This window comes from Acinetobacter sp. YH12155 (assembly GCF_013418255.1).
In the GTDB taxonomy this organism is placed as follows: Bacteria; Pseudomonadota; Gammaproteobacteria; order Pseudomonadales; family Moraxellaceae; genus Acinetobacter; species Acinetobacter indicus.
Window position 1 is genome coordinate 1 of the sequence record NZ_VPCK01000008.1, and the last position, 115,343, is coordinate 115,343.

The window sequence follows — 115,343 nt, forward strand, 5'->3', positions numbered from 1 at the left end:
AGTATGGGAATGTGAATGCGGAAGTGTAAATCAACGCGATTTAAACTCCGCCAAGAACATACTTGCGCTTGGGCATAAGCGTCTAGCAGTAGGAATCACCCTCCTTTCAGGTGGGTGAGGATGTCAAGAATAGAATCAATCCTCCGGGTAGACGCTGCATCATTCATGTGACATCGCATCGGATAATTCATGGCTTTTTCGCGTTGTGTTTTGCAATTTAAGCGGTTTTGTCTTAAAATAATGCACTTGCTGTAGTGATGCACGGCAGTCAGACAGATGCTTGACATCGGTTTGATTTTTATCAAGGTATTTTATAAGCATCTCGGAGAAATCGAATGGCTTTAACAAACGCAGATCGCGCAGAGATCATCGCTAAATTTGCTCGTGCTGAAAACGACACTGGTTCACCAGAAGTTCAAGTAGCTCTTTTAACTGCTCAAATCAATGACTTACAAGGTCACTTCAAAGAGCACAAACACGACCACCATAGCCGTCGCGGTCTGATCCGTATGGTTAACCAACGTCGTAAATTATTAGACTACTTAAACGGTAAAGATCACGGTCGTTATGTTGCGTTGATCGGTGCTTTAGGTTTACGTCGTTAATTCGATTTAGACTTTTATTTTCGGGTTATTGCATGCGTTGCGCTGTATGTCTGAAAACTAAAGTGTACCCGGTGTTGACCGGGTAATTAAGAAGGGGCGATTGTTTCGCTCCTTCTTTGTGTTTAAAAAACCTATATTTCTAGTGAGGTCGGCTTCTAAGCTTTGTCATTTACTTGAACCTGAGTCGTGAATGCCAAACCTTAGGGGTCTCCACTAGAATAAAATCAGGAAACAAAAATACATGTCAATGTTTAATATTATTCGTAAAGAATTCCAATATGGTCAGTACAACGTGGTACTGGAAACCGGTCGTGTTGCACGTCAGGCCAACTCGGTTTTAATCACCATGGGTGGTGTATCGGTACTGGTGGCGGTAGTTGCACAGCCAACAGCAAAAGCCGGTCAGGACTTTTTCCCACTAACCGTAAACTATCAAGAAAAGCAATACGCTGCTGGCCGTATTCCGGGTGGTTATGGCAAACGTGAAGGCCGTGCGTCTGAGGCAGAAACTTTAATTTCACGTCTTATTGATCGTCCAATTCGTCCATTGTTCCCGGAAGGTTATTACAACGAAATCCAGGTAACAGCAACAGTTGTCTCTTCTGACAAAACCATGGAAGCGGATATTGCTGCCATGTTAGGTACTTCAGCAGCACTGGCAATTGCGGGTACACCGTTCCGTGGCCCAATTGGTGCAGCACGTGTGGGTTTAATCAACGGTGAATACATCCTGAACCCGAACCACGAACAGCTGGCACAGTCTGACCTTGACCTCGTGGTTGCAGGTACAGAAGCTGCAGTACTGATGGTTGAATCTGAAGCGAAAGAACTGTCTGAAGACCAGATGCTGGGCGCAGTGTTATTCGGTCATGACGAAATGCAAATTGCGATTCAGGCGATTAATGAATTTGCAGCAGCGGCTGGCGCAACTGAGTCAACCTGGACTGCACCAGAGAAAAATGAAGACCTTCGCGCGAAATTAAAAGAAGCGTTTGAAGCGAAAATCTCTGAAGCCTATACCATTGCAATCAAACAAGACCGTTATGCTGCTTTGGATGCATTGCAAGCAGAGGCGGTTGCGCAGTTCGTACCTGAAGAAGATGTAGATGGCATCGCAGATGACCTGAATGAACTGTTTGAAGATCTGAAATACCGCACTGTACGTGACAACATCCTGTCTGGTAAGCCGCGTATTGATGGTCGTGACACCAAAACTGTACGTGCGTTAGATGTACAGGTGGGCGTTCTTGATCGTGCTCACGGTTCTGCGCTGTTCACCCGTGGTGAAACACAGGCGTTGGTAACAACGACTCTTGGTAACACCCGTGATGCATTAATGGTTGATACCCTGGCTGGAACCAAAACTGACAACTTCATGTTGCACTACAACTTCCCGGCTTACTCGGTTGGTGAAACGGGTCGTGAGTCTGGTCCTAAACGTCGTGAAATCGGTCACGGTCGTCTGGCACGTCGTGGTGTACAAGCGGTTCTTCCAGCTGCTGACCGCTTCCCGTACGTAATCCGTATTGTATCGGACATTACTGAATCGAACGGTTCATCTTCTATGGCGTCTGTATGTGGTGCATCTCTGTCACTGATGGATGCCGGTGTTCCACTAAAAGCACCAGTTGCGGGTATTGCGATGGGTCTGGTCAAAGAAGGCGAGCGTTTCGCAGTGCTTTCTGACATCCTGGGTGACGAAGACCACCTGGGCGACATGGACTTTAAAGTTGCCGGTTCTGCCAACGGTATTACTGCGCTGCAAATGGACATCAAAATCGAAGGGATCACTGAAGAGATCATGGAAGTGGCATTGAACCAGGCTTATACCGGTCGTATGCACATCCTGAACGAAATGAACAAAGTGATTTCACGTGCACGTCCAGAAATTTCAATGCATGCGCCTACCTTCCAGGTCATTACCATCAACCCGGACAAAATCCGTGACGTGATTGGTAAAGGCGGTGCAACCATTCGTCAAATCACTGAAGAAACCAAAGCGGCAATTGATATTGAAGACAACGGTACCGTTCGCGTATTTGGTGAAACCAAAGCAGCTGCACAAGCGGCTATTGCCAAAATTCAGGCTTTAACTGCTGAAGTTGAACCAGGCAAAATCTACGCCGGTAAAGTAATTCGTATTGTTGAATTCGGTGCCTTCGTAAACATCATGCCGGGTACAGATGGTCTACTGCACATTTCTCAAATTTCAAATGAGCGTGTAGCCAACGTGACTGACGTACTGAAAGAAGGCCAGGAAGTGAAAGTCCAGGTTGCAGATGTCGACAACCGTGGCCGTATCAAGTTAACCATGAAAGACATTGATCAGGCTTAATTTCAGGCCCTGATGAATTGAAAAAGCCCGCTTTATGAAGCGGGCTTTTTTATGGCATGATCGCAAAATAAAATGACAGGAATGTGGATGCACGCGGATGCAACAGTATCATTTTTCCCTTCATGACACCACACAACAGTTATTTCTGCATCGGGAGCCGGCCGCCGAGGCAGAATTTATCTGGCTGGACTATACCCGGGAAGATGTACGCCAGCATCCGGAACAGTGGCAGCAACAGGTACTGCAGCTCACCCAGCTGTGGCTGAACGAATATCATCTGCGCGATATTTTAAATCTGGAACATCCCTGCAATTTCGATAGTCTGGAAGATTATGACCTGCTGATTTTCCGCAAACTGATTACCCCGGATGACCAGATTTATAACTTTAATGACGAAGCGCATGAGCATGTGTTTGGCTTAAGCATCACACCAGTCAGTTTTATTCTGACCCCGCAGGTGCTTATTACGGTGCGTGAGCAGGGCAATAAAGCCATTGAAAATTATATTGCCCGTTTAGATACCATTTTAAGCCGGCCAGCTGAAGAGCAGAATAAACCGAAAAAACTGGCAACCTCGCCTCTAGATTTGGCCTTACGTTTACTGAACAGTATGGTCGATGACTATTTAAATCTGCGCCATCCTTTAACCCGCCGGGTCGAGTTTTGGCAGCGTGAGCTGTTGCAGGGCCATCGCCGTTTTAACCAGTGGCATCAGTTGCTACAGGAAAATATGGCATTTCAGCATGTGGAAAATCTGTGTGAAGAACAGATTGATACCTTGCAGGAACTGCGCGATGAAATTGTCGAAAACTATCTGCATTTAAAAGGCAAGAAACGCAGTGAAAAACAGGAAATCATGCTGGTGCGGGTAGATGACTTAAGCAGCCATGTGGCCCGCATCCAAAAACATACCTTGCGTTTAAGAAGTGCCATTCAGGCGGCCATTGATCTGCATTTTTCTGCCATTGCCAACCAGACCAATGAAAATATGCGGATTCTGGCGATTATTACCGCGGTGTTTGCACCCTTAACCCTGTTAACCGGAATTTATGGCATGAATTTCGTGATGATTCCGGGGCTGGGTTCACCCTATGCTTTCTGGGTGATGCTTGGCACCATGCTTATTACCACCTTGTTGCTGCTGTATTATTTTTATCGGCGGCATATGGTGGGACGCGGTGAAAAAAGTGTGCTGGACATGCTTTCGCAGCGACCGGATCGGACCCGGATTGACCTGTTCTGGTTTCTGGATTATGTGCCCGGCAAGCCGTTACCACCGGAAGGTCAGAACGCTCTTCGAGATTCTCAGCTTAAACCAAAATAACGCAGTCCTTCATTTGCCTGCCCGAAAGAAAGCATATACTTTCTTTCGGGCAGAATGCAGATTTCATCGCACTGCAATAAAAACCGGTTAAGGTGAAGATGAAGGATTTTGCTGGGCCTGCTGCAAAAGCTGATAAATCTGATCTTTCAGTTTTAATTTTTTGCGTTTCAGCGCCTCGATATCATCATTAATCTGATGAACCGGATCAAGCTCGAGCTGGCTGATTTTCCGGTCCAGATGTTCATGATCTTCAAACAGGCGCGCAAAATGTGGGTTGTCTTCGCGCAGTTGTTGCATTAATTCCCGAAACTCCGGGAACATGAGTTTGACCTTTTTGTTGCATTCTTTTGTTTTCATTGCGACCGTCTATTTTCCCAAAAATAAAGAGAGGGAAATACGCAGATTTCCCTGTAGAGAGTAAATGGCGTGGTGCCTAGCTTTGTCTTAAATGCAGATGTTTGACTTCTTTGCGCAAATTTTGCAGTTCATCAATCAGGTCGAGCATCATGGCGACGGCAGAAAAGCTGGCATTAAAATCGCGTTGCAGGCGATAGGCCTGGCGGGCACGAGAGACATCTTCCCCAAAGAACTGGTGAATCCGTTCTTCCGGACGTGAAGGGAGAATGTCATATTCTAAAAGCTGTAATACCCATTCTGGGCTTTGACCACAAGCTTCAGCAAAATGCTCTAAATCAAAAGATACGCGCTCATCTATAATTTCAGCTTGTGGGCGACCAGACTGGGAGTTTTCGCGATATTGGATCGTGGTCATGGCTTACTCCTTTTAGCTTGAACTTGTTAAAACAAGGAAGAGCAGATGCATGGGTTGCTCTATCGCAATTTTGGGTCTATGCGCTGCGCTCTTGTTGTTTTATCTGAAGGATTAATTTTATTTAAAACCATATTTCAGCATTTGGCTGTTTTGTTTGGTATTCCTTTGTGCTTGAAACGTAGCCTTGCTTGCTTTTTCGCCATTTTGCTGGCAGCAAGAACAGTCAACAGGCCTACCTTCAGCTTAAATAAACTGTTTAAATTTTATTCATTATTCAGGCTTTCGAGAGGGACGGACAGAGGGTAGAGCAACTATATTGTTTCAAATTATGTCCATATCATTAAGATAAAATGAAGGCTTCCGTAGAAGCCTCTTGTAAACTTGTTGAAGAATCAGTATTTAATCCAGGTCACACTACGACCGATCACGGAAACACCGACATAGCCGCGTAAGGTCAGGCGTTTACCGTTGGCACTTAGGCGTGCCTTGCCTTTATAGACTTTGCCACCAATCGGGTCGAGTACACTGCCTTGCACAAACTGTAACGGGTTTTTTGGATCCTGCTTAAAGCCCCAGATAAATGGCAAGCCGATAAACGGTTTGTTTTTAAGCTGGCCCGGACATTGGTGGCAAATATTCATTTTTTCTGCACCCGGAATGTTGCGGGTTTCAACAATAATACCTTCATAGGTGCCATCTGGCTTTTTACGGATTTCGACATCGGCACGGGAATAACTGGTACGGTCATCAATTGTTTTCCATTTCCCCACCAATGGATCATTCTCTGCGAAAGATACACCTGAAACTGTTGCCAAAAGCAATCCAGCAACAATCCCTGTAAACCCCTTTTTCATGATTATTATCCCCAACGCCATGCGCGTTATTAAAATTAGAGTAAAGTGCCTAATTCTATAGAAGAAAATACTGTTAAATCAATGAAATAATAAGTGAAAACGATCACAATAAGGCAGTAAACCGCTAAGTGGTTGCAGCTATTACGCGCGCTTGAATTCATCGGTCAGGTTATACAGAGAATGTGTGCGTACGCTAGATGAATAAATTGGTACGGTTTGTCGCAACCCCATAGCTTAAAAAAGATGAGTAACAGCTTGAGCGAGATTGATGCTGAGTTCAGCAAAAAGCGTGCGCTATTTGAACCTATATCTGCAGGGTCATAAAGATTGAATAAACGCATAAAACTGAACATAAAAAAGAGACCAAACTGTTCTCCAATTTGATCTCTCGGACATTTTAAATTGTACAGCTTAGCTTAGGTGTTCACCAAACAGGCCGAGTGCTTCTTCTGCAGTAAACTGATAACGTGCATTACAGAACTGGCAATCCATCACAATCGGGTTTTGATGTTCCAGGGTTTCGCGTACTGCATTGGCCCCAATCTGGGTCAGTGCCGTAGCACAGCGTTCTTTGGAACAGGTACAGCCAAATTTAAGATGTTCAACTTCTGGCAGACGTACTTCTTCTTCGTTGTACAGACGGTACAATACTTCCTGAACTTCCAGATCGGTCAGTTCGCTGGTTTTCAGGGTTTCGGTCAGCATGGTCAGACGTGGCCATAAATCTTCATCTACACGTTGCTGTTCTTCTTCGCTATTTCGCGGTAACAGCTGAATCAGCAAGCCGCCAGAACGCTGGTCGTTGCTGGCCAGTACAATACGGGTGGGAATTTGTGCAGATAAATCATAGTATTGCATCAGGCAGCCGGCCAGATTTGGCTTGTCTAAAGGCACAATACCCTGATAACGCTCACCAAATTCTGGTTCAATATTAATAAACAGCACCGGATTAACCAAGGTTTTGAGTACCGTGCTGCTGTCTTCAGCCTGCTGGAAATGCGGATCTGCCTCATAATCTGCCAAAGCACGAATTTCACCCAGATGGTTACATTCGGCCATTGCCCATTTAAAGGTACCGCTGGCTTGAATTTGCAGGCTAATCCGACCTTTAATTTTTAAGGTACTGGCCAGCAAAGCGGTGGCACTGAGCATTTCTCCCAAAAGGACCTGAATGGCTGGCGCATAGTCACGTTGGGCCAAAATAGTTTGCAGGGCTTCTTCAAGATGAACAATCTCACCGCGGACAGGGCTATCTTCAATAAAAAAGCGTTGGCGTAAATCAGACATAAAATTCTCCATAACCCTGCATTAATGGTGATGATATTGTAAATCACAAGTCAGTTTGATTCATTACGTGTTACATCAATATGATGGTTTTGTAGTGAACGCTTTAAATCTACACCGGTCGGGCTTTCCCGGACCTGGGCATCATTCTCGAACAGGTGCTCCAGCTCGGCCAGTGCATTGCGATGAGTTTCATAGATTTTTTGCTCATCGGTATAAATGTTCTGCTGCTGGGCCAGTAATTTTTCATCATAACTGCGAAACAATTCGATACTCTTGTAAGCATCTTCTTCAGCAATACCCTGGTCGCGCAGCGCGCAATAGGCCATCCCTAAAGAAGATAAATAGGTTTCGCGCCAGATGTGTTCAACGCCTAAATCCCGCAATAAATGCACATGATGGCGGTCACGGGCACGCACCAGCAGTTTGAGCTGTGGATAATTCAGGCGGATATGCCGAGCCACATTCATCGAGTCTTCAATATCATCAATGGCCAGAATAAAGGTCTTGGCATGTTCAATCCCGGCGGCACGTAAAATATCGGGCTGGGTGGCATCGCCATAATAGACTTTGCCGCCATAATTGCGCACAAAATCGACTTTATCCAGGTTGCTGTCAATGGCGGTATAGGGTAGGTGCTGCAAATAGGCCACCCGTGCAATAATCTGCCCGACCCGGCCAAAACCGGCAATAATCAGCGCTGGATGCGCATCGGGAATCTGGTCATATTCCGGCGTCTTGTCCTGATTCAGACGCGGAATCACCTGGCTGGTCATGAACCAGTACAGCACCGGGGTTAGCACCATCGACAGGGTCACCATCAGGGTAATTGGCTCTAAAATGGCCTGTGCCACCACTTTTTCTGTTAAGGCAACCTGTAACACCACAAAGGCAAATTCACCGCCTTGCGCTAGACAGGTGGCCAGTAGCAAACTGTTTTGCCAGGAATATTTAAAATACCGGGCAATTGCGGTCAGGGAAATAAATTTCACCAACAGCAGTACTAAGGCGCCGCCGAGAATGAACAGCGGACTGTCGATCAGCAGAGACATCTGAGTGGTCATCCCCACGGTCATGAAAAACAGGCCCAGCAATAGTCCTTTAAACGGTGCAATACTGGCTTCCAGTTCATGCCGGAATTCGGAATCGGCCAGTAGCACCCCGGTCAGGAAGGCGCCAAGCGTGGTGCTAATCCCCAAGACATCCATCAGGCAGACCACGGCCAGCACAATAAACAGGCCGACCGCGGTAATCAGCTCATGCGCGCCGGTTTTGGCAACAAAACGGAAAAACGGGCGCATGAGATAACGGCTAAATAAAAACAGTCCGCTAAAGGTGGCCAGAATCGCGGCGAAATAGGCCAGCCCGTGATGGGTCGATTCGGTACCGGCCAGCAAGGGAATAATCGCAATTAATGGAATGGCGGCGATATCCTGAAACAGCAGAATTGAAAAAGACTGCTGGCCATAACTGCTGTTCAGTTGCTGTTTTTCATTTAAAAGTTGCAGCACAAAGGCGGTTGAGGACAGGGCCAGGGCAAAACCAATAATCAGGCTGGCGGCAATCTGCTGCTGCAAACTGAAAAACACCAGAATCGCCAGTAACAGGCCAGTGACGGCCACCTGCGCGCTGCCCATGACAAAAATCGACTGACGCATTTGCCAGAGCCGCTGGGGCCGCAGTTCCAGACCAATAATGAACATCAGTAAAATGACGCCAAATTCAGCCAGTTCCTGAATGGCTTCCGGGTCGCTGGCGATATTGAACACGCTCGGGCCCAATAAAATACCGGTAAACAGATAGCCGAGTACGGTGGCAATCCCAAAACGCTTGAGCAGCGGAACCAGTAATAAAGAGGCACCCAGAAACAGGGTGATTTGCAGCAGTAACGACATCGACAATCCTAGGAGTTATGGTGCCCTCAGGCTGCAGCCAAGTCAGTGGTTAACTGAATTCCTGAGGGTCTATATCTAAGCTAAGTTTCATATTTGATGGCTTGTGATGCAACATATTTTGCCACCATGCACGTAGATAAAAATGTAAACGGGCACGATCTTGCGACAACAATACTAAATGGGCCTGATAGCGGCCGGCCTTGCGTTCCATTGGTGCCGGAATCGGTCCCCAGATATCAATTAACTGTTCAGAATTTTCTCGCAGCCATTGAGCATGTTGCTGTAAAAACTGCTGATTCTGCTCCTGACTTTTAGATTCGCAGCGAATCAGGGCGGTATAGCGAAATGGGGGCAGCAGGGCAGCCTGACGTTCTTTTAAGGTTTGCCGGGCAAAGGCACGATAATCCTGCTCGACCAGCGTGCTCAGCAGCGGATGATCAGGACGCAGGGTCTGTAAATAGACATCGCCTTTATGCTCACCGCGACCGGCACGACCGGCCACCTGCACAATCAGCTGCGCAGTCCGTTCCGGTGCCCGGATATCAACACTTAACAGGCCAGCATCAATATCTAAAATCGCTACTAAGGTGACATAAGGAAAATGATGACCCTTGGCCAGCATTTGGGTGCCGAGTAGAATCAGCGGCTGGCTGGTTTGAATGCGGTCATAAATTTTTTGCCAGCTGCCGACGCGGCTGGTGGAATCGCGGTCTACCCGCACCACCTCATAGTCCGGGAACAGCTGTTGTAGGTTTTCTTCAACCTTGGCTGTGCCCATACCCAGGGTTTTCAGTTCGCTATGCTGGCACTGCGGACATTGCTCCGGCTTGCGGTGAATGGTGCCACAATGATGACAATGCAGATGGGTATATGGACTATGATGCAGGGTAAAGTTGGCATCACAGTGTGGGCATTGTGCCTGCCAGCCACAGCTGTCACAGACCAGCACTGGCGCATAACCGCGGCGGTTTAAGAAAATTAGCACCTGTTCTTTTTTCTGCAGGCGTTTCTTGATTTCCTGAATCAGCAGCAGGCTTAGACCTAGCTGTTTTTGCGCAACTTTTAAGTCAATGATGTGAATTTTGGGCATCAGTGCCGGGCCGGCACGCTGGTTCAGTTCCAGACGGATCATTTTACCCTGTTCCGTTAAGGCATAGCTGTCAATGCTGGGCGTAGCTGAACCGAGAATCACCGGGCAGTTTTCTAAATGGGCACGGTATAAGGCCACATCACGGGCATGGTAACGAAAGCCTTCCTGCTGTTTAAATGACAGGTCGTGTTCTTCATCCAGAATAATCAGCCCCAAATTGGGCAGCGGGGTATAAATTGCCGAGCGCGTACCAAGAATAATGGAGGCTTTGCCGGTCTGGGCGGCCTGCCAGGCCTGCAGACGTTTGCTGTCATTTAAACCGGAATGCAGCAGCGCAATATGACAGTGAAAACGTGACTGGAAGCGGCTAATGGTTTGAGGAGTCAGGCCAATTTCCGGCACCAGCACCAATACCTGTTTACCCTGTTTTAGCACTTTCTGCATGATTTGCAGATAGACTTCGGTTTTACCACTGCCGGTCAGACCATCGAGTAAAAAGGCCTGATAACGATGCTGTGCTTTCAGTACGGTTTCAATGGCCTGTTTCTGGTCGCTGTTCGGGGTTAACGGCATTTGCGCCAGCGTCATTGGCACTGGGCTAAAATCCTGCTGCTCCAGATCGCAGTAGCAAATCTGCTTTTTTTCCAGCGCTTTTAAGGTTGCAGTTTCAATACCGGCCAGATTCAGGATATTTTCTGAGGTCCCGCTCGGATGCAGCTTCAGGACTTTATAAGCCTCCTGCTGCTTCTCGGAGCGCTTCAGTTTGGCTTCGGCCTGATCATCCAGTAGTTTCCACATTCGTGCCAGTAAATTATACGGGCGTCCCTGACGTAACAGGCTGGGCAGGGCGCTATGCATCACTTCGCCAATCGGAAACTGATAATACTGCGCCGACCATGTCAACAAAGTTAAAACTTTCTGATCTAGAATCGGCTGCTGGTCGAGCAGCTCGCTAATGGCTTTCAGTTTAATCTTGGGGTCAAGCGGATGATCGGGCGGGAGTTTTTCAATAATGATGCCCACCAGATTCTGCCGGCCAAAGGACACCAGCACCCGCGCGCCAACGGCAGCCTGCTGATATTCAGCCGCACTGAGCATATAGTCAAACCCGTCATACAGATAGACCGGAACAGCTACACGAACACGGTAGATGGGGGCGGGATGAACGGGCGAATTTGGCATAACAGCGGGTCTGCTTCCTGATGAAAATGTCGTCGTGCTCGATCTGGAGTTATGATAGAGTGAGCAAATAATTTATATCTCAGAATATGAATGATTTTGGTGGTGAGACGCAACTGCGTTGAATAATTTTTTGGAAAATTAGAGCATTACAATGCCTGCATATCAGTTTACAGCCCTTGATGCATCAGGAAAGCAGCAAAAAGGGGTTTTAGAAGGGGATTCTGCACGGCAGATTCGTCAGCAATTGCGTGACAAGGCCCTTATCCCGATTAGCGTTGATCCGGTAGAACAAAAACAGAAGCATCAGGCCCAGCGCTGGTTCCAGAAAAAAATGACCGCTTATGATCTGGCCTTAATGACCCGGCAGCTGTCGGTACTGGTGGCCGCAGCCATTCCGCTGGAAGAAGCCTTGCGCGCCGTGGCCAAGCAAAGTGAAAAAGTCCATGTGCAGAATTTATTGCTGTCGGTACGCTCCAAGGTTTTAGAAGGATATTCACTGGCCAATGCCTTACAGCAGTCGGGGCATTTTCCGGATTTATATATTGCCACCATTGCCGCCGGGGAACGTTCTGGACATCTGGATTTAATTCTGGACCAGCTGTCGGACTACACCGAAAACCGCTTTGCCATGCAGAAAAAAGTGCAAGGCGCGATGATTTATCCAATTATTTTAATGCTGATGTCCTTTGCCATTGTGATGGGGCTGATGACCTATGTGGTGCCGGATATTGTCAAAACCTTTGATCAGGACAAAGGCGCCTTGCCGTGGATTACCGTGGCGTTAATGCAAGCCAGTGATTTTATCCGTCTGGCCTGGCCCTTTTTGCTGGTCGGGACGATTCTGGGCATCTTCCTGTTGGTCCGCTTTTTAAAAACCTCGGCCGGCCATTATGCATTTGATCGTTTAACCCTCAAACTGCCACTATTTGGTAAACTGTCACGTGGTATAAACGCAGCACGTTTTGCCAGCACCCTGTCGATTCTGACCCAGTCCGGTGTACCATTGGTTGATGCCTTAAAAATTGGCGCTGCGGTCAGCAGTAACTGGGTGATCCGCGATTCGGTTAATCTGGCGGCCGAGAAAGTCACCGAAGGGGGGAACTTGGGCACCCAACTGGAGCGCAGTGGTTATTTCCCGCCGATGATGGTACAAATGATTAAAAGTGGTGAAGCATCGGGTGAGCTCGACCGGATGCTGGAGCGCGCATCGACCATGCAGGATCGGGAGGTGACCACGCTCATCTCGACCTTACTGGCGCTGCTGGAGCCCTTAATGCTGGTGCTGATGGCCAGTATTGTGCTGGTGATTGTGATTGCGGTGATGCTGCCTATTGTCAATATGAATAATATGATTTAAATCGAGACCCATTGAAGATAACAAATGATGAAAGATTCAAGAGAGAACCTGATGCAACGGAAATCCTATTCGAATAAACAGGCCGGTTTTACCCTCATTGAAGTAATGGTGGTGATTGTCATTTTAGGCGTGCTGGCGGCGCTGATTGTCCCGAACGTGATGGGCCGTGGTGAAAAAGCCAAAGTCGATACCACCGCAATTACCTTAAAAGGTGTGGCCGGCGCGCTGGATCAATACAAGCTGGACAATGGCCGTTATCCGTCCATGCAGGATGGTGGTTTAGATGCGCTGGTCAATCAGCCTGCGTCAGCTAAAAACTGGTTGCCGGGTGGTTATGTCAAAGGCGGTTATCCAAAAGACAGCTGGGACAATGACATTCAATATGTAATTCCAGGCTCTGAAGGTCGCGCTTTTGACCTGTATTCTTTTGGTGCAGATGGTCAGCAGGGCGGTGAAGGCACCGATGCCGATATTTATTATCAGCCTTAAGCCGGCTTGATTATAAATGCCGTGATAGAATATATCACTTCACCTGATTGGACTATTCAATTAAAGGTGAAGTGATAATAGCTCTTAAGGGCTTTGTTGCATAAATATGTAAGCATCTGATTTAAATAAATTTAATTTTGGATCAAAAAATAATCAAAACTTTTAAAATCATATAGTTATGAAATCTTTGTGCAACAAAGCCGCTCTTAAGTATAAAAAATATACTAATATCTTGATAAATATAGATTTAAGATAATCTTCCAGATTTGAGATTCATAATAAGAATTATTCCCAACAGTACTGATTACAATAATCCCGGGAATGTGGAGCAATATCATCTATTTATTTCATTAAAACCGTTCATAATAAGTCAAAAGGCACATATTTGTCTGGAGGATGGTATGAAAGCATTAATCTTGTCGGATGAAATTAACCAGTTTCACTGGACGATGCTGAAGTCTGTTCTGCTGATTTTAAGCCTGCTTCCCTTGAGTCAGGGGTTTTTGCATCTCTGGCAAAGCACCGAAGGCAGCAGCCAGATTATGGTCGGTTTCTTCGCCCTGAGCCTGATGAGCTCGTGCTTGCTCTTAAGTTTCTGGTCGGCGCTACAAGCCACTATTTTAAAACTAGAACCAGAACAGGCCTCTTGCTTTGAGCAGGCAGTGGTAAAAGTCTATCGTTATTTGCCGATGCTCTCTCTGGCGGCGATGCTGTCCTATCTGGTGACCCAGCTTTAAATATAGACAAAATAAAAAAACCGAGGCATGCACCTCGGTTTTTTTATTACGCCTCCCTTTTACAAAGGGTGAGAAGCACTGCTTCGCAAGGGAGGGATTTATAAAGTTAATCCCCTTAACCCCCCTTTGATAAAGGGGGACTTCATAGGCGAATTATCTTCTCGACTTAAAGCTGACATCGACCTTACGTGGACGATAGATCCAGCCCAAAATCAGCAACAGGAAGGAGAAGATCAGCACCGGCCAATCACTAAGGCGGGTATACAAGGTCTGGCCCTGCATTGCCGGTAACTCACCGCGCAGCACTGCTTCCTGATCAATTGGAGCCTGCTGCACAATATGGCCCTGATGGTCAATAAAGGCGGTCACACCGGTATTGGTGGCCCGAATAAACCAGCGGCCATTTTCTTTGGCACGCATCTGCACCATCTGTAAATGCTGCCACGGGCCGGCTGTACCGGTAAACCAGGCATCATTGGACACAGTCACCAGAAAATCACTCTGGCTGGCATTACGACGGGTCAGATTCGGATAGGCCACTTCATAACAGATGGCTGCACCCAACGGTGAGTTATGAATCATCAGCGGTTTTTGCTCTTTGGCACCGCGCGAAAAACCACTCATGGATGGATCATTCTGCAAGGCCGGCAAGACCCAGCTTAACAGGCCGGATAAAGGAATATATTCACCAAATGGCACCAGGCGCTGTTTCTTGTATAAGCCTTCTGAATCTGTACCGGTGGCCATAATACTGTTGTAGTACATCGGCTGGCCATTTTGCTGCGATTCAGGCAGGTCCCAATACGGAATGCCGGTGACCCAGGCACTTCCCGTTTTTTCCGCCTCGGTTTTCATGGCCGCTAAAAACGGTTCGATATCGGTCTGGAACATTGGAATGGAAGATTCCGGCCAGACAATCAGGTCGCGGCCCCATTCGGTGCGGGTCAGTTCGCTGTAGATCAGCAGGGTTTTCAGTTGATATTCGGTCAGCCATTTCAGGTCTTGCGGAATATTGCCCTGAATCAAGGATACGGACAGCGGCGGTTCATCTTTCTGGTTAACAAAACTGAGCTGGGAAGCACCCCAGGCACCAGCCAGGAGCAGCAATGACGGCACCAGCCAGAAGATGCGTTTATTCAGGATTTCCACCAGCGCACAGGCCAGAATAAGGGCCACAAACGACACCCCGAACACCCCGAATAAAGGCGCATAGCTGTCCAGAAAACGCTCGGTAAAGGCATAGCCGACAAATAGCCACGGGAAACCGGTAAATACCCAGGTTTTGGCCCATTCAAAGAACACCCACAGCGGAGCGAAAGTTAGCGGCGTTTCCGGGAAGAAGCGGCGATACAGCCAGGTCTGAATGGCGGTAAACAGCCCCATGGCCAAGGCCATAATCGCAATCATCAGCACGCTTAAAATGGCCGGAGTATCTCCATAGACATGAATGGAGGTATATAGCCAGAATGCACCGACAAACCACAGGCCAATGCCGTAGGCCCAGCCAATAAAAAAGGCCTGTTTGGCAGAACGCTGACGTAAAACTGCATAAAGCAAGGCTGGAGACAGCAGGGCAATCCACCAGTAATAATACGGTGCCAGGGCAAAACTGAAAATGGCACCTGCGATTAAGGCAATCAGTAGGGGATAAACTAGCGGGAGCTGTTTGTGTTGTTGGGATGAATCTAACAGCTTGGTGAAATAAGTCCTCATTGACGTACAGCTCGAATCAGATGAATAGTGCGTGCATCTGCTTCAAGAATCTTAAACTGCCAATCCCCAATTTCAATAATTTGACCTTGCAGATCACTCACCAATCCAATTTCCTGAAGCAGTAAACCGCCGACAGTTTCTACTTCATCGTCAGAAAAATCAGCATCTAAAACATTGTTAAAGTGTTCAATTGGTGTAAGTGCCTGTACCAGCCAGGTGTTGGCGGTCTGCGGATCATGATCGGGCACAATGTATTGTGCTTCGGCATCGGCCTGATCATGCTCATCTTCAATTTCACCAACAATTTCTTCCAGAATATCTTCTAGGGTTACCAGTCCTGAAGTACTGCCATATTCATCAATTACAATGGCAATATGGGTCTGGGTATTTTTCAGCATACGCAGGACCTGATCGGAACGCGCACTTTCTGGCACAAACAGTGGCTGACGCATCAGTGCCCGGATATCGACCTTCGGCGTTGGTTCGGTCAGAAAGGGTAACAAGTCTTTGGCCAGCAGAATCCCCACTACATTGTCAGGCTGGTCTGAAGAGAAGACCGGAAAGCGTGAATGGGCCGACTCGACCAGTACATGCAGAATATCCAGCAGCTCATCATCTTCCTGCAAGCTGATCATGGAAGTGCGCGGGGTCATAACCTCACGGATTTTGGTGGCCGGCAAATCCAGCACACCTTCCAGCATTGCCACAGTATCGGGTTCTAAAAAACGACGTGAATCTTGTACTAATTTTAGCAATTCATCGCGGGTTTCCGGTGCAGTACCTAACCATTTACGTAAGCCACGCATACCCCACGATGGGCCTGATTCCTCGTGCATGATCCTTCCTAAAGACTCGTTGTATCTAAAAAACTTGATTTAATCATACCGCAGAAAATACAGTTGTCTATTGTTTATCGACTTTCGCTGAAACAATGAATTTGATGATTTATCAGGCGGATAAAGCCAGCTTGCAGCATCAGTGGTTTTGCTGGCTTTGTGTTAGAATAGAAAAATTGTATCTCGCCGAGTTTTATTATGTCTGATTCATCCATTACCCCTGCTATTCAGCTAAATACGCGCGGTCTGCGTTGCCCTGAACCAGTGATGATGTTGCATCAAGCCATTCGTAAATCTAAATCGGGCGATGTGGTGGAGATTTTTGCCACCGACAATTCTACTTCGTGGGATATTCCAAAATTCTGTATGCATTTGGGTCATGAGCTGCTGTTACAGGAAGAAGTGCTGGATGCTGCCGGCAATAAAGAATTTCATTATCTGGTCAAAAAAGGCTAGGTCATCCTCCGACAATGCCGCGGTTTTAAAGGCCATGCTTTTTATCGGATAGTTACATATTGATAAACAAGCGGCCGGGTTGAAGCGATGTTTTATGTGGTTATTTTGTATAAAATAGCCACACTTTTTTTTAGCTATTTATTACAGAACAATGATGCCAAGCAATATATTTGCAGCACTAGAAAAATTAGGCCTCAGCCCACAAAAACGTGCCCTCCATATTCAATTTTCTCAGCCTGCCTTAAATACCGATGTTTTTTTACAGCGCATCGACGGTGAACACCAGCTCAATGACGGTTTACATGCCGAACTGATCTGTCTTTCGACCAATGCCCAGATTCCGTTAAAACAGTTTATCGGCGCGCAAGTTGCCGTCGATCAGGTCACCGACCAGGGCCAGCTGTTTCGCAGCAGCGGTATTATCACCGCCGCAGCGCAAGGCCAAAGTGATGGCTCACTCACCCTCTATAAACTCACCTTGGAAGATCCCACTGCACTCTGGCATAAACGCCGTAATAGCCGCGTGTTTATGAATAAAAGCGTACGCGAAGTCAGCGAGATTCTATTTAAAGAATGGCAAAACAAAAGCCCACTCTTTGCCGCCAGCCTGACCCTGGACTTAACCGGACTGACCCAGGAACTGGATGTGCGTCCTTTTATCATGCAGTCCAATGAAACCGACTATGACTTTTTGACCCGGCTCTGGCGCAGTGAAGGGATTAACTGGCTGATTGATGAAGCCCAGTTACAGGTCGTACATTCCAGCAGCCCGATTCAGGCCCAGAAACTGCGCCTGATTGATGACAACAGCCAGTACAGTGCTTTAAACCGCCGCAGCATCCGCTTTCATCGCTCCAGTGCCACCGAACAATTAGACAGCATCACCCAGTTGATTGCCCAGCGCAGCCTGCAACCGACTGCCGTACATCTGCAACGCTGGCAGTCAGACAGCCTCAGCCAGGAAGAAGGCGCCGGTTCAGTGCAAAGCAAACACCAGCACAGCCATAATCAGGACAATGCCAGCTTGAGCCTGGAACAAGCCTGGCAGATCAGCCCGGCCTGGATGCAGGATTTAAATGGCGAAGACCAGGCCACAGCCTCTTCCAACAACCAGCTGGATAAACTGAACCAGAACCTCAGCCACTACAACGACCTGCAATCCAAATACTTCAGCGCGCATTCCACCGTCCGTGATGCCCAGGTTGGCTACTGGTTTGAACTGAATGAACATCCGGAAATTGACCAGCACAGCGCAGCCGACAAAGAATTTCTAATTACCGGCAAACAGTTCTATAACCAGAACAACTTACCTAAAGACCTCAAACAGCAGATTAACCAGCTACTCAGCCAGAGCCACTGGCATAGCCATTTTAGTTTTCAACACGAACAACACCCGGATGAACGTCAAGGCAATACCTTAACCCTGCAACGTCGCAACATCCGCACCGTCCCGGAATACCATCCACTACAGCACCGACCAGCAGCCCATCCGCAGCGTGCTCGGGTAGTCGGTCCTGCTGGCGAAAGCATCCATGTCGATGAATGGGGACGGATTAAAGTCCGCTTCCTGTTTACCCGCAGTGATGACCATCAGCATGATGGCGGTGCTGGCAGCAATGACAATGACACCGACTCTGCCTGGGTGGATGTACTGACCCCCTGGGCCGGAGAAGGCTACGGGGCACGTTTCCTGCCACGGATTAATGAAATTGTGGTGATCGACTTCTTTGACGGTAACATCGACCGGCCTTTCGTGGTTGGTCGTTTACATGAAGCAGAACGCTCGCCAACCCAATTCGACCAACAAGGCCAACTACCCGACACCAAAAAACTCAGCGGGATCCGCTCACAGGAAATTGAAGGCAGTGGCTTTAACCAGCTGCGTTTTGATGATACTCCGAAGCAGATTTCAGCCCAGCTGCAAAGCAGCCATGGTGCGACCCAACTGAATCTGGGGAACTTAAGTCATCCCAAAGCCAGCGCTGAAAGTGATGGCCGTGGTGAAGGTTTTGAGCTCAGAACCGATCAGTGGGGTGCGGTCCGTGCCGGAGAAGGCTTGCTGATTTCCACCCATCCACAGGCACAGGCAGAAGGCAACCATCTCGATGCCAGTGAAGCCAATAGCCAGATTGAAAGCTCACTGAGCAATGCCCAAGCCTTAAGTGAAGTGGCCAAAAATCAGCAGACCGATCCTTTAGAAGTTTTAGACAACTTAAAGAACTTCCTGGAACAGATCGAACAGCAGGATGAAAGCAAAGCCGCTGCTTTTAAACAGGCACTGATGATTCTCAGTGCACCAAACTCTATTGCTTTAAGTAGCCAGCAAGATGTACATCTCTCTGCTGATGGTCAGATCAGTCACAGTGCCGGAGAGAGTATTAACCTGAGTACGCAGCAGTCTTTGATTGCCCATGCCAGCCAGAAACTAAGCCTGTTTGCAGCACAAGACGGTGCACGACTGTATGCCGGTAAAGGCAAGGTTGAGATTCAGGCACAGGGTGATGGGGCAGATCTTATTGCCAGAAAGGGGGTGCAGATTATTTCGACTGAGGCAAATGTCGACATCACCAGTGCGAAAGAAATCGTACTGACCGCAGGCGGTTCGCAACTAAGAATAAATGCTTCAGGGATATTTCCTACGACTGCAAGTAAATTTGAGGTGAAAGCGGGTCAGCATCAGTTTGTACCTGGCACGAAAGTAAATATGAACTTACCATTCTTCCCACAAAGTGTGTGTTGGGAATGTTTGGCACGAAGAGCAAGTCAACGTGGTGCATTTGTCAATAAAGGGGATGGTTCATAAATGATAAATTTATTACATCCTGATTTACATCATTTTTTTGAAGAATATCCATCTGAGGAAAATAAGACTTATTTTATTTATGCGTTGGCTGATGCAGCACAAGACAGTTGGTTCTTAAAAAAGAATTCACATTTACATTATCGCAATTTATTAAAAGAAGCTGCTGGTGATAAAGCTGCAGAAATATCACCTCATTTGGTTCAACTCGGGCACAATCATAATATCGAGTGGCACTATATCTCTAAACGCGTGGTTGGGACTCCTCGATTAACCTTAATAATAAGTTCTTTAGATTTTGATAGTTTATATTCACATTTGAGACAATTTCTAAATGTCCAATTTGAAGGTGGATTAGAGATGTATTTAGCATTTTGGGATCCAGCTATTCTTGGTACTTTAGTTGGTCAAATTTCAGATCAGACTCTTTATGTTCAGCAACAAGTGTTATCAGACCAGCAGAAGAAAGTGTTATTAGAGCCTATTCATAGTTGGTGGTATTGGGATCGAAAAGAAAAATTACATAAAATCATCGGTGGTAATGGTCATGAATCTCTGAAATTTTATGATTGGAAAAATCCGTTTACATTTACGCTACTACAAGAAGAATTGATGGTGGAAGCAACCTTTCCTGACCATTTGATTTATTATCTAAATCTGAATAATCCCTTCTTGGTTGAGGGCTTTAATGAATGGGAACTTTACCAGTATGTTGTGGAAAAAATAGCATTAGCACGTGAATATGGTTTGGAGGGTACTCGGGATATTTTAAATTTTATTTGTCTAACGTTGATATATAAAAATACTTTCGAGCAAGAAGAGCTGCTTCAAAGTGTGCTGCTAAAAGTGAAAAATAAGATGATGACAATGGATCAGGCGATGGAAGACTTAGAGAGTTTAGTTGACGAAAACGAATAAACTCATAAAACATAACTTTATGCTAACACAATTAATTTGGCATCAAAGAAACGTGAAGTTAGGAATATTCTTTAAGTAAATTAAAAATTATAGGTGATGTGATGAATATATTTAAAAAAATTGTGATGCTGCCAGTAGGCTTGGCTTTAGGTTTGGTTGGTTGCAGTGCAGGCTCAAGTAAAACTTATATACTTACGACAACCTCCTTTAATTATGATCCAAGTTATCGCACATATGATGTTTTGTTAAATGAAGAGTTAATTGGTAGTGGCGGTACGAAAAGATCGGCAGTTATTACAGGACCACAATATGTTACATGGGGGCAAACAAATATTCGTAAACAACACGTTGCAAAAAATATTCCTTATTTAACCAAAGAGGATTTAAAAGGAAAAAGTTATTTAGCAGTGCATCTCTATCCGGATGATAGTGTTGAAATTACACTTACAGATTCTGAAAGCATGCCTAATGCTACACAGAAAGGGCTAGAATGGAGAAATAAACTACGAAAAGAGAAAAATAATAAATAGTGGTGTCCTATGATAAATAATATAAAAAGTTAAGAATACAAATCAAGATGTAGATAATCTTGGTCCACAAAAAAACAAGACTGTGCTGATGGGGATTCAAGTTAGTCATCCTATTTATGTATCTGGTGTCGGAACCTCATTTAATCGTGAGCTAAATATAGTCGAAAAAAGAATAGCCACAGTGCAAGATTATGAGTTTACAGGTGGTGTAAGACGGATAAGATATGGTGAAAATCAAATCAGTATTAACTTTTCAAAGCCGTTCGAAAAGAAGTTGGAGTCGCGACAGGTGATGTGATGAATATATTTAAAAAAATTGTGATGCTGCCAGTAGGCTTGGCTTTAGGTTTGATAGGATGCAGTTCAGGTTCCGGTAAAACCTATGTTCTAACGACCACATCATTTGGCTATGATCCAAGTTATAGACCATATATTGTACGAGTGAATGGCGAGGAGGTTGGAGGAGGCTTTGGGGCAGCCACTAAACGATCTGCGATTATTACTGGACCACAATATATTACATGGGGACAAACAAATATTCGTAAACAACACGTTGCAAAAAATGTTCCTTATCTGACCAAAGAGGACTTAAAAGGAAAAAGCTATTTAGCAGTGCACCTTTATCCAGATGATACGGTTGAAATCACACTGACTGAAGGGCGGAATATGCCTGATGCTACAAAAAAGGGATTAGAAGTAAGATCAGAATTAATTGATGAATTAAATGAGAATGATAAAAAATAAAAAGGTAAGAATATGGTTTCTCAATTACAAAAAATAAAAAATAGCAATCAAGATGTCAGTAATCTGCATCCACAAGCCAAGCAAGATTGTGCGGATGTAGTTAATATTGCCGTTTTTTTTGATGGAACAGGAAATAATTTAGAGAGCGATCAAGATAAACAAAAATTGGCAAATCCAGCTAAATTGTGGAAAAATGCTCAGTCATATGCTCTATTTGAAGAAGAAAAAAATCGATTAGATATTAAGTTAAGTCATCCAATTTATGTATCTGGTGTGGGAACCCCATTTAATGGTGAGCTGAGCAAAGTTGATAAAATAATAGCTAAAGTGCAAGATCATGACCTTTCGGGCGGTTTTACAGGCGTTGGTGGTAGAAGACGCTTAGAATATGGTGAGAGTCAAATCAGTAAAAGTTTAGAAAACACCTTAAAACAAAAAATAGCCCAAGCCGAAGTGACCTTAAAGCCTCAAGTTGAAGCGCGAAAAAATGAAGCGATAGTTAAAATGGAGGCAAAGCTCAACGAACATCGTCTAATCAAAAAAGTTAATTTATCGATCTTTGGTTTCTCACGCGGGGCTGCGCTGGCACGGGTATTTTCTAATGAAATGATTTGGAAAACTGAAACTGAGGACTTGAGTTTAAAGTATCAAATCTCAGGTCAAGCAGAACCTGCACCGATGGAAATTCAGTTTTTAGGTATATTTGATACTGTTGCATCTTTTGGCTTACCGGCGACGAATATGCCAAATAAATTCAGTTTTAAAGGTCGAGACATGGTGATCGATCCGAGAGTAAAAAATTGTGTGCATCAAGTCGCGGGGAATGAGTTACGTTTTGCTTTTCCTGTAGATTCAATTTGTGTAGATGGTAAATTAGCTAACCCAAGAACATGGAAAGAAATAGTCTATCCTGGGATGCATTCCGATGTGGGTGGTGGCTATGAGCCAAGTTCACAAACAATTAGTAATAATTTCACCCGTATTCCTTTAAAAGACATGCTTGAAAGTGCTGAAAATTCAGGTGTTAAAATTTTTAATTATGAAAATCTTAAAAAAGAAGACCCTATTTTGTTTGAAGATGAATTTCAGATTGAAGAAAAAACCCAGCAACTTTTTGAGGCCGTTCAAAAAGCAGTAGGAGCCTCGACAGGTGAGGTAAAAAAAGACATTATAAATTATATGAAGCTTCAATATGGTGCCTATGGAACTTTACATCGTCAACGACAACAATATTTAGCACAGGGTAATTCAAAAGAAAATCCAGCTTATCTTTCAGTGAGTCAAATTGCTCGAGAAGAAGCCGGATTTTCTTTACCAACCGGTCCTGCTGATATGGCCACTGAAGTTGAAAGAGTTAAAACAGCTAAAAATTTCACCACATTTGATCAATCTAATTTAACAGGTATAAAACACGTATTTAGAATCATTTATCCATTTGCTAAAGCTTATGAGTTTTTAGTCGATATAGATGATTGGGAATTACAGAGTTGGGAAAAAAATGTTTCACAAGAAGCAGTAGATTTTTATTCAAGCTATGTACACGATTCTAAATATGGTTTCATCTATAATGCAGAGCCATTTAGTTACTTTAGACAACGAACGGTATATGAATCAAAACGAAGCTGGAAAGGTAAAAGAGTCGATAAAAAATTAGGACCTGTCCACGAGCAAATAGCTTATGAAAACAATGAACTTGAGAAAACTTAGAATAATAAGTTTTGAAAGTTAATAAAAACCCTAAGTGGGTTTTTATTAAATAAATTACCTGTTTGGATATTTAGGGTCACTCGTAAGATCAGGTATAACGTGCATAATATTCTGTAAAGGATCTTTAATATCTCGGTCTTACAGCGTATGCGGTTGGCTGTATTAATGAAGAATAAAAAGTCATGACGAGTTTTTAGATGTATGACATGTTAAAAATTGAAGGCCGAATCTAACGTTTGGAAGTTTATGATGGAACTTTAAATACCTCAGGATCTTCGGGAGATACACAGATTGGTGCTTCTGCTATTTTAAGTGGGATTACGGAAAGTGTTTCTCTGTCAGCCCAAACAGTAATTTTAGCTTTACATAGCCGTTTACATGTTAAATCTGTAGTGCTGGAAATAGATGGTCGAGCGTGTATAGGTCAGTTTCATCGAGCTTTATTTGAAGGAAATGAATATGTGATTTGTGTAGTAAGACGTCTTAAAAATAATCTGTATGAACTATATTCCGTATTAAGTCCTAAAACAGGTTTACTGCATATGCAAGTAGGGATGGGCGCTGCAGTTAAACCACATGATGCTTCAGTAATAAAAGGAGGCAGAATTTGGTATGGGATTACATGTGTATTAGTTACAATTATATTTTTTTTGGATTAGAGGATTCAATTTAGAAGACTTCTGGGTTTGGCTTTTTAGTTCTGTAGGCAGCTATTTTATTTTTATATTTATTGTAAACAATGCATCACGTTCATTAAAACATTATTCAGAAAAGTCAGAGCAAATTTTTGCTTTATATGGATTTAAAGACCCAAAGGAGCTACTTTTATTACCGAGCCGTTATTTTAGTGAAAAAGATTGTTTAATGTTAGAAGTAGTGTTTGAATACCGGAAAATTGTTGATGAAGACCCATACCCAGAAAGCTATATCGAAAATAAAGCATCTTTAAAATAATCTGGTTGTATCGCGCTTGATTCAATGATCAGCCAGTTGAATGATCTAAAACAATAAACCCGCTTACGCGGGTTTATTTTGATCTCAATCGAGATTACATATTTGGATAGTTTGGACCACCACCACCTTCCGGTGTTACCCAGGTGATGTTCTGCGATGGATCTTTAATGTCACAGGTCTTGCAGTGTACGCAGTTGGCTGCGTTAATCTGGAAGCGCTTGGAACCATCATCATTTTCCATAATTTCATACACACCCGCAGGGCAGTAACGCTGTGCCGGCTCATCCCATTTAGGCAAGTTCACATCGACCGGAATCGAGGCATTGGTTAGTTTCAGGTGCGCTGGCTGGTTTTCTTCGTGTACGGTATTGGATACAAACACCGAAGACAAACGGTCAAAGGTCAGCTTGCCATCCGGTTTTGGATAGTTCGGCTTAAAGCTTACCGCATCTACGGTTTTCAGTGCGCTGAAGTCAGGCACTAAATCATGCAGAGTAAATGGTACTTTAAAGATGTTCTGGTCGATGAAGTTAAACGCACCACCAAACCATTGACCAAACTTATGCATTGCCGGGCCAAAGTTACGCGCGTTGTAAAGCTCTTCTTTCAGCCAACTGTTGTTGAACTTCTCGGTATAAGAGGTTAATTCTTTTGCAAAGAAATCTTCACCCTCAGTCACACGGGCAACAGCCAGATCACCACCTTTTTCGACACCAGCAGCAATCGCTTCAAAGACTGCTTCACCACACAGCATGCCGGATTTCATTGCGGTATGAGAACCTTTGATTTTGGCAAAGTTCAGGAAGCCGGCATCATCACCAATTAACGAACCACCCGGGAAGGTAAACTTCGGCAGCGAGTTAAAGCCACCTTTGGTTACGGCTCGCGCACCATAAGAAATACGCTTACCACCTTCCAGATACTGTTTGATGAGTGGATGAGTCTTCCAGCGCTGCATTTCCATAAATGGATACATGTGCGGGTTTTCATAAGACAGATCAACGATCATCCCCAGCGTAACCTGGTTGTTTTCAGCATGGTAGAGCCACCAGCCGCCTGAAGAACCGGTTTCAGACAATGGCCAGCCGGCACCGTGCATCACCAGACCTGGCTTATGTTTGGCCGGATCAATTTCCCACAGCTCTTTAATGCCGATACCGTAGTGTTGTGGATCGGCATCTTTGTCCAGATTGAATTTCTGAATCAGACGTTTGCCTAAGTGACCACGACAGCCTTCAGCAAACAGGGTGTATTTGGCATGCAGTTCATAACCTGGGGCAAAGTTATGGGTCGGTTCACCATCTTTACCAATGCCCATGTCACCGGTTTGAATGCCTTTTACTGTGCCATCTTCATGGTACAGAATTTCAGATGCCGCAAAGCCCGGGAAAATCGACACTTCCAGTTCTTCGGCTTTCTGGCCTAACCAGCGCACCACGTTGCCGAGTGAAATGACATAGTTGCCATTGTTGTGCATGGTTTTTGGTACCATCCAGTGTGGCGCTTCTTTCGAAGTGGTTTCAGACAGCAGGAAGAACGTTTTATCTTCTGTCACCGGTACATTTAAAGGTGCACCTTCTTCTTTCCAGTTCGGGAACAGCTCATTGATGGCACGTGGTTCCAGCACCGCACCTGACAAGATGTGCGCACCGACTTCGGAGCCTTTTTCTACGACACAAACGGACAGATCATTCAGGTTATTTTCAATTGCAAGTTGACGGATTTTAATCGCCGCAGACAGACCCGCAGGGCCAGCACCTACGATAACTACGTCAAACTCCATCGATTCACGTTCGATGTGTTCCATGTAGGACTCCTCATAATACTAGAAGGTGGCAACCGTCATCTCAGAATCCGGTGCTGCCATGAGTGTTCTTAGTTCCTAGACACAAATTTGCTATCGTGTCTTTTATATTGTGGGCTAGTATAGTTTTAAACCTTGGTCTAGCCAATTGGCTGAATCATATTATTTTTCCGTCAGCAGGGTATTCAATGATGAACAATGAGCACAATGAACCAAATCCGACGAAAAAAGTAGCATTTTCTGATGATAAAAATTTAATGGGCATTGCACAATACTTAAAAGATGCACAGCCCGGTCACAAAAGGTCAATTCCCCCTTTGGAGCAATGGCATCCAAAGCATTGTGGCAAAATGGATTTAACGGTAAAAGCCAATGGAGAATGGTGGCACGAAGGTCAATTGGTGAAGCGCCAGTCATTAATTGAGCTATTTTCTACCATACTCTGGAAAGAAGGTCACACGTTCTATTTAAAAACCCCGGTCGAGCAGATTGAAATTGAGGTGGAAGATGAGCCTTTATTTGTCAATCAGGTAGATCAAGTTGATATTGAAGGCAAGACCTATCTGCAACTGACCACTACCACTCAGGACCTGGTGATTGTCGATGAGCAGCATCCGATCTTTATGCGTGAATATGAAGGGGAGTTGCGTCCCTATGTACATGTGCGTTTTGGTCTGAATGCCCTGATCCAGCGTGCGGCTTTTTTTCATCTGATCGAGCTGGGCAGCTTGCAGGAAAATGCCGAAGGCGATGCAATTTTAAGCCTGAAAAGTGGTGATTTGCTATTGCAATTAGGCACCTGAGGTTTAAGCTTGAGCCATCCTATTTCAAACTGCTCATTCCGCTGCCATGACCGCCATTCATCCCCTTGCTCCTTTGTTGCACCCTATGACCAGAGCGCAGGCGGATGCGCCAATCGGGATTTTTGATTCAGGCATTGGCGGCTTGTCGGTGGCGCTGGAAATTGCCCAGCATTTGCCCAATGAACAGATTGTTTATTATGCCGACACGGCGCATGTGCCTTATGGTCCGCGTGATGATCAGGAAATTCGCGAACTGACCGCTCAGGCTATCGAGTGGCTGTATCGGCAAGGCTGTAAAATTGCAGTGGTGGCCTGCAATACTGCCTCGGCTTTTAGTCTGGATTATCTGCGTGCGCATTATGGGGAAGATTTCCCGATTGTTGGTTTGGTCCCAGCCTTAAAACCGGCGGTACTGCAGAGCAAAACCAAAACCGTGGCTGTGCTGGCGACACCAGCGACCTTTCGTGGCCAGCTAATTAAAGACGTGATTCAGCGTTTTGCCTTGCCGGCCGAGGTCAAGGTGATTCCTTTAACTTCGCTTGAACTGGTGCCTTTTGTGGAAAGCGGAGCGCAAATGAGTGCTGCCTGTTTAACTACTTTAAGTGAACTGTTACAGCCAGTGGTGGATGCTGGCGCAGATCATCTGGTGCTGGGGTGTACCCATTATCCCTTCTTAAAAACTGCGATTCAGTCTATTTTTGGTCAGAAATTGACATTAATTGACTCAGGAACTGCCGTTGCGCGTCAAACTTCCCGCATTTTAACGAAAAATGAGTTATTATTTGAACAGAGCCGAGCCGATCAGGTGCAGATTCATTGTTATGTCAGCGGTCAAAATGCTGAACATTTACAACCGATTGTCGAGCGCCTGATGCCTGAGCAGATCCGCTGGAAAATTTCCAATCTGCCTCGCTAAGCCAGCTCCATAAAGAAAGCAACATGATTGCTTCAGCATGACTTATTTTTTTGATTGGGGAACAATACTGATGCCCATTGGGCGCTTCAGCTATTTAGGGAAGGAAGGAGAGCCAATGCTCGATAAACGCTATCAGGTATTTATCTCTACGTCCGGTTCAGATATGCAGCCGGAACGCATGGTATTGACACAGACCTTGGTGGGAATGGGCTTCTTTTCCTGGGGCTTGGAGCAGCGTACGCCGTTGAGTACGGCATTTGCCCGTCGTCAGATTGATGACTGCGACTATGTGGTGCTGTTACTGGGCAGCCAGTATGGCGAGCAGTCGGTATCGGGTGTGGGCTATATGCATCTGGAATATATTTACGCGGTCACCAAGCAGAAACCGATGATTGTGTTTATGCATGAAGATCCGGATTCGCGTGATGCCAGCTTGCAGGATGCCAAACCTGAACTGCGGGAAAAATTTAAAGAATTCCGTCGCCTGTTGCAGCAGGAAGTTGATCAGGTGTTTTGCTATCGCAGCTTGCGTGATCTGGAGCTGGCGGTACGTTTCAATATGCCGCAAATGCTGGAGCGTTATCCGGTGGTGGGCTGGGTGCGTCCGCAAAATACCCAGGCCCTGCATGATGAAATCGAGCAGCTACAGGCCAAAGTGGCCCAGTTAAAAAATGAACTTGGCAAGACCGAAGCCGATCCATTCTTAAGCTTGCCCAAAGTATCCATGCATGAAGCTTTCCAGTTTGAATACCGGATGCATGCCTATCAGGATGGTAATTTTAAAGAACTGAAAGTACAAAAACAGCTGACCTGGGCGCAGCTGTTCAGTATTTTAGGCTCGACCTTTATTCATCCGACCCCGGAAGAATATTTTTCCAAACGCATGAATGAATATTTAAATGATACCGGCCTGACTGATGCGCGGCGTGAAATGCCACGGGCGCATGCGGTGGCACGGGCGCAAATCAATATTCGTGCCTTGCATACCATTAAAATGCAGATGCGCCAGAATGACTGGATTGTGCAGGCCGGCCGGGATGAACGCCAGCGTATGCTATGGCAGACTACAGCCAAAGGGCAGAAGTTGCTGGACAGTAACCTGCTTGATAATGATCGTGTTTTTCAATATAAATCGACGTATTAATTCATTTAGTAACAGACGGGAAAGCTGTTAAAGTAAACGCGTTCCCTGATGATTCCTGAGAGCCTAATGTCTGTTGTTGCGAAACCGAAAATCACCATTATTCTGGCCAATTTGGGCACACCGGATGCACCGACTGTGCCCGCGGTACGACGTTTTCTGAAACAGTTCCTGTCTGATCAGCGGGTGATTGAAATTCCCAAACTGCTGTGGCAAATCATTTTAAGGCTGTTTATTTTACCGTTTCGCCCCAAACGCGTGGCACATGCTTATGCCATGGTCTGGAATCAGGATTCGCCTATGCGCGAAATTTTGCAGGCGCAGGTTGATGCCATCAGACAGACCTTAACTCCGCTCTACCCGGAATTTGAGCTGAATATTGTGCCAGCCATGACCTATGGCAACCCGGGCATCGACGCTTTGCTGGCAAAGCTGGCCCAGCAGCCGCAAGATCATCTCCTTGTCCTGCCGCTATTCCCTCAATATTCCGCAACTTCCACCGCGCCGCTATATGATGCTATAGCCAAATGGATTCCGCAGCAGCGCAATTTGCCGGGGCTGAGCATTATCCGCGATTATTATCAGCATCCTTTGTATATTCAGGCTTTGGCGCAGAGTGTGCGCGAATTTCAGGCCGAGCATGGTCCGGCGGAAAAACTGCTGATGTCATTTCACGGTATTCCACAGCCGTATGCCGATAAAGGCGACCCGTATGCCGAGCGCAGTCGCACAACCGCTCAACTGGTGGCGCAGGCGCTGGGTTTAAATGAGGATCAGTGGGCGATCAGCTTCCAGTCACGTTTTGGCAAGCAGGAATGGGTCAAGCCCTATACCGATGTGCTGCTCGAAGAATGGGGCCAGCAGGGAGTTAAATCGGTTCAGATCATGAGTCCGGCATTTTCTGCCGACTGTCTGGAAACCCTGGAAGAACTGGCGATACAAAATGCCGAGATTTTTCAGCAGGCGGGCGGGGAACACTATGCCTATATTCCGGCGCTCAACCAGCGGGACGATCATTTACAATTGCTGAATGCCTTGCTTCAGGCTAATCTGGATGCGCTGAAACAGACTTTTGCCCATTTTCAACAGGACGCTTAACCCATGTTACAAGTCAAAATTGTGCCGGTCACGGCATTTGCCCAAAATTGTTCCATCGTCTGGGATGCAGAAAGCAAAGAGGCCATTTTGATTGATGCGGGCGGCGAACCGGACAAGCTGCAGGCAGAAGTTGAAGCACTGGGCTTAACTGTGAAAGCCTTATGGTTAACTCATGGCCATCTGGATCATGCCGGTGCTGTCGGTGCCTTAAAAAAACGCTGGGATGTGCCGGTCATTGGCCCGCATAAGGAAGATGCATTCTGGCTGGATATGATTCAGGAAGTCTCGGCGCGTTATGGTTTCCCGATTCCTGAAAAGGTCGAGGTGGATCAGTGGCTGGAAGGTGGTGAGCAGCTGCAGCTGGGCAATGAACAGTTTGAAGTGCGTTTTGCGCCGGGACATACCCCAGGTCATGTGATGTTCTATAATGCCAATTACGGTTTGCTCTGGACCGGTGATGTGCTGTTTAAAGGCTCGATTGGCCGGACAGATTTCCCGCGAGGGAATCATCAGCAATTACTGGACTCAATCCAGCGTGAATGTTTTAGCCTGCCCGATGAAACCCAGTTTATTTCAGGGCATGGTCCGATCAGTACCATTGGTTTTGAAAAACAGCACAATCCTTTTGTGGCGGGGCAGGCCGGTTAATCTGCAAATTTCACCCTAACCAAAGTCAGCACAGTGCTGACTTTTTTATTACGCTGTTTTGATTGCCATTTATTTGCGAAACGGGTCATTCAGCTGTTTTTTCGCTTCCATGCCCACCAGCCAGGCCATTAAGGCAAATAATACCGCCACCCCAATCAGCAGCATATCCTGACTATATAAACCGACTGCCAGCATTAAGATTGCGGCAAGCAGAAAGGCGAAAAAAAGAATTTTCAGGAGCGTGGGCATACAGGGCTCGATAATTAGAATCTCGAGGCCATTTAAAAAAGAACCGAATGCGAATAGGGTAACGTTTTGCAGTAAAATTTTTAAATGTGTGCGCTGTTTGCGCAAAGAAGTTTTAAATGTGTAGGATTTTTATTACACCTTTCCAGTAAAAGCGGCTTTTTGTAAAACCGCGTAACCCGTTTTAGTCTTCCGGGTTATCTACCGAGGGTGCATCCTGAGTCGGCAGGCGATATTCATCACTGGCCCAGGCGCCCAAATCAATCAGCTTGCAACGCTCGGAACAGAAAGGGCGAAATTCATTGCCTTCCCAGACAGAAGGTTCACCACAACGTGGGCAAGGGAATGTACGTGGCATGCGGGTCTCCTGATAAAATCCCGGATTAGATTAGGCAAAAACAGCTGCACTTGATAGACTTGTGCGGTTTTTTATAAGTTTGATCTGATTATGCCCATTCGTCAATTTCAAGCCCAGCGTATGCATGCTCCGCGTGACTTTCAAGCCATTGCCAATACTCCTGTCTGTATCGAAATTGGTGCAGGCAAAGGCAAGCACGCGCTGTTGTTCAGTGGGCAACATCCTGAGCAAACCCTGTATGCGATTGAGCGCACCCGGGAAAAGTTTCTGGCCATGCAAAAGCAGCATGGATTAGAACCGCATGCCAATCTGCAGCCAGTCCATGCCGATGCCTTACCGTGGATTGTACATGCGCTATATCCGGCGCAAGTCGAGCAGTGCTTTATTTTATATCCGAATCCGGAGCCGCATAATCCGGCCCAGCGCTGGCTGAACATGCCATTTTTTGAGTTTTTGCTGTCGCGTTTACAACCGAATGGACAGATTACCCTGGCCAGTAATATCCCTGAATATATTGCCGAAGCTGAACAGCAATTATTGGCGCTATGGAAACTGCCGTTTGAGAAACAGCGGATTGCCGCCGATTCTGCCCGGACCCATTTTGAAATTAAATATTTGCAGCGCGGTGAATTGTGCCAGCAACTGATTATTCGCAAACCGGAGGGTTATCGTACCCGTTTTGACGATTTTCAGCCGCTTCAGGGCCAGTCGCCAGCGCAGGCAGTGGAAGAATAAGCATGTCCAAGCGGATTGCCATTATCGGGGCAGGCCCGGCCGGCTTGATGGCGGCTGAGGTGCTCAGCCAGTATGGCTATAACCTGCATGTCTATGAGCAGAAGCCTTCGGCAGCACGCAAGTTTTTAATGGCCGGAAAAACCGGGTTAAATATTTCCCATGCCGAAGCAGTGCCGCAGTTTATTCAGCGTTATGATCAGGCCGACTGGCTGGCGCCGTGGATTCAGCGCTGGGATGCTGGCTGGATTCAGGACTGGATGGCAGGCTTGGGCATTCGCTCTTATGTCGGTTCATCCGGGCGGATATTTCCGGTGGAGATGAAAGCTGCACCGCTATTACGGGCCTGGTTAAAACGACTGGCGGATAATGGGGTGCAGTTTCATTACCGCCAGCAGGTCAAAGGCCTTGAGCAGCAACAGCTGCAGATTCTGGACTTAAAACATGGGCAACTGCGCAGTGAAGCATTTGATGCGATTGTGCTGGCTTGTGGTGCGCTGTCGTGGTCGCAATTAGGCAGTGATGGTGCCTGGCAGGACTGGCTCCGTCCAGAGCAGATTGAACCATTTCAGGCCAGCAATGCCGGGGTGGAATATCCGTGGTCCAGCTTTATGCAGCCAGTGTTTGGTCAGCCTTTAAAACGGGTTGAGGCCTGGGTAGAACCGCATACGCGCAGTATCGGCGATATTGTCCTGACCCATTATGGACTGGAAAGCGGCCTGATTTATAAGCAGGGCCGGGCCTTGCGTGCACAGCTGAAACAGCAGCAGCGCATGGTACTCTCTCTGGATTTGCTGCCCGAGCAGTCCCAGGCGCAGCTGGCCAAAAAATTATACCCCAGTAAAAAGCAGTCACTTAACAATGTCTGGCGTAAAGCCGGTTTAGATGCAGCCAAAAGCAGTCTGCTGCGTGAACTGGTCGATAAAAGCTTATGGCATCAGCCGGAGGCGCTGGCGGCACAGGTGAAACAGCTGCGGATTGAATTAACAGGTTTTCGCCCGATTGAAGAAGCGATTAGCTGTGCCGGTGGAATCAAACGCAGTGCCTTCAGCCCGCAGTTACAGCTGAAGGATCATCCGGCAGTATTTTGCTGCGGTGAAATGCTGGACTGGGATGCACCCACCGGCGGCTATTTGCTCACGGCCTGTTTTGCCACCGGACGGGCAGCTGGGGAAGGTGTACATGCCTATCTCGCTACAGGGCAGTAAAACTCACCGGCATTCTCCCTGTAAAGATCAGGGCTATTTAGGCCCTGAAATGATAGATGTTATTTATTGGTCGAGCTGTGGATACTGGTCGCGCCAGTGTTCTAATTGCTCTTGGGCATGAATAAATTTCCCCAGACCTTTAACGCTGTCTGGTGCACTCTCCGATGCAGCTGAAGCTGGTTGCTGGGCATGCAGCTGGGCCTGATGATCCCAATATTCATACATCAGGCCCTGAATATAGCGGCCTTGTTCGGTCTTTAAATCCAGTTCTTTCAGCATATTCAGAGCCGACTGGATATTGTCACCTTGCCGGCTTCGTGCAAAGCCATCATCCAGCGTACCTTGCTGCTGCATTTGCATCAGTTCAACTTCCATGTCTTCACTCATCTGGCCAAAGCGCTGTTCATAGTCGGTTAACAACTGCAGGTCATGCAAGTCCTGCTCGGTTTTCGGGAAGTCGCGCACCGGCTCACTTTTTAGTTCTTGTAGCACCTGATCTTCGGCGCTTAATTCCTGCTTTGGTTCTGGTGACGGATTACGCTCGCAGGCGCTCAGCAGCAGTGCACTGCCAAGCAGACAGGCCAGAGATAAAGGTTTGATCAGATTGGACATGACAGGTTCATCCTTATTGTTCTGTAATTTTTGTAAAGCTATACACATGGGTCAGGTAGGGAAAGTCAATTTGTTGCTGCGGCTGTTTGCCTGTATATTGCAGCACCATCTGCTCGAACTGCTGTTTCAGCTGCTGTTGCTGGTGTTCAGGCAGCGCAGCAATAAAACTGGTAGAAAGCAGGCGTTTTGATACCACCTGTTCAACTGTACCGCTTTGCCATTGCTGAAAAGTAGCTTCTGCGTTAGCGTTAAAGCCGGTTGCAGCTGAAAAGACCTGTCGCCATTGGCCGCTATGAAAACGCGGGGTATCGCCTTCCAGCGGTGCTATATGCTCGGCCAGTGCCTTGACCCAGTCGATGCGGGTGTCACGCTGATTCCAGATCAGCAACAGCTGGCCACCCGGTTTCAGCACCCGGTAAATTTCGTTCAGGGTTTCAAGATTGGCAAACCAGTGAAAGGACTGCGCGCAGCAGACGGCATCGACACTGGCATCAGGCAGCGGCAGGGCATGACTATAGGCTTGAATGCTTTGCACATCAGGATAGTGTTGCTGTAGTTGTGCCAGCATTTCGGCCACCGGCTCAACAGCAATCACATGCGGGCTAAGCTGTTGCAGAATCGGCAGGAATTTACCGGTACCGGCACCTAGGTCGACACAGACCGGTGCAGCATCAGATTTAAGCTGGTTTTTTAACCATGCAACCAGCGCTTGTGGATAACTTGGTCGGACCTGTTGATAAAGTTTGGCGGCTGTGGAAAAGCCTTGTTCTGCTGCAGGATGGAGGAATTGTGTCATATTTTGCGCTTTTTTATCTGCCGGGCATCTATAAAATAACATATTCGCTTTTTAGTCGTCGGCATACGGTCTATTTGTTATTTTGAATCTTGATAGAGGGCTGTGCAGCTCTGGTGTGGGAATGGATAAACACATAATTTTTGAAGACGATCATATCCGCGTCATCTGGATGCCCGGTCATTCAGAGGCGCTGATTTTTTCTTTTGGCGATTTAATTACCCGCGCCAAAGGCCTGACCATTAATGCTGAAAAGTCATTGAGCAAACACGGCTATAATGTGGTTGGCATCATGCCAAAGGAGAAATCCTGGTTTCCCGAACAGTCGATGCGCACGATGCTGAATGAAATTGCCGCCACCATTGCGCCGTTTCAGCAGCGTATTGGCTATGGCGGTTCGATGGGTGGTTATGCGGCCATCAAATATTCCAACCTGCTTGATTTGCAACGTGTGGTGGCACTGGTGCCGCAATATTCGATTGATCCGGAAGATATTCTGGACACGCGCTACAATATGTTCTTCCATCCGCAGCACAATGCTGACATGCGTATTCAGCCCCAAGATGTTTCGGCTGAGCGCGAATATATCGTGATTTATGATCCGCACTATGCCGAAGACCGCGCCCAGTATTTAAAACTGCAGGCGGTACTGCCTTCGCTGCAGACCCTGCATTTACCGTTTACCGGACATGATGCGATTGCGGTGCTGGCCAGTTCCGATTTGCTCAATGATTTTCTTAGCCATCCTTTTGATCCGGCACATTTTTACCAGAAGATGCGTCAGGTCAAAAAGAACAGCAAGTTCTACTATCGCAAGCTGATTGAAAACCTGTTGCCACGGCACAAACATGCGCTGGGGCAAATCCTGAAAAATAACGAACTGCAACTGGACAGCGGCTTTTTTGATGTCAAGCTCAAGCAGAACCTGATTCGCTCGCTGCTCAGCAATAAACAGGTCGATCAGCATGACCTGCATAAACTCGGGATTCAGTTTAACCTGCCGCAGGAAAGCCGCCGCCAGCTGATGGACTGTTTTGGCCATGGGCTGGTATTTAATGTCATTAGCCAGAAGATCGAAAGCTATGCTGCCAGTGCTGTGGCCTTAAACCATAAATTCCTGATTCCGATTTATGCCAAGGGCAATGGACTGGTACAAATCTGGCTGAATGACCAGCGTTATATTGTGGCCATGAATGATCGTCAGGTCATGAAACTGTTTCAGGAACAGGATGAGCTCAGCGCCGGTATGCACCCCATCGTGATTAAAAAATACAGCGATTATTATGTGCTGAGTTATAAACAGCTGAATTTAAGTAGTGATGAATTTGGCGGCAATGAATTTGTCGATGATAGCCCGGAAAGTGCCAAATTTGTGACCCAGCCCGAAGTGGTGCTGTAAGCCAAAACTGCACTGACCCCGAAGTCCTTGTTTTATTTTATATTCAGGCTAAGATGAAGATGGATGTAAAACAACCAGTGGATAAAAGTAGGGTAGTGTTATGACCATTCGACCTCTGTCTGTTGTGCTACTGAGCCTGCTGGGTTGGGCTGTTCCGTCCGTTGCTTCGGCACAAACGGTGCATTATTCAGCCTATATGGTGTTCGGCAGTGGCCTGTTATTGGTATTGGCTTTAACCATTTATGTCATTCGGCAAATCCGCTTTTCTTTACGCAATTATCACAGCAAGCGCCCATGAACTCATGGGCGTTTTTTTGTGGGCATCCCATTTTTGAACTGACGCGCAGCGCTACAAGTGTGCTTTAATTTCTTCACGCCATGATGAGAGGATGCACCACATGAACGCCATATTTCTGGATTTTGCCTCGCTGGATCAGGATGATTTACAGCTAGAAGACTTAAACGCTGTCTTTCAGCAGCAGTTAACGCTGTATCCAACCACTTCGCCTGCAGAGCTGCTGCCACGGGTGCAATCTGCCGAGGTGATTATCAGCAATAAAGTCTTGCTGGATGCCGCGACATTACAGCAATGCCCGCAGCTTAAACTGATCCTGATTTCAGCCACCGGTACCAATAATGTCGATTTGGAACAGGCACGCCGCCAGGGTGTGGTGGTGTGTAACTGTCAGGGTTATGGCACGGCCGCAGTGGCGCAACATACCTTAATGCTGATGTTAAATCTGGCTACTTCTTTTGTGCGTTATCATCAGGCGGTGCAACAGGGCCAGTGGCAGCGTTCTAGCCAGTTCTGTCTGCTGGATTATCCAATTGTCGAGCTGGCTGGAAAAACGCTGGGCATTGTCGGTTATGGTGAGTTGGGGCAGGCGGTGGCTAAACTGGCCGAAGCCTTCGGCATACAGGTCAAAATTGCTGCTCTTGCCAACCGGCTACAATCTGCATCGCGGGTGCCTTTTGCCGAGCTGTTACCGCAGGTGGATTTTTTAAGCCTGCATTGTCCACTGACCGAAGATACCCGGGATTTAATCGGGCCGGCTGAGTTTGCTGCCATGAAACATAGCGCGTTTTTAATTAACTGTGCCCGTGGTGGTATTGTCAATGAAGCGGCGCTGGCCGAAGCCTTACAGTCCGGACAAATTGCCGGTGCGGCGATGGATGTGCTGAGTGTCGAGCCACCCAAGCAGGGCAATATCCTGTTAGACCCAGCCATTCCCAATTTAATTTTAACCCCGCATAGTGCATGGGGCAGTGTAGATGCGCGGCAGCGGATTGTGCAGCAAATGGTAGAAAACGTGATCGCGTTTCAGCAGGGCCAACCGATCCGTCAGGTCAATTAAGCAGATATCAAGCAATAAAAAATACGGACGCATTCAGGTCCGTATTTTTGGGTGGAATGAAAAGGCGAGTGATGATGAGGCTCTCGCTCACTCCCGTCTTAAAGTTCGGTCACGGCATAGCTGGTGGCCCCTGAACCGGTTTCAGCAGGTACTGATGCCGCCGGTTGAGCGGTATCTGGCTGACTCAAGCTGCCCTGTACAATTGGTACCGGCTGTTGCGGTGCGCCGCCTAAAGCTTCTTTGGTGTCCTGAATTTTCTGGTTGGCCTGTTGCGTGGTGTTGCTGGTTAAGGTTTTGGTATTTTCCCAGGCCTGATGCACCGAAGGCCGTACTTTTTGCACACCTTTTTCTGCCACTTCACCAACCCGATCTGCCGCGTTTAAAACACCTTGCTGTGCTTTATAGGCCCAGACATGCAGTAAATTCGGATTATCGGCATACGGCTGAATCGGGGCTTGGAGCTTGGTGCTGTTATTCGCTTCTGCTGGTGGAGTTTGTGCCCAGACTGCAGTGCCCATGAGCATAAGGCCAACAGCCAATACGGATTTCATTTTATGCATAATCATGACCCCTGCTAAAAGAGAATGGAAAGCCTAAGCCTAAACTGAAGGCATGAAGAAATCATGAAGATTCCTGTTACTGTGTTGAGCATCTGCTGAATTGTCTTGAAACTCAACCACAAAATTAAAAAAGCCCGCAGGGTTGCAGGCTTGGTTCTCTCATTTTGATTATTGTGCAGCGCCAACCGCGGTATGGGTTTTACTGCTGACTTTGGCTTTGGCCACAGGCGTATCGACATCAACCTGCGCATTGCTGTGCAATTGTACCTGTGCCGATTTCTGTTTCAGGCTGTTTTTGGTTTTTTCCGTACGATCTGCGGCATGTTCACGGGCTGCTGCGGCTTTCTTGGCGGCAGACTGTTTCAGTTCGCTTGAGCGTTCATAGGCCGCCTGTTTTAAATCTGCGGCTTTTTCTTTGCCGGCTTCGGCTTTTTCATTGCTGAACTGTTTGGTGTTTTGCCAGGTGTTCTGGGTCGTGGTTTTTACGCTATGTAATCCTTGACCGACATGCTCGCCTGCGCTGTGTAAGGTCTGCTGCGTACCTTGCACTACATTATTTAAAAGTCCACCAGCCTGTGGCGTCTGCACAGCTGCCGATGCGTTGACATTGGCCTGAAGTGCGGGCGCGGCATACAGTGAAGATGTCGCGAGTAGGGCGCTGCTCATGAATATTGTTGTGAGAGTTTTCTTCATAGGATTTTCCTTGCATGTGTGCCACAGACGCAATGCTGTGAGCGGTGCCTATCTTAAGGAGAAAAATATGCGCCGATATGCTTTATGCAAAAACATCCACAATCTTGCTACAACTGCTTAACAATTCAGGCATTTTTGTACACCGGGGATTGGCTGCGAAGTCTTATACCAGTTGGTATAGCAGATATAATTTGAATGATGAAAAATCTATTTATTTTTCGGGTTATTTTTATTTTTTCTAGGAAATGTGGAAAAGCACCATACCTTTTGCAGGCATGATGCTTGAATTTTTAGTTACATTGCGCCAGTGCATCTTTATGGAAATGATCGCGCAGGGTCAGGAAGTTTTTCTGTACCGTGGCATCATGCAGGTCAAAATTATGGGCGGTGCTGGTGCCATCTTGGGCAAAGGTAGCTGAACCGGCTGAAATGAGGGTGTTGCCTTTAAATGCCCATTGTTCAATTGAGCGGCCGGCTTTGAGCTGCCCTCTAAATTCAATCACGCATTTATCAATAAACTTGGTCAGTTTGGCCGAGTTATGCGTGGTGTCTGGATAGACCTCAAGATTTTGGACTTCTTGTAATACCCCCGCTTGTAGTTGTGGAATGACTGGCGCAGAGGTACATGCACCCAGAGAAAGGCAAGTTAGACCAGATAAAATTAAAGTTTTAAGTTTCATAAGCTTCTTTCTTGTTGAGTGTTTTCAGTTTGAGTATAGGGAATATGGAAGGAAAAGCCTATAGGTATGACCTATAGAATAGTGGTACTTAAGAGAAGGAGGAGAGAATTAACTGTAAAGTGAGTAGTGGCGTGTTTGTAAGGTCAGTAATTGAGGTTTTAAATGATTTAAATCTTCATTGAGGCCTACACGTTTTGCCAGAGGGTCAACTAATCTTCTTGTATCATGAGTGCTCGGCAATGGAACGACATTCAAGGCTTGGGAGAGTGCTTTAAGTTGTTGGCGTCTAGAAACACTTGAGCATGAGTATCTGCGGAATTTTTCTAATAGAAAAAACAGTCGGCGCTTTTCTAAGGGGTTTAAACTGGAACTCACAGCAGGTAGTAGTTCTGAATATAATAATGCTTCAGCAACGGGTTTAACCTGCTCGAATGTTGCAGAATTCAATGGCTGCTTTAATAGTGCTTTTAAAGCATGCTCAAATTCCAGCTGATTCATTGTGTCAATCTCCCAGGTCTGAAAGAAGCGAAATCATATATTGAATATTAGAATCTAATTGCTCAGGTGTAACGTAATAGTCTTTAGCATTATTTGCTATTTCTTTGAACTGCTCAAGCGAAAACTTGTTTCTTGCATATAATGCTTGAATATCTTCGATGTCTCTGTCAGACAAGCGTGCCAATTTAGAAACAGCCAAATCTACGCCAGATACGAGATAGACCTCTACGATACTTTCAGCGGTTAAGGGGATAACTCGTTCCCTGTAATCAGGATCGATGGAGGCAAGGCTGGTATTAAATCCACTGTCAAATTCTAAATTTGTTTCAAGATTATTATGATCCAGATATTCAATATCATTATTTTCTAGAAATAAGAAAATATCTTCTTTTTTTAATTAGCTGATCGATTGGATTTCAGCATCAATATCATTGCTACCTCGAGCATTGGTGTGGATGTGAAACGCACAGCCACCAAAAATAAATGTCTTAACGGCACCATGAGGAAGATATTGATGATTCATTGAAATCCAATCCTCAAGCTCTTGAAAGAGCTTGAGGATTGCAAGGGTGATAGGTGAGTCGTTATAAATACTCATCTTTAGTGTTGAAGCACCGAAATATCCGCCACTTTGGTAAATAAGGCGCGAAGCTGAGCAAGCAAGCGTAAACGGTTTGCTTTTAATTCAGCATCATCCGCCATCACCATCACGCCATCAAAGAATGCATCCACTGACGCACGAAGAGCAGCTAATGCAGACAACGCAGCAGTGTAGTCTTTAGCAGCAAATAAAGGCTCAACCACTGGCGTGATTTTCGCAAGTTCAGCGAACAATGCTTTTTCAGCATCTTCAACCAAGTTTGCTTCAACTACCTGACCTTCGGGTGCAGCTTCTTTAGCTAAGATATTCGCAACACGCTTGTTCGCAGCAGCAAGAGCAGCAGCTTCAGGCAAGGCACGGAAGTGATTCACTGCATTGACACGCTTGTCAAAATCAAGAGGAGATTTTGGAGACAACGCTTGAACGGCTTGAATTACATCAACAGCAACGCCTTGGTCTTCGTATTTCGCACGGTAACGACCTTCAAGGAATGCAACAGCATCATTTAGCGTCTTATCATGATCTTTCAATACATCGCCATAAGCAGCAAGAGCAAGTTTGATGAGGTCTTCAATCGACACATCAAGCTCATTTTCAGTCACGAGACGTAAGATACCAATCGCAGAACGACGTAGTGCAAACGGGTCTTTAGAACCTGTAGGCGCTTGACCAATACCGAAAATACCAGTCAAAGTATCTAAACGGTCTGCAAGTGCAATCGTTGTACCTGTCTTAGTTTTCGGTAAAACGTCACCTGCGAATTTAGGTAAATACTGCTCACCTAAAGACTCAGCAACTTCGTCATTTTCGCCTTCAAGACGTGCGTAGTAAGTACCCGCGATGCCTTGAAGTTCTGGGAATTCACCCACAAGTTCAGAGGTTAAGTCGCATTTCGCAAGAAGTGCCGCTTTTTCAGCATCAGCCGCATTTGCACCTGTAATTGGCGCTAAAGCTACAGCGAGTTTTGCAATACGTTCAGACTTATTCCAAAGCGTACCCAATTCTGCTTGGAAGACCATGTTCGCTAATTTCTCTTTACGAGAAGCAAGCGGTTGTTTTTGGTCTTGTAAGAAGAAGAATTCAGCATCCGACAAACGTGGACGAACAACTTTCTCGTTACCTTCAATAATTTGTGTCGGGTCTTTTGACTCAATGTTTGACACAGTAATGAAGTACGGTTGCAGTTTATTGTCCGCATTTACTAAGCAGAAGTACTTTTGGTTGTCCTGCATGGTGGTGATAAGTGCTTCTTGAGGAACTGCAAGGAAGCGTTCTTCAAAACTGGCACGAAGCGCAACAGGCCATTCAACCAGTGCAGTCACTTCATCACGAAGATCCGCAGGCACAATCGCGATCGCATTCACTTCATCAGCCAATGCTTTGACTTGTTGATCAATGATGGCTTGACGCTCTTCAAAAGATGCAACAACATGCGCTGCTTTTAACTTTGCAAGATATTCATCTGCATGAGCAAGTGTGATTGCTTCAGGTGCATGGAAACGATGACCGTAAGTCACATTACCCGCTTTGTGGTCTTGAATGGTTGCATCAACCACATCATTGTCTTTTAACAACACCACCCATTTTACAGGACGAACGAATTCGGTACGGCTTGCCGCAGAACGCATGCGTTTTGCAATTGGAAGGTTATCCAAAGCATTTTGTAAAATTTGTGGCAGTAAAACGTCAAGGCTTTGACCTTTCACGTCTTTCAAATAACAAACTTTTTCAACTTTACCGGCTTGGAAAGTAGAAACTTGATCAACGGTAATGCCTTGACCGCGCATAAAGCCTTCAAGCGCTTTGGTCGGGTTACCTTCAGCATCAAAAGCGGCCTGTTTCGCAGGGCCGTCAAAACGCTTTTGCGTGTCTGCTTGCGCGCCATCAACGTTGACAATTTTTAATGCCAAACGACGTGGTGCTGCATACGCTTCGATAGAATCGAATGCAAGACCCGCATCTTTTAAGCCTTTAACCGTTTCAGCTTGCAAAGCATCACGTAATTTTTTCAGGCTTTTTGGTGGAAGTTCTTCACAGCCTAATTCGAACAATACTGTATGTTTAGACATTATTTGCTCTCCTTAGATTCAACTTTTGCTTCCGCTTCAACTTGTGCTTTTAACTGCGCTAAAACTTCATCACGAAGCTCAGGCTCTGCCATTGGGAAACCAAGTTCAGCACGTGCTGCTACATAGCTGGTTGCAATAGAACGTGCCAATGTACGTACACGTAAGATATAACGCTGACGTTCAGTCACAGAGATTGCGCCACGTGCATCAAGCAGGTTAAAGCTATGCGATGCTTTCACCACTTGCTCATAGGCAGGAAGTGGCAGTTTCGCTTCGATTAAACGCGTTGCTTCAGCTTCGTAGAAATCGAACAGTTCGAACATCTTGTCGACAGGCGCATATTCGAAGTTATAGGTCGATTGTTCTACTTCATTTTGATGGAACACATCGCCATAGGTCACTGTACCGAACTGGCCTTTGGTCCAAACTAGATCGTAAACTGAATCAACACCTTGCAAGTACATTGCCAGACGCTCTAAACCGTAAGTGATTTCGCCTGTTACCGGGTAGCATTCAACACCACCAACTTGCTGGAAGTACGTGAACTGAGTCACTTCCATACCGTTCAGCCAAACTTCCCAACCTAAGCCCCAAGCACCCAGTGTTGGAGATTCCCAGTTGTCTTCCACAAAACGGATGTCGTGAACTAAAGGATCAATACCGATGGCTTTTAAAGAATCCAGATAAAGCTGCTGGATATTGTCCGGGTTTGGCTTCAATACCACCTGGAATTGGTAGTAGTGTTGCAAACGGTTCGGGTTTTCACCATAACGGCCATCTTTCGGACGGCGTGATGGCTGAACATAAGCCGCGTTCCAGGTTTCAGGACCTAGCGCACGAAGGAATGTTGCAGTGTGGAATGTCCCTGCACCCATTTCCATGTCGTAAGGTTGCAACACGACGCAGCCTTGCTCCGCCCAGTAATTTTGTAAGGCAAGAATTAAGCCTTGGAAAGTATCAATATGCGATATGGCGCGACTCATGGTCATCCACTTAAAATTAGAGAAAAATTGTGCTCAATTATAAGGATTTTGGCGGGAGGTAGCAAAGGTTATCCATACAATGCTGGCGCTTTGATCAGGAAGCGAAGCCTAACCGAAAAATCGTCGTAAAAAATCAGTAGAGAAACCGGCGTTAGATTGATCCGTCTATCCACAAAAACCGGATTTTGGTCTGTAGGATTCGGGGAAAACCCAGCATTGTCATTTCAGTCATTTTTCTCAAAGATCGGTTTCATCTGGTGTATACAGCGCAATCATCTGCGCTGAACGGTGTGTACGCAAAAACGATGTTTTTAAAATGAAGAGCTTATCAATTTTTTCTAAAAAGAGGATGATTCAGTGTGCCTATACTGATATACATCTCAACAGAAAAATTCATAATTATAAGATATAGAATGAATACATCTTATAAGCTGCTTCATTTTATAATGGCGGCCGTCGCCAAAATCACAAAGGATTCCCGTGTTTCATCCGCAATCTGAATGGTTAGAAATCTTAAAACCCAATTTCAAATTACTGCCGCTGAAAGAACGTCTGTTGTGCGGATTGGGTGCTTTGCTGGGCTTGAGTCTATCTTCACTGATCAGCTTATGGATTTTGGGCGATATTAATGCCTGGTATATCGCGCCGATGGGTGCGTCGTCAGTATTGTTGTTTGCGGTGCCGGCCAGTCCGCTGGCACAGCCGTGGAATATGGTGATCGGCAATACTATTGCCGGCATTATTGGTGTGACCTGTGCGCTGTATATTCCGAATCTGACCGAAGCCTTTAGTGTGGCGGTGGCCTTATCTATTATTTTAATGATGTCGACCGATTCGCTGCATCCACCGAGTGGTGCTGTGGCGATTACCGCAGTATTGGGCGGTGAGGCGGTCAGTGAACTGGGCTATCTATTTATCTTTTATCCGGTGCTGTTAAATTCGCTGTTATTGCTGTTGGTGGCAATGATGTTTAACCGACTGACTGGCAAGCAATATCCACACAAGGCCCAGCTGAACCTGCGTTCGCAAGACCCGACCCCGACCCAGAAAGTCACCATTCAGCCGCAAGATATTCATCATGTGCTGGAGCATCAGACCGAGCTGCTGGACATTAGTGAATATGACTTGCAGAAAATTATTCTGGAAGCGCAATATCAGGCCAATGCGCGTATGCAGGATGAAAACGTGCAGGAATGGCGCTGTGAAGATATCATGACCCATGATGTGATTACCTTGCAGCAGGATGATGATATCCAGCTCGCGCTAGACAAGTTCAAGCAGGTCAATTTAATGAGCTTGCCGGTGGTAAATGCCGAGCAGCAACTGGTCGGCACATTGGCACTGTATGAAGTGGTGGAATGGTTTAAACATGCTACCGATGTGCGGATGTCATGGCAGCATCAGGTCAAACACATTATGAACCGCAAGGTGGTGACGGTAAAACCACATCAGAGTATTGCCGATCTGGTCCCGTATTTTGTAGAACGTTCGTTTAACTATATTCCAGTGGTGGAACAGCAGCAGCTGGTCGGGATTATTAGCCGCGCCGATATGATTGCCGCCATGAACCAGCGTCTGATCTGGCTACGCAGCAAAACTACGGAAAGTTAAAGCCAGAAAAAAGAAGCTACGGTAATAGGGGGCCACCGTAGCTTTAAACTGTGCAAGAAAAATGAAGATTAACGGTAACTGTTCTGATCTTCATGAATGGTACGTACCGGATTGCGATAGCCATTCACGTGTTCAATTTCAGCTTTCTTTTTCGGCATCACCAGCCACAGTACCAAGTACACCAGAATACCCGGGAAGGCGGCACTCATAATGGATACCAACACAAAAATAATGCGGAGTAAATTTGCATTCCAACCAAAACGTTCAGCAATACCACCCATTACACCTGCAATCATGTTTGAGCGGTTAGAGCGGTATAAACCAACATTGGCCATTGAGGTCTCCTTAAAAAATAAAATGGTGAGTCAATCAACAACTCATAAAATAAAAATGGCGACCTATTTCCGTTTTTAAAGGGTCAATGCGCTATAAATCGTTAATTTATGTAAATAAAATGACACGGTATAAATATTGCGCTTTAAAATCTTGAAACAGGTCTACAAAAACTGTAGATTTGGGTGAAAATTCATATAATTTCAATAGCTTCGCTGTGTGCCCATCAACCTGATGCAAAGGCATACGGTGGCTATTTTTATTGATACCCGGGAGACACCATATTGGCTGTGCATTGTTCGAAATGGTTATGGGGAATCTGTTGCCTGTCTTTGGCCGCTTGTGACCCGACGTTTAACAGTCAAGAAGGAGAGGAGGCACAGCCGTTTACACCCGTGGCAGACCTGCAGGTGACAGAAGGTGTGCCAAGTAAACGCCTGAGTGAAGTGGCTGGCCAACCGGTATTTCCATCTGCAAAAGATGCCGATAAAGCCGTGGTGCCGGAAGCGGCCTTGGCCTATGTCGGCCGGTATCAGGTAAAAATTAGCTGTGAAGATGCCTATGTCAAATGTGAGACCGGTACAGTCGATTTTATTCTGACTTTATTGCCCGATGGCACCGCACATCGTTCCATCGTCTATCTGGGCCGGGTCATGGCCGGTGCACAAATGAATTATCATCTGGATTACTGGATGTATGATGAAACCGCACACCAGATTATTGTGCATCGCAGTAATGGGGTGGAAATTTTTTATGATATTGATGACACGCAGAATCTACGCATGGATTTAGAAAAAATTGCCACAGTATCGACGGTAAATCAGCAGTATTTTTCCCGTAATCCTTTACCGGCATATGCTTATTATCTGGAAAAGTCGGCCGATTAAAAAAGCAGATTGAGCGTTCTTTCATCCACATTAATATTGAGGTTGTAGCGCAGATACGATGCAGCCCAGCATATAAATGTGCAATGCAGAGTAGGGAAGCGAAGATATTTATTTTGGAAGATAAATGGTGGGTCGTCCGCGACTCGAACGCGGGACCAACGGATTAAAAGTCCGCTGCTCTACCAACTGAGCTAACGACCCTGAGGAATAAAAAATAAGCTGCTTATTTTTTAAGATGCAAGAACTGGAGTTTTTGCAGAGTTCCTAAGGAAAGATGGTGGGTCGTCCGCGACTCGAACGCGGGACCAACGGATTAAAAGTCCGCTGCTCTACCAACTGAGCTAACGACCCATCTTAGGCTTTCAAATGAGTGGTGGGTCGTCCGCGACTCGAACGCGGGACCAACGGATTAAAAGTCCGCTGCTCTACCAACTGAGCTAACGACCCATATCATTTGATGGAGCGTATTGTAGCAAGATCTCGTTTGAGCGCAAGTAAAAAATAAAAAAGTTGTCTATGTTTGATTATAAATGAAACAAATTCATGCTAGGGAATCAAAAAATAGACAACTTTGGGCTTAGAAGCGGTATTGATAGGTTTGAATCTGCTCGAAAATTTCCGGGGTTAGATCAGTATAAGCCGCTGCACCGGGCAGCAACACCAGCAAACGATCCGTGGTAGCTGCCGGATTAAATGCCTGTTCTTTGAGCTTGTTTTTCTGGTATTTAAAAGTACCGGTGGTTTCGACTTGGGTCTGAATCCGTAAAAATACGGGAACCGCATAGCCGGGCAGGGCCTGTTTAAACTGGCTCACCATCTGCTGCAGGTCATGTTCATCCAGTGTTGCATCGGCATTTAAGGTAATGGCCGCCATTCCGGCCCGACCATTGGTTTCTGGAATTTCTACGCCGTAGACCACCGCTTCGGCAATTTTGTCATAATCACAGAGTATATTTTCCACTTCGGTGGTGGAGACATTCTCGCCTTTCCAGCGGAAGGTATCCCCGAGGCGGTCAACAAACTGGGCATGACGGAAGCCGATATTTCGTACCAGATCACCGGTATTAAAGTATTGATCGCCACGCTGGAAAACGCCTTTTAAAATCACCGCCTTGTTTTTTTCCGGATCAGTATAGCCATCAAACGGCGAACGGCGGGTAATTTTGCCAATCAATAAACCAACTTCACCTTTTTTGACTTTCTGGCACCAGCCGCGCGCATCCCGGACCGGTTCATTTTTTTCTTTATCGAAAGCCACAATCGCATAAGGGGTTGGAGAAAAGCCAACGGTATTGTCAAAGTTAAAGATGTTGCTAAAGCCGACATTGCCTTCACTGGAGGCATACAGCTCCAGAATTTCTTCAATGCCAAAGCGTTGCTTAAACTTGTTCCAGATATTCGGGCGCATGCCGTTCCCAATCATTTTGGTAACACGATGGCCCTGATCCAGCGCAGATGGCGGTGCATCCATCAGGTAGCGGCACAGCTCGCCGACATAACCAATGGCAGAGGCATTAAATTTCTGTACATCTTTCCAGAAGCTGGAGGTGGAATATTTACGTCGAATTGCCAGGGTTGCGCTACCGGCAATTACGCCGCACCAGCACACCACAATACCAGTGGCATGATACAGCGGCAGGGTCACATACATGACATCTTTTGGATTCAGATTCAGTACATGGCCGTAGGTGCCGTAAGCCAGGGTCCAGCGGCTATGGGTGAACACCACGGCTTTCGGCAGGCCGGTGGTTCCCGAGGTATAGATATAAAACAGGCCATCTTTGCCCTGGACGGAATGCGTGGTCGGCGGATTGAATTTCGGGAAATGGTCGATCTTTTCGGCCAGATTATTAAAGCCGTTCGGAGCTTTGCCGGCATCGCGCTGGGTTTCCTGATCGGCAAACCAGTCCAGACGATCTGCCGGTAAATCCAGCGCCTGACGAATCTCCTCTACCGCAGCACGGCATTCTTCGCCAACAATTAGCGCGACCGGTTTGACCAGATTGATGCTATGGGTCAGCACCTTGCCGACCTGTGAGGTGTTTACCAGTGCAATGGTGACGCCAATTTTGGCCAGACCGATGACAGTCGCGATCAGTTCCGGGCGGTTTTCCAGCATTACCGCAATCACATCGCCTTTGCGTGCGCCTTGTGACAGATAATAGTGGGCAATCTGGTTGGCCCATTCATTCAGGGCTTTGTAGCTAAAGCGCTGCTCTTCAAACATTAAAGCCAGACCATGCGGATTACGTTTGACCGCTTTTTCAAAGGCAATGCCCAGACCGGCAGGGGTGGATGGCGTTCGTAAATAGGCTTGACTCAGACCCTGAATAAGATTCGGGACTTTGCCGATAAACTTTGGAATTTTGGCGGCGACATCGGCCAGACCAATAAGATCATGTTGTGTTGTATGGCTCATATGAATCCTATTTATTCTCGACATCCAATCTGTAGTTCTAGCGCATGAATATTGCACTTTAAGGTTTTAATCGTTTCGTTGTAGTGTAATCAACCTAATCTGACAAATTAACAAAAAAAATCCAGCCACCGAAATGACTGGATTTTTTTATTCACCTGCAAAAAAGCAAATTATGACTCAGTTGAGGTGTTGGCTTTCTTTGGTGGACGGCCACGTGGACGACGCGGACGTGCCGGTTTTTCTTTCTCGGCCTTGTCTGCTGCGGCTTCTGGAGCTTCAGCTTCTGCATTTGCCGGTGCTTCGCTGGCATCTGCTGCATCAACTGGCAGTTCAGCCTGTACTGGTTGCGCTGCTTCAGCTTTCGCTGTTTCTTTAGCCGGTGCTTCGGCTGCAGCGCTTTCTTCAGTCGCCACTTCAGTTTCAGTCGCAGTGGTTTCAGCCGCTGGTGCTGCTTCAGTTGCTGCTGGCTCGGCAGTCGCTTCTACAGGTGCTGCTGTGCTGCTTGCAGCAGTGGCTTCTGTTGCTTCAGCTGCTTGAGCGTCCGCCGCAGTTTCTGCTGGTGCATCGTTAGCGGGTGCTTTTTCTGCTTCGTCGGCATGGGCCTGTTTGGCCTGTTCCAGCGCCTGTTCGGCAGCAAGTTTGGCTAAACGACGACGCTCACGCGGATCATTGGCCACACGTTTGACTGGCGCTGGTGGAGTCAGGTCCAGCACAGGAGCAGGTTCTGCTTCTGGCTCAGCTTTGCTGACTTCAACATCACGGGTCACAGGCTGCTTTTGGCTTTCTGCCGCAGGTGCTTGAGCGACCAGGCTGGCTGCATATTGTTCAGTGAACTTTTGCAGGGCGCGGTTAAAGGTTGGGATTAAACCAAACTGCTCAATCAGTACCGAGCAATCTTCACCATACACATGACGGATCAGGCTGCCTACCGTGTACTGCTGCAAGGCTGGAACCTGAGATGGTGACAGCTTTGGCGGCTGGTTTTGTTGCGCACGACCTTCACGTTGCTGGCGACGACGCTGACGCGGATCGTTGCTGGCGCGTTTCACCGGTTGCGATTTGTGCTCTTCAGCCACAATTGCCGCAGGTGCCACTTCTTCTTTTGGTACTGGTGCTTCTTCTACTGCTTCAGTGCTGGTCGCAACCGGAAGTTCAGCAGTTGCTGCAGGTGCAGCGGCTGCGTTCTGGTTTAGCGCGACAATTTCACTTTGTGCAGCATCAACATTCACCACCAGAGCAGTTGGCATCACGTCCTGACGTGGTGCATCCACCAGGTCCACTTTCAGGCCTTGTGCTTCAGCGGCTGGTGCTGCTGTAGCTGCTGCCGGTGCAGCCGTGTCATTCAGCACGCTGGCATCGCGGTGGCGATTTGGACGCTCTGGACGTTGCTGGTTACGACGGTCACGACGTGGCACAGCATCTTGCTGTTGCGCTTCGTTTTGCGTCTGTTCATTGTTGTTGTGCTGACGGCGGGAGTTGCGTTTGTTTTCACGCGCTTCCTGACGTTGCTCCTGACGTGACAGCTGCACCACTTCTTCGTGTACCTGATGCTGTGCTGGGCTGTTGTCATTCTGGCTGTTTTGCTCGCGCGGCTCTTTGTGCTTGCTGCGCTTTTTGTTGTTGTGACGTGATGATTTTTCTTCACGTTCAGCCGGTTTTTCAGCGTGATCACGCTCATGCTTGGCCACAGTTGATGGGGCAAGATAAGCATTGCTGGTTGCTGCTGCTGGTGCAGCCACAGGCGCCGCAGCTGCAATCTGACCGAACTGGCCACGGCTAACTGCGCCATTATTGACCATTTGCTCAATCGCTGCAGCCGCATTGTTGGCGCTACGTGACTGATCAACCGTGTTGGCCTGTTTTTGCACAAACAGGTTTTCTAACCATGCACATGGGCTAGCACTTGGTGCAGCGGCAGCAGGGGCCACTTGTGCAGGCGCAGCGGCTTGAGCTTTGGCTGGACGCTTCTGTTCCTTTTGCGGTGCTGCAGGCGCAGCTGCATGCTGAGCGTGCTGTTCTTCTTCTAAATGCCATTCAGAGGCTTCATAACCTAGTTCCTGTTCGCTTAAGCGGGTGGCTGCTGTGCGTTCATAGCTGGTTGGGGCAAAGCCTTCCGGATTGTAAGAGATTTCGTAATGTGGGGTTTCTAAATGCGGGTGCGGCAATACCGTTACACGTACATTTGAGGTTTGTTCAAGGTAAACCAGGCTGTGACGCTTTTCATTCAATAAGAATGCTGCAATTTCAACCGGTACTTCAACCTGAACTTCACCATGACGCTCACGTAGCGCAATCTCTTCCACTTTACGCATAATCGACAGTGAGAGAGAACGTAAGTCACGTACCATGCCGGTACCATGACAACGTGGGCAAACATAACCGGTCGCTTCTTCTAAAGATGGACGTAAGCGCTGACGGCTCATCTCCATTAAACCAAAGCGTGACAATTGACCAAACTGGATACGCGCGCGGTCGCTTTGCGTTGCTTCACGCAGCTTGGCTTCCACCATACGCTGGTTACGGTCTTTGGTCATGTCGATAAAGTCGATTACTACCAGACCACCGATGTCACGTAAACGTAACTGGCGTGCAATTTCTTCAGCAGCTTCCAGGTTGGTGTTTAGTGCGGTATCTTCAACGTCCTGACCACGAGTTGATTTTGCCGAGTTAATGTCGATTGACACCAATGCTTCGGTTTGGTCAATCACGATTGAACCACCTGAAGGCAGTTTGACTTCGCGTTCATAGGCGGTTTGAATCTGGCTTTCGATACCGAAATGCGCGAACAGTGGTTCATTTAGGGTATAGGTTTTTAACTTGTCGAGCTGACGTGGCATCACCGCTTTTACGAAGTTATAAGCTTCGTTATAGGCCTGTTCTGAGTCAATCAGGATTTCAGCCACATCATCACGCAGGTAGTCACGAATGGCACGCGTGACGACACCGGCTTCCTGATGCACCAGCATTGGCGATGGACCAGAACTTGAGGTGCTTTGAATTTGCGCCCACAGATCTAGCAGATGCTGTAAATCAAGTTGTAATTCTTCTTGAGAACGACCAATACCGGCAGTACGTACAATCACGCTCATACCGCGTGGCACGTTTAAAGAGGCCAGCATTTCTTTCAGTTCTTCACGCACTGAACCGGAAATCTGACGGCTGATACCACCCCCTTTCGGGTTGTTTGGCATCAGGACCAGGTAACGGCCCGCCAGTGAAATAAAGGTCGACAGGGCAGCACCTTTGTTGCCGCGCTCTTCTTTTTCTACCTGAACCAGCAGTTCGGTGCCTTCAGTAATCAGTTCGCGAATATTTGAAGTTTGACGAGGATCGGCCTTGTAGTAAGAGTTGGCAATTTCGCGCATCGACAGGAAACCTTGACGACCGGCACCATACTCAACAAATACAGCTTCTAAAGATGGCTCTACGCGAGTCACATGACCTTTATAGATATTTGATTTTTTTTGTTCACGGGTACGATTTTCTAAATCAAAATCGTAAAGACGCTGACCAGTGACAAGTGCAACGCGAATTTCTTCAGCATGTGTTGCATTAATCAACATACGTTTCATGGGTGTAACACCTTATAGTGATACACAGCAAAACATCGCTCTATACGTAGCGAGCATCAAACATCACGGATCATGGTTCAGATCTCAAATACAGCGGTCTGAACGTTTCTCTACCGGCCTGATAATCGGGTTTCGGTGGATGATTCACGTATTGATGATGTCAATACGGCTTCAATCTTTAAACGATTAAAGTCACCTGGTCGTTTCACTGGCGGACGAGCGGTACATTGGATGTGAGTAACTTTCACTGTCACATTGCTCAAAGATCATCCCTTCTTTTAGTCGAGTGTCTTGATACGGAATTATCGTCGTATCTTTACAATTTGTGCAGATCCAATGTATCAACGCTGTAGCCTGAATGCGACATCAGGGAACGACTAGTCTGATGTGTATCAGTTTACGTTTAAAAACCAACTTGAGGTTGGCGACATATTTTTTCAGGCAAACTGATTTATGTACCTTAAGTACAATTAAACGCAACAGTTTGCAGTTTTGCCGATATAATAAGCCTTCGGCGTCGGCATAATTCTTTTGGGACCTTTACGTGTTTAGTGGAGTGTTTGATTGAATAATCAACTTCAGTAAAAACCGAAATGACCCAACTTTTACCCACTTACGATGGTTTCCGTGCGCTGACTATATCAAACCTTGCATCATCTGCCTATGGGCTAAGCTTATGTTTCTTGTGTAAAGCATAGCCCAAGTGATCAGTTTTTAATCAATTTTAGTATTTTTTTAGGTCGTCGTAACTGTATGAATTCTACCCAACAATGGCAAAGTGTCACTTGGTTTGAAGTCGATGAGCATCAAGCGGGGCAACGGATTGACAACTTTTTGTTTAGCCGTTTAAAAGGCGTGCCCAAAAGCCGGATTTACCGTCTGATTCGTGAAGGTCAGGTGCGGGTCAATAAAAAACGGGTCAAAGCCGAAACCAAGCTGAATATTGGCGATCAGATCCGGGTTGCTCCAATCCGTTTTGAACAGAAAGATGATACCCCGGCGCCGGTGTCAGATAAAGTTGCTCAAGGCTTGCTGAACCGGGTCATCTATGAAGATGAAGGGCTGATGGTGGTGAACAAGCCATCGGGCATTGCCGTGCATGGGGGCAGTGGTGTGGCCTATGGCTTGATTGAGGGCTTGCGCGCGGCCACCGGGAAAAAATATCTGGAGCTGATTCACCGCATTGACCGCGATACTTCGGGTCTGGTGATGATTTCGAAAAAACGCAGCGTATTAAAAACCTTGCAGGACATGCTGCGTGAGCACAAAATCCGTAAAACCTATGCTGCGGTGGTGAAAGGACAGGTGACGCTGGACAAACAGCTGATTGATGCACCTCTACATCGTTATGAGCTGGCCAATGGCGAACGTCGCGTGCGTGTGTCTAAAGAAGGTAAAGAATCGAAAACCCAGTGGAATGTGCAAGAGCGCTTTATGCATGCCACACTGGTCTATGCATCGCCGCTGTCTGGACGTACCCATCAGATTCGTGTGCATGGTCTGAGTATTGGCCATCCGCTGGTGGGTGATGAAAAATACGGTCATGAAACCGAATATCGCGGGCCTAAACCACGCCGTTTATGCTTGCACGCCATGCGTCTGGAGATTCCGGGTTATCCAACCATTGAAGCACCATTGCCTGAAGATATGCAGAGTCTGGTGGCGCAGTTAAGAGCGCAGAAGGCGGATAAGGTGGTAACGCTTGCAGAAGATGATGAGTAATCTTTGGCTTTTTAATTCTCGTTCGTCTTGCTTTATTTAAGTGGGAAATTTCCCTCTTTATTAAAATTAAAGATGAGGAACATTGTTCCGAAAGGGGGAGATTAAATTTCGGAAAAATCCTCTCCCTGAGCAGCACTGCTGCGCAAGTCTCCTTCTTGCACGTCGTTTAAAGCAGTGCTTTAAACTCGTTCAGGAGAGGGAGCGTTGCGATAGTAAATGATATCTGCATCCGAAATGTGCGAAAGGCGACATGGATGTCGCCGTTGGGTAATTAATATCTGTTGTGATCTTGCAATAAAAGTTATTTTCTAATGAAGCTCTCCCTCTTTTTTAAAGGAGGGTCGGGGTGGATTTAAACCGAATCAAATCGAGGAAACCATATATGAATACAGCTGTAGAACTCATCATTTTCGACTGGGATGGCACCTTGTTTGATTCAGTCGGTCAAATTGTGGCGAGTTTACAGTTCGCTGCACAGCAGTTTCAGCAACCCTTAACCGATGAAGCAGCCAAAAGCATTATCGGTTTGGGCCTGCCTGAAGTGGCGCAGCGTTTGTTCCCGATGGTGCCGGAATTGCATGGCGAGATTTTACAGTGCTATTCCGAGCACTATGTAGCCAACTCCAAAACCGATGTCTGGTTTGATGGTGTGGCGGCGATGCTGGATGATTTACAGAATGCCGGGGTAAAACTCGCGGTGGCTACCGGTAAAAGTCGTAAAGGCCTAGATCGTGTATTGCAGCAGACTCAAAGTATGAATCTGTTTGCTGCGACCCGTGCCGCCAGTGAAACCCGCTCTAAACCGCATCCCTTAATGTTAGAAGAAATTCTGGCAGAAACCGGGGTGCGCCCTGAGCAGGCAATTATGGTCGGCGATACCTCTTATGATCTGGAAATGGCGCAGGCTATTGCCATGCCGCGTGTGGGTGTCAGCTATGGGGTACATACGGTCGAAGTGTTACAGCTGTTTCAACCGCTAAAAATTGCCGGGGATGTCAGCAGCCTGCATCAGTTCCTGTTACAGCAGGTACAAATGAAACAGGCCATCTAGGTGGGAGAGCATCTTTTCAGAAGAAGTGAACCTCTTGCCGCTTCTTCTTTTATTCAAGAGCTTATTTTCTTCCTTCTTATATTGATCTCTGCCTGGGCATGTTGCGTGATTGCAAAGTTTCGTCTTTCTTTTTCTGTTCTAGAGGCTGTATAAACACTGTGCAGCCTTATTGCCTCTAAAAGCTGCTGATAAAATCGTCTAATACCGAAGCCTTAAGCGCTGAAACTTCTCATCCAGATTTTCTTAAAAAGTGGATAGAAATACTCGGAAATCTATAGCTATCAGGGGCTTCGTGTCGGTTGAGTTGTGGCTGTGTTATAGGTTCTAGCTATTGTAAAAAATAAAATAAGTATTGGCATAAAAAGTCCATTTTTCCGATTCTAAATCAGTTTATATCTATGCGCGTTTGCTAGAGATCGGCAGCAACAGCCTGTTGCCGCTCTGATCAGTCCCCCCTATATCGGCCGATGTTCAGCTGCATGCCGGAAAATCTAGTCAACAGCATAAGCCCAATTTTTGCAGTTTAAGGAAACATTGATGTCGAATTCTGCTGTTGTTGCATCAGTTGCTCAAGCGTTAAGAGATGCTGAATTATCACAAACTGCGATTGCACCGATTCGCCCACAATTAGGCGGTGAATCTGCTGATGTAGATATCGCGTACGCAGTTCAAGAAGTAAATACCGAACGCGCGTTGAAAGAAGGCCGCCGTTTAGTAGGTCGCAAAATTGGTTTGACCTCGAAGGTAGTTCAGGCACAACTGGGTGTTGATCAGCCAGATTTCGGTATGTTGTTTGCAGATATGGCCTATGGTGATGGTGAAGCCATTCCTGCAGGTTTGCTGATTCAACCGAAAGTTGAAGCAGAAATTGCACTGGTCATTAAAGAAGATTTGACCAAAGAAAAACACACCTATGCTGACATTATCAGTGCAACTGACTACGCACTGCCAGCAGTAGAAGTGGTGGATAGCCGTATTGAAAACTGGAAAATCAGCCTGATTGACACCGTGGCAGACAACGCATCTTCAGCGGCGTTTGTACTGGGTTCTCAACCGGTAAAACTGGAAAACCTGGATCTTGTGAACTGTAAGATGGTCATGACCCGCGGTGAAGAAGTGGTTTCTCAAGGTGTGGGTAAAGCCTGTTTAGCCAACCCATTGAATGCTGCAGTCTGGCTGGCAGATGAAATGGTACGCCGTGGTCGTCCATTGTTAAAAGGCGACATCATCTTAACAGGTGCATTAGGGCCAATGGTTGTGGCGCAACCAGGCGATGAATTCAAAGTTGAAATTGAAGGCTTTGGTTCAGTTACAGCGGCATTCGCTGCTGAATAAGCCCCAACCTGATCAGAATTTTAAGAGAGTACATTCATGAAAAAGATTAAATGTGCAATGATCGGTCCAGGTAACATCGGTACTGATTTGCTTTACAAATTACAACGTAGCGAATGGTTAGAGCCAGTATGGATGGTGGGTATTGATCCTACATCTGAAGGTCTGGCGCGTGCGGCGAAAATGGGTTTAAAAACCACGGCTGAAGGTGTAGATGGTCTTCTTCCTCACGTAATCGAAGATGACATCAAAATTGCATTCGATGCAACGTCTGCATACGTACACGCAGAAAACAGCCGCAAGCTCAATGAACTTGGCGTGTTAATGATTGACTTAACACCGGCTGCAATTGGTCCATTCTGCGTACCACCTGTCAACCTGGAAGCATTGCTTGCGGCTGGTGAAGTGCCAAACGTCAACATGGTAACGTGTGGCGGTCAGGCAACCATTCCAATGGTTGCTGCGGTTTCTCGCGTTCAACCGGTTGAATATGGCGAAATCATTGCAACGGTATCGACGAAATCAGTTGGTCCAGGTACGCGTAAAAACATTGATGAATTTACCCGTACTACTGCAGGTGCAATTGAGAAAGTTGGTGGTGCGAAACAAGGTAAAGCGATCATCATCATTAACCCAGCTGAGCCACCACTGATGATGCGTGACACAGTACATTGTTTAGTTGAAGGTGAGCCAGATCAAGCTGCGATCACTGAATCTGTACATGCGATGATTAAAGAAGTGCAAAAATATGTACCAGGTTACAAACTGGTAAACGGTCCTATTTTTGACGGTAACCGTGTTTCGATCTTCTTAGAAGTCGAAGGTTTAGGTGACTTCTTGCCGAAATATGCAGGTAACCTCGACATCATGACAGCAGCAGCTGCACGTACTGCAGAAATGTTTGCTGAACACGTTTTCAACACTGCTGAAGCTTAAGGAGCAACCTCATGTCTAAGATTATTGTTCATGATATGACTTTACGTGATGGTATGCACCCGCAGCGCCATCAAACCACTGTTGAGCAAATGATTGCCATTTCAACAGCATTAGATGATGCAGGCGTACCTTTAATTGAAGTGACCCACGGTGACGGTCTTGGTGGTTCATCAGTGAACTACGGTTTTGCTGCTGCTACTGACGAAGAATACCTGTCTGCTGTTGTGCCACGTATGAAGAATGCGAAAGTGTCTGCACTGCTTCTTCCTGGTATCGGTACAGTTGATCATTTGAAAATGGCGCATGAAATTGGTGTATCAACGATTCGTGTTGCAACACACTGTACAGAAGCGGACTGTTCTGAACAGCACATCACTGCTGCTCGTAAACTCGACATGGACACCGTGGGCTTCTTAATGCTGGCTCACATGGCTTCTCCTGAGCGTCTTTTAGAAGAAGCACAGAAGATGGTGTCTTACGGTGCGAACTGTATTTATGTCACAGACTCAGCAGGTTACATGCTTCCTCAAGACGTGAAAGACCGCGTGGGTCACTTACGTCAACACCTTGACCCAAGCATCGAACTCGGTTTCCACGGTCACCACAACTTAGGTATGGGTGTATCAAATACGGTTGCTGCGGTTGAAGCAGGTGCAGTACGTGTGGACTTGGCCTCTGCAGGTCTTGGTGCGGGTGCGGGTAACACACCACTTGAATTGTTCATTGCTGTAGCGAACCGTATGGGTATGGATACAGGCGTTGACCTGTTCAAAGTACAAGACGTTGCTGAAGACCTTGTGATTCCAATGATGCACAACCCAATTCGTGCAGACCGTGATGCGGCAACTTTAGGTTATGCGGGTGTTTACTCTTCATTCCTGTTGTTTGCAAAACGCGCTGAAGCGAAATATGGCGTGTCTGCGCGTGAAATCCTGATGGAACTTGGTCGCCGTGGTACAGTGGGCGGTCAGGAAGACATGATTGAAGACCTGGCGCTTACTATGTCTAAAGCACGTGAAATGCAAGCTTAAGTTTTAATTTTAAAACTGGCTTAAGCAAAGCACTCCAATATATTTGGGGTGCTTTTTTTATTGGTGTGATTGAGTTGCTTAATATCACACTTTAAAAATAAATCCGGATTTAAAATCACACAGATCAATGTATTTAAAACGCATCTTATTTTTATATAAAAAGTCTTTTAAATGATCAGCCGAGATTTATTTTAAAAGGATGGAGAAGGGGGAATGGAAAGCTAAGGGGTTTAAATTCGGGGAAAAGCTGAATTGTTTTAAATATTAAATTTTTTATAAATAATACTGATAGTTAAAAGCTATTAGTTAAAGTGTTAATGTTAAAACCAATAAATAAAGCCTAAAAACTCAAAATAAATAAAAAATACAGTGAAAAATAATATGAATAACAGGGGTTTATATTTGCAGGGTGGAGAGTATTTAGCAGGGAAATGATTGGTGAAATATCTTAAAAAAATAAAAAAAGCGCTGTGAAATCAAAAAAATGCCCAAAACGATAAATGTTTAATACTGTGGTCGGATTTTCTATTTGATTATGCTTACGCATGATGACGGCATTGTTTTTATCTGCTGAATGGGAAAATTTACCATGCGTCGTCAAAAATTATGGATAGCAATGCTTGCTGCGACAGCAACTTTAGGAACTTCTGCTACATATGCAGATTTTATTGATGACAGCAATGTTCAACTTAAATTTAAAAATTTCTATTTAGATCGTCAGTATCAAGATAAACCAGAATTGAACTTTGGTTCATGGTCACAGGCGGTAACTTTGGATGCCAAGTCTGGTTATCATGATATTGGTGGTGGCGTGCAAATTGGAGCAGATGTACTGGTTCAACATGCAGTTAAACTCAACGGCCGTGATCAAAATCCGGATTGGGTGTTACCTCACGATGGCAAAGAATCTAAAGATCATTTTGGTAAAGTTGGTGCAACCTTAAAAGTTAAGGTATCTGAAACTGAGTTGAAGGTTGGTGATCTATTACCAATGTCACCAGTGGTATTCTTTGATCCATCTCGCCAATTACTGACTACTTATAGTGGTGCCTGGTTAGAGTCTAAGGACATTAAAGATACTAAACTGACCTTGGCATATTTAGATGGCATTAATGCACGTTATGAAAATCAATATCATGACCTGAGCTTATTTCCGCAAAACAACTTTGCGACAGCAGTCAGTACAGATGACGGTATGTATATTGCCGGGATTGATCATCAATTCACCCCAAAAGTGGGTGGTAGTTACTGGTATGCCGATGTCACCAACATCTACCAACAACACTATGCCGCTGTAAACTATAAAACGACCTTGGCTGAAAACACCAAGTTAGACACCCATGTACGTTATTTTGACAACAGCGAATCGGGTGACCAGCTGTATGGCAAGATTGACAGCCAGGCCGTGTCTGCAGGTGCAAAAATCAACCATGGTATGCACACAGTACAATTAGGCTACCAGCAAATGTTTGGAGAGCATGGTAACAAAGCGCCAATGTTCCCGACATTGGGTGGTTGGGTACCACAGCCTTATCTAGACAACTGGTCGGTGGCAAGCTTTATCCGTAAAGATGAAAAATCATGGAGCTTGGGTTATACCTATAACTTTGCTGATGTGGGTGTACCAGGTTTAACCGCAACTGCACGTCATTTCCGTGGTTGGGATGTCGATAATGGTGCAGGCGAACCGCGTGGCAAAGAAAATGAAAACAACCTGATTGTGAACTATGTGGTACCAGAAGGTAAGCTAAAAGGTTTAGGTTTCAACTACATGTTTATTGATACCAACTATGACAATATCTCAGGTGGTAACGATCTAGAAGAACACCGTATCGCGACGACCTATACCTATACATTCTAATTGGTCAAGCTCAAAGAGCAGCTGCACCTCCAGCTGCTCTTTTTTATGTAAAAACAGATGAAAGTCCTAATAAAAATAAGGATTTAAAATTAACTAAAATGTTTAAAAACAATGGCTTAAATAATCGTTTTTTTGTAGCTTAAAATCGTAATTTTGTATCAGTTGAAAGCGCAGGAGCGGTTAATATAAGCCTATAGAAAACGCATGTTCAACGAGTCACTTGACGTCCAGACCTTCCAAGATTGAGGGAAACGCAAGCTAAAGACTGTATGAGGAGTAAGTATGAGCACTGTCCAAATCCCTGACTATACAACAGATTCATTCTTTGGCTTAGAAGATAAATGGATTGAAACCGCAGAAGGTGAACTCACCCATTACCATGAAATTGGTGAAGGTACGCCAATTCTGTTCTTGCACGGTTCAGGTACGGGTGTATCTGCAGCGGCCAACTGGTGGTTAAACCTGCCACAAATTGGTGAACAGGCACGTTGTATCGCGATTGATACCATTGGTTATGGTCAAACCGTTGTTGCACCGGGTACCCAATACGGGATCCGTGCCTGGGTTGATCACGCAATCCGTACCTTAGATGCTTTAGGTATCGAGAAAACCTGGTTGGTGGGTAACTCTTTAGGTGGCTGGTTGGCATTTCAATTGGCACTGGATTATCCAGAGCGCGTTCTGGGTATCGTGTCTATGGGTACCGGTGGTGCCAAGCAAACTGCGGCACTGAAAGCGCACGCGAACCCAGTACTGACTGAAGAAGGGATCCGTAAGACACTGTCTATGTTCGTGGTGAACAAAGACCTGATTACAGACGAACTGGTGAAAGTCCGTTTTGACTCGGCTGCAAATGACTATGCATCTGACCGTTTAATGGACGTGGTGGGTGCGCGTGACCGTGACCGTTTCGAATTCCCGTTAGACTTCGAAAAAATGAAAGACATCACCGTACCTGTACTTCTGATTCATGGTACTCAAGACGTGGTGATTCCAGTATCCCGTACCTGGGACATCCTGAATGTGGTGCCAAATGCAGATGCACACATCTTCAGCCAATGTGGTCACTGGTCACAAGTTGAAAAAGCCGATGAGTTCAACACAGTTATTAAAAACTACCTGGCGGCGCACGGCGTAAAATAAGCCGGTGATAAAAGCGAAAAAAGGATGGTGACAGGCCATCCTTTTTTTATGGGCGGAATTTCTGGCTCAACCGGTTTAGTGCTGAATAAAGCTGGCCACCAGATTAATACAAATCGCCAGAATAGTGGTGTTAAACATATAGGCCAGCACAATATGCAGCGTGTTCAGGATACGCATCGCGCGTGAGCTGATGCTGACATCGGCGGTTTGTGCCGACGTGCCAATCACATAACTAAAATAGAGAAAATCCGGATAGGTCGGGTAAGGGGTTTTCGGAAACTCCAGCCCACCTGCCTGATGCTGTTGCAGCGCCAGATAATAGTCATGCGCATAGTGAATCGCAAAAATGGTATGCATAAACAGCCAGGCACATAAAATAGTGGTAATCGCCAGCAGAAAATGCCCCATGCGTGCAAAGTCGGTTTGGGCAAATAAGTTGATCTCGACAATAATCGCAATAAAACACATCACCAGGGTGAGAAACAGCAGTAACAGAATCAGCCATTTACTGGCATCCTGCTGCTGGGCGCGTTGCAGAATATGCTGATGATCACTGTGCCAGAAATTCAGCAGGGTAAAGAGCAGATAGCCGGACACGGCAATATTCCAGCTGATGAGCAGGCAGGTCGACCAGGTCCACGGGCTCAAGCACTGAAAAATACCGTACAGCACCGTGGTGATCAGAAAACTGATAAAAAAATAAGGATGAGACTGCATCCCGGTTTTAATATGGCTAAACGGTGTTTTTATCATTCTTATTCCTTTGATCTGGCCCATGACAGATAAAAGCATGCCTAGCATCCTGCTTCAGGGGCAGAACATAGCGGCACTTCACTGTAGTCTAGCTTATTAGACTTAAGTTGTAGTTTGCGGCTGAAAATAAATCTGTGCGGCTAGCAGAGAAAAAGTCGTAAAAGTGCAAAAATGATAAAAAATGGTGCAAAAAAGCCTGCGACTTAAGTCTAATCTGATTAAAAAGTCGGCAAATTGGCCATAAAAAAAGCACCATTATTTAGTCTCGAAATAATGATGCTGGCAGGCAGTCAGCCAAAGCGCGGCTTAATCGCGGTTAATATCCAGATAAAACACCCGGGTCAACAGTTCCATAAACTTGTCGACCGATGGCGAGTTGCTGTTTTTACGGTAACTGACATACAGGTCCAGATAAGGCAGTTCGATATCCAGCGGACGGATGATGGTGTTGTTCATGGTCAGCGGGGCAATGTAGCCCGGCAAAATGGTACAACCCAGTCCCATACCAATCGAGTTGATATTGAACAGGATGTTGTCGGCTTTTTGCACAATATTAAATTCAATACCATTGGTCTTGGCAAAGTTTAGAATCATGTCGTGCAGATTCTGCGACTGCTCTGCGGCCGGAATAATAAAATCAATGCCATTAAGAGCTTTGACCGGAATACGTTCGTATTTGGCCAGCGGATGGTCTTTTGGCAAAATGAAAATCAGCGGTTCGCGCAGCACGAACTGGCTTTCAATTTCATCACTGTTAAAGTTGTGACGGGTAAAGGTGATGTCCAGTTCACCTTTTTTAATGGCTTTCATCTGATCATTGTTGTTCATACTGAGCAATTCAATTTTCAGATCGGGGTTCTGTACGCGCAGATTCGGCAACACATACGGGAAAATCTTCATTTCCGCGACCGGTACAAAGCCAATGCGTAGCATCTGCTGTTTGGCCTGGGACACCTGACGCGCCATAGCCACGGCTTTGTCGGCCTGCGCCAGGGTCAAGCGCGCCTGTTCCAGAAACACTGCGCCTTCTTCTGTCAGTTCGACCTTACGTTTGGTCCGGTGTAACAGTTTTACGCCAACGTCTTCTTCGAGGTCTTTAATCTGTTGACTTAAAGAAGGCTGGGCTGTGTAGAGCTTCAAGGCAGCCTTACTGAAGTTCAGTTCTTCAGCCACGGTAATGAAATAGCGAAGGTGACGTAATTCCATAAACCCATTCCAAAAGATTAATTCAAAAAATGTCTAACTATCATGTCTTAAGAGTATAGTCTATAATCAACTATTAGGTGAAGATTATTCTGCCATTTAGGAAATAAATAGGCTTTCAAATTTTATTAATGCTTTAATAAAGAGAAATAAGCGATAAGTAATTGATAAAATATCTTAATTAAAACAAAAAAAATATTTCACTAAACCCCGCTAAAAAATCATTATCCATGCAAAGTTGAGTCTATTTATTTTGTGCCGTTGTGTCGGTCACAGGAGAGCTTTCAATGAGTGGAAAAATTGATGTGCGCGAAATCGACGCTTTAGTCGATGCACAAAATGGACGTATTACGCCATCTATCTATACTGATCCAGATATCTACGAGTTAGAACTTGAACGTGTATTTGGTCGTACCTGGTTATTCCTTTGCCATGAAAGCCAAATTCCTAAGGCGGGCGACTTCTTCAATACCTATATGGGTGAAGATCCGATCATTGTGGCACGTCAAAAAGATGGCTCGATCAAAGCATTCTTAAACCAATGCCGTCACCGTTCTATGCGCGTAAGCTTCGCAGACTGTGGTAATACCCGTGCGTTTACTTGCCCATACCACGGCTGGTCTTACGGTATTGACGGTTCTTTAAAAGACATCCCGCTTGAAGATCGTGCTTACCCGCATGGTGCATGTAAAGAGCAATGGGGTCTGGTTGAAGTAAACCGTGTGAAGTCTTACAAAGGCCTGGTATTCGGCTGCTGGGATGAAACCACACCAGATCTAGAAGAATACATGGGTGATATCGCTTGGTATCTTGATGGCGTTGTAGACCGTCGTCCAGGTGGTACTGAAATCATCGGTGGTGTACACAAGTGGGAAATCGAGTGTAACTGGAAATTTGCAGCTGAACAGTTTGCATCTGACCAATACCACGCTCTGTTCTCTCACGCATCTGCGATTCAGGTACTTGGCGCGAAACCAGACGACGAATCAACCAAGAAATTAGGTGCTGCTCAAACGGCTCGTCCAGTTTGGGAAACTGCAAAAGATGCACTGCAATACGGTTCACGTGGTCACGGTTCAGGCTTCTTCTTCACAGAGAAACCAGATGCAAACGTTTGGGTTGACGGTGAAGTGGCCAACTACTTCCGCGAAACGTATGAAGAAGTAAAAGAGCGTCTAGGTGAAGTACGTGCGCTGCGTCTTGCAGGTCACAACACCATGTTCCCGACACTGTCTTGGTTGAACGGTACTGCAACACTTCGCGTATGGCACCCACGTGGTCCAAACAAAACTGAAGTTTGGGCATTCTGTATTGCCGATGCTGAAGCGTCTCAAGAAGTGAAAGAAGCGTTTGAACGCTCTGCAACGCGTGCATTCGGTCCTGCCGGCTTCCTGGAGCAAGATGACTCTGAGAACTGGATCGAGATTCAGAAAGTTTTACGTGGTTATAAAGCACGTCAAAACAAATTGATCGTTGAGATGGGTAAAGGCAACGAGAAAGTACGTGAAGATGGTATCCCGGGCATCACCAACTACATTTTCTCTGAAACTGCAGCACGCGGTATGTACCGTCGCTGGGCAGATTTATTGATCCATGAAAAATGGGAAGACGTTGAAAAAGCGGCTGACGAATACGAGAAGGAGCTTATGAAATGAGTCAAATCAGCTTAGAACTTCATCACCAGATCAGTCAGTTCCTGTATCAAGAAGCCAAGCTTCTTGATGACTGGAAATTCCGCGAGTGGTTAGACACGCTAGCTGAAGATATTTCTTATACGCTACGTACCACACCAAACGCACAAACCCGTGACCGTCGTCGTTCGGTTGAACCACCGACGACTTGGGTGTTCAACGATACGAAAGATCTGTTGGAACGTCGTGTTGCCCGTCTTGAAACCGGTATGGCCTGGGCAGAAGAGCCTCCATCACGTACGACTCACATGGTGTCTAACGTGATTGTTGAAGCGTCTGAAGTAGAAGGCGAATACGATGTGTACGTGACTTATTTACTGTACCGTACCCAAAAAGAGAAAGACGTTACGATTTACTGTGGTAAGCGTCATGACAAGATCCGTAAAGTTGAAGGCGGCTTAGGCTTCCAGATCTTCAACCGTAAGATCACGCTTGACCAAGTTACCTATAACTCACATAACCTGAGTGTGTTCTTCTAATGAATAAGATTTTTGTTTGCCAAGTTGACGAGCTTGACGAAGGCGAAGCATTGAAAGTGGACTGCGGCGTAAACGGTATCGATGCGCTGGCAGTATTCAACAATGGCGGTGAATTCTTCGCAATGAATGATCGCTGTTCACATGGTAATGCATCGATGTCTGAAGGTTATCTGGAAGACGACGGTACAGTTGAATGTCCGCTGCACTCTGCACGTTTCTGTTTGAAAACTGGTCAGGCACTGTGCTTGCCAGCAACAGATCCAATCCAGACATTCCCAGTGATTGTTGAAGATGGCGCGTTATATGTAGAGATGGCAGGAGAGTAATCATGGGTTGGCTAAAAGGCGAAGTTGCACTCATCACTGGTGGTGGTTCAGGTTTAGGCTGGGCTTTGGTTGAGCGTTTTTTAGAAGAAGGAGCACAGGTGGCCGTTCTTCAGCGTTCTCAGTCTAAAGTTGATGCTTTACAGGAACACTTCGGTGACCGAATTCTTGCAATCGCTGGTGATGTTGCCAACTATGAAGACAATGTCCGTGCTGTTCAAGCGACCGTTGAGCGTTTTGGCAAGCTTGACTGTTTTGTGGGTAATGCCGGTATCTGGGATCACTATGCCGATATCGTCAACACCTCGGGTGAGCAACTGGATAAAGCCTTTGATGAAATCATGGGCATTAATACCAAGTCGCTGATCCTGGGTGCCAAAGCAGCGCTAGACGAACTGATCAAGTCTGAAGGTTCAATTATCTTCACTTTATCAAACTCTGCGCTGTATTCATCGGGCGGTGGTCCTGTTTATACCGCATCCAAACATGCCGGTGTAGGCATCATGAAAGAACTGGCCTATGAATTAGCGCCAAAAGTTCGTGTCAATGCCGTGGCACCGTCTGCCATGAATGTGAATATCAAAGGCGCGGCATCACTCGGTCAGGAAAATGTTGGCCTGCTCGATGCACGTGATCCTGAGAAAATTGCCCGTGGTATGCCACTGAACTTCTTGCCAGAACCAGAAGATATGACCGGTTCATATGTGCTGCTGGCTTCACGTCAAAACAACCGTCCACTGACCGGCGTGCTGATTAACGCGGAATGTGGCTTGGGCATTCGTGGTTTACGTCAACCACGTGCCGGTTTCTTTGACGAGTAATTCACGCCTTAAAACATAATGGACTAACCCGGCAGCCTTTTGGCTGCCTTCCGTTTAGGAGTCACACATGGCCGTTAAACTTATTTGTGCATCGCACAGTCCTTTAATGGAGTTTGCCACTCCGCAAGAACAACGCAAAGAACAAGCTGTTCGTCAGGCGTTTGAAAAACTGTCTGCGGAAGTCAAAGCCTACGATCCAACCCTGATCATTACCTTTGGTCCAGACCATTTCAATGGTTTCTTCTATGACCTGATGCCAAGTTTCTGTGTGGGTATTCGTGCCACTGCAGCAGGTGACTGGGACTATGGTAAAGACAACAACAAGATTGATGTGCCTGAAGAAACTGCACTCAATCTGGTTCGCCGTGTCCTCGATGAAGGCGTGGATGTGGCCTATTCGTATCGTATGCAGGCCGACCACGGTGTGACCCAGCCATTACATTTCCTGTGTGGTGGTCAGCTCGATCGTTATCCTACTATTCCAGTTTTCATTAATGGTGCAGCTGCACCAATGCCAACCACCAAACGTACCATCGCTTTAGGTCGTGCGGTCGGTCAGTTTATCAAGTCACTGAATCTTGAAAACGAACGCGTACTGGTTCTGGGTACGGGTGGTCTGTCTCACGATCCACCAACCCCGCAAATGGGTTCGGTACCACCAGAAGTGGAAGAATTCCTGATTGCCGGTCGTAACCCGACCCCGGAAGCCCGTGAAGCCCGTCAGGCAAAAATTATTGCCGTGGGTCAGAAGCTGGCCGCGGGGGATACTTCTGTGGCAGTCCCGCTGAATGCGGAATGGGATATTGCTTTGCTGGAGAAATTCAAGCAGGCAGATTTCGCAGCACTGGAAGCCATGACTGAAGCGGAAATCCGTCGTGATGGCGGCCGTGGCGGTCAGGAAGTCCGTTCATGGATGGCGGCATTTGCTGCATTGCATGAGCTGGGCGAATATGACATGACCACCCACTGCTATGAAGAAATCAGCGAGTGGATTGCCGGTTTCGGTATCGTTTCTGCAGAATTAAAAGGTTAACTGAATGAGCAATGTAAACAGCATCGTGATTGTCGGTGCAGGTCAGGCCGGTGCCAGCGCAATTCTGGAATTACGTGGCAACAAATACGAAGGCAAAATCACCCTGATCGGGGATGAAACCCATTTGCCGTATGAGCGTCCGCCTTTGTCTAAAGATGTGATTCTCAAACCAGCCGAAACCAAAATCGAAATTCTGTCAGAAGAAAAACTGGCGGAACTGGGCGTTGAAACCATCCGTGGTAACGGTGTGGCCAAAATCAATGCCGAGGCAAAAACGGTTGAACTGCAAAACGGTGATGTCGTTGCTTATGACAAGTTACTGCTGGCCACCGGTGGTGCAGCGCGTCGTTTACCCAACTTCGATGCGCTGGGTAAACACGTGTACACCCTGCGTAACCTGGAAGATTCACAAGCGCTGGTGCCGGTATTACAGCCGGGCCGCCGTATCATCCTGATTGGTGGCGGTGTCATCGGTCTGGAGCTTGCCTCAAGCGCACGCTTTAAAGAATGTGAAGTGACCGTGATTGAAATGGGTCCAATGGTGATGGGTCGTTCATCACCACGCATCCTGAGCGAGTTCCTGCTGGAGCAGCAACAACTGGCCGGTGTTGATGTACGCCTGTCGACCCAGATTGCAGAATGCAAGCTGGATGGCGAAGAAATTGTGGTAACACTGGAAGGCGGTGAAGAGCTGCGTGCAGATGCTGTGGTCTATGGCATCGGGATTATCCCGAATGCACAGCTGGCCGTTGAAGCCGGTCTGGATGCGGACTTTGCGGTTAAGGTCAATGAAAACTGCCAGACTTCAAATCCGGATATTTATGCAGCGGGTGACGTGGCCACGCAACTGCGTGACTGTGGTAACCACCGCCGCGTTGAAACCTGGGAAAATGCCAACCTGCAAGCGGGTATCTTCGCGCGTCACGTGATGGGCGTTGAACATCCAGCGGCAAACCCGGCCTGGTTCTGGACCGATCAGCTGGACATCAACTATCAGTTTGTTGGTGATATGGCAGCGGCTGAATGGCATGTGCGTGGCGAGATTAAACCTGAACTGCGTGCTGAATCATCATTCGTATTGTTTGGTGTCACCGATGGCGTGATCGTTGGCGGGATTACCGTGAATGCAGCCAAAGACATGCGTCACCTGAAAAAGCTGATCAGCAAACAGGCGGCTTTTGAGGCTGACAAATATCTCGATCTGAGTCAGGATCTTCGTAAGCTGGTAAAATAATCCGGCGATACGGCAGGGCAGACCTTGGGTAACTTTGGTCTGCTTTTTTATGGCTGTTTTATTTTAATGTCGAGACATGAGCGCAATGTGCATGGTGATTTGTACATGACTTTGTGTCGGTAGGTCTTACTTTTTAAAGCTGATAAGAATCCTCAAAATTTATTTTTGAGTTCGCAGGGCAAAACTCTTTTCATTGTTTGGGCGTCTCTCTTCGTTCCGTGGTGACATTCAGGTCGTCATCCTCATTATTTCAAGATGGGTTTGAATAAAGATGCCTTCATTTTATGGTTTTCAAATTTAGTTGAGTTGTCTATGAGTTCAAACTCATCTCCCATGATCGTTACCGCCAGTATCTATGCCTTGCTGGTGCTGATCTGGGCCACCACGCCGCTGGCGATTGTGTGGAGTGTGGAAGAAGTCCATCCCATGTGGGTGCTGATTATCCGCTATTTCGGGGCTTCGCTGATTGCGCTGTTTTTACTGAAACTGATGCGTGATCCGTTGCCGCTGGATGAAACCTCACTCAAAAGTTATGTGGCGGGCAGCCTGAACCTGATTGGTGCGCAGCTGTTTATTTATCTGGCAGCCAATTACCTGACTTCGGGTTTAATGGCGCTGATTTTTGGTTTTTCCCCGCTTATTGCCGGTTTAATTGGCCATGTGATTTTAAAAACCCAGAAACTGGTGGCCCTGCAATGGCTGGGCATGGCGGTGGCGGTGGCCGGGCTGAGTTATGTCTTTGCCGACTCGGCAGACAGCAAGATCAACCCGATTGGGATTGTGCTGATGTTAATTAGCATGGTGTCGTATATCAGCTCGATTTTCTGGGTCAAGCAGATTAATGCACCACTGAGTCCGATGTCACAGGCCACCGGTTCCTTGCTGGTCTCGGCACTGGGTTCAATGCTGATGTTGCCATTCATCTGGTCACATATGCCAACCGAATGGCCGGGCATGCAAACCATGATTGGCTTTTTGTTTACCATGATCATGTCTTCGATTGTGGCGATGCTGTGTTATTTCTGGCTGATTCGCCGTCTGGCTGCGTCCACTGTCTCTTTAAGCAATGTGATGACCCCGATTATTGCATTGGTACTCGGAGCGACCCTGAATCATGAGCATATCAGTGCACATGCGGTGGCCGGGATTGCGGTGGTGATGCTGGGCATTGTGATGTATTTCTGGAAAGACTGGCAGCGTCAGTATTTTTCTAAATGGTGACAGCACAGGAAGCCATGCGCTTCCTGCTGTTTTGGCTTTTGCTAAAAACAACAAAAACATAAAACAAAATATTCCACAATTTTGGATACTATGCATATTGCATCGGCACTTGCTGTCCTGTGTAATGAAGACTTAATAAATCACAGGATTTGCTCTACGTGCTTCAATTTTTATCGGACTGACATGAATCAAAACGCGGAACCTAAGCATTTTCAGCTACCAACCGAAACATGTTGGTCACACGCCTGGCGTCAGCCTGCTTTGCAGTTTTTACCTTCCCGGCATTATAACGGTGCCCAGTTTTTCAATCCGGTGCCGGCACCCGAAGGGCGTAGCCGCAGTGATTTGCTGAAATGGCTGTTACAGCGTAAACGCAATAGCTGGACCGCAGAAAACACACCAGAGCAGCCCGCTGAAGGCAAGCGTCCGATTCCGCAGGAACGTCCGAATGCCAGCCTGGATGACTGGCAGATCTGGTTTGTAGGGCATGCTACCGTTCTGATTCAGATTGGCCCCTATAATTTCCTGACCGATCCGGTCTGGTGTGAATATGCCGGACCGCAGCAGGGCAGAGGTCCGAAACGGATTTGCCCGGCTGGAATTGCCCTGGAAGAGTTACCGACCATTCATGCGGTGCTGTTGAGCCATAACCATTATGACCACATGGATCTGGCCACCCTGCGCTGGTTACATGCCCGTTTTGCCATGCCAATTTATACCGGACTGGGCAACAGCTGGTATTTGCCAAAAAACTTTCATGTGGTGGAAATGGACTGGTGGCAATCGGCGCTATTTAATGAATTAAAACTGGTCTATATTCCGGCGCAGCATGGTTCAGGCCGTGGTATGCGCGACCAGAACAGTGCCCTCTGGGGTGGCTTCTCGATTCTGCATGGTGAAGATCACTGCTTCTTTGCCGGAGATACCGGTTATTCCTCGCATTTTAAGGAAATCCATGCCCGTATTGGCGCACCGCGGATTGCACTATTACCGATTGGTGCCTATGAGCCACGGGACCTGATGCGCTATATGCACATGAATCCGGAAGATGCTTTTCAGGCACATAAAGACCTGCATTCCAAATGTTCGCTGGCCATTCATTACCGTACCTTCCAGCTCACCGATGAAGGCCGTGAACAGCCGGAAGTCGATTTGCAAAATGCCATGCGTAAATCCTCAAAACTGATGAATCCGTTTTATTGCATTCGCGAAGGCAAGAAGCTGATTGTTTAAGTTTAAATCCTGCAACAAAAAACCACCCGAAGGTGGTTTTTTATGGCTTGAACTCTCTGTGTAGAGGCTTAGAGCACGCCTGGCTGACCCAGCGCAGGGTCGGTGGCTCGAGCGGCCTGAGCATCTGCCACGGTCATCCCCAAGGCTTGGGCTACACCTTCGCCGTAGGCCGGGTCACACATAAAGCAGTTACGGATATGACGGTACTTGATAAAGTCATAGGCATCGCCCATGGCACGCGCAGTATTGTCAAACAGCGCCTGTTTCTGTTCAGGATTCATCAGGTTGAACAGGGCACGCGGCTGGCTAAAGTAATCGCTGTCATCTTGACGATAATCCCAGAAATCGGCATCGCCACGGATTTTCAGTGGTGGTTCACGGTACTGTGGCTGTTCCTGCCATTGCTGGAAGCTGTTTGGCTCATAGTGTGGCAAGCCGCCATAGTTGCCATCCATACGGCCCTGACCATCACGGCGGTTAGAGTGGACCGGACAACGGGCTGCGTTTACCGGAATCTGGGAATGGTTTACCCCCACGCGATAACGTGCGGCATCGGCATAGTTAATTAAACGCGCTTGCAGCATACGGTCTGGTGAATAGCTGATCCCCGGCACCAGAGTACTTGGTGCAAAAGCGGCCTGTTCCACATCCTGGAAATAGTTTTCTGGGTTACGGTTCAGTTCAAACTCACCGACTTCAATTAATGGATAATCACCTTTTGGCCAGACTTTGGTCAGGTCAAACGGATGATAAGGCACGGTTTCCGCTTCGGTTTCCGGCATGATCTGCACGAATAGGGTCCATTTCGGGAAATCGCCACGTTCAATCGCATTAAACAGGTCATTTTGGCTGCTTTCACGGTCCTGGCCAATCAGTGCTGCGGCTTCGGCATCGGTCAGGTTTTTAATGCCCTGCTGGGTACGGAAATGGAATTTGACCCAGAAACGTTCATTGTTGGCATTAATGAAGCTGTAGGTGTGGCTGCCAAAACCATGCATATGGCGATAACCATCAGGAATACCGCGGTCTGACATGACAATGGTCACCTGATGCAGCGCTTCTGGTAACAGGGTCCAGAAATCCCAGTTGTTGTTAGCAGAACGGACGTTGGTTTTTGGATCACGTTTTACCGCTTTGTTCAGGTCCGGGAACTGGCGCGGGTCACGGAAGAAGAACACCGGTGTGTTGTTACCGACTAAATCCCAGTTGCCTTCTTCGGTATAGAATTTTAGTGCAAAACCGCGAATATCACGTTCGGCATCGGCAGCACCGCGCTCACCGGCCACCGTCGAGAAGCGGGCAAACATTTCGGTTTTCTTGCCGACTTCAGAGAAAATTTTGGCGCGGGTATATTGGGTAATGTCGTGAGTCACGGTAAAGGTTCCGAATGCACCTGAACCTTTGGCGTGCATACGACGCTCAGGAATCACTTCACGAACAAAGTTCGCCAGTTTTTCATTGAGCCATAAATCTTGGGTAAGTAATGGACCGCGGGCACCGGCGGTCATACTGTTCTGGTTATCGACCACCGGAGCACCGGCATCGGTGGTGAGGTGGGTGACCGGACATTTTTTAAAGTCTTGGCTCATTATCGTTCTCCGTTATTGTATTCATGTGCTGACGTTGGACACGGGCTGGATTCTCCAGGCAGGTGACATCTCATGAAATTAACCGTTATCAAAGTCATCAATATAAAAAATAAACCCAGCTTATCATTGAAATCTACCTTGCAATAGCTGGCTGGGCAGAATGACGATGGATAAAAAAACATAAAAATGCAACTTGGTTCTTATTTAACTTAAACCGAATATAACACTTTTTCAAATAGATAAAACGATTAGTGCTCAAAGGAATAATCGATAGCTTAAAGTTTTGATTTCTGAGTGTTTTGGTCGGATTTTGTTGAGATGAGCCGGGCTAAAAATGGCTGGATGGCCAGTTCAATATCGGCCTGCAGTTGCGGCCAGTCCTGAAATGTGGGCTGGATTAACAGGGTTTGTGAAATAAAGCCATAACTGATGCGATGCAGGTTTTCGGCACAGCGCAAGCGTTCGCGGGTTTCAGGCGTATAGCGGCTTAAAATCTGCTGCCAGCTGTCCAGCATCAGCTGATAATGCTTTTGATAGGCCTGCTCGCTCGACAGGCTGCGTTCAAGTAAAAACACACTGGCCCACAGCCGCTGTTCGCTGCGGATACGGTCGAGCTGAAAGCACAGCAGGGCCTGTATATCGCTGCAAATATCACCAGTTGTGGATAACTGTGGCGGTGGCTGGGTATAACTGCGTAGCGCCTCGACATGCTGGATAATCTGCTGGTGGATTACCCAGGCCAGCAAATCTTCTTTCTGGGCAAAGTATTCATAAAAGGTGCCCAGACCGACCCCGGCCAGTTCGGTAATCTCGCGGATGGTCAGTTGTGCGGGTGACTGCTGCTGCAAAAGCCGAACAACACTGTCCAGCAGGGCCTGCTGGGTCTGTTTGGCCCGGGACTGGCGAGGCTTACGCCGCAGCTGTACAGAGGGGGAGGTCATGACTGGAAACCGAACATGCTGTGGGTGAATATTCTTTATACTGAAAGCCTATCATCATAATCAATCAGGAACGATGAACGATGCAGGCATGGATGACCCATTCTATTCAGAATCAGTTTGATGAACGTCAGGATTATAACCTGTTTGCGAGTGACCGCGTATTGCAGGAAATCTTGCAACGCTATGGCAGTCAGGATCAGGCACGCCTTAGCGCACTCGGTCAGCAGGCCGGATCGGCAGAGGCTTATCATTCTGCCCATTTAGCCAATAGCCATACCCCGCAGTTACAGGCCTTTGATGCTCGCGGCCGCCGTCAGGATGTGGTCGAGTTCCATCCGGCCTGGCATTACTGGATGGCGCTGAACCGGGAATTTCAGACCCATGCCCATCCCTTTATTGAACCTCAGTCTGCATCTGCCTGGGTCGATTGGGCGGCGCGGTTTTATCTGAGTGGTCAGGTTGAATGTGGCAATCTGTGTCCCGCTTCTATGACCCTGGGCAGCATTCCGCTCATTCAGCGTGAACCTGAACTGTGGCAACAGCTCGGCGATAAACTGCTGTCGAATGAATATGATGCGCGGGATATTCCAATGGCGCAGAAAACATCAATCTGGCTGGGCATGGGCATGACTGAAAAGCAGGGCGGCTCCGATGTACGCGCCAATGAAACCATCGCCACTCCGGTGGGGGCAGCGGGTCGTGGCCAGCCTTATCTGCTGACCGGGCATAAATGGTTTTTCTCGGCGCCGATGTGCGATGCGCATTTGGTGGTGGCGAAAACTGAACAGGATGGCTTGGCCTGCTTCTTTGTGCCGCGCTGGCTGGAAGATGGCCGCAAGAACACGATTCATATCCAGCGTTTAAAAGATAAGGTCGGCAACCGCAGTAATTCCAGCTCGGAAGTCGAGTTTCACGAGGCTTGGGGCATCATGATTGGCGAAGCTGGCCGTGGTATTCCCACTATTATTGAAATGGCCAATTATACCCGCCTGACCTGTGTGGTCGGCAGCAGTGCCATGTTGCGCCAGGCGCTGGTGCAATGTATTGCCTATACCCGGCAGCGTAAAGCCTTTGGTAAGCCGCTGGCTGAACAGCCGCTGATGCAGGCGGTGCTGGCTGATCTGGCACTGGAAACCGAAGCCGCGGTGCAGCTGGGTTTTTATCTGGCGCAGTGCTATCAGTTGGATACGCCGCTGGCGCAGGCCTGGAAGCGGATTATGACCCCGGCTGCCAAGTTCTGGGTGTGTAAGCGTACTGTCGAGCTGAGCGGCGAAATGATGGAAGTTTTTGGCGGCAATGGCTATGTCGACACTGGCATCATGGCGCGTATTTTTAAAGAAGCCCCGGTAAATAGTATCTGGGAAGGTTCGGGCAATGTCATGTGTCTGGATGTGCTACGCGCGATACAGCGTGATCCGGCGTCCATGCAGGTCCTGTTGCAGTCGCTGGCCGATGGTGTGCAACAACAGCCGTTGTTACAGCAGGAATTACAGGCGCTGATGCAGCTGTTCCAGCAGACAGACCCACAAGCCTTGCAGTTTATGGCACGTACGCTTGTAAGCCGTTTGGTGCTGCTGGCACAGGCGGTCATCTTAAACCAGCATGCACCTGATTTTGTGGCACAGGCCTTTATCCAGAGCCGTTATCAGACCCTGCATGGTCAGGTGGTGGGCATGTTAGACCCGGCCCAGGTCGATGTTGCCCGGCTGTTAGAACGTGCGCTGGCGGCCTAAACATCACGCGTGATAGAGCGTATCCTGATAGAAAAATTCCCCGCTTGACTTCAGCCAAGCGGGGAAATCGGACTGGATGCATGGCGGTCTGCAGTTGCGCAGCCGTGTGATCCCGGCATCAGTCTCACTCTAACGATCAAACGAGCTTGGCTTAATGCGCCGGTTCGTCTGCTTTCACCCCTTTCTGGTACAGGGTGTAGATATAAACCGGAATATTCAGGTCTTCTAAATGCTTGTAAATCAGCGGGCGGACTTCTTCCCAATCCAGACCGCCGACACCGGTGGCCAGACGTGGCAGCGCCAGACTTTCAATATTCTCGGCTTCAACCAGCTGTTTCAGATTTTTCAGGGTGCGGTTGACGTATTCTGTCGATGCTTTACCCGGCTTGGAACCGTTGTCATAGGCCGCTTCCTGAGTCATCAGATTAATGATGCGCTGACCTTCGGCATTGACCCAGGTCCATTGTTCACCCGCTTTAGGATGGTAAATATGGCAATAGTTACGGAAGTCTTTATACAGCGCCGGCCAGTGTTCGCGCAGACTTAAAGCCAGTCCGGTGGCAAAGTTATCATTTGGGGCAACACCGTGGGCAATGGCACGAGCCTGGCTTAATAAAATATCTCCAGAAACTTCATAAATCATGCTGTGAACTCCTGTTTTGGAAGAGGCTGTTTGAATTGATCTTCTAGCTTCATCTTAGCCTATCAGGAAGTTTTTTCTAGCGTGCTATATAACTGCTAAGCCTTTGCAAAATAATAAAAAATTATAATATTTCATGTTATAATTATAGGGGCAGAGCAGCTGAACCTGCTTTTCATTTTTTGACTGAAGAATGTTCAGAAAAACACTTTAAAATTTTTCTATTCCCTTCCTTTTTATTGTCGCATGACTGCCGCAAAATTGCTGCTGAATTGTCCAAAAAAATGTATGATTGGCTCCCCCTTCCAAGGGGGATGATGGGAAACAAAACGCAGTTTTAAGGCTAAAATGCGCTTGAATTTTGCGCAAATGTACCCATCAATACAGCGCAGGAACACCTGCATTCAAATCATGAACCGGAAGGATAAAGTGATGGCAAAGAAAAAACAGCCAGAAGTGATTCAGCATAACTTCGTGGCCAAATATATGCATGAGGTCAACAAGAGCCAGGTTTTTGTCGACCGGAAAAAGAATGCCAAACGCGGCTATAGCAAACACAAACAAGGGCGATATTCTGATGATTATCGCCCTTATTCATTCTGTCTGGTTTAAATAAAAATATAGCTTAAGCGCCAACAATCCGGGTAGAGGCCTTGACCATATCGCCCAGACCATGGGTTTTAAAATAATATTCCATCCAGCTTTTCACCATCAGCGAATTATTCATTTTCAGCACCCGTTCCAGCTGCTCCTGTGCTTCGCTCATCGGCACATGGCAAATCGCTTTACGCACGCGCAGAATGTTACTCGAACTCATCGACAGGGTATTAAAGCCCATCGCCATCAACAGCACCGCAGATAGCGGATCACCGGCCATTTCACCACAAATGCTGACCGGTTTATCGTACTTGTGACATTCCTTGACCAGACGGGTCAGTGCGCGCAGCACCGACGGGTGGAAATGGGAATAGACGTTGGCCACGCGTGGATTGTTACGGTCTACCGCCAGCAGATACTGGGTCAGGTCATTGGAGCCGACCGAGAAGAAATCGACCAGTTCGGCAAATTCATCAATCTGCAGCAGCACACTGGGCACTTCTACCATAATCCCGATACGCGGCTTGTTGATCTTGACCTGTTCTTCTTCCTGTACTGCATGCCAGTCACGATCTAGCAGATACAGCGCTTCTTCGACTTCATTGACGCTGGTCACCATTGGCAGCAGGATGTGCAGATTGTTCAAGCCAATGCTGGCTTTGAGCATGGCGCGAATTTGTGAAGAAAAAATTTCCGGATGATCGAGGGTGAAGCGAATCCCGCGCCAGCCTAGCGCCGAGTTTTCTTCTTCAATCGAGAAATACGGCAGGTCTTTGTCTGCGCCAATATCCAGGGTACGCATCACCACCGGTTTGTTGGCAAAGTGGCTCAGCTGCTGGCGGTAAATGGCACGCTGTTCTTCTTCGCCCGGGAAACGGTCCCGCAGCATAAACGGAATTTCAGAGCGGTACAGGCCGACGCCTTTAGCACCGCGTTGTACGCCGCGTACCACATCAATCATCAGACCGGTATTGACATACAGTTTGACCGTCACGCCGTCTGGGGTAACGGCGTCCTTGGTTTCATACTGTTTCAGGTCTTTGGCAATCAGTTCTTCTTCTTTCTGAATTTCTTTATAGCGGGTGCGTAAACGCCGTGGCGGATTAATAAACACCCGGCCCTGATGCGCATCGACAATCATTTCTACGTCATCGAGGGTATTGATCGGCAGTTCAGTCACCCCGACCACGGTTGGAATACCCAGTGCGCGCGCGACAATCACCATATGTGAGTTCATGGCGCCTTCGGTGGTGACAATTGCGGCAATTTTATCGACCGGTAATTCCACCAGTGCCGCGGTCGAGATTTCTTCACCAATCAGAATACTTTCATCGGTCAGTTCGCGGTGGCTGGCATCGGCTTCCTGCAAATAGGCCAGAATACGCCGGCCGAGATCTTTTAAGTCGGAAACCCGTTCACGCAGGTAGTCATCTTCCATCTGGGCAAACTGGGCAATGTGGCTGTCAATGACAATCCGCACCGCACCTTGTGCCCAATTGCCATCCCGAATCAGTTCTTTAATTTCCGCCGGCAGGGCATTTTCATCCAGCATACGCAGGAACACGCTAAACAGGGCGCGTTCTTCGGCCATCAGCGCATCCTGCATTTTGTCATCCAGCGCCTGAATTTCCTGACGCACGGCATCCAGCGCAGTGTCGAGCAGTTTCAGTTCTTCGCTGATGTCATCGGCTTCACGGTCGGGTACCGCGGCCAAATCTGCTGGTGGATAGAGAATGACCGCGCGGCCAAGCGCAATCCCGCCCGAGCCGGAAACGCCCTGGAAGGTTTTGTAGGCCGGCAGATTGCTGGGTTTACGAAAGACATCAATATTGCCCACGGCATGCGCATGCGCAATCACGCCAGAGAGCTGGGCGCAGAGCGTGACCAGAAAGGATTCAGCCGCTTCGCTAAAGTCCTGACATTCCTTGTTCTGCACCACCAGTACGCCCATGACCTTACGACGGTACATGACCGGCACGCCGAGGAAGGAATTATAAATTTCTTCGCCGGTTTCCGGTAAATACAGGAAGCGTTCATGTTTCGGTGCATCGTCCAGGTTGACGATTTCTTCACGCTGGCCGACCAGCCCCACCAGACCTTCACCTGTATGCAGAGACACATGGCCGACCGCTTCAGGATTCAAGCCCTTAGAGGCCATCAGCAGATAACGCTGGTTGCGCTCGTCAAGCAGGTAAATGGAGCAGACATCGACATGCATAGCTTCAGCAACCTGATTGACCATAATGTCGAGCGATTCATGCAAACTGGTGGACGCATTAATTTCCTGCACAATGCGTCTTAGGGTATCCAGTTGCATATTCGACATAAAGTCTGCTCCAAATCAGCGTTCCAGTTCTGTTCTCTTTATAGCAAGAGTCGTTTAAAAAATCTGCATGATCATACAGCTTTTTTCAGGCTTTCTTAGATGGCAATTGATGACATAATTCCACCATCGCCTTGCGGTACACATCGCGTTTGAAATTCACGACCTGACCCAGTGGGTACCAGTAACTGACCCACTGCCATTGATCAAACTCGGGCGGATCGGACAGGTTGAGCTGAATCAACTGGGCCGAGGCCGTGAGTTTGAGTAAAAACCATTTCTGTTTTTGACCAATACATACCGGATCGGAATCGGGCCGGATGTAACGGTGCGGCAAACGGTAACGCAGCCAACCTTTCGTTTGTGCGATAATTTGAACGTGTTCGGGCAGTAAGCCAACTTCTTCTCTCAGCTCACGATAAAGTGCCTGCTCAGGGGTTTCTCCATGCTGGATACCTCCTTGTGGAAATTGCCATGCATTGTGTCCAATGCGTTTTGCCCATAAAACCTGTCCAAAGTCGTTTGCCAAAATGATCCCGACATTGGGTCGGAAACCTTCTGAGTCGATCATTTGGCTACCTAAATATTCTGTAAATTATGCCTTTGCTTCCGGGGATTTTTATTTCTGTATCCAACACGAAAAAAAGCAAAGTTTAAAAATGTTAAAATTGCTATGATCTTAACGAATTTCTATCGACTAGCGGAGATAGATTTACAAATTTTTTCTTAAATTTCAGTTTTTACGAGTATTTTCATGAAATTGGCGCTATTTGATCTCGATCACACCTTGTTAAATACAGATTCGGATCATTCCTGGGGTGAGTTTTTAGTCAATGAAGGTCTGGTCGATCCGGTTCATCACCGCGCCATGAATGACAAATTTTATGAAGATTACAAAGCTGGCCAGCTTGACCCGATTGCCTATAACGAATTTGTATTCGAATTTCTGACCCAGCACGAGTCACACTACCTGACCGAACTGCATGAGTTGTTTATGCAAAAAGTGATTCGTCCACAAATGCGCCCGGAAGGTTTTAAGGCGATTCAGCGTCATCGTGAGGCCGGACATGCACTGGTCGGCATTACCGCGACTTCGGATTTTATTACTGCGCCAATTTTCCGTGAATTTGGCATTAGCGAAATCATTGCCACCAATGCCGAAGTGGTCGATGGCAAATATACCGGTAAAGTGATCAATACTGCCTGTTATCAGCAGGGCAAACTGGTACGTCTGGAACAGTGGCTGGCCGGACGTGAGGTGACCGAATCCTGGGCCTATTCAGATTCAATCAATGACCGTTTCTTGCTAGAATATGCAGACCACGCCATTGCGGTGAATCCGGATGATCGTCTGCGGGCCTTGGCGGTCGAGCAGGGCTGGGAGATTCAGGACTGGTCGATTGCTGCTGAATAAAAGCGCAGTTTATCTACACCAAGATCAGCAGACAGGGCCGCTATAACTGGCCCTGTTTTTTGGTCTGTGCCGGTTGTCATCTATCTTGCAAATTTATGAAAAGGTGATTTTTTTTTAACAGCACTAGGATTTGCAGTTTTATATGCTATGGTGAAGACAAGAACAACAACAGGGAGATTCACGCATGCGCCAAACCCGACCAAGAATGACCAATCTGTTTGAACAACTGGGCCTGGACTCCAGCGAACAGGCGATTCAAGATTTTATCGGCCAGCATCAACTGGTGGCGGAAATTCATATTATGGATGCAGAATTCTGGAGTGATGGTCAACGTCAGTTTTTAGCTGAAAAAATTGCCTCGGATGGGGAGTGGGCCATTACGGTCGACCAGCTGAATGAAGCGCTGCATGAAGACTCTGTGCCTCGCCGTTAAATCGTTCGTTCAAATCTCCAGATCATCAGGCCAAATCCGGAATTTGGCCTGATCCCTCACTTTCTTTTCTATCCATTTAGGCAATCCGTTCCCAGAAGCTGACCTGCGCATAGGTATGCTGAAACTTGCGCTGGGTTTCCCGAATCACAAAAGGGATGTCCTGCGGTTCAGTCATTAAACGGAAATGCGGCTCTAGCAAGGCTGTTAAGCCATCCAGACTGCTCCAGTTTTCGCCATCTTTTTTAAAGCCACCCAGCCATTCACTGCGGACAGTGTGTTCTTCCACCCAGGTATAGGGTGAGCTGAGCATCAGAATACCGCCCATATTCAGCCGTGTATGAATCTGGCTTAAAAACTGCGCCGGATGATGCAGCCGGTCAATTAAATTGGCCGCCAGAATAAAATCATAGCCTCTGAAAATCGCTTTAAGATTACAGGCATCACCCTGGTAAAACTGGACTTTGTCCCGGACCTCCGCCAGTCCAAGCTGGGCTAAATCACAGGCATGATAATCCACCAGTTCACCTTCGGTGCAGATGCTGTAATGCAGGGTTTCGCCCTGTGCCAGTTTGACGCCGTTCTGGATAAAGCGCGCTGAAAAATCAATCCCGACCACTTCATCAAAATAACGGGCCAGTTCAAAGCTGGCGCGGCCGGTAGCACAGCCAATATCCAGTGCTTTACGTCGTGGTCTGTCGGCCAGCTGGGTCAGGGCCAGTTGCACCAGTGTCTGGGCAAAATTGGCCACGCCAAAATATTCACGGCCATACTGAAATTCCAGATATTCAGACACCAGCCGGTCGGTTTCATATTGTGATTGAATCGCCAGCGGCTCCTGATCAGAAACCACATAGCGGAAACCGGCATGCTGGAAAAAATGCCGGCGAAAGGCATAGCGTGAGGCCAGCTCGGCTTCATTGCCGGCAGAAATCCAGGAGCCGCCTTTGAGCAGATTATGCCGGCCATCAAAGGTTGGGGTGCTGAAATCATCATAAATCGGATGCACCACAAAACCCGGAAATGGATAAATCGGGGTTTCGGTCCATTGCCAGACATTGCCGCGCAGGTCATAAAAATCGCCATGCGGGAAGGTATTGACCGGACAGGAGGAAGCACCATAGGCCAGCGCCAGATTGGCAGGTGCAGACGGCTCATTTACGCCAGCCAGCTGTACCAGCCGATACCATTCCTCTTCGGTGGGCAGTCGTACTGGCTGACCAGTTTGCTTCGCTTTCCAGTGGCAAAAGGCTTTGGCCTCATGATAATTCACCTCCGCCGGCCAGTCCCACGGCATTGGTACTTCTTCGGTCAGCAGCCGGAGTGACCAGTCCGGCCCGTGTTTACGCCAGAAGGTCGGATATTCGGCCTGGGCAAAGCTGCGCCATTGCCAGCCTTCATCTTCCCAATAGTTTGTGTTCTGATAGCCGGCATCTTCAACAAAGGCCAGAAATTCCTGATTGCTGACCAGATAGCGGCTGGCCGCAAACGCCGCTACCTCTGCCTGATATTGGCCATATTCATTGTCCCAGCCGTAAACCGGGTCGTGCCGCTCCTTACCGAGCTGTACCCGGCCGGCTGCCACTGGAAGCAACGCATTCTCTGGTGCGGTGTTAGTCAGGATATTTGGCCGCCATGGTGGCTGTGTCTGGACATAGTCAAGGGCATGCTGGCGAATCAGCACGGAGGAGGTTTCCAGATGAATCCGCTCGTGTTCAATGCCCATCAGAATTGACCACCACGAATGCTGCCAGTCAATTGGCGTGCTCAGCGGTGCCTTTTCAATAATTTCCAGCACCGTGGCACGCACCTGATCGCGGTAGTGTTTGACCTGCGCGGGTGTCGGCCAGTCATAACGGCTGTCATCCAGGTCATCCCAGCTCATCTCATCCACACCCACCGCAAAGATGGATTCAAAATGTGGATTGATACGCTGTTCAATCAGTTTGCTGAGCAGCAGTTTGTTGATGAAAAATGTCGCGGTATGGCCATAGTAAAAAATCAGCGGATGGCGCAGCGCAATCGGCTTGTGATAAAAGGCCTCATCGCCGTTGAGGCAGCTAAACAATGATTCATAACAGTCAAAGGTTTGCAGAAAATACTGCTTGAGGGTGGCACGTAGCGTATCGGCCTGCATAACATCCAGCCGTGGACTGGGCTGTAAAGGCGGTGCACTGCCGGCTAGGCGCTGCTGGAGCGCCTGGGCTGAACTGAACGAAGGGGAATAGGCAAGCGGGGAAGTGGTCTGGTTCATCACTCTGCTCCTGCATCATTTTTATAAAGATCCTGGTGTCTTGTGCGGGCACCTTGTCTTTTCAAATTACGCCAATTTGGAGCAGCGTGCTGTTTTGTTCAGTAACTGTACAGAAGGATGCGACCGGTCGATGAACCTAGTCCGGCTGCTGCATAAAGTTAACCAGCGCCTGCGCCGCTTTGGACTGTGTGCGTCCCGGATGCCAGACCATGCCCAGCTGGCGGTTCATTTCCAGATTAATATCCAGCTGTTGCAAGTCCTGATTAATCAGGGTTTTCGGTAACACTGACCAGCCCAGTCCAATCGACACCAGCATGCGGATGGATTCCAGCGGGTTATTGCTCATGGTGATCTTCGGCTTCACGCCCTGTTTTTCAAACTCGGCCAGGGTAATCTGGCTGGTATAGGTCTGTGCTGCTGGTAGCAGGCTCGGGAACTGGGTTAAATCTTCCAGTTTCAGTCTTTTCTGCTGGGCCAGCGGATGAAAAGGCGCAGCCACAAACACCAGCGGATCATTCCAGATGGTGACATATTGCAGCCGGTCATCACCTTGCGGTGGCAGGGTTAAAAAGGCCAGTTCCAGATCACCGGCCAGCACCTGTTCATGCGCCTGTTCCGAATCGACAAAATGCACATCTAAGGTGACATCGGGGAAATCTTGGACATAGCGACGTAAATGATCGGGTAGATGATGCAGGCCAATATGATGGCTGGTGCCAATTTTCAGGCGACCCTGCACCTGGCCCTGTTCATGGCTTAAAGTATGATGAATATCGCCCAGTTCATTTAGCCAGTTTTTGACTTTGGGTAACAGCGAATGCGCAGCATGGGTTGCCTGCACGCCACGGCCGGCCGACTCAAACAGCTTGACCCCAAAATATTCTTCCAGGCTATGAATCCGTTTGGTGACTGCGGGCTGGGTAATAAACAGCTGATCGGCGGCCAGAGAAATCGAACCGGTTTCCATGACTTTTACAAAAGCTTCAAATGCTGCAAGATTCATCGCAATCACCTATAAAGATTTTTTATGCTTAAAATTATTATTTAGAAATTTTTAGAATTAATCAAAGATTATTTTTCTATAAATTGAAGTTCAACAACCATAACTTGAATATAAATATTTTAAAAACAGTAATTTAAGTTATATTAAAATAAAAAAGATCATCCTGAAGATGATCTTTTGGGAGGAACACCGGGCGAAAAATAGGCTAGGCGGTGATTTCCTCTGTGCCGTCTTGTGCTTTCTTTTCCCACATGCGTTCATGAATAAAATAGGCCACCGCCTGTACTGTTGGTTCCAATAAGCTTAAGGTAATGGCCATCCACAGACTGCCGGTAACGAAATAGCCGACAAGCATGGCCACCGTAATGTGCATCACATAGTAGCTAAAAGTCTTTTTAAACATTCGCTGGTTGTTTGCGACAAAGTTTTGAATATGCGCCATGATGATGTTCCTCGTATCTACAATTCAGTGCTGATAACATCATCATAGTCAGTACGAATTAATTTGTAAAAACGAATATTTTGTAAAATTTAATCGGAAAATTGAATTTTTAATCAGATGTTAATCTTAGCAAAAATCAATTATATTTATTCCATAAAGTTTTTTAACTAATAAAAATGATAAATTAGATTTATGTAATTGTGTGGTTATAATCGAAATTAATGACAGAATTACCCAGTCCAGTGGAGCACATCGACATGGCAGGCGAAACCCAAAAAGCAAAAACATTATATGACAAATTGTGGGATGACCACTTGGTAAAACAGCGTGATGATGGTTCGGCTTTATTGTACATCGACCGTCATTTGTTGCATGAAGTTACCTCTCCACAGGCCTTTGAAGGTTTGCAACTGGCTGGCCGTCAGCCATGGCGTTTAAGTGCCAATATTGCGACTCCGGACCATAACGTACCGACCTCGAAAAAAGAGCGTGAGCAGGGCGTAGCCGGTATTGAAGATGATACTTCGCGTATTCAGGTGCAAACCTTAGACGATAACTGTAAGACTTTTAATATCGTTGAATTTGATATTAACGATATCCGTCAGGGGATTGCTCACGTGGTTGGACCAGAGCAGGGTTTAACCTTGCCGGGAATGACGGTGGTATGTGGCGACTCGCATACCGCGACCCATGGTGCCTTTGGCTGTTTGGCACACGGGATCGGGACCTCAGAAGTTGAGCACGTGTTGGCCACGCAATGTTTAATTCAGAAGAAAATGAAAAACATGCTGGTGCGCGTAGATGGTCAGTTGGGCCAGGGCGTGACCCCGAAAGACGTGGTGCTGGCGATTATTGCCAAAATCGGTACAGCAGGCGGTACGGGCCATGCCATTGAATTTGGCGGTCAGGTGTTCCGTGATATGTCGATTGAAGGCCGTATGACCGTGTGTAACATGGCAATTGAAGCCGGTGCACGTGTCGGTATGGTCGCGGTTGATGAAAAAACCATTGAATATGTAAAAGACCGTCCTTATGCACCAAAAGGCGAGCAATGGGATCAGGCTGTGGCGTACTGGAATACCTTGCATTCAGATGCCGATGCGCATTTTGATACTGTCGTGGTATTACAGGGCGAAGAGATTGAACCACAAGTGTCTTGGGGTACTTCACCTGAAATGGTCATTCCGGTTTCTCAGGCAGTACCAACTTTGGAACAGGCCAAAGATGAGGTACAGCGCAATGACTGGACCCGTGCTTATCAATATATGGGCTTAACTGCTGGTCAGGCTTTGGCTGATATCCAGTTAGATCGTGTTTTTATTGGTTCATGCACCAACTCGCGTATTGAAGATATCCGTGCTGCGGCAGATGTGATCAAAGGCCGTAAAGTGGCGCCAAGCATTAAACAGGCGATGGTGGTACCGGGTTCTGGTTTGGTCAAACAGCAGGCGGAAGCAGAAGGTTTGGACAAGGTCTTCCTGGAAGCCGGTTTTGAATGGCGTGAACCTGGCTGCTCGATGTGTCTGGCCATGAATGCCGACAAGTTACAGCCAGGCGAGCACTGTGCATCGACCTCAAACCGTAACTTTGAAGGTCGTCAGGGCAATGGTGGTCGTACCCATCTGGTCAGCCCGGCCATGGCAGCAGCAGCGGCAATTGCCGGTCACTTTGTGGATGTTCGTTCATTCTAAGTTTAAGCCCTCATCCCAGGCCGCTCCTTGCTGGAGCGGATGTGAGAGAGACTACGGATTCATTGGAACATAAATATGAAAGCTTATACCGTTGAACAGGGTATCGTTGCACCTTTAGACCGTGCCAATGTCGATACCGATTTAATTATTCCAAAACAGTTCTTGAAATCAATCAAACGTACCGGTTTCGGTGACAACCTGTTTGATGAATTGCGTTATTTAGATGAAGGCTATCCGGGTCAGGACAATTCAACCCGTCCTAAAAACCCAGATTTCGTCTTGAACCAGCCGCGTTATCAGGGCGCCAGCATTTTAATTTCACGTGCCAACTTTGGTTGCGGTTCCAGCCGTGAGCATGCGCCGTGGGCTTTAAGTGAATACGGCTTGCGTACAGTCATTGCCCCAAGTTTTGCGGATATCTTCTTTAATAACTGCTTTAAAAACGGCATGTTACCGGTGATTTTAACCGAAGCGCAGGTTGATCAGCTATTTAAGGAATGTGCAGCCAATGAAGGTTATCAGTTAACTATTGACCTTGAAGCACAGGAAGTCCGTACGCCAAACGGTGAAGCATTCAAGTTTGAAGTTGATCCATTCCGTAAGCATTGCCTGTTAAACGGTCTGGATGATATTGGTTTGACCTTGCAAGATGCCGATGATATTCGCGCGTATGAGGAGAAAACCAAAGCCGCGCGTCCGTGGGTGTTTGCGGAAATTCAAGCTTAAGTTATTTCGTAAATAGGCATAGCACGGGCGTCGAACTCTTGTTAACATTCAAGGCATAATAATTTAAATATTCTGCTTTTTGATGAGGTTGGGCTCGGGCTATGTTGAAGGTTTTTCGTCGGCTTGCTGTATTGGGGGGAGTGGCTACGCTGTTAACAGCATGTCAAACCTGGGATACAGCACGTCTAAAACAGGTAAAAGAGACACAGGCATCCCAATCCAATGCACGTATTTATTGTTCAGGTACCGAGCATTGCGAGTTTGAACGCTTGAACCGGGTCATGATCATGGATGCTGAAAGTCAGCGTCTGAGTCGTGAAGCCATCAAGCAGGGATTGGTGCGCTTGCAGGCAGATTCACTACGACAGCCTAATCCGCTATATCTGTCGGTTCCGGCCAAACAGCATGAAGTGGTGATCCGGTTCTATCCGATTTCCCGTGATCAGGCCGAAACCTTGCACGTCATTCATCAGTTTAAGCCGCGTCAAACGTACACTTTTAAAATGTACCGTGACCGCAGCAAGCATAAAGGCAGTCTGCTGAATGTTTCGGCGCCAGAGCCGCTGTGTGTGGATCTTTTACAAAACCAGAAAATTATTCGACGTTTCTGCAAACCTTATAATGTCTTACATGGACTGGGGGAATTTGTGGAACAGAAAATTTAGTCTCCACAGTCGTTGACTGCTACAGGAAATGGAAAAACTCATGTCAAAACATATTTTGATTCTTGCCGGTGACGGTATTGGCCCAGAAATCGTCACAGCAGCGGAGCAGGTGCTTACGCGTGTTAATGAAAAGTTCAATCTGGGCTTGACGTGGGAACAGGGATTGTTAGGTGGTGCCGCGATTGATGCGCATGGTTCACCTTATCCGGATGTGACGTCTGAACAGGCGAAAAAAGCCGATGCTTTATTGCTCGGTGCAGTTGGTGGTCCAAAATGGGATACGATTGAGCGTTCGATCCGCCCGGAACGTGGCCTGTTAAAATTACGTAGCGAATTAAACCTGTTTGCTAACCTGCGTCCAGCGATTCTGTATCCGCAACTGGCTGATGCGTCTAGCTTAAAGCCGGAAATTGTATCGGGTCTGGATATCCTGATTGTACGTGAACTGACGGGTGGGATTTACTTTGGTCAGCCACGTGGTATTCGCGAGCTGGAAAATGGCGAGAAACAGGGCTTTAACACCGACGTCTATGCTGAATCAGAAATCAAGCGTATTGCCAAAGTGGCTTTTGAAATGGCCAAACTGCGTGGTGGTAAAGTCTGCTCGGTGGACAAAGCCAACGTGCTGGAAGTGACTGAGCTGTGGAAGCAGACCGTGACCCAGCTACATGCTGAACAATATCCAGAAATCAACCTGTCCCACATGTATGTCGACAATGCTGCAATGCAATTGGTACGTGCGCCAAAACAGTTTGATGTACTGGTAACCGGTAACCTGTTTGGTGACATCCTGTCTGATGAAGCAGCAATGCTGACCGGTTCTATCGGTATGTTGCCATCAGCGTCGCTAGATGAAAATGGCAAAGGTATGTATGAGCCATGTCATGGTTCAGCACCAGACATCGCTGGCCAGAACATTGCCAACCCGTTGGCGACCATCTTGTCTGTGGCAATGATGCTGCGTTATACCTTCCGTGAAGAAGCTGCCGCGAAAGCGATTGAAGATGCAGTGGGCAATGTGCTTGATCAAGGTTTACGTACGGCTGACATCATGTCTGAAGGCATGAATAAAGTGGGTACTCAGGAAATGGGTCAGGCTGTGGTTGCGGCATTGGGCTAAGTCTCGACAGCAAATCAAAAAACGCAGCTGCAGGCTGCGTTTTTTTATGGCTATTGAATAGCTAGGTCTAGATTCAGCGCTTAACAGGTGCGACCGGTATAGTGTACAGAGTGGGCAATATTCTGTTCCAGCCGGAACACAATCTGGCAGTGCAGGTTAACATCATAGCTGTTGGCTGGGCCAATGGGCGCTGGAATATGGGCTGGACCGGTGGCCGGGGCATTCGCTACAGGAATCGGAATGCTGATTGGGCGTATAACGGTGTAGGTGAGCGCCTGTGGGCTGATTTGTGGTGAACTGACCTGTTCGTAACCGAGCAGGCTTAAATCGAGCTGCTGGCGAATCTGCTGGCTGGACTGGCCGACAAATTGGGCCAGATAGGCATCACGTTCAGCTCGGGTACTGGACGGCGTGGTTACACAAGCGGAGAGACTGAACGCGAGGAGCGCCAAAGCAACGGAGCGAGAGACAAACATGCGCGATCTCCATTGAATAAAACTTCATTCTAGGCAAGGACAGCCTAAAAATATGTGTATATTCGATAAGCGGCAGATCTCGACGCCATTCTTGGCTGTTACACAGCATCAGCAGCCAATAAAAAAGCCACTGTTGAAGGTGGCTTTTTGCTTGCGCTAAAACTTAGCGTGCACGATAGGTAATACGACCTTTCGTTAAGTCATAAGGCGTCATTTCAACTTTCACGCTGTCGCCAGTTAAAATGCGAATATAGTGCTTGCGCATTTTACCTGAAATATGGGCAATCACCTCGTGACCGTTTTCTAAACGTACACGGAACATAGTATTAGGAAGCGTTTCGGTGACAACGCCTTCGAACTCGATGAGTTCCTCTTTATTGGCCATAGCCTACCTGATGATCAAATTGGAAAGGCGCAAATTATAGTCAATTTTTTTGAAAAAATCAAGGTGAAACCCGCCGCAGATGAATCATCTGTCAGTAAAATAAGCGAACAAAACATTTAAATTTTTTCTACAAAAAAACGTGGTGGATGGTTGTCAGTTTGGTCAATCACAGTTAATCTAAAATCAATCTTTTTAAGTATAAATGAAGAACATACAAGGAAGGTCTTTGCGTGGGTCAGCTAACTGATGCATCGGTTGTATTGCGATTAGGCTACCAAGCGATTCGTCGTGCCGGTTTGCCAACCGAAGAAATATTAACAAAAGCAGGTGTCGCACTTAATCAGGTTGAGGCCAATGATCGTACGCCTTTGGGCGCGCAGTATGCGTTTTGGGTGGCGGCGGAAGAAGTCAGCCGTGACCCGGATATTGGTTTGCATCTGGGTGAACATTTGCCGCTCTATCGTGGTCAGGTGATTGAGCATCTGTTTATTTCTTCGGAAAATTTTGGTGAAGGTTTAAAACGGGCACTGGCCTATCAGCGTTTAATCAGTGATGCCTTTGATGCCAAACTGGTGATTGAAGATGACCGCTGTTATTTAACCAATGGTCAACAGCCGTGGGCTGACAATATTGTCAATCGTCACTTTTCTGAATGTGCCATGTCGGGCATTTTGCGTTTCTTCAAGTTTATTACCGAAGGCAAATTCCAGCCGCTGTATATCGACTTTAATTTCCAGCAGGGCGCTGCCGATGATGAATATTTCCGGGTCTATGAGTGCCCGGTCAGTCTGGGGCAGAATGAAACACGACTGTATTTCGAGCCCTCTATTTTAGAATATCCGCTGTGGCAGGCCGAGCCGGAGCTGTTGCAGTTACATGAGCAGCTGGCGCTGGAGAAGCTGCAGGAACTGGCGCGTTATGATCTGGTCGGTGAAGTACGCCGGGCGATTGGGTCGACCCTGGAAAGTGGGGAAACCACATTGGAAACCGTGGCAGCGCAGCTGAATATCACGCCGCGTCGTTTACGCACCCAGCTGAGTGAGGCCAATACCAGTTTCCAGCAGATTCTCTCGGATTATCGTTGCCGTCTGGCTAAAAAACTGCTGGCCAATACCAATGAAAGCGTGGAGCGGATTGTGTATCTGACCGGATTTTCTGAACCGAGCACCTTTTACCGGGCTTTTAAACGCTGGACCAATGAAACACCGGTCGAGTACCGGAAACGTAAACAGCGTTAAGCATCTCCGCAGTCCCCCTTGATTAAAGGGGGATTTTTTAGAGTTGCCGCTTGATGCAAGGGTGACTTTCGTTTTTAAAGCTTGGAGTGGCAAGAATGAAACCACTCCCTGAGTAAAAGGGGGGGGCGGAATACAATTATTCCGGCATATTCAGCCAATGCGGACCTAAAGGCACTTGAGGCAAGTCAAACTGCTCTGGATAGTGCGCCTGGATAAAGTACAGGCCATCGGGTGGGGCGGTAATGCCAGCCGCTTTACGATCCTGTGCGGCAAAAATTGTATCAATATGGTCAATATCATACATACCTTGGCCAATTTCCAGCAGACAGCCCATGATATTCCGCACCATATGATGCAGGAAACCATCGGCCTGAATATCGAGCACCAAATAATGCCCATGACGGATCAGGCGGCAATGGCTGACGGTACGGACCGGCTGATTGGACTGACAGGCTGCGGCACGAAAACTTTCAAAATTATGCGTGCCTTCAAACTTTTGCGCGGCAGCAATCATCTTGTCGACATCCAGCGCATAGTAGGCATGGGTGACCTGTTTATGCAGCAGGGCCGGGCGCTGTGGATGGTTATAGACCACATAACGGTAGCGGCGCGCACAGGCCTTAAAGCGGGCATGAAAATCCATGTCCATAGCCTTAATCCACTGAATGGCAATGTCTTTGGGTAGCTGGCTATTGGCTCCCATCAGCCAGCCGCGTTCAGGGCGAATGGCTGCCGTGTCGAAATGTGCCACCATATTGGTGGCATGCACGCCGGCATCGGTACGGCCAGCGCCATGCAGGATAATCGGTTCATCGGCAATTTTGGAGAGGACCTTTTCCAGCGTTTCCTGCACGCTCGGGACGCCTGGTTGCTGGGTTTGCCAGCCCCGGTAGCGAATACCACAAAATTCAATCCCGACCGCAAAACGTTGCATATTCACCTCAAATTGGCCTTAGTCATACCAATGCTGTTGCCATTGTTCTCTGCGCGGGTATTGTAAATACATTTTTAATGCTTTTGCATACAGATCTGCATGTCCAAAGCCATCATTGACTAAAATTTTACTGTTCTGGATCCAGCTGCTGATCGCATAACGCTGATCCAATGGGCCAAATGGCACTTGGGTGGTCAGAATCACGGCACAATCTTGCGTCTGTAAGGACTGTAGCAACGTCAGGAGTGTTTCATTTACAGCCAGATTACCAGTACCAAAGCCTTGTAAAATCAGGCAATGCGGTGGCTGCTGGGCGATCAGTTTCAAATTGGCGAGCTGCTGCTCTAAACCAATCGGCTGCATCATCACACTCATGCAGTTGAAATGCTGTGCTTTGTCCAGATCTGCAGCCTGTACCAAGTAGGCGGCTTGTTCTTTTTGATGTAAAGCACTGCTGGCGGCCTGACCCTGAAAAGCATCTAATTCAGTGGTGTGGCATTTTAAGGCGCTGCGACCATGGAAACATTGATGATGAAACGCCAGATACACGCCAACCGGCAATTGCAGCACCGATTCCAGGGCGAAATTCAGGTTATCCAGCGCATCGCTGAAGTCACGGGTGTTCTGTCCATCTATGGTCAGCAGTGGATACTGGCTGCCAGTCAGCACTACATGTGCAGACTGCGCGATAAAGTGTGCCAGCACGGCACTGGCATAGCTTAAAGTATCGGTGCCATGAATGACGACAAAATGCTGAAACTGTTGTAACTGCAGCTGCTGGATAAACTGCACCAGACGTAACCAGTCGGTCGCGGTACAGCGGCTGCTGTCCTGAATCACCGGCGCCACAAAACATTCTACCGATAGATGCAGCGGTAGCACATGACGCAGCTGGGGAAGAAACTGCTTTGCAGGCATGGGGCTGAGTGGCTCGCCGACACAGCCAAAGGTACCGCCCATATAAATTAATGCAATTTTTTTCATCATAAAAAAAGCAGCCAAGGATGACTGCTTTATCTTAGTGAGATTTACTTTAAGAAGCTATTTGATTGAGTAACTGCGTGGCGTGTTGCTGCTGTGCTGCAGAATAGTTTGCTTCTTTTTCTGCCAGCAGGGCACGGGCCGCATCATAGGCACCCAGCTCAATATATTGCTGAGCCAGCTCCAGATTCAGCTGGATTTCATTGACTTCGGCCAGTTCCGGGAAGGACTGAATCAGTGGATCATGCGGATCAACCGCGGTTGCCGCCACGGCAGCCATAGCGGGTTCTTCAACCATTGGTGCTTCAGGCGTTGCTGGTGTCGCTTCAATGGTTGGTGCGCTATCTAGGTCAAACTGGAACAGCGGTGCAGTGTCTGCTGGTGCGGTAACCGCAGGTTCTACCGGCTGTTCAGCCACCGGTGTAGGACTGATCGAGAAATCAAAACTAAATTCTGATTTTTCTTCCGCAGGTGGGGTGGTGACAGCTGGTGTGGTCGCAGGTGTGGCTTCAGTTGCAGTCTTTTCCAGCTCAAACGAGAAATCCAGTGCCTGAGGTTCTTGTGCAGCCGGAGTCACTGGCTCAACCGGTGTTACCGGTGCAGCCACTTGGGTGCTGGCAGCCGAGTCAAAAGACAGATTAAATTCAAGAGGCTGAACCTCTTCTGTTTTTGCTGGCGCAGGGGTGTTAACAGGCGCAGCCGGAGTGCTTGGGGTAAATTCCAGATCCAGTGCTGGCAGTTCCTCTGTTTTTGCTTCGGCAGGCGTTTCAGTTTTGAGTGACTGTTGTAGCTGGTCAAATGACGTGCTGGCTGTGCTTGAACTGCTGGATTGAATCAGGGCATCAAAATCTGCGGTAGTTTGGGCTTTTTCAGCAGGTGTGGCTTGAACTGCTACAGGCGTTGCTGGGGTAAATTCAATAAGTTCTTCTTTGGCCTGCGGGGCTTTTTGCGCATCTACCTTGGCATTGGCCTGAGCCAGAATATCTTCCAGTCCCAGGTTCTTCAGATGATCCAGCAATTGGCGGGTGGCAAATTCATCTTTTTGGGTCAGATGCACATCCAGTAACAGCAGATACAGCTCATGCAACGACGGGTCGCGTTTCAGGGCCTGATTAATCTGCGCTTCGGCCGAGAAAAAGTTACGGTCACGAATCTGGGTTTCAATGGTCTGGCGTAAATCTGCCGGAAGTGGTGTGCTTCCTTGTGGTTCGGCAACAGGCTCGGCCACTACAGTGCTTTTAACCGTAGTTTTTTTCGTAGTGGTGCTTTTTTTGGCCTTGGTTTTACTGGCTGCAGCCGGTTTTTTTGCTGCTGGTTCGGATTCTTTATTGGCTTCACGCTTTTTTAACACCAGCGCGATGACCAGTAACAAAATAAATGGAATCACATAAATCAGCATGTTGCTACCCCTTAGGCAGAGAGGAATAAACCATCTCTCCTGAAAAAATCATGTTGAGTAATACGTTAGAGTTTTGGCTTATTTTCGGCTTGTTGCTTTTTCAACTGTTGTTGCAATTCAGCAAGACGCGCATTGAGTAATTGAATTCTTTGATCCTTCTGACTTAATGCCAATTCTAACTGTGTTACGTTTCTCTGTAATTTAACGGTTTTCTCACGCGCTGTCATAACTTTTAGTGACAACTCTTCTGAGGTTTGCGCGCTTTGTGTGTTCTTTTTGGCAGAACCTTGGGCAGAATCTTGCTGATTTTCTGCCACCAGACTCATTTCGGCCTGACTGATCCGGTATTTGGCCTTGCCAGACTGGCGTGAAGGCTGGGTTGCCGGGATTGGCACGGTCTTTTTCGCGGCTTTTTGCCCGCTGCTGACGGCCTGTAAATTCAAGGTTGCACCGCGGCGTAAACGGTTGGCATCGCCCTGAATAAAGGCATGTTCATTGTGGGCTTTAATCTGCTGCATCACTTCGCCGACCGGCTGCTGGTTCTCTGCGGCAATACGTGAGGCAATTGCCCATAGCGATTCATTGGATTGCACCACATGCCGTGCTGTGGTTGATGCTGGCGCAGATGGAGCAGGTGCTTTGGGTGCTGTAACCGGTGCCGGCTTTGCCGGTGCTTGCTGTTGCTGCGCTTTTAACTGCTCGGCATATTTCTTGACCAGTGGGTCTGCTGAAACCGGAGCAGCTGTATTTACGGCAGCTGTGTTGCCCGCGTTATGTGTAGAGGCCGGTTGAGCTGATGTCGCCGAAGTCGATGGCGTAACCGCTGACACAGGGCTTGCAGCCGGCTGTGCTGCTGCGCTGACAGCTGGTGTGGTTGATGGACTTAAAGCCGGTGGCGGGCTGGCTTGAATCGCTAGGGGTGCTTCTACACTGCGCGTGGTGCTGGCAGATGCCGTGGCTGTGGTATAGGCGGTACTGGTCGGCAAGTTTAAGGCAATGTCCCGTTCATTCACGACCATGACCGGTGTTAGTGGCTGCTCTTTCGGTTGCAACTGCGCGCGTTGTTCTGCCAGGGTACTACGTTTTAGTGAGGTTTTAATATGCTGTAAACGCGTGGCCGAGCCTTCACGAATTTTGACCACAATATTCAGTTCGGTATCGGTCAGTGGCCGAGAAGAGGTAATGGTAATCACTCCGTTGCCAGCACCGTCACGTCGGGTAAAGAAATTTAAATGACCCGGTGGACGATGGCTGGCACCAATGGCCATCAAATCTTCTGCCGAGGCCAGACTGACTTCAATTGGCGCATTGACATTGGACTGACGGAAGTTCATTTCAGCATACAGCAATTCCCCAGGTGCTGACTGAATCTGAACAGGATCGACATTAATCGCATGAATATGTTGTGAGGCAAGAATAGCTAAAATCGCGATCTTTAATTTGTTATATACGGTCATCTTAATCGTTAGCTCGGTCATTTATCGCATAGCGAAAAGAATAGATTAGCGAGTTGTAAGTCGATTGTAAAATATTTACAGGCTAGTTACATAAAAAGCCGATCTTTTCAGATCGGCTTTTTGTAATTTACTTTTGCTTAAAAGGCTTACGCGTTTTTGTAGTCAATTAAGATGCGTAGCATACGGCGTAACGGTTCTGCCGCACCCCACAGTAACTGGTCACCGACGGTGAACGCGCCCAGGTATTCCTTACCCATGTTCAGCTTGCGTAAACGGCCCACAGGAACAGTTAAGGTACCGGTTACTGCAACAGGCGTTAAATCTGTCATTGAGGCTTCACGGGTATTTGGTACCACTTTCGACCAGTCATTGGCACTGGCGATGATATCTTCGATTTCATCCAGAGGTACATCTTTACGCAGTTTCAGGGTAAGGGCCTGAGAGTGACAACGCATGGCACCAATACGGACACAGTGACCATCAATTGGTACGATTTGCTGGTTGCCTAAAATCTTGTTGGTTTCAGACTGACCTTTCCATTCTTCTTTCGACTGGCCATTTTCCAGCTGTTTGTCGATATATGGAATTAAAGAACCGGCAAGCGGTACACCGAAGTTGGCTGACGGGAAACCTTCGCCACGTTGCAGTTCAGCAATTTTAGAGTCGATGTCCAGAATTGGAGAGCGTGGGTCATCCAGCAGTTCTTTGGTGTTGTTATACAGGTAGCCCATACCGGTGATCAGTTCACGCATGTTTTGTGCGCCTGCACCCGAAGCTGCCTGATAAGTCATCGAGGTTGCCCATTCCACCAGATTGTTCTGGAACAGACCGCCTAAGCCCATCAACATGAGTGAAACCGTACAGTTACCGCCCACAAATGTTTTGGTGCCTTTCACCAGACCGTCTTTAATCACGTTCATGTTCACCGGATCAAGTACGATAATCGCTTCATCATCCATACGCAGGGTAGATGCTGCATCAATCCAGTAACCGTTCCAGCCTTCAGCTTTCAGTTTCGGGAACACGTCTGAGGTATAGTCGCCACCTTGACAGGTAATAATGACATCCATTTGCTTCAGACTGTTAATGTCCGTTGCATCCATAAGTGCTGGGGCAGTTTTACCGCCAAACGCTGGTGCTTCACCACCGGCATTACTGGTAGAGAAATAAAATGGCTCAAAATGAGCAAAATCATTCTCTTCAACCATACGTTGCATAAGGACGGAACCTACCATCCCGCGCCAACCGACCAGACCTACTTTCATGTCACTTTGCCTCGGTGCGTAAAAAAACAAAAAGGAGTATGAGTGTATCAAAAGGGGACACAACTGCAAGCTCTACATAATCAAAACATCATTATTATTGAGTGAAATAACTTGTTTGTGTTACATACAAAATTGATAACGTTAGATTTCTATTTAAAAAAAACGAGAAAAATGAACTTTCTAAGTAGGTGCATATGATTTGGGTGGAAATGCTGGCCATTTTCGTCATCTGGATCAGCTTCTGGTCGCTGATTCCGCGGGATGAATGGTGGTTTCGAGGTGCCGATTTTCCCAGATTACAGGTTCTGGTGCTGGGGATTGTGGCCTTTGTGCTGATGCTGCTGTGGGATGCTGCCTGGGATACGCCGCGCTATGTGATTTTAACCGGTCTGATTGCCGCCCTGGCGTACCAGCTGAAAATGGTGCTGCCTTATACCTTTATCTGGAAAAAGCAGGTTAAAAAGGTTAAGCCGGAGCAGCTGAACCCTGATCAGCAAATTTCGTTAATGGTCTCCAATGTGCTGACCACCAACCAGAAATATCACCTGCTCATTGCTGAAATCCGGAAATACCAGCCCGATTTGGTACTGACACTGGAAACCGATACGGTCTGGCAGCAGCAGCTGGCGGTGATTGAGCCGGATTATCCTTATCGCGTGCCGGTGCCGCTGGACAATTTATATGGCATGCATCTCTATAGCCGCCTGCCCTTAAAAGAAACCGAAGTGAAATTTATCCTTAGTGATGAAATTCCGTCAATTCATACCACAGTGATCCTGCGTTCAGGCCAGCCGGTGCAGCTGTATTGTCTGCATCCGAAACCGCCGAGTCCGACTGAAGCCAAAGATTCGACCCTGCGTGATGCCGAGCTATTAATTGTCGGCGATCAGATTAAAGATCTGGATGAAAGCTGTATTGTGATGGGCGACCTGAATGATGTGGCCTGGTCACGCACCACCCGCCTGTTTCAGCGCATCAGTGGCCTGCTGGACCCGCGCGTCGGCCGGCATTATGTCAATACTTTCCATGCCGATTATCCCTTATTGCGCTGGTCGCTGGACCATGTGTTTCACAGTACCGATTTTGCCCTGGTGGAGATGAAGCGTTTGCCACATATGGGCTCAGATCATTTTCCGGTCTATGTGGTGTTACAGACCGGTCGGGTGTTTGAGCACATTCAGGAAGAGCTGGAACAGACTGAAGCCGATGAAGAAGAAGCGCAGGAGGCGATTCAGGAGGGTATTGAAAAAGCCGAGCGGGAAGAAAAAATCGTGACCGATGATTTGGCTCAGGATTATAAGCAGGGCAGCAAGACGCCATGAAATTTGAGGAAAAGTGTAAGAAATGGCTTACACAGATTTAGGCCGATGGCCAATAGCTGAAACCGAGCAAGCTGCGTATTCTAAGCATATCGGCAGATGGAGTTGGGAAAGGAGAGTCCCGTTAAGGAAGTTGAAGCCGGTGGATTGTCATCATGGAGATGATGCAGGAATGGAAAGCCAGAGATAACAACAAAAAAGTTTTGAAAGCACAACCTCATAAGCCCGAGTTTTGCAGGATGCAGAACTCGGGTTTAACTTTATGGGCTGTCGTGTCCTGGTATTTTGATCAGCATATGGTATTTGACTCGCAGAAAGATTGGCTTAATACAGCTGTATTGCTTAGTACAGCTGCTCATAGCCTTGTGGACGGGTCTTAAAACGGCGATGAAACCACATATATTGAGTCGGCGCGATGCGCAGCTGACGTTCAATAATCAAATTAACACGCGTCGCATCATCGACTTCATCCTCACTTGGTAAACGCTCAACCGGTGGCTCAATCAAGACATGATATTTCGGATTTTTAAGATCACCATGGCGGTAGAAATACAGCGGAATTGCGGCGGCTTTGGTCATTTTCAGTAAACGACGATGCGCAGTCACGGTGGCTGCCGGCACGCCAAAGAATGGCGCCATTACGCCTTGTTTCAGGCCAAAATCCTGATCCGGACTGTACCAGATGGCATGGCCATTTTTCAGGTTACGTACCAGACCACGCATATCATCATGGTCAATCTGATGGGCATAAATGGTGGCCCGGCAGCGGTAAATCAGCATATCTAACAGCGGATTGTTCTGCGGACGATAGACCACATCGGGTTCAAAATACTGGGCACATAAATAGCCGCCGGCATCAAGCAGGGTCGAGTGGGTGCCCAGCAACAAGACGCCTTTGCCTTCCGCTTGCGCCTGCTGAATATATTCCAGACCTTCAATACTGACCCGGCCCTGGAACCATTTCGGGCTATACCAGGCATTTAGGGTTTCAAATACGCCAATCATCTGGTCAACAAAAACCTGGCGCGCGTTGTCCTGCACCTCTTGCGCAGACCATTCCGGAAAGCAAAGCTCCAGATTGCGGACAGTGGTTTTACGGCGTGAATGCAGATAGCGAAACGCCAGCTGGCCCAGCCACTGGCCTAAACGGTACTGAATGGCCCACGGCAAGATTGCCAAAATCATCAGGAAGATAATACCGATCCAGATGCTCCAGTATTTCGGTAGCAGAAAGGACCATTGAAATTCACCAGGTTGATAATCTTGCGGTTGCGGCATAGTGACGTTTTAAAATGAAGGTTAAATGCAGTGTAGCATGAACGATTTTGAAGATAAAAAGCATCTGCCGCTGTCCGGCAGATGCTGCGGAACGGGTGAATTAACCGCCTTTGCTCATATTTTCCAGCTCATCCCAGCGTTCCAGTTTTTCCAGCAGGATTTCTTCAATTTCTGCCAGACGCTGCGAAGCCTGGGTTGCAGCTTCGGCATCGGATACAAACCAGGAACCATCAGCCAGTTTTTCTGACAGTGCAGCCTGTTCTGTTTCCAGCGCTTCAATTTCAGCCGGCAGCTGGTCCAGCTCACGCTGATCTTTATAGCTGAGTTTCTTTTTCACAGGCGCCGGAGCAGCTTCTACTTTTGCTGCTTCTGCCTTGGCCTGGGCCTTTTTCACCGCCATTTTCTGGTCAACCACGGTTTGATCCGGACGCTGCTGTAAATAGTCCTGATAGCCGCCGACATATTCTTCAATATGGCCTTTGCCATCAAACACCCAGGTCGAGGTAACCACGTTGTCCATAAAGGCACGGTCATGCGAAATTAGCAGCAAGGTGCCTTTGTATTCAGCCAGCATTTCTTCCAGCAGTTCCAGCGTGACCATATCCAGATCGTTAGTCGGCTCATCCATCACAATTAAATTGGATGGTTTCAGCAAGAGTTTGGCCAGTAGCACGCGGTTACGTTCACCGCCGGACAAGGCTTTGACCGGGGTACGCGCACGTTCCGGGTTAAACAGGAAATCTTGCAGATAGCTGTAGATATGACGGCGCTGTCCATTGACATCAACAAAGTCAGAACCTTCAGAAACGTTGTCCTTGACCGATTTTTCCAAATCCAGCTGGTTACGCAGCTGATCAAAATAGGCAATTTCCAGTTGGGTGCCAATTTTAACGGTACCGCTGTGTTCCACTTCATCCAAAATGGCTTTAATCAGGGTGGTTTTACCGACCCCGTTATCTCCGACCAGACCAATCCGGTCGCCACGCATGACAATGGCCGAGAAGTCTTTGATTAGCGGCTTGCCATCATAGCTGACGCCCAGATGCTCAATATCAAAGACCAGTTTGCCTGAACGCGCAGCTTCCTGTACGCCCATGTTGACTTTGCCTTGCTGGAAGCGACGCGCTTTGGATTCTTCGCGTAAGGCTTTCAGGGCACGAACACGACCTTCGTTGCGGGTACGACGCGCTTTAATACCCTGACGGATCCAGGCTTCTTCTTCGGCCAGTTTTTTCTCAAACAGGGCATTCTGTTTTTCTTCTGCTTCCAGCTGCTGGGCTTTGAGATCCAGATAGCGTGAATAGTTGCCTTCATAACTGCGCAGAATCCCGCGATCCAGTTCGACAATACGGGTTGCCAGACTGTCGACAAAGGTCCGGTCGTGCGAAATAAACAATAAGGTCAGGTTGTTCTGATCGAGCAGGAATTTTTCCAGCCATTCGATACTTTCAACATCTAAATGGTTAGTCGGCTCATCCAGTAACAGGATGTCCGGTTGGGTCAGCAGGGCACGGGCCAGCAGCACGCGGCGTTTACGGCCACCGGAAAGATCTGCCAGATCGGCATTCGGGTCCAGCCCCATTTTGCTTAAAATAGAGTTGACCTTGTTTTCCAGTGCCCAGCCATCAAGCTGATCCAGTTTGTGTTGCAGTTCACCCATGCGCTCGCAGGCGGCCATATCGCCCAGTACGCAGGCATCATTGGCGGCATGATAGGCACGCAGGACCTCTGCTGCTTCACCGGCACCATCGGCGACAATATCGGCAACCTTGCCCGAATCCATCGGGACATCCTGGGTGAGCATGGACACGGTTAAGCCATTTTGAATCGAGACTTCACCGGCATCGGGCAGTAAGCTTCCTTCAATCAGTTTAAGTAAGGTAGACTTACCTTCACCATTACGGCCGATCAAACACACTCGTTCGCCACGTTCAAGAGTAAAGTTCGCGCCGTCGAGCAGGGCGGGTCCACCAAACGCGAGTTGGACATCCCTTAGGGTAATATAGGCCATAGTGTTTCCTGAAAAATCTCAAATGAGGATTTAAAATGACTAAACAACAAAATCTAAATGATCAGGCGTCATTTTCCGCACCCATTGAAGATTTGCAAGTCCGAATTGCATTTTTAGATGATTTAGTTGAACAGCTGAATGAGCAGGTGACTAAACAGAATCTGGAAATTGCCGACCTCAAGAAACAAATGCAGCTGCTTTATCAACGGGTTGAGTCAGCTGACCTGTCTGAAGGCATTGCTCCCTTCGATCCGCTGACCAATATTCCGCCGCATTATTAATCTGTCAATTGCTAGAACATTCCGCACAATCTATTGATAAACCCGCAGCCTGAATGCGGGTTTATTTTAAGGTATCCATATAAAGAAGATACTGGTAGATCGGTTTAGCTCCAGCCGCTTTTGAGGCAGCGATCACAGCGCCACAATAAAAAAATTTGACCTTTATCTCACTTCCGGCTCTAATGCCCACTTTCGGCTCTCAGATCCTTTATTTTTTGTCATGACCCAGAAAGTTGTACTTTTAGATCTTGAACAGAATATGCCTACGGCACAACTGCTGCGCGATATTCTGCAGCATTATTCGACACTCTACCTGTTTAACTGTGCCGGACGCTTTGAGTACGCGCTGGATGACCTGACTGAACTGGCCAGCTGGATGAACAGCGCTCAGGTGGTGGTACTGGACACCCCGGAAGCACCGCATAAAGAGTTTGAATATGCCGTGGTGGTCGGGCAGTTAATGGCATTACTTGAGCCAGATAGCCATGTCGAAATTATTTCGGCCCAGGACAGCAGCGATATTCTGGTGCAGATGCTACAGGCCTCGAATATCAGTGCCCATCTGATTTTGATTCAGCCAGAAGATGCGGCACAGCCACTTCATACGCCAAAATACAGCTTGCCGAGCATTGCCACCATCCAGCAAAAACCGTATTTGCAACTGGTCAAAAAATATTGCGATGCTCTGGCAAAAATGAGCGGTAAACCGAATACGGTCGAGAAGCTGAAAAACTCTCTCTGCAATATTTTGCAGGTGGTGCCGGAAAAAGCCCAGCGTCTGGTCGGTTTGTTAATTAATCTGAAAATTATCAAGCGTTATGATGAGCAAATTGCCTTTCGCAAGAAGGTGCTGAAACAGTGGATTCAGCTGGATTTAAATGCCTCTGCTGAAAAAACACCGGTGGCCAGCAGTCTGGATCAGGCCTTAAAACAGTTACAGTCGACAGAAAGCGGAGCTGCTCCTGTTATTGAACAGGACTCTGTCGCCGCGCCGATTCAAAGTGCGCAGCAGCCGCTGTTTAAAAACTTTGACCAGATTGATCCGGTACAGCTGGAAGTGGCGCGTAAACTGCGCGAACTGAAAGCCGATAAACCCAAAGATATTTATGCCTTGCGTGACCTGTTAGAACAGATGTTTCCCCAGTCCGACGTGCGGTTATTGCTCAAGGAACTGCTGGAAAAAGGCTATATCTACTGGAACGGGCATGAAGTGGTCTATAGCCACGAAATGTTCCTGAATTAATTTTATCGTGCAAACTTGCGTTTTATATGGCGCTTATGCAACTCTAATAAAAGAACATAAAGGTTGAGCTATGGAAAATACTGGAATTTGGGTGGCACTGGCCATCATCATTTTTGTGCTGGGCTCGATTTTTGGTTTGCGTGTCAGTCCAAGAGAAAAAGCCCTCGGCCTGATGCGTGAAAAAGCCCGCAAGATGGGCCTGCATCCGCGTCTGGTGGCTGCGCCGGACTGGACCAAAATTCCGATGGCCACAGAAAGCCGTGCCAGTATGGTGGCCTATTATAGCGTATTGATTCCAGAGGCCCGCTTGCCGTTAATGCGCGCCCGGGTGGTCGATCAGCAGCTTGAACTGGTGCATGGTGAGGAAAAATTTAATCATACACCCGTTGCATTAAAGGGCATTTATGCTATTGATATGCAGGCAAACTGTGTAGGACTCTATTGGGATGAAGAAGCTGATCTGAAAGCCACCCAACTGGATGACATCAAGGCATATTTACATTCTTTGGCTGAACTTTAATTTAAAACATTTTCACAGGAACTACGGTTAACTATGGCGAACGCTCCTCGCTCCACATCGAAAAGCACTACAGCAAAATCTGCCGATGGCGCTAAGCGTGCCTTGGTGATTGTGGAGTCGCCTGCAAAAGCGAAAACAATCAACAAATACCTCGGTTCGAATTACATTGTAAAGTCGTCGGTCGGTCACGTGCGTGATTTGCCTACAGGCGCCAGTAAAAGTACAGAAAAGAAAACCACCACACGTGCCAAACTGACCGAAGCACAAAAAGCAGAAAAAGCTCAGCAGGCCTTGGTCAACCGCATGGGGGTAGACCCGGAGCATGGCTGGAAAGCCCAGTATGAAGTGCTACCGGGCAAGGAAAATGTTGTTGCTGAATTGAAAAAACTGGCATCGCAGGTCGATGAAGTCTATCTGGCAACGGATTTGGACCGTGAAGGGGAAGCCATTGCCTGGCATTTAAAAGAAGTCATTGGCGGTGATGATGCGCGTTATCAGCGTGTGGTATTTAACGAAATTACCAAAAATGCCATTCAGGAAGCCTTTAAGCATCCGGCACGTCTAGACACCAATAAAGTCAATGCGCAGCAGGCGCGCCGTTTCCTGGACCGTGTGGTTGGCTTTATGATTTCGCCATTGCTGTGGGAAAAAATTGCCCGTGGTCTGTCAGCCGGTCGTGTCCAGTCAGTAGCCGTCAAACTGGTGGTAGAGCGTGAACGTGAAATTCGTGCCTTCATTCCGGAAGAATACTGGCAGGTATTTGCCGATACCAAATCTGCACAAGATGATATTCGTCTGGAAGCAGTCAAGCAAAATGGCAAGACCTTAAAGCTGCGTAACAAGGCTGAAACCGATGCCTTGCTGAACCTGATTAAAGATGCAGATTATACGGTGGCTGCACGTGAAGACAAGCCAACCAAGGTGAATCCGAGTGCGCCATATATCACATCAACGCTGCAACAGGCGGCCAGTACCCGTCTAGGTTTCTCGGTCAAGAAAACCATGATGTTGGCACAGCGTCTGTATGAAGCCGGTTTTATTACCTATATGCGTACCGACTCGACGTTCCTGAGTGATGACGCCGTGAATATGGTGCGTACGCATATTGAATCCGAGTATGGCCAAAAATATTTACCGGCCAAGCCAAACCGCTACGGCAACAAAGCCGGCGCGCAAGAGGCTCACGAAGCGATTCGTCCATCCAATGTCGGTCTGAAAGGCGACAGCCTGGCTGGTGTCGAGCGTGATGCCCAGCGTTTATACGATTTAATCTGGCGTCAGTTTGTGGCCTGTCAGATGACTCCGGCCGAGTATTTATCATCGACCATTCTGGTCAATGCCAATGGGGTAGAACTGAAAGCCAAAGGCCGTACCCTGGTCTTTGATGGTTTTACCAAAGTACGTGGTCAGAACAAGTCTGATGATGATGTATTGCTGCCTGCAGTGAAAGTCGGCGAAGTGCTGAAACTGCAAAAGCTGGACCCATCACAACACTTTACCAAGCCGCCTGCACGTTTTACCGAAGCCTCGCTGGTGAAAGAACTGGAAAAACGTGGCATTGGCCGCCCATCGACCTATGCGGCGATTATTTCTACCATTCAGGACCGTGGTTATGTCAAGCTGGAAAACCGCCGCCTGTTTGCGGAAAAGATGGGTGAAATTGTCACCGACCGTCTGGATGAAAGCTTTAACAACCTGATGAACTACGACTTTACCGCGGACTTAGAAGGTCAGCTGGATAAAGTGGCCGATGGTGAACGCAACTGGAAAGATCTGCTCGACAGCTTCTATGGTGATTTTAAAACCCGTTTGACCAATGCACAGGGCGAACAGGGCATGCGCCGTAACCTGCCGGTGGAAGTGGATGCCGTGCATTGTCCGGAATGCGAACGTCCAATGCAGATTCGTACCGGCACTACCGGGGTATTCCTGGGCTGTTCCGGTTATAACCTGCCGCCAAAAGAACGCTGTAAGGGCACTTTGAATTTAACACCTGTTGAATCTCTGGCAGCCCTGTCAGATGATGACAGTGCTGAAACCGCCGACCTGATGTCGAAAAAACGCTGCCCGATTTGCGAAACCGCAATGGATAGCTACGTGATTGATGGTGGCCGTAAACTGCATATTTGCGGTAATAACCCGGACTGCGCCGGTTTTGAGCTGGAAGAAGGCGAGTTCAAGATTAAAGGCTATGATGGCCCGACCATTCCATGTGATAAATGTGATGGCGAAATGCAGCTGAAAACTGGCCGTTTTGGTCCATACTTTGCCTGCACCAGCTGTGACAATACTCGTAAAGTCTTGAAAAACGGTCAGCCTGCGCCGCCGCGTGTCGACCCCATCAAGATGGAACATTTACGCTCGACCAAGCACGATGACTTCTTTGTCCTGCGTGATGGCGCTGCCGGTCTATTCCTGGCGGCCAGCAAGTTCCCGAAAGTGCGTGAAACCCGTGCACCGAAGGTGGCGGAACTGCGTACGGTTGCTGACCAGCTTGATCCAAAATATCAATTCATTTTGCAAGCACCCGATGTAGACCCAGAAGGCAACCCGACTCTGGTGAAATTCAGCCGTAAAAATCAGGCGCAATATATTGGCTCTGAAACCCCTGAAGGCAAGCAGACCAAATGGAGTCTGGTATATCAGGATGGCAAATGGGTTGAAGCCTAAAAGCTAAAAATAAAAAATGCCGACATCAGTCGGCATTTTTTATGTCAAAATCAACTCCACAATAAATTTGAATAATAAGCGCTTGGGGAACCGGTGGATATCCAAACAAAAAAATTTGCGGTGTTAATTGATGCCGATAACTCTTCGATTCACGCTATTGCTTCGGTGCTTGAAGAAGTGGCCAAATATGGCATTGCCAGCGTGAAACGGGTCTATGGGGACTGGAGCAGTGAAACCCTGAAAAAGTGGCGTGATGTGCTGTTGCCGCATGCCATTACCCCGGTACAGCAGTTTGCCTATACCAAAGGCAAAGATGCCACCGACATGATCCTGATTATTGATGCCATGGATTTGCTCTATGCCGGAGCGCTGGATGGTTTCTGTATTGTGTCCAGTGACAGTGACTTTACTCCGCTGGCCTCGCGGATTCGTGAAAATGGCCTGAGTGTTTATGGTTTTGGCAAAAAATCGACCCCGGAAGCATTTAAAAAAGCCTGTGATAAATTTATTTATATTGAAAACCTGATCTCTGAAAATGAACTGAAAAATGCCGAAGAAGATGAAATCAGCCCGGTTCAGGACAAAAAGAACCTAGAAAGTGCAAAAAATTCCGAGCTAAAATCCAGCACTGCGCCGAAAGAAAACCCGGCTGCGGAGATGATGGATCGCGCCACACTGAATCTGATTTATAAAGCAGTCAAAGACAATGCCGATGAAAATGGCTGGGCCAATCTGGGTATGGTTGGGCAATATATCAGCGCGGTAAAACCGGATTTTGATTCCAGAAACTATGGCCGGGCCAAGCTTTCCGGACTCATTAAAACTCTGAATCTGTTTGAAACCAAAATTGAAATGAGTCAGATGTATCTGAGAAAACTCAAAAAACAGAGCGCTTAAGCCGATGTGGAAAAAGATTCGTATCCTGATCCTGTTGCTGATTCTTTTCATTGTGGCGGTAAATGCCTATCGTGACCAGAATCAGGACTGGAATAAACCAGTGCGGGTGCTCTTGCATCCGGTGAATGCTGATGGACAGGACAGCACGCAGCTTTATATCCAGCAGCTGTCTAACAGCAGTTTTCAAACGGTGCAGCAGTATTTGCAGCAGGCCGCAGCACAGTATCGCCAGCAACCGGTATATTTTTATCTGCAGCTTGGCCGGGAACTGAAACAGTTGCCGCCACAGGTACCGGAACAGGCTTCTTTACTCGATAGCATCATCTGGAGTCTCAAGTTCCGGTTTTATGCCTGGCGTCAGCATCAGTCAGTTGATGGCGCACCGCATGTGACCCTGTATTTAAACTATTATGATCCAGCTCATCAAAAAGCTTTAAAACATTCTACCGCGCTGGAAAAAGGCCGGATTGGTTCGGTTAACCTGTTTGCCGCCGAGCGTCAGAACCAGCAGAATCATGTGGTACTGGCACATGAATTACTGCATGCTTTTGGCGCCCGTGATAAATATGATCTGGCCACCGGACTGCCGATTTATCCGCTGGGTTATGCCAACCCGCAGCAACAGCCACGCTATCCACAGCAGAAAGCTGAGTTAATGGGCGGGCATATTCCGCTAAGTAGCAGCACCAGCAAAATGCCGGACAGCCTGCAATACACCGTCATTAATGACCTGACCGCTGCGGAAATTGGCTGGCTACGCTAATATGCGGATAAGTCAACACTTATCCACAATGGACACCCACGCTGGGGATAAACCACATGCCACTTCGTTTTGTGATTGCACCAGATTCCTTTAAAGAAAGCCTGAGCGCAGTACAGGCCGCCCAGGCCATGCAGCGCGGAATCTTGCGGCAGTTTCCGGATGCAATCTGTCGCTTGGTACCGCTGGCCGATGGCGGTGAAGGCACCGTCGATGCCCTGTTAAATGCATGTACCGGGCAGAAAGTTTCGTGTCGGGTACGCGGTCCTTTGCCGCAGCAACAGGTTGAAAGCTACTTTGCCCTGATTGACGACGGCAAAACTGCAGTCATTGAAATGGCCAAGGCCAATGGTATTCATCTTATTCCGTTGGCGCAGCGCAATCCGGCGCTTACTTCTACTTATGGCACTGGCGAGATGATCCGCCAGGCGCTGGATCTGGGCGTGTCTAAAATCGTGATTGGACTGGGCGGCAGTGTCACCAATGATGCCGGCAGTGGAATGGCGCAGGCGTTGGGGGTGAAATTTTTAGATCAGGTTGGCCTGGAGGTGCAACCTTGTGGCGGCAATTTAAAGCAGATCTGCGAGATTGACCTTAGTGCTTTGGATGCCCGTTTGGCAACCACCGAGATGCTGATTGCCAGCGATGTCAATAATCCGCTCTGTGGGGAATATGGTGCCTCGGCCATTTTTGGACCGCAAAAAGGTGCCACACCGGAGCTGGTCAAAATTCTCGATCAGAACTTGGGTTATTTTGCCAATCTGGTTGAAACAACGCTCGGGGTTAATGTGCAACATCAGGCCGGGGCCGGTGCAGCGGGTGGACTGGGCTTTGGCTTGCTTGCTTTTGCACGCGCAAAAATTCAGTCAGGTGTTGAACTGCTGATTCAGCAAACCGGGTTGACTGAAAAAATTACACAGGCCGATGTGGTCCTGACCGGCGAAGGGAAAATTGATCGGCAGACCTTCATGGGTAAAACCCCATTTGGTGTGGCACAGGTTGCGAAAGGCTTGAATAAACCGGTCTATGCGTTTGCAGGAATGATCGGTGAAGGCATTGAGCCACTGCTAGAGGCGGGATTTACACAGATTATTGGCATTAATCTACCTGATATTTCAGTAGAAGATGCGATTCGAAATGCGGAAAATAATTTAACCGACAGCGTCGAAAATGTCATGCGATCGCTAAAGAAAGCGTGATAAACCCAGATGCCAATAGGGTTTAAAAAAATGATAAATAGGGAAATTATGAAAAAGATCATCTTGGTTTTGATATTAAGCTGCATCACCGTACACAGTTTTGCAAAATCGGCCTACCGCGAAAATATGCAAAATTATCTCAGGAAAAATCCTGTACAGCAGTACTCACAGCCGAGAGTACTGTCTTTTCATTTTGATGAGATGCATCTGAGTGTTTTAAAAAATCTGCTGGCAATTGAAAAGAAGGTCACGCTGATTGTGGATTCAGATGTCGATATGAATCATCAATTTCCCCTTCATTTACGCAATTCGAACTTTTTTGAATTTTTGGACGTAACGACCAGACAGCTGGGGCTGCAATACGAAGTACTCAATTCGAAAACGATCCGGGTTTACAAATAGGCTAGTTTTTATGTTGATGGGATGCTTATGATAAGATCTCGCTTTGAATTTTCGAGAAATGATTTGGTATGTCACTTGCACAGCTCATCGACGAGTTAAATCCCCAACAGAAAAATGCAGCCACCACTGAAGCAAAGCACAGTTTGGTCTTGGCTGGGGCAGGCTGTGGCAAAACCAAAACCATTGTGGCGCGTGCGGCTTATCTGATTGATCAGGGCGTTCCGGCCAACCAGATTCAGATTTTAACCTTTACCCGCCGTGCCGCTGCCGAAATTGTAGCGCGGGTCGAACTGGCGCTGGGCGAGCAGGCCAAGGGCTTGCGTGCTTCGACCTTCCATACCTTCTGTATGTATCTGCTGCGCCGGATTCCAAAAGCCTTTGGGCTGGAACAGTTCTCGATTATTGATCGTGATGACCAGATCATGATGTTTCGTTTACTGCGTGGTAAAGATGACAAGAAAAATCCAAATGCCTTGCCCAAGCCGCAGCAGCTATGTGATCTTTATTCATTTGCCCGCAATACCCGGCAAAAACTGAGTATTGCCCTGGAAAAGCAGCTGCCGGAATGTCTGGATTATAAAGATCAGATTGCCGAGATCATGAAAGAATATGAAGCGCGCAAGCAGGCGCGTCATTTTCTGGATTATGACGATATTCTGGCAATTGTCGCTTCGGCGCTGGCCCAATCAGAGGGGCTGGTCGATTATGTCGCATCATTGTGCCAGCACATGCTGGTCGATGAAATGCAGGACACCAATCCTTTGCAATGGGCCTTGCTGGAGCCGTTAAAAGAGCGGGTGCAGCTGTTCTGTGTTGGTGATGATGCGCAGTCGATTTACGGTTTCCGTGGTGCAGACTTTGAAAACATTCATCACTTTAAAGAACGTGTTCCGGGTGCCCAGATTTATAAGCTGGAGCGCAACTATCGTTCAACCCAGGAAATTCTGGACCTGTCGAACTGGTTGCTGGATCAAAGTCCGATCGGCTATGACAAACGGCTGGAGGCATATCGCGGCAGCGGCTTAAAACCGCGCATGCACATTTTTCCGAATGAGTTTGATGAAGCCAAATGGATTGCCATTGATATCAAAGAGCGTCACTTTATCCAGGGCGCAGCATGGCAGGAGCATATGGTGCTGGTGCGTTCCAGTTTTGCCGCGCGGCATATTGAAGCGGCCTTTATTGCCGCCAATGTTCCGTATCGTTTTATTGGCGGCATGAAATTACTGGAATCGGCACACGTTAAGGATTTGCTCAGTCTGCTGCGGGTCATTGCCAATCCGGCCGATGATATTGCCTGGATGCGTTTTCTGACCCTGTGGAATGGCGTGGGAGATGTCGGTGCCAGTAAACTGGCACAGCAGTTATTGTTGAATCCGGAAATGGAGCAGATTGCGGAAAAGCTGGAGAAATTTGGCCGGATTCCGGATAAAACCATTTTGATTATGAAGCAAATGGCGGTACTGAAACAGGAAGTCGACGTCTGTGTCAGTCTGGCGATTGAGGCACTGGTGGAGCAGCTGGAACAGAATTACGCCAAAAAAGACTGGTCAAAACGGCTTAAAGATTTTGATCTGGTCAAGCAGCTGGCCAGCAAACACGGTCAGCTCAGCGAGTTTCTGGAAGAATATGTGCTCGATCCAATTTCAATTAGTGAAATTGAGCGTCAGTCAGATGATGATGTGGTCACGCTCATTACCATTCACTCGGCCAAAGGTACCGAGCAGAAGGTCTGCTATGTGGCCAATGTCACTGCCGGGCAGTATCCACATGCACGGGCGCAAGGGAATTTTGACGAAGTTGAAGAAGAACGCCGGGTGCTGTATGTGGCTTTAACCCGGGCGCAAAACGAGCTGATTCTGACCAAGCAGAACATCAGCTGGTGGGCCAGAGATACGGTCGATGAACAGGGACGTACTGTGGAAAGCTATTTTCTGAACGATTTGACCCGTAACCTGTGTCAAAGTGAAACCCATTATAAAACCCGTGAACAAACTGTTAAAAGTGCACTGATCGAACGCCAGAAGATTTGTTTAGATTTTGGGATTGATCTCGATTAAACTAGAGTCATGTGTTGTGCAGCTTGATGCACAATCTCCAGAGTAGAGTAGGCGCATGCTTTTGGATGATTTGGCCTATTTGGAAAAAGTAAATGAAAATTCTTGTACGTAATTTAGAGCGTTCTATCACCGATGCTGAACTGCTGGCGCTGTTTCAGCCGTTTGGCACAGTCGAATCTGCGGTGATTGTTAAAGAGGCTGACAGTGGCAAGTCCAAAGGGTTTGGCTTTGTGGAAATGCCGCATGGTCGTGAAGCCGTCAAAGCGATTAAGGGCCTGAATACCCTGAAAGTCAAAGGTGCTGGCATTCGCGTTAAAGCTGCGGAAGACAAGCCGAAAGCTTGAACATCAACAGGAGTCCTTAGTGGCTCCTTTTTTAGCGCTGCATTTTTCTCTATTTAAACTTATCGTAGAAAATATCGATGCTGATGATAGCGCTCATATGTATTTTTTGTTGGGCATTTGGACGCAGAGCGTTTAAGCTTAATGTTGAAATAAAAGCCAAAATTTAGGAACGCTATTCATGTCCCGTGTTGCTCGCTTTCATGCCGACCGTACCAATCAAAAACTGTATTTTGCCCGTCTTTCATGTCAGCAAGCCGAACAAACCGAACATATCCAGCAGGCGCAGGCACATCGCGAAGCAGCGGTGTTTCATCTGCATGGTGCTGTACTGGCCTTTTTGCAGGAACTGGTGCGTTACTACCGCCTGAATGAGCTGCAGCCGACTTTAAAATCAATTGAAGAAGCGATGGCGGCCAAAGGTCAGGTATCGCCTGAAGTGGTGATTCTGCAAAAACTGGCCAAAGAAGGCTTTATTGCTGAATTAAAACGCGCTTATCGTCTTTGTCAGTATACGCCGGAGCCAAGCGCACCGGAACCGGAAGGTGAGACTTCATCGAACCTGATTATTAAAGTCACTCAAACCCCGCAAGCATGGCTGCCAGATACCAAAATCCTGCGTGAATGGCATCGTGAGCTGATGCAGTTAATTGATGGTTTCAGAAATGAAATGGTGGAATTCTAAACCCGACCAGTGTCCCTTGAATTCTGAAAACCTGACATCATATTAACTATCTAAGCGATGCAAAGAGTCCATCTTTGCCACCATGTTGAACATGGAGGAATTATGTCTATAGAACAGTTAAAAGCCTTATTTGGAAATCAGGACGCGATTTTGGAATTGGTTCAGCTTGAAGGTGGTGAGTTGGCATTGCGTAATGCTGGTTCAGAACAGGAACCTCTGGTCAAAATCCAGTTTAATGATGAAGTCAAAGCCCTGCTGGGAGATCAGACGCCAATTGTCGCCCAGCACATGATTCAGGCCGCATTATTCGGGCTGCTGGAAAAGCAGGTCAATGAATGGCAGGCCGAAGTGGTTGATGAGCAGCCGAAGTATCTGAGTTAGTCGGCTCATGCTCTGGAATGCAAAAGCGCACCCGAAGGTGCGCTTTTTTGTGCCTGAGGCTTAATGTGAGGGTGGTTGATGATGGGCAATTTCAATCTGGTTTAAAATATGATTGCTCATGTTCTTGGCCATTTCTTCTTTGGCAAAATACACCTCACCGATATTGTCACGGCGAATGACTTCGGCTTCTTCTTTGCTTTCCGCGCAGATCAGCACCTGAATTTGCGGATTCAAAGTAGTCGCAATATCAACAATTTTATGAATATCAATAATGTCCATCGGTGAAATCACCAGTAAACGGGCATGCTGAATATGTGCCTGAATCAGTACTCCGGGCTCAGTAGCCACACCGGATACCGCAGCAATGCCTTTTTCCCGCAGGTTTTCAACAATCTCACGGTTTTCTTCGGCAATCACCACCTTGATATTTTCCGCCATCAGGTTTTTGGTAATACGGCGGCCGACTTCACCATGGCCAATAATCACGACCTGATCCCGCAGATAATCTTGTGAAACTTCATCGGGTAACATCGCCAGCGGGTCGCCACTGCGTTCCAGCAAACGGGCCAGATGTGAGCGCTCGCGAATCCAGCGCTGTACCGGTTCAATCGCCGAAAACAGGAAGGTGTTTAAGGTAATGGAAATCAGGGCACCGGCCAGAATCAGGTTTTGACCTTCTAGAGACAGCAGCTGTAACGATACGCCGAGCGTGGCCAGAATAAAGGAGAATTCACCAATCTGCGCCAGTGAAGCACCCACCGTTAATGCAGTGTTAATCGGGTAGCGGAAGAACAGGACCAGGGCCATGGCGGCAATGGTTTTACCAATCATGATAATGCCGACCACTGCCAGCACATGCAGCGGTTCTTCCAGCAGAATCCGCGGGTCAAACAGCATCCCCACCGACACGAAGAACAGGATCGAGAAAATCTCCCGTAGCGGCAGGGTTTCTTCTTCAGCACGATGGCTAAAGTCAGACTCTTTCACCACCATACCGGCAAAGAAGGCGCCCAGTGCCATCGACACACCAAAGACTTTATAGGCACCAAAGGCAATTGACACGGCCGCCGCGACCACAGTCAGGGTAAACAGTTCACGGGAACCCAGACGCGCCACCACCTGCATAATCCAGGGTACCAATCGTTTTCCGACAATCAGCATAAAGGCAATAAAGCCGGTGACTTTTAACAGGGTAATGCCCAGTGTCAGCCAGATGTTTTCATCAGCTGCACTACCGGCAAGTGCCTGTCCACCCAACAGGACCGCAGTAGCCGGTAACAGTACCAGCACCAGTACCATCACCAGATCTTCGACCAGCAGCCAGCCCACGGCAATCTTGCCGTTGACCGAGTCTAGCAGGCCGCGATCTCCCAGTGCTTTGAGTAGAACTACCGTACTGGCACAGGACAGGCTAAGACCGAACACCAGTGCAGAGCCGAAACTCCAGCCCCACATCATCGAGACTCCAATCCCCAGTAAAGTGGCGACAGTAATCTGCAGGATGGCACCGGGCAGGGCAATCCGTTTGACTTGCATCAGGTCATTGAGCGAGAAATGCATCCCGACGCCAAACATCAGGAACATCACACCCAGTTCAGCCAGCTGGTTGGCCAGGTGAATATCACCGACCACGCCGGGCGTATTTGGACTAATCAGGATACCGGCCACCAGATAACCGATCAGGGGCGGTAAACGTAAACGGGCGGCAATATAGCCGAACAGTAAGGCCAGTCCAAAGCCGACAGCCAATAAGATAATAAGTTCTACATCATGCGGCACTAACAACTCCTTAAGCCAAGGTTAAGGGTAAAAAAGACAAGCACAGAGAGTGCCAGATTGAAAAGATCAGGAAATTTTAACAACTGGAAGAAAAAAAGTGCAAAAAAAACGACCTGCAGAGAGGTCGTTTTTTTCAAAAAGCCAAA

At 47.4% G+C, this 115,343-nt stretch carries 105 protein-coding genes, 3 tRNA genes and 2 pseudogenes; 63 read left to right on the forward strand and 47 right to left on the reverse strand.

Features of this window, described 5'->3' with window-relative positions:
• The 4 genes and pseudogenes from FTU86_RS13740 to FTU86_RS07340 all read left to right on the forward strand — a co-directional run.
• Positions 1 to 118, forward strand: a pseudogene (locus FTU86_RS13740) (RNA-guided endonuclease TnpB family protein); the annotation flags it as partial.
• A gap of 217 nt (positions 119 to 335) precedes the next feature.
• Positions 336 to 605 carry a 30S ribosomal protein S15 gene (rpsO, locus tag FTU86_RS07330; protein WP_004637724.1) on the forward strand — a complete coding sequence of 90 codons (270 nt, stop codon included), beginning with the start codon at positions 336 to 338 and terminating at the stop codon, positions 603 to 605.
• A gap of 247 nt (positions 606 to 852) precedes the next feature.
• Positions 853 to 2,940, forward strand: coding sequence for a polyribonucleotide nucleotidyltransferase (pnp, locus tag FTU86_RS07335; protein WP_171065134.1), 2,088 nt, complete (start codon positions 853 to 855; stop codon positions 2,938 to 2,940).
• Positions 2,941 to 3,037: 97 nt separating this feature from the next.
• Positions 3,038 to 4,264 (forward strand): CorA family divalent cation transporter, encoded by a 1,227-nt coding sequence (locus tag FTU86_RS07340; protein ID WP_160241666.1) that lies wholly within the window; start codon positions 3,038 to 3,040, stop codon positions 4,262 to 4,264.
• A gap of 87 nt (positions 4,265 to 4,351) precedes the next feature.
• Here the strand turns inward: FTU86_RS07340 and FTU86_RS07345 are convergent, their stop codons facing one another.
• The 6 genes from FTU86_RS07345 to FTU86_RS07370 form a co-directional block, all read right to left on the reverse strand.
• Complete coding sequence (locus tag FTU86_RS07345; RefSeq protein ID WP_034598128.1) at positions 4,352 to 4,621, reverse strand: YdcH family protein; 270 nt, start codon at positions 4,619 to 4,621, stop codon at positions 4,352 to 4,354.
• A gap of 76 nt (positions 4,622 to 4,697) precedes the next feature.
• Positions 4,698 to 5,036, reverse strand: coding sequence for a chaperone modulator CbpM (locus FTU86_RS07350; RefSeq protein WP_005181858.1), 339 nt, complete (start codon positions 5,034 to 5,036; stop codon positions 4,698 to 4,700).
• A gap of 392 nt (positions 5,037 to 5,428) precedes the next feature.
• Positions 5,429 to 5,890 (reverse strand): DUF2147 domain-containing protein, encoded by a 462-nt coding sequence (locus tag FTU86_RS07355; RefSeq protein WP_005181860.1) that lies wholly within the window; start codon positions 5,888 to 5,890, stop codon positions 5,429 to 5,431.
• A 411-nt stretch (positions 5,891 to 6,301) separates the two neighbouring features.
• Positions 6,302 to 7,177 (reverse strand): Hsp33 family molecular chaperone HslO, encoded by an 876-nt coding sequence (locus tag FTU86_RS07360; protein WP_075175495.1) that lies wholly within the window; start codon positions 7,175 to 7,177, stop codon positions 6,302 to 6,304.
• 50 nt (positions 7,178 to 7,227) lie between these two features.
• Complete coding sequence (locus tag FTU86_RS07365; RefSeq protein ID WP_016659637.1) at positions 7,228 to 9,069, reverse strand: monovalent cation:proton antiporter-2 (CPA2) family protein; 1,842 nt, start codon at positions 9,067 to 9,069, stop codon at positions 7,228 to 7,230.
• Positions 9,070 to 9,118: 49 nt separating this feature from the next.
• Positions 9,119 to 11,341 (reverse strand): primosomal protein N', encoded by a 2,223-nt coding sequence (locus tag FTU86_RS07370; RefSeq protein WP_168397954.1) that lies wholly within the window; start codon positions 11,339 to 11,341, stop codon positions 9,119 to 9,121.
• Positions 11,342 to 11,492: 151 nt separating this feature from the next.
• Between FTU86_RS07370 and gspF the strand changes: the two genes are divergently transcribed.
• The 3 genes from gspF to FTU86_RS07385 all read left to right on the forward strand — a co-directional run bounded on the left by gspF (position 11,493) and on the right by FTU86_RS07385 (position 13,924).
• The gene (gene gspF, locus FTU86_RS07375; RefSeq protein WP_005181870.1) at positions 11,493 to 12,698 is read left to right on the forward strand and encodes a type II secretion system inner membrane protein GspF; all 1,206 of its coding nucleotides are present in this window, start codon (positions 11,493 to 11,495) and stop codon (positions 12,696 to 12,698) included.
• 51 nt (positions 12,699 to 12,749) lie between these two features.
• The gene (gene gspG, locus FTU86_RS07380) at positions 12,750 to 13,187 is read left to right on the forward strand and encodes a type II secretion system major pseudopilin GspG (RefSeq protein ID WP_005181871.1); all 438 of its coding nucleotides are present in this window, start codon (positions 12,750 to 12,752) and stop codon (positions 13,185 to 13,187) included.
• 401 nt (positions 13,188 to 13,588) lie between these two features.
• Positions 13,589 to 13,924: a hypothetical protein gene (locus FTU86_RS07385; protein WP_016659636.1), complete on the forward strand. Its 336-nt coding sequence runs from the start codon at positions 13,589 to 13,591 to the stop codon at positions 13,922 to 13,924.
• 153 nt (positions 13,925 to 14,077) lie between these two features.
• Here the strand turns inward: FTU86_RS07385 and lnt are convergent, their stop codons facing one another.
• A complete protein-coding gene (gene lnt / locus FTU86_RS07390) occupies positions 14,078 to 15,637 on the reverse strand; it encodes an apolipoprotein N-acyltransferase (protein WP_180036662.1) in 1,560 nt (519 codons plus the stop codon).
• Entirely contained in the window at positions 15,634 to 16,473 is an 840-nt protein-coding gene (locus tag FTU86_RS07395; RefSeq protein WP_005181878.1) for an HlyC/CorC family transporter, read from the reverse strand. Before FTU86_RS07395 ends, lnt begins: the two co-directional genes overlap by 4 nt.
• 198 nt (positions 16,474 to 16,671) lie before the next feature.
• On the opposite strand from FTU86_RS07395, the gene tusA reads away from it, so the two are divergent.
• The 7 genes and pseudogenes from tusA to FTU86_RS07430 all read left to right on the forward strand — a co-directional run bounded on the left by tusA (position 16,672) and on the right by FTU86_RS07430 (position 24,582).
• Complete coding sequence (tusA, locus tag FTU86_RS07400) at positions 16,672 to 16,929, forward strand: sulfurtransferase TusA (protein ID WP_005181880.1); 258 nt, start codon at positions 16,672 to 16,674, stop codon at positions 16,927 to 16,929.
• A 151-nt stretch (positions 16,930 to 17,080) separates the two neighbouring features.
• A complete protein-coding gene (locus tag FTU86_RS07405; RefSeq protein WP_180048397.1) occupies positions 17,081 to 19,732 on the forward strand; it encodes a type VI secretion system Vgr family protein in 2,652 nt (883 codons plus the stop codon).
• The gene (locus FTU86_RS07410; protein WP_160241659.1) at positions 19,733 to 20,647 is read left to right on the forward strand and encodes a DUF4123 domain-containing protein; all 915 of its coding nucleotides are present in this window, start codon (positions 19,733 to 19,735) and stop codon (positions 20,645 to 20,647) included.
• Between the two features lie 101 nt (positions 20,648 to 20,748).
• Positions 20,749 to 21,177 carry a hypothetical protein gene (locus tag FTU86_RS07415; protein WP_075167225.1) on the forward strand — a complete coding sequence of 143 codons (429 nt, stop codon included), beginning with the start codon at positions 20,749 to 20,751 and terminating at the stop codon, positions 21,175 to 21,177.
• Between the two features lie 297 nt (positions 21,178 to 21,474).
• On the forward strand, positions 21,475 to 21,921 hold the full coding sequence (locus FTU86_RS07420; protein WP_160241658.1) for a hypothetical protein: 447 nt from the start codon (positions 21,475 to 21,477) through the stop codon (positions 21,919 to 21,921).
• A 12-nt stretch (positions 21,922 to 21,933) separates the two neighbouring features.
• Positions 21,934 to 23,628 (forward strand): DUF2235 domain-containing protein, encoded by a 1,695-nt coding sequence (locus tag FTU86_RS07425; protein WP_180048396.1) that lies wholly within the window; start codon positions 21,934 to 21,936, stop codon positions 23,626 to 23,628.
• A gap of 236 nt (positions 23,629 to 23,864) precedes the next feature.
• Positions 23,865 to 24,582, forward strand: a pseudogene (locus FTU86_RS07430) (putative type VI secretion system effector).
• A gap of 94 nt (positions 24,583 to 24,676) precedes the next feature.
• On the opposite strand, the gene FTU86_RS07435 reads toward FTU86_RS07430, so the two are convergent.
• Positions 24,677 to 26,389, reverse strand: a complete 1,713-nt coding sequence (locus FTU86_RS07435) for an electron transfer flavoprotein-ubiquinone oxidoreductase (protein ID WP_180048395.1) — start codon at positions 26,387 to 26,389, stop codon at positions 24,677 to 24,679.
• Positions 26,390 to 26,577: 188 nt separating this feature from the next.
• Here FTU86_RS07435 and FTU86_RS07440 point away from each other — a divergent pair, with 188 nt between their 5' ends.
• The 5 genes from FTU86_RS07440 (at position 26,578) to FTU86_RS07460 (ending at position 30,992) form a co-directional block, all read left to right on the forward strand.
• Positions 26,578 to 27,189 carry a DUF1285 domain-containing protein gene (locus tag FTU86_RS07440; RefSeq protein ID WP_180048398.1) on the forward strand — a complete coding sequence of 204 codons (612 nt, stop codon included), beginning with the start codon at positions 26,578 to 26,580 and terminating at the stop codon, positions 27,187 to 27,189.
• A 46-nt stretch (positions 27,190 to 27,235) separates the two neighbouring features.
• Complete coding sequence (murI, locus tag FTU86_RS07445) at positions 27,236 to 28,105, forward strand: glutamate racemase (RefSeq protein ID WP_045796689.1); 870 nt, start codon at positions 27,236 to 27,238, stop codon at positions 28,103 to 28,105.
• 115 nt (positions 28,106 to 28,220) lie between these two features.
• Positions 28,221 to 29,249: a DUF4062 domain-containing protein gene (locus FTU86_RS07450; protein ID WP_168398473.1), complete on the forward strand. Its 1,029-nt coding sequence runs from the start codon at positions 28,221 to 28,223 to the stop codon at positions 29,247 to 29,249.
• A 66-nt stretch (positions 29,250 to 29,315) separates the two neighbouring features.
• Positions 29,316 to 30,344: a ferrochelatase gene (gene hemH, locus FTU86_RS07455; protein ID WP_168383890.1), complete on the forward strand. Its 1,029-nt coding sequence runs from the start codon at positions 29,316 to 29,318 to the stop codon at positions 30,342 to 30,344.
• 3 nt (positions 30,345 to 30,347) lie between these two features.
• Positions 30,348 to 30,992 carry an MBL fold metallo-hydrolase gene (locus FTU86_RS07460; protein ID WP_127800305.1) on the forward strand — a complete coding sequence of 215 codons (645 nt, stop codon included), beginning with the start codon at positions 30,348 to 30,350 and terminating at the stop codon, positions 30,990 to 30,992.
• A 69-nt stretch (positions 30,993 to 31,061) separates the two neighbouring features.
• Here the strand turns inward: FTU86_RS07460 and FTU86_RS07465 are convergent, their stop codons facing one another.
• Both FTU86_RS07465 and FTU86_RS07470 read right to left on the reverse strand, forming a co-directional pair.
• On the reverse strand, positions 31,062 to 31,241 hold the full coding sequence (locus FTU86_RS07465) for a hypothetical protein (protein WP_180048394.1): 180 nt from the start codon (positions 31,239 to 31,241) through the stop codon (positions 31,062 to 31,064).
• A 181-nt stretch (positions 31,242 to 31,422) separates the two neighbouring features.
• Positions 31,423 to 31,596 (reverse strand): DNA gyrase inhibitor YacG, encoded by a 174-nt coding sequence (locus FTU86_RS07470; RefSeq protein ID WP_005181919.1) that lies wholly within the window; start codon positions 31,594 to 31,596, stop codon positions 31,423 to 31,425.
• An 84-nt stretch (positions 31,597 to 31,680) separates the two neighbouring features.
• On the opposite strand from FTU86_RS07470, the gene FTU86_RS07475 reads away from it, so the two are divergent.
• Together FTU86_RS07475 and FTU86_RS07480 are read left to right on the forward strand one after the other, a co-directional pair.
• Positions 31,681 to 32,331 (forward strand): SAM-dependent methyltransferase, encoded by a 651-nt coding sequence (locus tag FTU86_RS07475; protein WP_171066723.1) that lies wholly within the window; start codon positions 31,681 to 31,683, stop codon positions 32,329 to 32,331.
• A 2-nt stretch (positions 32,332 to 32,333) separates the two neighbouring features.
• Positions 32,334 to 33,536 (forward strand): TIGR03862 family flavoprotein, encoded by a 1,203-nt coding sequence (locus FTU86_RS07480; protein ID WP_180048393.1) that lies wholly within the window; start codon positions 32,334 to 32,336, stop codon positions 33,534 to 33,536.
• Positions 33,537 to 33,599: 63 nt separating this feature from the next.
• Here the strand turns inward: FTU86_RS07480 and FTU86_RS07485 are convergent, their stop codons facing one another.
• Entirely contained in the window at positions 33,600 to 34,148 is a 549-nt protein-coding gene (locus FTU86_RS07485) for a hypothetical protein (RefSeq protein ID WP_180048392.1), read from the reverse strand.
• 13 nt (positions 34,149 to 34,161) lie between these two features.
• A complete protein-coding gene (locus FTU86_RS07490; protein ID WP_034598303.1) occupies positions 34,162 to 34,944 on the reverse strand; it encodes a class I SAM-dependent methyltransferase in 783 nt (260 codons plus the stop codon).
• Positions 34,945 to 35,065: 121 nt separating this feature from the next.
• Between FTU86_RS07490 and FTU86_RS07495 the strand changes: the two genes are divergently transcribed.
• From FTU86_RS07495 to FTU86_RS07505, 3 genes are all read left to right on the forward strand, one after another.
• Entirely contained in the window at positions 35,066 to 36,340 is a 1,275-nt protein-coding gene (locus FTU86_RS07495) for a hypothetical protein (RefSeq protein ID WP_180048391.1), read from the forward strand.
• A 100-nt stretch (positions 36,341 to 36,440) separates the two neighbouring features.
• Complete coding sequence (locus FTU86_RS07500) at positions 36,441 to 36,638, forward strand: hypothetical protein (protein WP_168399977.1); 198 nt, start codon at positions 36,441 to 36,443, stop codon at positions 36,636 to 36,638.
• Between the two features lie 100 nt (positions 36,639 to 36,738).
• Positions 36,739 to 37,695, forward strand: coding sequence for a 2-hydroxyacid dehydrogenase (locus tag FTU86_RS07505; RefSeq protein ID WP_180048390.1), 957 nt, complete (start codon positions 36,739 to 36,741; stop codon positions 37,693 to 37,695).
• 98 nt (positions 37,696 to 37,793) lie between these two features.
• Here FTU86_RS07505 and FTU86_RS07510 read toward each other — a convergent pair whose 3' ends face one another.
• The 8 genes from FTU86_RS07510 to glyQ all read right to left on the reverse strand — a co-directional run bounded on the left by FTU86_RS07510 (position 37,794) and on the right by glyQ (position 43,779).
• Positions 37,794 to 38,255, reverse strand: coding sequence for a hypothetical protein (locus tag FTU86_RS07510; protein WP_228279185.1), 462 nt, complete (start codon positions 38,253 to 38,255; stop codon positions 37,794 to 37,796).
• Between the two features lie 168 nt (positions 38,256 to 38,423).
• Positions 38,424 to 38,948, reverse strand: a complete 525-nt coding sequence (locus FTU86_RS07515) for a hypothetical protein (RefSeq protein WP_005181937.1) — start codon at positions 38,946 to 38,948, stop codon at positions 38,424 to 38,426.
• 290 nt (positions 38,949 to 39,238) lie between these two features.
• Positions 39,239 to 39,628 carry a hypothetical protein gene (locus FTU86_RS07520; protein ID WP_005181941.1) on the reverse strand — a complete coding sequence of 130 codons (390 nt, stop codon included), beginning with the start codon at positions 39,626 to 39,628 and terminating at the stop codon, positions 39,239 to 39,241.
• A gap of 108 nt (positions 39,629 to 39,736) precedes the next feature.
• Positions 39,737 to 40,126 carry a hypothetical protein gene (locus FTU86_RS07525; protein WP_005181943.1) on the reverse strand — a complete coding sequence of 130 codons (390 nt, stop codon included), beginning with the start codon at positions 40,124 to 40,126 and terminating at the stop codon, positions 39,737 to 39,739.
• 4 nt (positions 40,127 to 40,130) lie between these two features.
• Positions 40,131 to 40,508, reverse strand: a complete 378-nt coding sequence (locus tag FTU86_RS13830; RefSeq protein WP_353934927.1) for a DUF6036 family nucleotidyltransferase — start codon at positions 40,506 to 40,508, stop codon at positions 40,131 to 40,133.
• Between the two features lie 15 nt (positions 40,509 to 40,523).
• Positions 40,524 to 40,724, reverse strand: coding sequence for a hypothetical protein (locus tag FTU86_RS13835; protein WP_228278525.1), 201 nt, complete (start codon positions 40,722 to 40,724; stop codon positions 40,524 to 40,526).
• 2 nt (positions 40,725 to 40,726) lie between these two features.
• The gene (gene glyS / locus FTU86_RS07535; RefSeq protein WP_180048389.1) at positions 40,727 to 42,796 is read right to left on the reverse strand and encodes a glycine--tRNA ligase subunit beta; all 2,070 of its coding nucleotides are present in this window, start codon (positions 42,794 to 42,796) and stop codon (positions 40,727 to 40,729) included.
• On the reverse strand, positions 42,796 to 43,779 hold the full coding sequence (glyQ, locus tag FTU86_RS07540) for a glycine--tRNA ligase subunit alpha (RefSeq protein ID WP_076754854.1): 984 nt from the start codon (positions 43,777 to 43,779) through the stop codon (positions 42,796 to 42,798). The genes glyS and glyQ overlap by 1 nt, the downstream gene beginning before the upstream one ends.
• 480 nt (positions 43,780 to 44,259) lie before the next feature.
• Between glyQ and FTU86_RS07545 the strand changes: the two genes are divergently transcribed.
• Positions 44,260 to 45,390 (forward strand): HPP family protein, encoded by a 1,131-nt coding sequence (locus tag FTU86_RS07545; RefSeq protein WP_005181952.1) that lies wholly within the window; start codon positions 44,260 to 44,262, stop codon positions 45,388 to 45,390.
• A 68-nt stretch (positions 45,391 to 45,458) separates the two neighbouring features.
• Here the strand turns inward: FTU86_RS07545 and FTU86_RS07550 are convergent, their stop codons facing one another.
• Complete coding sequence (locus tag FTU86_RS07550; RefSeq protein WP_005181954.1) at positions 45,459 to 45,725, reverse strand: PspC domain-containing protein; 267 nt, start codon at positions 45,723 to 45,725, stop codon at positions 45,459 to 45,461.
• Positions 45,726 to 46,013: 288 nt separating this feature from the next.
• Here FTU86_RS07550 and FTU86_RS07555 point away from each other — a divergent pair, with 288 nt between their 5' ends.
• On the forward strand, positions 46,014 to 46,610 hold the full coding sequence (locus FTU86_RS07555) for a hypothetical protein (protein ID WP_373684797.1): 597 nt from the start codon (positions 46,014 to 46,016) through the stop codon (positions 46,608 to 46,610).
• A 125-nt stretch (positions 46,611 to 46,735) separates the two neighbouring features.
• On the opposite strand, the gene FTU86_RS07560 is transcribed toward FTU86_RS07555, so the two are convergent.
• The 5 genes from FTU86_RS07560 to FTU86_RS07580 form a co-directional block, all read right to left on the reverse strand.
• Positions 46,736 to 46,811 (reverse strand) — tRNA-Lys (locus FTU86_RS07560).
• Between the two features lie 74 nt (positions 46,812 to 46,885).
• A tRNA-Lys gene (locus FTU86_RS07565) sits at positions 46,886 to 46,961 on the reverse strand.
• A gap of 20 nt (positions 46,962 to 46,981) precedes the next feature.
• Positions 46,982 to 47,057: transfer RNA gene (locus FTU86_RS07570), tRNA-Lys, on the reverse strand.
• A 130-nt stretch (positions 47,058 to 47,187) separates the two neighbouring features.
• On the reverse strand, positions 47,188 to 49,029 hold the full coding sequence (locus FTU86_RS07575) for a long-chain-acyl-CoA synthetase (RefSeq protein ID WP_180048387.1): 1,842 nt from the start codon (positions 49,027 to 49,029) through the stop codon (positions 47,188 to 47,190).
• A gap of 170 nt (positions 49,030 to 49,199) precedes the next feature.
• Positions 49,200 to 52,601, reverse strand: coding sequence for an Rne/Rng family ribonuclease (locus FTU86_RS07580; RefSeq protein WP_160241649.1), 3,402 nt, complete (start codon positions 52,599 to 52,601; stop codon positions 49,200 to 49,202).
• A 753-nt stretch (positions 52,602 to 53,354) separates the two neighbouring features.
• Here FTU86_RS07580 and FTU86_RS07585 point away from each other — a divergent pair.
• The 7 genes from FTU86_RS07585 to FTU86_RS07615 all read left to right on the forward strand — a co-directional run bounded on the left by FTU86_RS07585 (position 53,355) and on the right by FTU86_RS07615 (position 61,677).
• Positions 53,355 to 54,323 (forward strand): RluA family pseudouridine synthase, encoded by a 969-nt coding sequence (locus FTU86_RS07585; RefSeq protein WP_016659606.1) that lies wholly within the window; start codon positions 53,355 to 53,357, stop codon positions 54,321 to 54,323.
• 382 nt (positions 54,324 to 54,705) lie between these two features.
• A complete protein-coding gene (locus tag FTU86_RS07590; RefSeq protein ID WP_016659605.1) occupies positions 54,706 to 55,374 on the forward strand; it encodes an HAD-IA family hydrolase in 669 nt (222 codons plus the stop codon).
• A gap of 537 nt (positions 55,375 to 55,911) precedes the next feature.
• A complete protein-coding gene (locus FTU86_RS07595; RefSeq protein ID WP_005181967.1) occupies positions 55,912 to 56,709 on the forward strand; it encodes a 2-keto-4-pentenoate hydratase in 798 nt (265 codons plus the stop codon).
• Between the two features lie 36 nt (positions 56,710 to 56,745).
• Positions 56,746 to 57,642, forward strand: coding sequence for an acetaldehyde dehydrogenase (acetylating) (locus tag FTU86_RS07600; protein ID WP_005181969.1), 897 nt, complete (start codon positions 56,746 to 56,748; stop codon positions 57,640 to 57,642).
• 11 nt (positions 57,643 to 57,653) lie between these two features.
• Positions 57,654 to 58,673, forward strand: a complete 1,020-nt coding sequence (gene dmpG / locus FTU86_RS07605; protein ID WP_005181971.1) for a 4-hydroxy-2-oxovalerate aldolase — start codon at positions 57,654 to 57,656, stop codon at positions 58,671 to 58,673.
• A gap of 589 nt (positions 58,674 to 59,262) precedes the next feature.
• On the forward strand, positions 59,263 to 60,534 hold the full coding sequence (locus FTU86_RS07610; protein WP_005181973.1) for an OprD family outer membrane porin: 1,272 nt from the start codon (positions 59,263 to 59,265) through the stop codon (positions 60,532 to 60,534).
• Between the two features lie 282 nt (positions 60,535 to 60,816).
• Positions 60,817 to 61,677, forward strand: a complete 861-nt coding sequence (locus FTU86_RS07615) for an alpha/beta fold hydrolase (protein ID WP_005181976.1) — start codon at positions 60,817 to 60,819, stop codon at positions 61,675 to 61,677.
• A 75-nt stretch (positions 61,678 to 61,752) separates the two neighbouring features.
• On the opposite strand, the gene FTU86_RS07620 is transcribed toward FTU86_RS07615, so the two are convergent.
• Positions 61,753 to 62,430, reverse strand: a complete 678-nt coding sequence (locus tag FTU86_RS07620; RefSeq protein ID WP_160241647.1) for a DUF1345 domain-containing protein — start codon at positions 62,428 to 62,430, stop codon at positions 61,753 to 61,755.
• Between the two features lie 306 nt (positions 62,431 to 62,736).
• Complete coding sequence (gene hcaR, locus FTU86_RS07625; protein ID WP_005181980.1) at positions 62,737 to 63,636, reverse strand: DNA-binding transcriptional regulator HcaR; 900 nt, start codon at positions 63,634 to 63,636, stop codon at positions 62,737 to 62,739.
• Between the two features lie 284 nt (positions 63,637 to 63,920).
• Between hcaR and hcaE the strand changes: the two genes are divergently transcribed.
• The 8 genes from hcaE (at position 63,921) to FTU86_RS07665 (ending at position 71,668) form a co-directional block, all read left to right on the forward strand.
• The gene (gene hcaE / locus FTU86_RS07630; RefSeq protein ID WP_005181982.1) at positions 63,921 to 65,288 is read left to right on the forward strand and encodes a 3-phenylpropionate/cinnamic acid dioxygenase subunit alpha; all 1,368 of its coding nucleotides are present in this window, start codon (positions 63,921 to 63,923) and stop codon (positions 65,286 to 65,288) included.
• Positions 65,285 to 65,803 carry a 3-phenylpropionate/cinnamic acid dioxygenase subunit beta gene (hcaF, locus tag FTU86_RS07635; protein ID WP_005181997.1) on the forward strand — a complete coding sequence of 173 codons (519 nt, stop codon included), beginning with the start codon at positions 65,285 to 65,287 and terminating at the stop codon, positions 65,801 to 65,803. Before hcaE ends, hcaF begins: the two co-directional genes overlap by 4 nt.
• A complete protein-coding gene (gene hcaC, locus FTU86_RS07640; RefSeq protein WP_005181999.1) occupies positions 65,803 to 66,129 on the forward strand; it encodes a 3-phenylpropionate/cinnamic acid dioxygenase ferredoxin subunit in 327 nt (108 codons plus the stop codon). The genes hcaF and hcaC overlap by 1 nt, the downstream gene beginning before the upstream one ends.
• 2 nt (positions 66,130 to 66,131) lie before the next feature.
• Complete coding sequence (gene hcaB / locus FTU86_RS07645) at positions 66,132 to 66,947, forward strand: 3-phenylpropionate-dihydrodiol/cinnamic acid-dihydrodiol dehydrogenase (RefSeq protein ID WP_005182001.1); 816 nt, start codon at positions 66,132 to 66,134, stop codon at positions 66,945 to 66,947.
• A 67-nt stretch (positions 66,948 to 67,014) separates the two neighbouring features.
• On the forward strand, positions 67,015 to 67,980 hold the full coding sequence (locus FTU86_RS07650) for a 3-carboxyethylcatechol 2,3-dioxygenase (RefSeq protein WP_005182005.1): 966 nt from the start codon (positions 67,015 to 67,017) through the stop codon (positions 67,978 to 67,980).
• A 4-nt stretch (positions 67,981 to 67,984) separates the two neighbouring features.
• Positions 67,985 to 69,214, forward strand: a complete 1,230-nt coding sequence (gene hcaD, locus FTU86_RS07655; protein WP_160241646.1) for a 3-phenylpropionate/cinnamic acid dioxygenase ferredoxin--NAD(+) reductase subunit — start codon at positions 67,985 to 67,987, stop codon at positions 69,212 to 69,214.
• A gap of 312 nt (positions 69,215 to 69,526) precedes the next feature.
• Complete coding sequence (locus FTU86_RS07660) at positions 69,527 to 70,435, forward strand: DMT family transporter (RefSeq protein WP_016659599.1); 909 nt, start codon at positions 69,527 to 69,529, stop codon at positions 70,433 to 70,435.
• A gap of 183 nt (positions 70,436 to 70,618) precedes the next feature.
• Complete coding sequence (locus FTU86_RS07665) at positions 70,619 to 71,668, forward strand: MBL fold metallo-hydrolase (protein WP_005182011.1); 1,050 nt, start codon at positions 70,619 to 70,621, stop codon at positions 71,666 to 71,668.
• 68 nt (positions 71,669 to 71,736) lie between these two features.
• On the opposite strand, the gene FTU86_RS07670 is transcribed toward FTU86_RS07665, so the two are convergent.
• The gene (locus tag FTU86_RS07670) at positions 71,737 to 73,257 is read right to left on the reverse strand and encodes a catalase (protein WP_005182013.1); all 1,521 of its coding nucleotides are present in this window, start codon (positions 73,255 to 73,257) and stop codon (positions 71,737 to 71,739) included.
• 275 nt (positions 73,258 to 73,532) lie between these two features.
• Positions 73,533 to 74,198: a TetR/AcrR family transcriptional regulator gene (locus tag FTU86_RS07675; protein ID WP_168397717.1), complete on the reverse strand. Its 666-nt coding sequence runs from the start codon at positions 74,196 to 74,198 to the stop codon at positions 73,533 to 73,535.
• An 80-nt stretch (positions 74,199 to 74,278) separates the two neighbouring features.
• Here FTU86_RS07675 and FTU86_RS07680 point away from each other — a divergent pair, with 80 nt between their 5' ends.
• Entirely contained in the window at positions 74,279 to 75,931 is a 1,653-nt protein-coding gene (locus FTU86_RS07680; RefSeq protein WP_180036660.1) for an acyl-CoA dehydrogenase family protein, read from the forward strand.
• A 151-nt stretch (positions 75,932 to 76,082) separates the two neighbouring features.
• On the opposite strand, the gene FTU86_RS07685 is transcribed toward FTU86_RS07680, so the two are convergent.
• The gene (locus tag FTU86_RS07685; protein ID WP_016659595.1) at positions 76,083 to 76,574 is read right to left on the reverse strand and encodes a macro domain-containing protein; all 492 of its coding nucleotides are present in this window, start codon (positions 76,572 to 76,574) and stop codon (positions 76,083 to 76,085) included.
• Positions 76,575 to 77,003: 429 nt separating this feature from the next.
• Here FTU86_RS07685 and FTU86_RS07690 point away from each other — a divergent pair, with 429 nt between their 5' ends.
• Complete coding sequence (locus FTU86_RS07690) at positions 77,004 to 77,183, forward strand: hypothetical protein (protein WP_104472119.1); 180 nt, start codon at positions 77,004 to 77,006, stop codon at positions 77,181 to 77,183.
• 13 nt (positions 77,184 to 77,196) lie between these two features.
• On the opposite strand, the gene ptsP is transcribed toward FTU86_RS07690, so the two are convergent.
• Both ptsP and FTU86_RS07700 read right to left on the reverse strand, forming a co-directional pair.
• A complete protein-coding gene (gene ptsP, locus FTU86_RS07695) occupies positions 77,197 to 79,494 on the reverse strand; it encodes a phosphoenolpyruvate--protein phosphotransferase (RefSeq protein WP_005182028.1) in 2,298 nt (765 codons plus the stop codon).
• 85 nt (positions 79,495 to 79,579) lie between these two features.
• On the reverse strand, positions 79,580 to 80,062 hold the full coding sequence (locus FTU86_RS07700; protein WP_005182032.1) for an RNA pyrophosphohydrolase: 483 nt from the start codon (positions 80,060 to 80,062) through the stop codon (positions 79,580 to 79,582).
• 183 nt (positions 80,063 to 80,245) lie between these two features.
• Here FTU86_RS07700 and FTU86_RS07705 point away from each other — a divergent pair, with 183 nt between their 5' ends.
• Together FTU86_RS07705 and FTU86_RS07710 are read left to right on the forward strand one after the other, a co-directional pair.
• Positions 80,246 to 80,905 carry an HAD family phosphatase gene (locus tag FTU86_RS07705; protein WP_005182034.1) on the forward strand — a complete coding sequence of 220 codons (660 nt, stop codon included), beginning with the start codon at positions 80,246 to 80,248 and terminating at the stop codon, positions 80,903 to 80,905.
• 184 nt (positions 80,906 to 81,089) lie between these two features.
• Complete coding sequence (locus FTU86_RS07710) at positions 81,090 to 81,338, forward strand: DUF2789 family protein (protein ID WP_160241643.1); 249 nt, start codon at positions 81,090 to 81,092, stop codon at positions 81,336 to 81,338.
• A 76-nt stretch (positions 81,339 to 81,414) separates the two neighbouring features.
• Here FTU86_RS07710 and ovoA read toward each other — a convergent pair whose 3' ends face one another.
• The 3 genes from ovoA to FTU86_RS07725 all read right to left on the reverse strand — a co-directional run bounded on the left by ovoA (position 81,415) and on the right by FTU86_RS07725 (position 85,034).
• Positions 81,415 to 83,589 carry a 5-histidylcysteine sulfoxide synthase gene (gene ovoA, locus FTU86_RS07715; RefSeq protein WP_160241642.1) on the reverse strand — a complete coding sequence of 725 codons (2,175 nt, stop codon included), beginning with the start codon at positions 83,587 to 83,589 and terminating at the stop codon, positions 81,415 to 81,417.
• 136 nt (positions 83,590 to 83,725) lie between these two features.
• Complete coding sequence (locus FTU86_RS07720) at positions 83,726 to 84,592, reverse strand: LysR family transcriptional regulator (protein WP_005182039.1); 867 nt, start codon at positions 84,590 to 84,592, stop codon at positions 83,726 to 83,728.
• A gap of 205 nt (positions 84,593 to 84,797) precedes the next feature.
• Entirely contained in the window at positions 84,798 to 85,034 is a 237-nt protein-coding gene (locus FTU86_RS07725; protein ID WP_005182043.1) for a DUF2061 domain-containing protein, read from the reverse strand.
• Between the two features lie 257 nt (positions 85,035 to 85,291).
• Here FTU86_RS07725 and leuC point away from each other — a divergent pair, with 257 nt between their 5' ends.
• From leuC to leuB, 4 genes are all read left to right on the forward strand, one after another.
• Positions 85,292 to 86,725, forward strand: a complete 1,434-nt coding sequence (gene leuC, locus FTU86_RS07730) for a 3-isopropylmalate dehydratase large subunit (protein WP_005182046.1) — start codon at positions 85,292 to 85,294, stop codon at positions 86,723 to 86,725.
• Positions 86,726 to 86,800: 75 nt separating this feature from the next.
• Positions 86,801 to 87,451 carry a 3-isopropylmalate dehydratase small subunit gene (gene leuD / locus FTU86_RS07735; RefSeq protein ID WP_005182049.1) on the forward strand — a complete coding sequence of 217 codons (651 nt, stop codon included), beginning with the start codon at positions 86,801 to 86,803 and terminating at the stop codon, positions 87,449 to 87,451.
• Positions 87,452 to 87,552: 101 nt separating this feature from the next.
• Positions 87,553 to 88,116 (forward strand): hypothetical protein, encoded by a 564-nt coding sequence (locus FTU86_RS07740; protein ID WP_016659592.1) that lies wholly within the window; start codon positions 87,553 to 87,555, stop codon positions 88,114 to 88,116.
• A 40-nt stretch (positions 88,117 to 88,156) separates the two neighbouring features.
• Positions 88,157 to 89,236 (forward strand): 3-isopropylmalate dehydrogenase, encoded by a 1,080-nt coding sequence (gene leuB, locus FTU86_RS07745; RefSeq protein ID WP_005182055.1) that lies wholly within the window; start codon positions 88,157 to 88,159, stop codon positions 89,234 to 89,236.
• Positions 89,237 to 89,316: 80 nt separating this feature from the next.
• Here the strand turns inward: leuB and FTU86_RS07750 are convergent, their stop codons facing one another.
• Positions 89,317 to 89,712, reverse strand: coding sequence for a hypothetical protein (locus tag FTU86_RS07750; RefSeq protein ID WP_127799033.1), 396 nt, complete (start codon positions 89,710 to 89,712; stop codon positions 89,317 to 89,319).
• A 163-nt stretch (positions 89,713 to 89,875) separates the two neighbouring features.
• On the reverse strand, positions 89,876 to 90,097 hold the full coding sequence (gene infA / locus FTU86_RS07755; RefSeq protein ID WP_001284370.1) for a translation initiation factor IF-1: 222 nt from the start codon (positions 90,095 to 90,097) through the stop codon (positions 89,876 to 89,878).
• A 230-nt stretch (positions 90,098 to 90,327) separates the two neighbouring features.
• Between infA and FTU86_RS07760 the strand changes: the two genes are divergently transcribed.
• Positions 90,328 to 91,335, forward strand: a complete 1,008-nt coding sequence (locus FTU86_RS07760; protein WP_104470737.1) for an AraC family transcriptional regulator — start codon at positions 90,328 to 90,330, stop codon at positions 91,333 to 91,335.
• A 136-nt stretch (positions 91,336 to 91,471) separates the two neighbouring features.
• Here the strand turns inward: FTU86_RS07760 and truA are convergent, their stop codons facing one another.
• The 5 genes from truA to asd all read right to left on the reverse strand — a co-directional run bounded on the left by truA (position 91,472) and on the right by asd (position 97,371).
• On the reverse strand, positions 91,472 to 92,269 hold the full coding sequence (gene truA / locus FTU86_RS07765) for a tRNA pseudouridine(38-40) synthase TruA (protein WP_016659589.1): 798 nt from the start codon (positions 92,267 to 92,269) through the stop codon (positions 91,472 to 91,474).
• Between the two features lie 18 nt (positions 92,270 to 92,287).
• Entirely contained in the window at positions 92,288 to 93,256 is a 969-nt protein-coding gene (locus tag FTU86_RS07770) for an asparaginase domain-containing protein (RefSeq protein ID WP_104472118.1), read from the reverse strand.
• A gap of 46 nt (positions 93,257 to 93,302) precedes the next feature.
• Positions 93,303 to 94,649, reverse strand: a complete 1,347-nt coding sequence (locus FTU86_RS07775) for a fimbrial protein FimV (RefSeq protein WP_160241641.1) — start codon at positions 94,647 to 94,649, stop codon at positions 93,303 to 93,305.
• 65 nt (positions 94,650 to 94,714) lie between these two features.
• Positions 94,715 to 96,127, reverse strand: a complete 1,413-nt coding sequence (locus FTU86_RS07780) for a FimV family protein (protein WP_171502416.1) — start codon at positions 96,125 to 96,127, stop codon at positions 94,715 to 94,717.
• 125 nt (positions 96,128 to 96,252) lie between these two features.
• Positions 96,253 to 97,371: an aspartate-semialdehyde dehydrogenase gene (gene asd, locus FTU86_RS07785; RefSeq protein ID WP_005182074.1), complete on the reverse strand. Its 1,119-nt coding sequence runs from the start codon at positions 97,369 to 97,371 to the stop codon at positions 96,253 to 96,255.
• Between the two features lie 194 nt (positions 97,372 to 97,565).
• Between asd and FTU86_RS07790 the strand changes: the two genes are divergently transcribed.
• Positions 97,566 to 98,693, forward strand: coding sequence for an endonuclease/exonuclease/phosphatase family protein (locus FTU86_RS07790; RefSeq protein WP_016659584.1), 1,128 nt, complete (start codon positions 97,566 to 97,568; stop codon positions 98,691 to 98,693).
• A gap of 339 nt (positions 98,694 to 99,032) precedes the next feature.
• On the opposite strand, the gene lpxL is transcribed toward FTU86_RS07790, so the two are convergent.
• Together lpxL and FTU86_RS07800 are read right to left on the reverse strand one after the other, a co-directional pair.
• On the reverse strand, positions 99,033 to 99,968 hold the full coding sequence (gene lpxL / locus FTU86_RS07795) for an LpxL/LpxP family Kdo(2)-lipid IV(A) lauroyl/palmitoleoyl acyltransferase (protein ID WP_016659582.1): 936 nt from the start codon (positions 99,966 to 99,968) through the stop codon (positions 99,033 to 99,035).
• Between the two features lie 100 nt (positions 99,969 to 100,068).
• Positions 100,069 to 101,979 carry an ATP-binding cassette domain-containing protein gene (locus tag FTU86_RS07800; RefSeq protein WP_104487702.1) on the reverse strand — a complete coding sequence of 637 codons (1,911 nt, stop codon included), beginning with the start codon at positions 101,977 to 101,979 and terminating at the stop codon, positions 100,069 to 100,071.
• Between the two features lie 35 nt (positions 101,980 to 102,014).
• Here FTU86_RS07800 and FTU86_RS07805 point away from each other — a divergent pair, with 35 nt between their 5' ends.
• The 12 genes from FTU86_RS07805 (at position 102,015) to FTU86_RS07860 (ending at position 113,418) form a co-directional block, all read left to right on the forward strand.
• On the forward strand, positions 102,015 to 102,260 hold the full coding sequence (locus tag FTU86_RS07805) for a SlyX family protein (RefSeq protein WP_005182087.1): 246 nt from the start codon (positions 102,015 to 102,017) through the stop codon (positions 102,258 to 102,260).
• Positions 102,261 to 102,480: 220 nt separating this feature from the next.
• Positions 102,481 to 103,503, forward strand: coding sequence for a hypothetical protein (locus tag FTU86_RS07810; protein WP_180036658.1), 1,023 nt, complete (start codon positions 102,481 to 102,483; stop codon positions 103,501 to 103,503).
• 70 nt (positions 103,504 to 103,573) lie between these two features.
• On the forward strand, positions 103,574 to 104,023 hold the full coding sequence (locus FTU86_RS07815) for an ammonium transporter (protein ID WP_005182089.1): 450 nt from the start codon (positions 103,574 to 103,576) through the stop codon (positions 104,021 to 104,023).
• Positions 104,024 to 104,056: 33 nt separating this feature from the next.
• Positions 104,057 to 106,693, forward strand: a complete 2,637-nt coding sequence (gene topA / locus FTU86_RS07820; RefSeq protein WP_005182090.1) for a type I DNA topoisomerase — start codon at positions 104,057 to 104,059, stop codon at positions 106,691 to 106,693.
• A 93-nt stretch (positions 106,694 to 106,786) separates the two neighbouring features.
• Entirely contained in the window at positions 106,787 to 107,590 is an 804-nt protein-coding gene (locus tag FTU86_RS07825; protein WP_160241638.1) for an NYN domain-containing protein, read from the forward strand.
• A gap of 4 nt (positions 107,591 to 107,594) precedes the next feature.
• Complete coding sequence (locus tag FTU86_RS07830; RefSeq protein ID WP_152342203.1) at positions 107,595 to 108,353, forward strand: hypothetical protein; 759 nt, start codon at positions 107,595 to 107,597, stop codon at positions 108,351 to 108,353.
• A 56-nt stretch (positions 108,354 to 108,409) separates the two neighbouring features.
• On the forward strand, positions 108,410 to 109,549 hold the full coding sequence (locus FTU86_RS07835; RefSeq protein ID WP_160241637.1) for a glycerate kinase: 1,140 nt from the start codon (positions 108,410 to 108,412) through the stop codon (positions 109,547 to 109,549).
• A 48-nt stretch (positions 109,550 to 109,597) separates the two neighbouring features.
• Complete coding sequence (locus FTU86_RS07840; RefSeq protein ID WP_160241636.1) at positions 109,598 to 109,951, forward strand: hypothetical protein; 354 nt, start codon at positions 109,598 to 109,600, stop codon at positions 109,949 to 109,951.
• A 68-nt stretch (positions 109,952 to 110,019) separates the two neighbouring features.
• Positions 110,020 to 112,011 carry an ATP-dependent helicase gene (locus FTU86_RS07845; RefSeq protein ID WP_180036657.1) on the forward strand — a complete coding sequence of 664 codons (1,992 nt, stop codon included), beginning with the start codon at positions 110,020 to 110,022 and terminating at the stop codon, positions 112,009 to 112,011.
• Between the two features lie 92 nt (positions 112,012 to 112,103).
• Positions 112,104 to 112,355 (forward strand): RNA-binding protein, encoded by a 252-nt coding sequence (locus FTU86_RS07850; protein ID WP_005182105.1) that lies wholly within the window; start codon positions 112,104 to 112,106, stop codon positions 112,353 to 112,355.
• 178 nt (positions 112,356 to 112,533) lie between these two features.
• Positions 112,534 to 113,037 (forward strand): DUF6586 family protein, encoded by a 504-nt coding sequence (locus FTU86_RS07855; protein WP_160241634.1) that lies wholly within the window; start codon positions 112,534 to 112,536, stop codon positions 113,035 to 113,037.
• Positions 113,038 to 113,139: 102 nt separating this feature from the next.
• Positions 113,140 to 113,418: a hypothetical protein gene (locus tag FTU86_RS07860; RefSeq protein WP_005182110.1), complete on the forward strand. Its 279-nt coding sequence runs from the start codon at positions 113,140 to 113,142 to the stop codon at positions 113,416 to 113,418.
• 60 nt (positions 113,419 to 113,478) lie between these two features.
• On the opposite strand, the gene FTU86_RS07865 is transcribed toward FTU86_RS07860, so the two are convergent.
• Positions 113,479 to 115,197, reverse strand: coding sequence for a cation:proton antiporter (locus tag FTU86_RS07865; protein ID WP_075167257.1), 1,719 nt, complete (start codon positions 115,195 to 115,197; stop codon positions 113,479 to 113,481).
• Positions 115,198 to 115,343 lie beyond the last annotated feature (146 nt).

Bases quoted from the DNA above. Each gene is read 5' to 3' on its own strand.
- rpsO (WP_004637724.1), top strand. From the start codon at position 336: ATGGCTTTAACAAACGCAGATCGCGCAGAGATCATCGCTAAATTTGCT.
- pnp (WP_171065134.1), top strand. From the start codon at position 853: ATGTTTAATATTATTCGTAAAGAATTCCAATATGGTCAGTACAACGTG.
- FTU86_RS07340 (WP_160241666.1), top strand. From the start codon at position 3,038: ATGCAACAGTATCATTTTTCCCTTCATGACACCACACAACAGTTATTT.
- FTU86_RS07345 (WP_034598128.1), bottom strand. From the start codon at position 4,621: ATGAAAACAAAAGAATGCAACAAAAAGGTCAAACTCATGTTCCCGGAG.
- FTU86_RS07350 (WP_005181858.1), bottom strand. From the start codon at position 5,036: ATGACCACGATCCAATATCGCGAAAACTCCCAGTCTGGTCGCCCACAA.
- FTU86_RS07355 (WP_005181860.1), bottom strand. From the start codon at position 5,890: ATGAAAAAGGGGTTTACAGGGATTGTTGCTGGATTGCTTTTGGCAACA.
- FTU86_RS07360 (WP_075175495.1), bottom strand. From the start codon at position 7,177: ATGTCTGATTTACGCCAACGCTTTTTTATTGAAGATAGCCCTGTCCGC.
- FTU86_RS07365 (WP_016659637.1), bottom strand. From the start codon at position 9,069: ATGTCGTTACTGCTGCAAATCACCCTGTTTCTGGGTGCCTCTTTATTA.
- FTU86_RS07370 (WP_168397954.1), bottom strand. From the start codon at position 11,341: ATGCCAAATTCGCCCGTTCATCCCGCCCCCATCTACCGTGTTCGTGTA.
- gspF (WP_005181870.1), top strand. From the start codon at position 11,493: ATGCCTGCATATCAGTTTACAGCCCTTGATGCATCAGGAAAGCAGCAA.
- gspG (WP_005181871.1), top strand. From the start codon at position 12,750: ATGCAACGGAAATCCTATTCGAATAAACAGGCCGGTTTTACCCTCATT.
- FTU86_RS07385 (WP_016659636.1), top strand. From the start codon at position 13,589: ATGAAAGCATTAATCTTGTCGGATGAAATTAACCAGTTTCACTGGACG.
- lnt (WP_180036662.1), bottom strand. From the start codon at position 15,637: ATGAGGACTTATTTCACCAAGCTGTTAGATTCATCCCAACAACACAAA.
- FTU86_RS07395 (WP_005181878.1), bottom strand. From the start codon at position 16,473: ATGCACGAGGAATCAGGCCCATCGTGGGGTATGCGTGGCTTACGTAAA.
- tusA (WP_005181880.1), top strand. From the start codon at position 16,672: ATGTCTGATTCATCCATTACCCCTGCTATTCAGCTAAATACGCGCGGT.
- FTU86_RS07405 (WP_180048397.1), top strand. From the start codon at position 17,081: ATGATGCCAAGCAATATATTTGCAGCACTAGAAAAATTAGGCCTCAGC.
- FTU86_RS07410 (WP_160241659.1), top strand. From the start codon at position 19,733: ATGATAAATTTATTACATCCTGATTTACATCATTTTTTTGAAGAATAT.
- FTU86_RS07415 (WP_075167225.1), top strand. From the start codon at position 20,749: ATGAATATATTTAAAAAAATTGTGATGCTGCCAGTAGGCTTGGCTTTA.
- FTU86_RS07420 (WP_160241658.1), top strand. From the start codon at position 21,475: ATGAATATATTTAAAAAAATTGTGATGCTGCCAGTAGGCTTGGCTTTA.
- FTU86_RS07425 (WP_180048396.1), top strand. From the start codon at position 21,934: ATGGTTTCTCAATTACAAAAAATAAAAAATAGCAATCAAGATGTCAGT.
- FTU86_RS07435 (WP_180048395.1), bottom strand. From the start codon at position 26,389: ATGGAACACATCGAACGTGAATCGATGGAGTTTGACGTAGTTATCGTA.
- FTU86_RS07440 (WP_180048398.1), top strand. From the start codon at position 26,578: ATGAACAATGAGCACAATGAACCAAATCCGACGAAAAAAGTAGCATTT.
- murI (WP_045796689.1), top strand. From the start codon at position 27,236: ATGACCGCCATTCATCCCCTTGCTCCTTTGTTGCACCCTATGACCAGA.
- FTU86_RS07450 (WP_168398473.1), top strand. From the start codon at position 28,221: ATGCTCGATAAACGCTATCAGGTATTTATCTCTACGTCCGGTTCAGAT.
- hemH (WP_168383890.1), top strand. From the start codon at position 29,316: ATGTCTGTTGTTGCGAAACCGAAAATCACCATTATTCTGGCCAATTTG.
- FTU86_RS07460 (WP_127800305.1), top strand. From the start codon at position 30,348: ATGTTACAAGTCAAAATTGTGCCGGTCACGGCATTTGCCCAAAATTGT.
- FTU86_RS07465 (WP_180048394.1), bottom strand. From the start codon at position 31,241: ATGCCCACGCTCCTGAAAATTCTTTTTTTCGCCTTTCTGCTTGCCGCA.
- FTU86_RS07470 (WP_005181919.1), bottom strand. From the start codon at position 31,596: ATGCCACGTACATTCCCTTGCCCACGTTGTGGTGAACCTTCTGTCTGG.
- FTU86_RS07480 (WP_180048393.1), top strand. From the start codon at position 32,334: ATGTCCAAGCGGATTGCCATTATCGGGGCAGGCCCGGCCGGCTTGATG.
- FTU86_RS07485 (WP_180048392.1), bottom strand. From the start codon at position 34,148: ATGTCCAATCTGATCAAACCTTTATCTCTGGCCTGTCTGCTTGGCAGT.
- FTU86_RS07490 (WP_034598303.1), bottom strand. From the start codon at position 34,944: ATGACACAATTCCTCCATCCTGCAGCAGAACAAGGCTTTTCCACAGCC.
- FTU86_RS07495 (WP_180048391.1), top strand. From the start codon at position 35,066: ATGGATAAACACATAATTTTTGAAGACGATCATATCCGCGTCATCTGG.
- FTU86_RS07500 (WP_168399977.1), top strand. From the start codon at position 36,441: ATGACCATTCGACCTCTGTCTGTTGTGCTACTGAGCCTGCTGGGTTGG.
- FTU86_RS07505 (WP_180048390.1), top strand. From the start codon at position 36,739: ATGAACGCCATATTTCTGGATTTTGCCTCGCTGGATCAGGATGATTTA.
- FTU86_RS07510 (WP_228279185.1), bottom strand. From the start codon at position 38,255: ATGCATAAAATGAAATCCGTATTGGCTGTTGGCCTTATGCTCATGGGC.
- FTU86_RS07515 (WP_005181937.1), bottom strand. From the start codon at position 38,948: ATGAAGAAAACTCTCACAACAATATTCATGAGCAGCGCCCTACTCGCG.
- FTU86_RS07520 (WP_005181941.1), bottom strand. From the start codon at position 39,628: ATGAAACTTAAAACTTTAATTTTATCTGGTCTAACTTGCCTTTCTCTG.
- FTU86_RS07525 (WP_005181943.1), bottom strand. From the start codon at position 40,126: ATGAATCAGCTGGAATTTGAGCATGCTTTAAAAGCACTATTAAAGCAG.
- FTU86_RS13835 (WP_228278525.1), bottom strand. From the start codon at position 40,724: ATGAGTATTTATAACGACTCACCTATCACCCTTGCAATCCTCAAGCTC.
- glyS (WP_180048389.1), bottom strand. From the start codon at position 42,796: ATGTCTAAACATACAGTATTGTTCGAATTAGGCTGTGAAGAACTTCCA.
- glyQ (WP_076754854.1), bottom strand. From the start codon at position 43,779: ATGAGTCGCGCCATATCGCATATTGATACTTTCCAAGGCTTAATTCTT.
- FTU86_RS07550 (WP_005181954.1), bottom strand. From the start codon at position 45,725: ATGGCCAATGTTGGTTTATACCGCTCTAACCGCTCAAACATGATTGCA.
- FTU86_RS07575 (WP_180048387.1), bottom strand. From the start codon at position 49,029: ATGAGCCATACAACACAACATGATCTTATTGGTCTGGCCGATGTCGCC.
- FTU86_RS07580 (WP_160241649.1), bottom strand. From the start codon at position 52,601: ATGAAACGTATGTTGATTAATGCAACACATGCTGAAGAAATTCGCGTT.
- FTU86_RS07585 (WP_016659606.1), top strand. From the start codon at position 53,355: ATGAATTCTACCCAACAATGGCAAAGTGTCACTTGGTTTGAAGTCGAT.
- FTU86_RS07590 (WP_016659605.1), top strand. From the start codon at position 54,706: ATGAATACAGCTGTAGAACTCATCATTTTCGACTGGGATGGCACCTTG.
- FTU86_RS07595 (WP_005181967.1), top strand. From the start codon at position 55,912: ATGTCGAATTCTGCTGTTGTTGCATCAGTTGCTCAAGCGTTAAGAGAT.
- FTU86_RS07600 (WP_005181969.1), top strand. From the start codon at position 56,746: ATGAAAAAGATTAAATGTGCAATGATCGGTCCAGGTAACATCGGTACT.
- dmpG (WP_005181971.1), top strand. From the start codon at position 57,654: ATGTCTAAGATTATTGTTCATGATATGACTTTACGTGATGGTATGCAC.
- FTU86_RS07610 (WP_005181973.1), top strand. From the start codon at position 59,263: ATGCGTCGTCAAAAATTATGGATAGCAATGCTTGCTGCGACAGCAACT.
- FTU86_RS07615 (WP_005181976.1), top strand. From the start codon at position 60,817: ATGAGCACTGTCCAAATCCCTGACTATACAACAGATTCATTCTTTGGC.
- FTU86_RS07620 (WP_160241647.1), bottom strand. From the start codon at position 62,430: ATGATAAAAACACCGTTTAGCCATATTAAAACCGGGATGCAGTCTCAT.
- hcaR (WP_005181980.1), bottom strand. From the start codon at position 63,636: ATGGAATTACGTCACCTTCGCTATTTCATTACCGTGGCTGAAGAACTG.
- hcaE (WP_005181982.1), top strand. From the start codon at position 63,921: ATGAGTGGAAAAATTGATGTGCGCGAAATCGACGCTTTAGTCGATGCA.
- hcaF (WP_005181997.1), top strand. From the start codon at position 65,285: ATGAGTCAAATCAGCTTAGAACTTCATCACCAGATCAGTCAGTTCCTG.
- hcaC (WP_005181999.1), top strand. From the start codon at position 65,803: ATGAATAAGATTTTTGTTTGCCAAGTTGACGAGCTTGACGAAGGCGAA.
- hcaB (WP_005182001.1), top strand. From the start codon at position 66,132: ATGGGTTGGCTAAAAGGCGAAGTTGCACTCATCACTGGTGGTGGTTCA.
- FTU86_RS07650 (WP_005182005.1), top strand. From the start codon at position 67,015: ATGGCCGTTAAACTTATTTGTGCATCGCACAGTCCTTTAATGGAGTTT.
- hcaD (WP_160241646.1), top strand. From the start codon at position 67,985: ATGAGCAATGTAAACAGCATCGTGATTGTCGGTGCAGGTCAGGCCGGT.
- FTU86_RS07660 (WP_016659599.1), top strand. From the start codon at position 69,527: ATGAGTTCAAACTCATCTCCCATGATCGTTACCGCCAGTATCTATGCC.
- FTU86_RS07665 (WP_005182011.1), top strand. From the start codon at position 70,619: ATGAATCAAAACGCGGAACCTAAGCATTTTCAGCTACCAACCGAAACA.
- FTU86_RS07670 (WP_005182013.1), bottom strand. From the start codon at position 73,257: ATGAGCCAAGACTTTAAAAAATGTCCGGTCACCCACCTCACCACCGAT.
- FTU86_RS07675 (WP_168397717.1), bottom strand. From the start codon at position 74,198: ATGACCTCCCCCTCTGTACAGCTGCGGCGTAAGCCTCGCCAGTCCCGG.
- FTU86_RS07680 (WP_180036660.1), top strand. From the start codon at position 74,279: ATGCAGGCATGGATGACCCATTCTATTCAGAATCAGTTTGATGAACGT.
- FTU86_RS07685 (WP_016659595.1), bottom strand. From the start codon at position 76,574: ATGATTTATGAAGTTTCTGGAGATATTTTATTAAGCCAGGCTCGTGCC.
- FTU86_RS07690 (WP_104472119.1), top strand. From the start codon at position 77,004: ATGGCAAAGAAAAAACAGCCAGAAGTGATTCAGCATAACTTCGTGGCC.
- ptsP (WP_005182028.1), bottom strand. From the start codon at position 79,494: ATGTCGAATATGCAACTGGATACCCTAAGACGCATTGTGCAGGAAATT.
- FTU86_RS07700 (WP_005182032.1), bottom strand. From the start codon at position 80,062: ATGATCGACTCAGAAGGTTTCCGACCCAATGTCGGGATCATTTTGGCA.
- FTU86_RS07705 (WP_005182034.1), top strand. From the start codon at position 80,246: ATGAAATTGGCGCTATTTGATCTCGATCACACCTTGTTAAATACAGAT.
- FTU86_RS07710 (WP_160241643.1), top strand. From the start codon at position 81,090: ATGCGCCAAACCCGACCAAGAATGACCAATCTGTTTGAACAACTGGGC.
- ovoA (WP_160241642.1), bottom strand. From the start codon at position 83,589: ATGAACCAGACCACTTCCCCGCTTGCCTATTCCCCTTCGTTCAGTTCA.
- FTU86_RS07720 (WP_005182039.1), bottom strand. From the start codon at position 84,592: ATGAATCTTGCAGCATTTGAAGCTTTTGTAAAAGTCATGGAAACCGGT.
- FTU86_RS07725 (WP_005182043.1), bottom strand. From the start codon at position 85,034: ATGGCGCATATTCAAAACTTTGTCGCAAACAACCAGCGAATGTTTAAA.
- leuC (WP_005182046.1), top strand. From the start codon at position 85,292: ATGGCAGGCGAAACCCAAAAAGCAAAAACATTATATGACAAATTGTGG.
- leuD (WP_005182049.1), top strand. From the start codon at position 86,801: ATGAAAGCTTATACCGTTGAACAGGGTATCGTTGCACCTTTAGACCGT.
- FTU86_RS07740 (WP_016659592.1), top strand. From the start codon at position 87,553: ATGTTGAAGGTTTTTCGTCGGCTTGCTGTATTGGGGGGAGTGGCTACG.
- leuB (WP_005182055.1), top strand. From the start codon at position 88,157: ATGTCAAAACATATTTTGATTCTTGCCGGTGACGGTATTGGCCCAGAA.
- FTU86_RS07750 (WP_127799033.1), bottom strand. From the start codon at position 89,712: ATGTTTGTCTCTCGCTCCGTTGCTTTGGCGCTCCTCGCGTTCAGTCTC.
- infA (WP_001284370.1), bottom strand. From the start codon at position 90,097: ATGGCCAATAAAGAGGAACTCATCGAGTTCGAAGGCGTTGTCACCGAA.
- truA (WP_016659589.1), bottom strand. From the start codon at position 92,269: ATGCAACGTTTTGCGGTCGGGATTGAATTTTGTGGTATTCGCTACCGG.
- FTU86_RS07770 (WP_104472118.1), bottom strand. From the start codon at position 93,256: ATGATGAAAAAAATTGCATTAATTTATATGGGCGGTACCTTTGGCTGT.
- FTU86_RS07775 (WP_160241641.1), bottom strand. From the start codon at position 94,649: ATGCTGATTTATGTGATTCCATTTATTTTGTTACTGGTCATCGCGCTG.
- FTU86_RS07780 (WP_171502416.1), bottom strand. From the start codon at position 96,127: ATGACCGAGCTAACGATTAAGATGACCGTATATAACAAATTAAAGATC.
- asd (WP_005182074.1), bottom strand. From the start codon at position 97,371: ATGAAAGTAGGTCTGGTCGGTTGGCGCGGGATGGTAGGTTCCGTCCTT.
- FTU86_RS07790 (WP_016659584.1), top strand. From the start codon at position 97,566: ATGATTTGGGTGGAAATGCTGGCCATTTTCGTCATCTGGATCAGCTTC.
- lpxL (WP_016659582.1), bottom strand. From the start codon at position 99,968: ATGCCGCAACCGCAAGATTATCAACCTGGTGAATTTCAATGGTCCTTT.
- FTU86_RS07800 (WP_104487702.1), bottom strand. From the start codon at position 101,979: ATGGCCTATATTACCCTAAGGGATGTCCAACTCGCGTTTGGTGGACCC.
- FTU86_RS07805 (WP_005182087.1), top strand. From the start codon at position 102,015: ATGACTAAACAACAAAATCTAAATGATCAGGCGTCATTTTCCGCACCC.
- FTU86_RS07810 (WP_180036658.1), top strand. From the start codon at position 102,481: ATGACCCAGAAAGTTGTACTTTTAGATCTTGAACAGAATATGCCTACG.
- FTU86_RS07815 (WP_005182089.1), top strand. From the start codon at position 103,574: ATGGAAAATACTGGAATTTGGGTGGCACTGGCCATCATCATTTTTGTG.
- topA (WP_005182090.1), top strand. From the start codon at position 104,057: ATGGCGAACGCTCCTCGCTCCACATCGAAAAGCACTACAGCAAAATCT.
- FTU86_RS07830 (WP_152342203.1), top strand. From the start codon at position 107,595: ATGTGGAAAAAGATTCGTATCCTGATCCTGTTGCTGATTCTTTTCATT.
- FTU86_RS07835 (WP_160241637.1), top strand. From the start codon at position 108,410: ATGCCACTTCGTTTTGTGATTGCACCAGATTCCTTTAAAGAAAGCCTG.
- FTU86_RS07840 (WP_160241636.1), top strand. From the start codon at position 109,598: ATGAAAAAGATCATCTTGGTTTTGATATTAAGCTGCATCACCGTACAC.
- FTU86_RS07845 (WP_180036657.1), top strand. From the start codon at position 110,020: ATGTCACTTGCACAGCTCATCGACGAGTTAAATCCCCAACAGAAAAAT.
- FTU86_RS07850 (WP_005182105.1), top strand. From the start codon at position 112,104: ATGAAAATTCTTGTACGTAATTTAGAGCGTTCTATCACCGATGCTGAA.
- FTU86_RS07855 (WP_160241634.1), top strand. From the start codon at position 112,534: ATGTCCCGTGTTGCTCGCTTTCATGCCGACCGTACCAATCAAAAACTG.
- FTU86_RS07860 (WP_005182110.1), top strand. From the start codon at position 113,140: ATGTCTATAGAACAGTTAAAAGCCTTATTTGGAAATCAGGACGCGATT.